We start from the raw sequence: 114,325 nt of genomic DNA on the forward strand, positions 1-114,325 counted from the left end.
TCGTACCGTGCGCAACTGGAAGCGCATAGACAAGGTCTGGCTCAACCCGGATAAGGTCAATGAAGAGCTACCGGAAACCATGAAGCTTGTTGCATGAAAAAGCGGACATCATTGTTGACAAACACCGCCATCGTCAATGGCTGCTTGGTATCCCGTCATGACGGCTCCTCCGACACCCCGATTCTCTGTATGGCGAAGAATGATGACCCGTTCCTCCATGCAACTCTGCTCGACCAAATCTCCACTCCGATCGGGACAACAGTCGTCAATTACATAAATCCGACTGACCTCCGGGCCAATTCTATCTATTACATCGAATATATGGCTGTATACCTTATAGCATGGGATTACAACAGCAATTTTAGGGCTTACATTCATCACGTGGTTGGACAATTTAGGATAATTTCAGGAGCGAAGGGCCACAGTGCAAGAGCTGATATCTTTACTTCCTCTCGATTATGCCAGATGCGTTCGCCGCATACGCAGACATGCCTTAATTCTTTAAACCCGACATATATTGTAACGCTATTCAACCCTGTCCAGTCCAAGTTGTCGATCGAATTCAATTAAAGCGCTCTTCTGTCGCATACCGGGCAATGACGGTTTCAATCAGTCCCCACAGCTCTAGCTTGACGCGTCGACCCTGTAGCTGCGCAAGAGGCTTGCCACATTATCGTGAAGGGCTATGCCGCTCCATAAGCATAGAGCGACAAGCCGAATCGGCGCTGCATCATGCCGATAAAGATTGCCCGAACCCTCCACTGCGCAGGCCAATTTGATTTGATTACTTAAAGATTGATCATACTAAGCCATTCATTTTACGTACCATCGCATGCCGATATTGCCTGATAGGGGTAAGACCGGTCACCATATTATTCCGGGAGTACAGATAAATCACCACCCGTTACCCAAGAATGATGATTCCACGACCATGACTTTGATCGCTCGGCAACTACCGCCTGTGCTCTTGGACGCAGCCCTCATCATCTTCTTGTACACAATGGGGGAAATGCTGAGCATCAGCATAACGTGGCTATCAAGACAGTGGGTCGGCCAGCCTGGAGTGCTTGGCGACTTCTCTTGACTTCCGCTCCTCGCTCACCCGCTACAGCTTTTTCTTATTCGTAATCCGCAACATCGCTTCGCGGCAAACCTCCTGTAACTCCGATCTAAGCACTCGTATTGCCCAGTGAGTCATTAGGTATCTTTGAGCAGATGCCTTTGTGCTGGAGGAATATTGATGAAGGATGGCCCGTACACGTGGCGCATGATAAAACAGACAAGCGTGGTATTCTCTTGGCTCTTCAACTCCGATAAAATTGAATCGATCTACAATTTCATGCCTTCGGAGAGTGCTCGCCACTTCCGATAAATTAATTTCGATAATCTAAGCTGTCTTATTACAGCACGGATTCATGAAAACATATTACACTATTTTAAATCTTACCGGCACACCCGCCAGCTGTTCAATAGATAACATTATTGGTTTTTACAATACATTCGATTATTGATTGTAAATGATTTAATAACAATTGATATATGACAAACGACACTTCAATCAATCGCTATGTTGGAACAGCATTATTTGCACTAACTTGTGCAGTTTTTTTATTGCTCGTATTACGGAACACTGGCCTGCATCCTACTGTCTTCGCGGACGAATATTTTTATAGTAAGTTTTCGAGACTTCTTCCCTTAAGTGATTCTGCGATCCCCAACTATCTATACCTAGAACTATACAGATTTACCAATTACTGCGGTGGCGGGTTCCTTGAGTGCGCAAAAATACTAAATGCACTGTTTTTTGTTGCAGCCGCACCGTTTATTTACCTCACCGCGAAAACCGTTACGAACAACATTACCGCATTAGTTGTAGCATTCTTAGCCGTTACTAGCCCACTCAATAGTTACACCGCCTATTTTATGCCAGAAAGTCTGTACTTTCTCGGTTTCTGGATTTTTACTTGGTGTTTACTAAGAACCAATATTGCCAACAAGGGAGTCAGCTGGAACTGGGCATGTATCGGTACTGTCTATGGTTTTACGGCGCTAATAAAGCCACACTCCCTTTTCTTTGCTCCTGCTATCCTAGTATACATACTATATCTCGGTTATAAAGATAAAGAATGTTCCATAGCAGATAGTGCCAAAACAATATTGATTTTTTCGGCCGCTGCAGCCACTGTAAAAATCTTAATTGGGTATGCTCTCGCGGGAGCATCTGGGATCACTCTTTTCGGTTCTTTTTACGGTTCGGTAGCGCAGTCAACCACCCTTGACGCTGATCGATATTTTGAGTTGACATGGTTGACCGTAAAAAGTCTCTGGGGCCATCTGTTAGCTCTTACCATTTTGTATGGTATTCCACTTACTGTTGCGACGACGCTTTTCGTCCGACAATTTTCCAGCAAGACATCGAGCAACTCACTCGACAGACTATCAATTTTATCGATTCTTTTAATCTTTAATCTCATTTTAGTTGTTGCGCTTTTTACTGCATGGGTGGCCAACAGCAGCTCTTACGAGTCGCCCTACCGACTGCATATGCGTTATTATAATTTTGCGCTGCCTTTATTATATATAATCGCCGCCGGCGCAATCTCTATCAATCATACTTGTAAACAGAGTTATCTACGCTATCTCGCAGGAGGGATTATTTTTGTTTTGAGTGGCTATGCTCTATACACCGGCATGACGCCTTATGCTCCTACAGCGGTTGACAGTCCAGAACTCCGAGGCATACATGCCAACACAACAGTGTTTTTAATTTACGGCGGAGTTTCACTTTTGGCTTGGTTACTCTGGCCGCGACGAGGACAAGACAGCGTAAAAATATATCTTTATGTTGCGCTCCCATTTTTCGTTATTGTTTCTGCGGTCAACATTACACAAGATCAAAGATACCGGCTAATTCCTGACGCGGATGATAAAGCCGGTCTTTTCACAAAGCAATATCTTCCAGCAGAGGACTTAAGCAAGGTTGTAGTCGTCGGTTCCGAGCCCGTAGGATTGTTCCGCGCTGCTTTTCATCTAGATAATCCTAAAGCGTCTATAGAAGTGATTCCGCGAGATTCGGCCTATGATATATCGAAACTTCCCAACGATAAGGAATGGGCTTTAATTATCGGTAATCACCCCTTACCCAAAAACACTTTCCACCAAATATCAATGTACGGATTTACGCTCGCTCGCGCCAAAGGCACAAACACGATTGATTTCAGGAAGTTCAGTTGGCCCGGGGTCATTTCTAAAACATTAGGACTGGCTCATGCAGAGCCTTGGGGAACTTGGTCGTTAGGTAGGATCGTAACCCTCGAGTTCGCCACACCTCTTCCGGAAAAGTTTGACGTTAGGTTAATCGCACGCGCTTATGGCCCCAATGTGAACAAAGATTTCGTCGCAAGTGTCGGCGAATCTGTATCGCGATTTTCCTTGAACTCCACTGAGCAACAGGAGAAGGTTTTAAGCTTTACCAACCCAAAACGATCCAAAACATTAAGAATTTTTGTCCCTGTTCCTACTTCTCCTAAATCGTTGGGAACTGGGCCCGATGACAGACAATTAGGTATTGGATTAGTTGAGATAAGTGTTCAATCCAAGTGAGGAAATCAGCTTACCGTTTATAGCCGATAAACGATGTCATCGATCCAGCTCATGTCGCCGCCATTTAGATCGCATCAGTTATGAATGTTTTTCAAGCTCTAGATGATCGACGGCGCTTTCCAATAGCCCTGCCAAACTACGGCATTACGTCTTGTAAGAGCCTCAAACACAACCGCGGCTCGGCCTCGTTGCAGAAACATTTCGAACGTCTAACATTAAGTCTCTGCTGAATCCTTGACATTTGAGGCATAACCCGAGCTGGTTCCACCAAGTCAGACACTGGCTTTTTGTTCTAGTTCGTGCACAGCACGCCCCAGGGTTGCCCGTGGAGTATTAGGGACATCGGTTCTCACTATTCAACCAAATGTTATCTGCCAATCTGGAAAGCATTCACAGCACTTCCGATTTTTGCCGAGACTGCGTATGCGTCCGGTAAAGCCATCTTGAGCTCAAGCGGCAGATCGTAGAGGATGGCGGCTCCACTAATTTCCTGCTGGAGTAATTCACTTAAAGGACGTACTGACGCGCCTGCCCACACAGCCGGCGAGCCGCATCGACGAGCTGCTGCCGCATAACTGGCGACCGACCACTGCACACCAAACGACAACGCCCGCTTTACGCGGGCGTGTCAATAGTCGGTCCTGAATAAATCAGTTTTGCTGGATCAAAGCAGGTTCATCAGCGTACCGGTTTTGACTGGGCCACGACAGCAACGTAAAAATGAGAGCGTAAAAACGCCGCAGGCGGCGCAGCAGCAGGCGGATATTGTGGCCGGCTCCGCACAGAATGGCGTGCACGGCATCGCCCAGTGCGCCCTTGAGCCAATTACGCCCGAGCTTGCCCTCTGATTTCATGTGTCCGATGGTCGGTTCGATGGCGCTACGCCGTTTGATCATCGCTTTCAGGCCCTTGGTGATACCGCGGCGCTGGCCGGATCGTAAAACTCGAATGCCAGGCACCTCTACGCCCCGATAACGTTTATCCACAATAGCCGTGTGGATGGGCGCGTCAGCCAGGATCGCCGCCTGTTCCAGCGCTTCGGGCAAGGTGTGGCCATCGTACGGATTGCCCGGCATGGAGCGCGCGCCCAGCACAAAGCCTTCTTTCAAGGTCGTGGTGATCGACACCTTCACGCCGAACTCATAGGGCGTTCGGGCTTTGCCTTTGGAGATGCACTCGACTTCCGGTGCATGCAGGGCATACAGCTTGTTTTTGTCTTTGGCGCGTTGCTCCAGAATCCGTTTCGTACGCGCCATCAGGTCATCCAGTTTGATGCGGGCAGCCCCCGTGACCTGCTCCTTCTGGCGATCGATGTCGCGCCAGACGCGACCCACCCGTGAGCGCAAGGTACGCAACGCCTTGTTCATGCGTTTGAATTGGCGGGCATGGGCGTAGCGCCCGACCTGTATCGCCAGGCGTGGCGCGTCGCGGTTGTAGTTCTGGCGCAGTTTTAGGCCGCACTCGCCGGCGGCTTTGACCAGGTGTTCGCGACTGCGCTCGAGCAAGCGCGAATCGGTCGGATGCGCCACCGCCTTGGGGCTAACGGTGGTGTCCACAATCACGGTCTTCAGGCTGCTCGTGCGCAGCGCGCCGCTGCGTTGGCCGGCGGCAATCGTAGCCGCCAGTAGTTCTTCCAGGCCCGCTTCGCCCAAGCGCTGACGCCAGCGCGTCAGGCTCGAGGGGTCAATGGGCACCTCAGTTTGCAGGTACGTCTCTCCCGTGAACACCTGCCAATACGGGTTCTCCACCCAGCCCCACACGACGTCCTCATCGGACAGATCAAAAGCGTGCTGCAAATACAGCAGGCCAGCGATCAAACGCGGTGAAGTGGCTGGACGTCCGAGCCCCGAAATGAAGCTTTTTGTGCACACCGCCGTAACGCGATCCCAGTCGATCAGATCAGCCAATTGGATCAAGGGATGGTTCAGCTTGAGGTGTTCGCGTAGCGGATAACCAAACAACTGGCCACTTTGTGGCGTTAAAGGCGTCGGACCCATTGAAAAACCCGGAATTATTTGCAGGAAAACGAGCCTGTATTATCTCAAATCCTGCAATTTCTCACAGCAGAAATTACCCCTAGACCCGCATGAATGCGGGCTTCAAGCAATTATTCAGGGCCGACTCAATATGGTTTAGCCGGACGTACATGGACGCCCCCGTTTGTCAAGCTTCCAGTTCGTCGTAGCAAGGTAGGAAGATTGCACCCGTACATTCGGACTTTGCTTGCAAGATAAACTTGCTGTCCCTGATGGGTTTTGCTGGTCGGCGCCCCAATCGCTTACACGCACTCTCAGTGCCTCGTCCGGCGAGGGCTGTGCCAACCACGGTCTAACCTGTCGTGCCATCAACGTGCTGATCGCCTGAGCAATCGGTGGTCTGTGCTCCTTCGTGTGAACCTCGGTTACTGCGATGAACCGGCTTGACTAAGCGGCCGCATTCGCGGCCCGGTAGTCGAGCCGGAACTGTCTGTCATGGATGAGCAGCGCCCAGATCGTGCGAGCGGTTTTATTGGCTAGCGCAACGGCGGCAATATTCTTATTGCGACGACTTGCCACGTTGAAGACCCAGTTGCTCGGGTCGGCTTTCTGCATCGCACGATAGATGACGGATCTTGCTCCGTGAATCAATAAGGTCCGCAGGTAGGCATCACCTCGTTTGCTCATTCCCAAGAGGTTCCGTTTACCACCGGAGGAGTGTTGTCGCGGCACGAGACCAAGCCAAGCTGCAAGCTGACGCCCGTTATCGAAGTTCTTTGCGTCGCCGATGGTGGCTACCAAGGCCGTAGCTGTTATCGGACCGACCCCTGGCACTTGCGTCAAGCGCTGACTTGCTTCGTTGCTGCGGTGCCAAGCCTTAATTTGCGCTTCGATCTCATCGATCTGACGATGCAACAATTGTAGATGCTCCAGCAGTCGAGTAATCAGGATACGAAACGAACCTGGGAGCTCGATGAGGGCATCCTCGATCAGCTCGGGCACGCGCTGAGTGACGTATGCGATACCTTGCGGGACCACCAGCCCAAACTCGCCCAACAAGCCACGGATTTGGTTGGCCTGCGCAGTGCGAGCCTTCACAAATCCCTGGCGGACGCGATGTAGCGATAGAACGGACTGCTGTTCAATGTTTTTGATCGGAACGAATCGCATTGAAGGTCGCCCAACTGCTTCGCAAATGGCTTCAGCGTCGGCCGCATCGTTCTTGTTGCTCTTGACATATGGCTTGACGAATTGCGGTGCCATCAAGTGCACTGTGTGACCCATTGCCTGCAACTTACGAGCCCAGTAGTGAGCGCTGCCGCATGCCTCCATTCCGATCAGGCAGGTCGGCAAATTTATGAAGAAACTCGCCATCTGGTCACGCTTTATCTGTTTCCTGAGTACAGTCTTGCCGCGCTCGTCTACACCGTGAACTTGGAACACATTCTTTGCCAGGTCAATACCAACGGTTTTAATCTTCATGGTGGACGCCTCTCTCGGTTGAAGTGGTGGCTTAACACCTCTACTTTGACACATTGATGCCGTACGAGTGGGGGCGTCCATCCCATTGCTTACGAGATTGCACCAATAGTCGCCAGAGCCACTGTGACGTCCGGTTCCGGGATCGTATACGACATGCTTAGATCTCACGGATTGGCTCCTATCGACTCCGACAATCTTGGTTGCCGATAATTGATTCATTTTGCCGTAAAGGATACCAATATTGCGGACCTTGTGGTTTTTTTGGCCCAGTTGACACAGGCGCGTATAAAAAGGCTCTACGCAAATATCACATAGAGCCTTTAGTCACTAGAACCGGAACCGACCCGATTTCGGTGGCTGCTGTGTAGTTTAACAAAGTTCGCATTGTGGTATCTCGAACATGCCGCCTCCCCCAGGAGTTGGACGCATAAGTCTTAATCAAACGTTAAAGACAGAATGACTGTAAGTCGCAACTCTCACCAGTATAGAGGGCATAAAGAGAAGTGCGAGATATAGTGATAGTGGGCTGACGGACTGCGTTATACCACTTAAAGGCCTGCGTTACAGGATTCAATTTATGTGGTTTCTACCTGCGTAACGTCAAAGGCACCGCCAGTGCACAAACGGATTAATTGCTGTTTGGAGCTTCCCAATTATTTATATACAAAAGCATACCGTCCTCGGACTCTATCACTAGATCGAAGTCCTCCTCATAATCGACTCGTTCGAAATCGGAATATTGCTCCGTCGAAATCGCCAGCATCCGGCTACCGAATTTCATCATCTGCTGCCTCATCAATTTTGCATCCACAGGCTTACACTGCCCCACTCGGCAATCCAACATACTGCTATATCTCCCGCGACCAAACCAATCCCCAATGACTGTGCCATCAAAAAAATAAACGGCATTCTCGAAGCCCAATTGCACCAGTCGTGGCCCATAGGTCGGAATTAGCGTATTCGCCTTCGAGAATAGCTGGTAACCCGGTTCCTTCGCCAGAATCGCGTTCCACTCTGCCATCTCTCCATGGTACTTATGGTAGCGATTCCCCGCATAGCTGGTCAGCAAGGCAAGCAGCAGATAGCTCGCCACGGCGCCCCTGTTCCTTATCCACTTTGCGCGCGTCTTTGCCGACACCAGCGCATAGCAACGGTACAAGGTATAGAACGAAAGAAACGTGCCGACAGCAGAGATGGGTGCCAGATAGCGCGTTACTTGCGTCACGAAAAACCAGAAGATGAAATAAGCCAGGAAGGTGAACTGCAAGGCGCGTACGGGCGTGGGTGTATTCCTGAACACTAGGCCCGCAAAGGCCAGTGCCCACGCGACAACATTGGCTTCCTTCAGCGACGCCCATAGGTATAGGGGATTGGACGATACGCCGTGCATCGCTTGCTCCGATTGCTGCCTCAGCAGGTCTTCGGCGTTCCAAAGAAAGTAGCCGAAGACTTCGCCGCCCGCGGGGTGCAAAGGGTCGCCGGAGACCACGAAGCTTCTTATATACCACCAGCTTCCCGCCGCCAATACCGCTGCCCCATAAGCGGCAGATGCCTTCCAGTCGCGGCGAACAATCAACAAGTAGCTGCCCAGCAAGACTGCGAACACGCCGCCGAAATATTTGCTGCCGGCCGCGCCGCCGGCCAGCAGGCCTGCAACAATCAGCCAGTTATACGACCGCCTTTCCTTGCCTTTGCTGGCCCACAGCGCAAGCGCTAGCATTGCCGCCCAGCAGAACATGGCCAGTCCATTATCGATGTAGGCATACCCCAGAGGGGACTTGATGGGCCCCAGCGTAAACAGCACAACGGTTGCGATGGCGCCCGCCAAGGGCGAGCCCATGATCCACCTTGCGGCGCCCATCAAACCCAGGCCCATGACGAAGAGTGGAATGGACGCGAATGCTTGCGCCATCACATCGCCCCGCAACATCAGGCCCAGTGCCAGCAACAGGTTGATGTTTTGCGGGAACAGCGGAAAGCGCAGGTATTCGTTCAGCACGATGCCCTGGTGCCGCAATGTGTCCCGGGCCAAGGGCAGGTGGTACATCGTGTCGTCCCAATGCCCGGGCGGATGAAAGGCAACGATCAATACTGTAAATAGAAGTGTGAGCAGGATCAGCGCGTCAAGCATGACCTGGCCGCGCGGTACTCCGGAGAAGATCTGTAGTTCGCGGATTTGTTTTGTCGTAAGGGGCAGCGCCGCCAGCAGCATTGCAAGGCTCAAGCCCATTATGGCGGGAAAGCTGAACCAGCCGGCCATCCCCAGCGCGAAAAGCACCGCAATATTGCCCAGGCAGCCTATGCTGATGGCGAAGAACCATTTAAGGTAGCGGTTGCTGTTTGCTGCGTTACCGGACTCCCATAGATCCATGGGTTTCAGCAGGGCGAATCCGACAACGGCGCAGTGCAACAGGAATGCGCTTGCTATGGCATGTACCCTGATCAAATCGATTAGCATGGGGGCGCCAGATCCAGCATGGGGAAAAAGCTACAATTGTATCAGTGCGCCTAAGCCTGGAACGCCTAACCTGATGAAATCAATGCTGCCTAGAATTGCTATTGTTTTACCTGCGTTCAACGAAGAACAGACCATTGCCGCCACCATCGAGGCATTTCATGCCGAGATGCCCGATGCACATATTGTGGTGGTCGACAATAACTCGCAAGACGCCACAGGCCGGGTCGCTTCCGATACGCTGCAACGCCTGTGCGCCCTGGGCAAAGTCATTGATGAACCCAATCAGGGCAAGGGCAATGCGGTGCGCCGCGCCTTCCTGGATATCGAAGCCGACGTGTATGTCATTGCCGATGCCGATCTCACCTATCCCGCCCATCGCGTTCATGACCTGGTGCGGCCTATATTAAACGGGGATGCGGACATGGTGGTGGGCGACCGGCACTCTGGCGGCCATTACGCGCAAGAGAACAAGCGGCCGTTGCACAACTTCGGCAACGCGCTGGTCCAGCGGCTGGTCAACCGCTTGTTCAACGCCTCGCTGGTCGACATTATGAGCGGCTATCGGGCGTTCAACCGTTCTTTCGTCAAGACCTACCCTATTCTTGTGGAAGGCTTCCAGATTGAAACCGACATGACGCTGCATGCCCTGCATCGCCGAATGCGAATTACCGAGTTGCCTGTGGAGTACCAGGACCGCCCGGCGGGCAGTGTATCCAAACTGAATACTTTTTCCGATGGCGCCCGGGTGATCTTTACGATTGCCCAGATTCTGCGCTACTACCGTCCCATGGTTTTCTTCATGGCCATGAGCATGGTGTTTGCCGTGGCCGGCATAGTAGCCGCCGTGCCGGTGTTCGACGACTGGTTCCGTACCCAGTACATAACGCATGTGCCATCGGCCGTATTGGCAGCGGCACTCGAAACGATAGCCTTTTTACTATTGGCTGTTGGCGTAATTCTGGATTCCATCAGCCACCACGAGAAACTGAAGGCGGAACTGCATTACCTGGATGTGCATCGGCGTCTGGCGGCAGACAGCCGATCGCCCGAGTCAAGCCATAGATCGATATAGCCAGTAGCGGGATACGACCCCTGCCCGCTAGATCAGCTAGGGAATGGCGACCGCGTCCAGCGTGGCCCTGACTATAATCAGATCCCCAGCAACCGTGACGTCATTCAGCAGTAATGATAGAAAGCCATTTGAAAACCACCCTATTGCCCATACTGGCGTCGTCAGGCGTCTTCCTGTATTTCTCCTTGATGTTTGCCATCCCGTCGGGCTATTCCTATGGTGCGATGACGCTGCTGCTGAGCGGCGTATATTTCATGGTCCGACACCCCTTCCCTACGCTTACTGGTGAAGACAAGGCCATCATCTTTTCGCTGCTGGCGGTATTCCTGTGGTCGGTGCTGGCGGTGTGGCTACACAACGACAGCCCCAAGCCGCTGGATCAGACCAGTCGCCTGATCATGGCCATTCCCATAATGCTGATGCTGCTGGCCATGCCGCCCAGGCTGCCGCTACTATGGGCCAGCGTGGTCATTGGCGTCGTGCTGTCCAATGGCATTGCTGCGTGGCAGTTGCACTGGCTGGGTGATGACCGGGCGTCCGGTTTCCTTAACATTATTCACTTTGGCAACATCGGCCTGGTCTTCGGCTTGTTCTGTATTGCCGGCATGCTATGGGCCGGCACACAGGGACGGTATGCCACCCACTGGCGCGTAGCTTTCCTGATTGGTGTCCTGGCCAGCATCTATACCGTGATGGCGTCAGGCAGTCGGGGAAGCTGGCTGGCCATTCCGCCGGTACTGCTGGTCTTCCTGTATGCCTTCATGCATCGACGCAACATCAAGCATGCGGCCATGGGGCTTGCCGGACTGGTAATTGCGGTGGGAGTGGTGTTTTCCATACCGGAAACGGGTGTGCAAGAGCGTTACGACCTGGCCGTGACCGAGGTCGACAAATACATGGCCACGAAATACGTCGGCAAGGACGCCGCCGTGTCGTCGGTGGGCGCGCGCCTGGAGGTCTGGCGCACCGCCTTCATTCTTATCCCTCAACGCCCGCTGCTTGGCTGGAGCCACAAAGACTCCCGGGCCGAGCTTGAACGCCTGGTGGCGGAAAAGAAGGTCGACCCATACATGCTGGAAATGGCCAACACGCACAATAACTACCTTGAGGTGTTGTTGTTCCAGGGCGTGATAGGATTGGGCTTGCTGTTGGCGATGTATCTGCTGCCCTTCTGGTACTTCTGTAAGCGCTTGCGTTCGCCCGACCTCCCGGTCAAGGCGCTGGCTCTTTGCGGGTCGTCTTTACTGGCGTCGTACTTTATGTTTGGCATGAGCCAGGTGATTCTGGGGCGCAATAACGGGATAATTTTCTTTGTGTTGACGATGGTGATTGTGTGGGCGTGTATGCGTAATGCCGAGTCGTGACCCGCACTTTGGTCGCGAAGGTATTCAATCTATGCCCCAACTCCGGGACTGCAGTCTCCACGCCTTATCGGTCGCCATTGCCTTTGCGTTGAGCAGTGTCACTGGCTTCCCCGCCCAGGCGCAGACCGCCTCGATTCCCGACAAGTATCGGCTGGGCCCGCTACCCGACGGCATCGCGACGGTCGAACACGGTGCATCGACCCTGTCCATACCGGGTACCGTGGACCTTTCCCGTGCCTGGCGTTTGGCCCTGGAGCACGATCACACGTATCTGGCCGCCATCAGCGAGCAAGCTGCGACGCAGACTCAACGGCAGCAAGGGCGTTCCGTGCTATTGCCACAGGTGCAGGCTGGCTATTGGCGTAGCAAGGTGACGGGCACCATCGAGCAGCCCTATATGGGCCGGCGCTTATCGTCGGACGTCAGCTACGACTCCACCAATGCCTATATACAGCTGCAACAACCGCTATTGAACTATGAACGCTATGCGACGTATCGCCGTGGCGCGGCGCGGGCGCAGCAAGGCAGCGCCGTGTTTGCCGTCAAGCAGCAGGAAACTGGCATACGGCTGGCGACGGCTTATTTCAATCTTCTTCTGGCTTACGACGACTGGAGACTGCAGCGTGCGCTGACAGAATCCCTGGCATCGCAAGCCCAGGCATTGGAAGCCCGGTACCGGCAGAGCGAGGGAACCAGCACCGATGTGCAGGAAACACAAGCACGGCTAGCCGTGGCCCGCGCCGACGTGATTGCGGCTGACGATCGATTGCGGGTGGCCGCGCGCGAATTGCAGGCATTGGTGGGCGCGCCCGTGAGTACAGTCGCCGGCTTGTCTCGGGATTTTCCCTTGTTGCCCTTGATACCGGCCAGTCTGCAGCAGTGGCTGGAACGCGCCGCCAATAACGCGGACGTGCGATCCGCACAGGAAGCCGTGCGCGTAGCCGATGCCGAAGTCGACCGGGCCGCCAGCCGTTACTTTCCGACGATGGATCTGGTGGCCAGCTACGGCAAGGCCGATAGTGAAAACCTGTCCACGCTAAGCCAGCGCAGCAACACATTCATTGTCGGCATCCAGGTCAATATCCCGATCTTCACCGGCGGGTACAACACGGCCAATGTGTCGCGGGCGCACCTGGATCGGCGCCGGCTGCAGCAGGAACTGGACGCAACACGTGAACGGGTGCAGGCGACCATTACGCGTCAGTACACCAATGTGCAAGGCGGCGCCGAGCGCATCAATGCACTGGCGGCCGCGGTGGAATCCAGCCAGCTAAGCCTGGATTCGGCCGAAAAAAGCTTTCTCTATGGCGCCGTCAGCAATCTTGATGTGCTCAAGACGCAGGATAAGCTGTATCAGGCCAAGTACCAGTTGGTGAAGGCGCGTCTGGAATATTTGCTGGCGCATATGGAGCTGGCCAGTGCCGTGGGCGAACTGGAAAGCGTCCAGTTCGATCGCATCAGCAATGTCTATTTGGGGCCGGCCATTTCACTGGATGGCGAACGCGGTTAACCCAGCACCACTTTTTCCGGACCAAAATACGTCTTGCTGACCGCGTTGATGACCTTGGCGTCCAAACCGCCGACGGCGCCCGACAACATCAACCGCGCCAGCACGTATTCCAGCCTGGCTTGTATCAAGTCCAGGCGTGAGCGATAAAGCTGATCCTGGGCATCCAGGATGTCAACAATACTGCGCGTGCCGGCCTGGTAGCCCATCTCTATGGCCTTCAGGGCCGATTCGGTGGACTCCACGGCCGTCACCAAGGCCCTGACTCGCTGCGTGCCGCTGACCACACCCTGGTAGTGACGCGTTACCTCCACGGCTATGCGTTCACGCGCGGCAGCCAGTTCCTGGCCCGCGCGGTCGCGGTTATGCCGCGACTGGCTGACCTGTGCACTGGTCAGTCCGCCGGAAAAGATCGGGAGCGAAATCTGGAATCCGAAGGAGTTGGTGGTGGCGTCCTGGTCGCGGGTGGAGAGCGTTTCATTGGAGACATCGCGCCGCGCGGCCACGATATTCAGCGTGGGCAGGTGGCCGCCAAAGCTTCGATCCACCTCGAGATCCGAAATACGTAGGCCTTGCTGGGCGGACCGTATCTCGGCGTTGCCCACCATGGCCATGGCCTGCCAATCCGACAAGGCGCCGGGCACCAATGGCTGGGTCTGGAAAGCACCCTTCAGCGTCGTCAAAGCAACGGGCGAACGGCCTATCATCTCTTGCAGCTCGCGGCGCGCCACGATCAAGGCGTCTTGCGCCTGGATCAGGTCGGCTTTGGTCAGGTCACGTCGCGACTTGGACTCGCGCACGTCGGTCACCGTACCCTCGCCGCTGTCGTAGCGGCGCTGGGCGGCGGTGATCTGCTTTTCATTGGCTTGCAGCTTGCTTTGGGCCAGCACCACGTTCTCGTACGACAACAGCGTTTGGAAGTAGCGGTTGATCAGGCGCTCGGAGGTGTCGGCGGCCTTGGTGTCGAACACGGCCAAGCTGTAGTCGGCGCGGGCGTGGCCCTGCCGGTATTCCGCAATACGACTCCAGTCGAAAATGGGCTGGGTGGCCCGTATTTCGTTGGTGTGGGACATATAGTCCAGGTCTTCGCGCAGCACGTCGCCGCGCGCGGTGGGGCTGTCCAGCGTGCCGCGCACCTTGTTGCGGCCCAGCGAGGCGCTGACCTGCGGCAGCAGGCCCGACCGGCCGATGGCCCTGTTGGTCTGGCCGGCTTCGCGTTCGCTGACGGCGGCCTGATAGGTGGGATCATGCTGCAGCGCGGCCATCCAGGCCTGGCTAAGCGTCATGACGGTGGGCGACGCGCTTTCTTGCGTCGCCGGCGCCGTGCTGGTTTGGCGTTGCGCGTTTGCCGGGGCGGCAATCAATGCCGCCAGCCCAGCCGCGCTTACTGAAGCCAGGATCGCACGCATGATTACTGCTCCTTGAAGGACTTGTTCAGGCGCTCCAGCAAAGGCTTGAGCAGATAGCTGAGCATCGTGCGCTCGCCCGTGCGGATCAGCACCGAAGCGGGCATGCCGGCCCGAATGACGTTATTGCCCAGCATCTGCACGCCCTCTGGCGTGACTTCGATCTGGGCGCGGTAGTACGGCACATTGGTGGCTTCGTCGGTCAGGCGGTCCCCCGACACCGTCAGCACCGTGCCGGGGATATTGGGTGTACTGGAGTGGTTGAAAGCCGGGAAGGTGATCTCTACGGGAAGGCCGGGCGCCACTTTGTCGATGGCCTGCACCGGTATCTCGGCCTGCACCAAGTAGGCATGATCCACGGGAATGACTTCCATCAATACCGTTCCCGGTCCGATGACGCCGCCCAGCGTATGCACCTGAAGGTTCTGCACGACGCCATCCAGCGGTGATCGGATTTGCGTTTCGCGAACGGTGTAATCCAGTGCGGACAGCCGATCACCAAGGGCGGAGGCCTCTTTCTGCACATCCGACAGCTGCGACTGGACTTCCTTCTGGTATTCCTGGCCGCGTTGTATCACGCGCAGCTTCAGTTCCGAAACCTGGTTGCGCACGCGCCCTGCTTCGACCATGTCGTTGGACAAGGCCGCCTGCAACTGGGCGGCATCGCGTTCCAGTTCGAACATGCGGTTGCGCGGCAGGTAGCCTTCCTTGGCCAATTGGCGCACACCGGTAAGTTCGCGATTGATGAAGCTGATCTGCGACTTGCGACTGTCCTGGACCTGCGTGAGGCCTTTAAGCTGCGCCTCGGCCCCGCGCTGGTTTTCCTGCAGGATGGCAATTTCACCTTTCAAGGCTTCGCGCCGTGTTTCAAACAGGCGCGCCTGCGCACGCACCGCGCTTGCAAAGCGGGGGTCGTCCTTGAAGCGTTCGACGACGTCCGGGTCGTTCACGACCTCGGGCAATTCGTCGCGTTCGGCCAGCAACCGGGCTTCCGTCGTTTTGGCCATGATGTACTGGGCACTGACCACGCCCTGCTCGGCGACGGCGCGTGTAGGGTTAAGACGCAGCAACACCTGGTTGGCGGCTACGCGGTCGCCTTCGCGCACCAGGATCTCGTCCACCGTGCCGCCTTCCAGATGCTGTATGGTTTTGCGATTCCCCGCGACTTCCACCGTGGCATTGGCTGGAATGCCGGCATCCAGCGGCGCGAATCCCGCCCACAAGGCGAAACCGCCAAAGCCGATCAGCAATACGGCCATGCCCCAGCGCATGGGCGCCTGGGAATCTGTATCGACCACGTCCACCACGTCGGTCACGTCGCGGGACTTGTGTTTCTTGAACCAACTCATGTCAGGCCTGCCCTTTCGCTACGATTTGCAGAGGCGTGGGGCCGCTGGCCGCGGCGGCGATTTGTGCCTGTTGCTGGCGCAACGCCTTCAACACATCTTCGCGCGGACCGTACAGTGTCATGACGCCCTCGCGCAAGACCAGCAGCTTGTCCACGGCATTCAGAATATTCATGCGGTGTGTAATAACGATGACTGTGGCGCCGCGCTGCTTCAAGTCGTTCACTGTCTGGACCAGCGCCGCTTCACCGACGTCGTCCAGGTTGGAATTGGGTTCGTCCAGCACCACCAGCGCCGGGTCGCCATAAATGGCGCGCGCAAGGCCGACACGCTGCTTTTGCCCGCCGGACAAGGAAGCGCCGCCCACGCCCAGCCGCGTGTCGTAGCCCTGCGGCAAACGCAGGATCATCTCGTGCACGCCAGCGCGTTGCGCGGCAAGAATCACCTTGGCGTCATCAGGCCCGCCAAAGCGCGCTATGTTTTCTGCAATGGTGCCTTCGAACAGCTCGATGTCCTGGGGCAGATAGCCAAGGTGCGGACCAAGTTCGTCTTTGTTCCAGTGGAATACGTCGGCACCGTCCAGGCGAACGTGTCCGGCCCTGGCCTGCCACACGCCAACCAGCAGGCGGGCAAGTGTGGATTTGCCCGAAGCCGATGGGCCAATCACGCCCACCACTTCGCCGGAACTCACCCCGAAGGAAAGACCTTTCAGAATGGAGACCGGCGCGCCCGGCGCGCTGGCAAATACATTTTCAAGCAGCACATCGCCCTTGGGCGCGGGCAAGGAGATTCGTTCACCGCGCGGCGGTGCTTCCTTCAGCATTTCGTCCAGGCGACCATAGGCCGTGCGCGAGGACAGCATGTGCTTCCAGGTGCCGATGGCAAGCTCCACTGGCCCCAGGGCCTTGCCCATGAGTATCGAGCAGACAATCATCATCCCGGCGGTAATCGTGCCGTCGATGACCAGCAGGGCGCCGGCGCCCAGAATAAGCGACTGCAGTGAAATGCGCACAAAGCGGGTGACCGTGCTGATACGCGCGGCGCGATCAGAGGCCAGCGTTTGCAGCGACAACACCCGACGATGCTGGCCGAACCAGCGTTCGCGCAAGCCGGGCAGCATGCCCATGGCTTCGATCACTTCGGCATTGCGCAGATGATTGTTGGCAAAGTTGCCGGCTACGATAGAGGCCTGGTTGGCCTCGGCCAGCGGCTTTTGCGTGGCGACATTGGTGATGTAGGCCAGCACGAACAACAGTATCGAACCCACCAGCGTGATCAGGCCCAGCAGCGGATGCACCATGAAGGTGACCGCTATGTAGATAGGCGTCCACGGCGCATCGAAGAACGCAAACAGCGCATTGCCGGTCAGGAACTGGCGCAGATTGGTCAGGTCGTGGATGGCTTGGGACGGGTTGCCGCCGGCTCGCACCAGGTTTTGTTCGAACGAAGCCGTGAATACGCGCTTGTTCAACAGCATGTCGAAGCGGTTGCCGACCCGAATCAGCACCGATGACCGGGCGAATTCCAGCAAAGCAGACAGCAGATAGACGCCCAGCACCAGTATGGTGAGCATCAGCAAGGTGGTCTTGTTGCCGCTGGCCAATACGCGGTCATATACCTGCAGCATATACAGCGAAGGCGTGAGCGCCAGCAGGTTGATGACACAGCTGAATGCCGCCAGACTGTAGAAGGTCTTGCGGAATCGGTAGAGAACTTCGCCCAACTCGGTGCGGTGGGATGACTTCATGAGTGGCCCTGTAGGCAAGATATGGCTGGCAGTATAGCGATTGCCAGGTGACAGTTGAAGATTCCCCGGTCAGGGACCTTGGTCAGCGCAAGCCGCCAAAGCTGATTATGCCGCTGTCGTTCAAGAATTCCAGGTCCAGGTCGCCAGTGGCTGTCTGCGCCAGCGCGGTCTGCGGCGTGGCGTGCGCCTGGGCCAGCTGGCCCAGCTTCTGCAGATGTTGCATGGACAACAACTGGCTGTAAATAAGCGGCAGGGCGCCAGCCTGGCGGACCTCTTCGAATGCCTGGGCCGGCAATTGGTTCAGGGCCGTTTCCTCAATACAATACAAGCCTTCTATAGTGTTCTCGCCCGCCACATTCTGCCGTTTGATGGACCAGGGCTGTATCAGGCCATGCAGCTGCAGGATTGCACAGATGCGCTGCGTGTCCTTGCGGTTTTCACTGACCTGGGACAAGAAGCCCAGCACATCCTTCAACGACTGCGCGGGCTCGCCATCGTCATCAAAAAATGGCTCGCCGCGGGTGTCGGACAACAGGCCACTGTCTTCGATGATGCACATGACCTGCTGGCCCTCCGGCGTATTGGCCAGCGTGAAGGGATAGCCGCGATACGCTGCCGGTACGTACTGCGACAGCCAGCGGCCGTCCGGCGCGACGTACAAATTCTGGCCGGGCTGCAAGCCTTGCACCGCCACGGGCACGAACCTGTCGTCGACCTTGATAAAGCCCACCGGCATTACCATGGCGGCCTTGGGCAGTTCTTGTGCTACCAACTGCGCAACAGCGTCGCCCGCTGCAAACGAATAAGAGGTATAGCGCTGCCAGCGTTTGCCGGCATGGTTTTCTCGGGAAATGGGTTGTAAAGCGGGCATTCGTACTTCCTGTAAGGCGAAGGCGCGTCCATTATAAGAGACGCTCTCTTCGCCCCTACTGGCCCGCCGTGTGGCGATACAACAGGAAGCGGGACACCATGAAATTGATCAGCATGCCCGCTACGCTGCCTGCCGCCACGCCAATGATCAAGTGCTGCTGCACCAGCGGGTAAGATAGCACCAGCCAACTGTAGACGCCGTAATTCACCGCCCCACCCGCCAGCATCAGAACCAGGTAGAAAAGGAATTCCCGCCTTCTGGTCAGTGCGGAGCGGCGCTTGCGAAAAGCGTAAGCCCTGTTGATGAGCCAGGTGGCGAGCACGGCCGCCACGAACGACACGCCGCGCGCGTAAAACGGACCCAGCGCTTTCGTCAGCGCATACAGGACGGCGGTATCGACCACAAAGCCGCACACGCCCGCTATGGCAAAAAACAGAAACTCGTGGATAGTTTTCATGAAAGGAAGACGTAAGCGTCTGGGCAGCAACGGCTTGCCAAAGGCCGATATGGTACGTCAATCTTGCATAACGGGAACGCGCAGATGCCAATATGTAACTGATTGAAACGACCGCCCCAGATTGATCAATGCCGCTTCGTCGAAGGCCTTGCCATACAGCTGCATTCCAATGGGCAAGTTCGATTCATCAAATCCGGCGGGAAAGGCCAGGCCACATGAGCCCAGAAAATTTCCAGGTCGTGTGAAGGCCGCCAGCGGCGTCTGCGTCTCGTCCACGTCGGTGACGGCGCAGGCGGCAATTGGCGATCCCGGCACCAGCAGCGCATCCATATTGCTCATCCAGGCGGCCCAGTCTTTGCAGGCTTGTTGATGTGCCGTGATGGCATGGATATAGTCCGCTGCCGAAATCGACGCCCCGCTTTGCACGCGTTTGCGCACCCACGGGCCGATTTCCAGGTCCATATTGTCGATATATTCAGCATGAATGGCATAGGCTTCCGCGGCAATGATCTGGCCGTTAAGCAGCATCATCTGGTGAAAGTCGAAGGGAAATTCCTGCTCGACAAAGGTTGCGCCCAATTCGGCGAATACGCGCACGGTGTCGTTTAACGTCCGGGCCACGGCCGGCGCGATCTCGACGGGATACGATTCCGGCGGTATCAGTCCGATGACCACCCCGGCCAGCGACTCTTCATCGCCAGGCACCGGCGCGTCCAGGTCGATACCAGTACGCGGTGCATGATGAGTACGGGCATCATGCTCGTCATAACCTGCCATGATTTTGGTGAGCAGTGCGGCATCCCAGGCGGATCTCGTCAAGGGGCCGAGCGAGTCCAGCGTCTGCGACAAGGTCGCGCAGCCATGCAGGCTGATCAACCCCGCCGTGGTCTTCAGGCCGGTAATGCCATTCAATGAGGCGGGAATACGCACGGAGCCGCCCGTATCGGAACCGATGGCGGCGGCGGCCATGCCCGCTGCCACGGCAACGCCGGAACCGCTGGAGGAACCGCCGGGAATGCGATGCGTGCGCATGTCCCAGGGATTCCGGGGGGTTCCCAACAAGGGGTTTGTTCCCCATCCGCCAAAGGCGTATTCCACCATTTGGGTTTTGCCCAATATGACTGCACCGGCGGCCACCAGCCTTTGTATGGCCGTCGCGGTCAGTGTGCTTTGCCGATCTGCCCAGGGCCTGGAACCCACGGCCATTTTGCGGCCGGCGATCTCACACAAGTCTTTCACCGCAATGGGAATGCCGTCCAGCGGACCCAGCACATAGCCATTATCCCGGCGCGCGTCGGCGCTTTGAGCCTGCATCAACGCCGCGTCTTCGTAGACTTCGACGTAGGCATTCAGTTGCGCGTTGTATTGCTTGATTCGATCGAGGTAAGCCCTGGTCAACGCCTGCGAACTGATTTCTTTACTCGCCAGCTTTTGGGCGAGTTGTTCGATGGGTAGAAACAGCAGTTTTTCCATTTTAATCATCCAGTTTCTGTGATCCGACTGCAAAATAACCACCTGGTAAACCGGGTGGTTATTCAATAATGCCATTTATCTGGCCCTTAATGCTTGGACCAGTCAGGGATGGGATAGATAGCTTTGGCCATGGGCAAGCTGCTGGTTGAAGAATGCCTTGCGTGGGTGCAGACCAACATGCCGGGCACGGGGTCTCTGACATAGGCATCTACGGTAACTACAGGCTCAATTCCCCCATAACGAAGATAAAGGCGCGGCCCAGATACGACCCCCCAATGGCATCGTCTCCGTGCCGTCGTACAGCAGCACTCCCATCCTGAATTGATCACCCGCGATACCGGCCAGTTTTTTCAGGCCGCGCAGATCGCTCTCCTTGATGGTGGCTGCGGCTTTCACCTCGACGCATACCAAGTATCCAGCTGCATTCTCGATCACGATATCGACCTCGAACTTGTCGGCATCCCGGTAGTACATCAAGCGATAGTCGTCGTCTGCAGTGGTCGTATGCTTAAGCAGCTCGCTAAAAACGAAGGTCTCCAGCACATTGCCAAACCGCGTGCGATCCTGCTGCACCTCATCGCCGCTCAAATCGAGCAGTGCCGCAAGCAAGCCGGAATCGATGAATTGCAGCTTCGGTGTCTTTACCACGCGATTGAGCCGGTTGCGTGCCCAGACATCGATGCGCTTGAGCAAGTACATGTGTTCAAAGACACCAACATACCGGGAAGCTGTCTTGCCATCCAGCCCCACCTGGCCGCCGAGTCGGGTGTAGTTGCACATCTGGCCTGCCGTCTGCGCAAGTGCACGCAGAAAACGCGGCAGTTGGTCCAGTTTCTCGATACCTGCCACGTCGCGGACATCACGCTGGATGATGGCGTCGATATACTGACGCGCCCACGCCATTCGACGTTTTGCGGAAGCTCTCGAAATTGCCTCCGGGTAACCGCCACGTAAGACTCGATCCATCAGATCTTTGCCCACGGAAGGTTGGTCTGCCTTCAGAAGCTGTCCTGCGAATGCGCTGTCTATCCAGTTCGCAGGGCTGATTTCAATTTCGCTTTGCGACAAAGGCAACAGCGACAATGTCTCGATCCGGCCAGCCAACGAGTCAGCGACGGTGGGCAGTGCCATCAGATTGGCCGAGCCGGTCAGCAGGAAACGCCCGGGACGCCGATCTTCATCCACGCTTTTCTTTATGGCCAGGAGCAGCTGGGGAGCACGCTGGACCTCATCGATCACTGCCCGATCCAGGCTGCGTATCATGCCGACAGGGTCTTCCCGTGCTGACAACCATGTCAGTTGATCGTCCATGGTCAGGTAGCGCAAGCCCTGCTGCTCTGCAATTTGACGCACCAACGTTGTCTTACCCGCTTGGCGAGGGCAGACCAGCAGGACCACTGGCGTGTCCTGCAAGGCCTCAGCGATGCGTTGCTCGATTCTTCGCGGATAATGAGATGTCGTTTCCATAAGACGACGATATCGTAAATTCCGGAAATTCTCAACGTAAATATCGGAATTTATTGTCGTAAATCTCGGAATGACTCAACGTAAATTTCGGAACGTCTTAACCTATAATCGGCCACGAACATAGGCATTTACCGCAAATCAGCTGGAAACGTGGTCCCTGAACGCCCCGGACGCCGAAGCACTGGATGACGTTTTTACGGCGTAGACGTGCGCCATGTGGTGCCACCGCTCAGACGCTACGATTTGTCTCCCAGCGCCAGGCGTCGTCGCACATTTCCTGTATACCTTTCTCGGCCCGCCACCCCAGCTTTTGGTAGGCTATTTCCGTATCAGCCCAGCACGCGGCGATATCGCCCGGACGGCGCGCCACCAGGTCGTAGGGTATGGTCTTGCCGCTGGCCTGCTCGAAGGCGCGGATCATGTCCAGCACGGAGTAGCCTTTGCCGGTGCCCAGATTCACAGTCAACAATTCCTGCTCTTTCTCCAGGCAATGGCGCAAGGCCTGTACATGGCCTTGCGCCAGGTCCATGACGTGGATGTAATCGCGCACGCCGGTGCCGTCGGGCGTGTCGTAGTCGTTGCCAAACACCTGCACCTTGGGCCGCTGTCCGGCGGCCACTTGTGCGACGTAGGGCATGAGGTTGTTGGGTATGCCCTGCGGCGCCTCGCCGATCAAGCCGCTGGGATGCGCACCCACGGGGTTGAAGTAGCGCAGGCGTGCAATGCGCCAGCCGGCTTCGCTGCGATACAGGTTTTCCAGTATGTCTTCCACCACCAGTTTTGTATGACCGTAAGGATTTGTGGCCGAGCGCGGATGATCTTCGGTAAGGGGCAGCTTTTGCGGGTCGCCATAGACCGTGGCCGAGGACGAGAACACGAAGCTGCGCACGTCCGCCCGTTGCATGGCGGCCAGCAGCAGCACGCTGCCTTGCACGTTGTTGTCGTAATAGGCCAGCGGTATCTGGGTGGATTCTCCGACCGCCTTCAGGCCGGCAAAATGCAGCACGGCAGTAATCTTGCGGGTTCGGAACAGCAATTCCAGCGTTTCCGGATCGCGCACGTCGCCCTCGGCAAAATCCGGGCGCATACCCGTGATGCGGGTAATGGCGTCCAGTACGTCAAGCGAACTATTGCTAAGATTATCCAGGATAAGGACGCGATAGCCGGCCTGCTGCAAGGCTACCGTGGTGTGGCTGCCGATAAAGCCGGCGCCGCCTGTGACGAGTATGGTTTGAGTCATGAATGAGTTCGGACGAATGAATCGACAAGGGCCTCATCATAGAGCACTGCGGGAGTTTTGAAGCGCGCGGCTGCGGCCTGTATGGACGCCTGGACGGTGACCTATAATCGGACACACATCTGAACCCTACCCATGACGTCCACATTCAATTCCACTGTTTCGCAAATCGTATTGCTGCCGGGCAGCCTGCTGCTGCTCATGATCGTCGGCTGCATTCTGCTGGCCGCGCGCTGGCGGCGGTCAGGCTGGACCTTGCTTATCCTTGGCATCGCAAGCCTGGCCATCTTCAGCATGCCGGTGACGGCGCACAAGATGATACGCAGCCTGGAGTCCGCCGGCGCGGTCAACCCGAAAGATCTCGGCAAGGCGCAGGCCATCGTGTTGCTCAGCGGGGGTGTGCGACACAGCCAGCCGGAGTACGCGTCGGACGTATCCAATAGTGCGACGCTGGAACGGGTGCGGTATGCCGCCTTTCTGCACCACCAGCATAATTTGCCCATCATGGTGACGGGCGGCGACCCCTCAGGGGGCGAGCCCGAAGGCTGGATCATGAAACGCGAACTGGAAACGGTGTTCGACACACCGGTGCGCTGGCAGGAAACCGAATCCACCAACACGGCGGAAAACGCCGAATTTGCCCGGCGCGTCCTGGCGCCGCAGGGCGTGGATACGATTGCGCTGCTGACGCACGCCTGGCATATGCCGCGCGCCAAAAAAGCCTTTGAACGCGCGGGTTTCACCGTGATTGCCGCGCCCACGGTGTTTCACGTCGAGCCGGTGCAGCGCATCATGAACTTCATCCCCCAGGCCGATTACCTAAGCCTGGCCAACAAAGCGCTCCACGAGTGGGTGGGGATGGTTTGGTACCGGTTGCCTAGATAGCCTGGATGGCGTCTTTGGTGAATTCGCCATTGACCAGTCGCAGCACCTTCAGTGGATTGGCGTTCTGCAACACGGGCGGCAACAGGGCGTCGGGATAGTTCTGGTAGCAAACCGGTCGCAGGTAGCGGTCGATGGCCAGGCTGCCCACCGATGTGCCCCGCGCATCGGACGTGGCCGGATACGGGCCGCCGTGCACCATGGCGTCGCACACTTCAACACCGGTGGGGAAACCATTGAGCAAAAGACGGCCGGCCTTTTCTTCCAGGATGGAAACCACGGCCGAATGATCGACGACTTCGGCGTCGGTGGCGATCAGGGTGGCGGTCAGCTGACCATGCATGACGCTGAGGAAGGACGTCAGTTGCTCCTGGCTGTCGAAGGTGACCAATACGGTCGAAGGCCCGAACACTTCCTCTTCCAGCGGCGCATCGTCGTGGTCGAGCAGCAGGCTGGGCTTGGCCTTGAACACATGGGCGCTTGCCTTGCCGTCGTGTGCCGCGCCCTTGGCCAGTACCTCGATGCCCTTCAATCCTTTCAATCGCTTGATGCCTGCCTCGTAGCTGTCCAGCGCGCCACGGTTGAGCATGGTCTGGGCCGGCATGGCCGTGAAGGCTTGTTCAAGTTCCTTGGTGAAGGCAGTCAATTCGGGCGATCGCACACCCAGCACGAGTCCGGGACTGGTGCAGAGCTGGCCGCAACCCATGGACACCGATGCGGCCAGGTCGCGCGCGATAGCCGCGCCGCGTTCCTGCAAGGCGCCCGGCAGCAGGACGATGGGATTGATGCTGGACATCTCGGCAAAGACAGGAATCGGATCGGGGCGGTTTGCCGCCAGATCGCACAAGGCGCGGCCGCCTTTGAGGGACCCGGTGAAACCCACGGCCTTGATGCCGGGGGCCTGCACCAGACGGGCTCCCACGCCCGTGCCGTAGATCATGTTGAACACGCCCGCCGGGATGCCGCAACGCTCGCGCGCCCGTTCGATGGCGTCCGCCACGCGCTCGGACGTGACCATGTGACCGGTATGCGCCTTGACGACGACCGGGCAGCCCGCGGCCAGCGCGGCCGCGGTATCGCCGCCGGCCACGGAAAATGCCAACGGGAAATTGCTGGCGCCAAATACCGCCACTGGCCCCATGCCTATGCGGCACAGACGCAGGTCGGGACGTGGCATGGGCTGGCGCTGCGGCAAGGCAGTGTCGATACGCGCGCCATGGAAGTCGCCGCGACGCAATATGCGGGCAAAGAGGCGCATCTGGTTGCTGGTGCGTGATCGTTCGCCTTGCAGGCGCGCCGCGGGCAGCGCGGTTTCATTCGAGACCTCGGCAATGAAGCCGTCGCCCAGCGCGTCGATTTCTTCGGCAATCTGGTCCAGGAACTCGGCGCGCTGATCGATGGAAACATTGCGGTATTCGCGATAAGCATCGCTGGCCGCCTGCACGGCCTCGTCAATTTCTTCCGGCGTGGCTTGCGAGAAGCTGACATGATAGGGCTTGCCGCTATCGGCGGCTATGCTTTGCTGTGTGGCTTTCCCTCGCGCGCTGCGCCGTCCGCCTATGTAGTTGTGTCCCAGGATCTGGGTGCTGACGATATCGTTCATTTGTCTATTTCCTTGATGGGTTTACATGGACCGTTCCAGCATCCGGACGTAGTCGTCCGACGATGCCTCACGGGGATTTGTCTTGTGGCTGTGGTCGGCCAGCGCCCCTTGCACGATGCGCGGGAACTGATCTGGCGACACACCCATTTCGGCAAGGCCAGAGGGCAGGCCCAGTCGCGTGTTCATTCCGAGTATCGCCGCGCCTATGGCCGGGGCGGTGGCATCGGGCAATTGCATGGCCTGTGCCATGCGTTCCAGCTTTTGCTCTTGCTGCATCGAGAGCGACGCTGCATTGAATTCGATGACGGCGGGAAGAAACACAGCATTCAGTGTGCCATGGTGCAGCTGCGGGTCGAGGCCTCCCAGCGAATGGCTCAGGCTGTGCACACAGCCCAGGCCTTTCTGGAAGGCCATGGCACCCTGCATGGAGGCGCTCATCATGTTCAGGCGCGCCTCGCGGTCTTGCGGCTGGGTTGTGGCCGTTTCAATATGCCGCCAGGCGCGGCGCAAGCCATCAAGGGCAATGCCGTCAGCCGGAGGATTAAAGGCCGGCGACATGAAGGTTTCCATGCAATGCGCGATAGCGTCCATGCCCGTGGCGGCCGTCAGCAATGCGGGCAGCTCCAGCGTCATGGACGGATCGCAAATCGCGGACTTGGGTACCAGGTGCGGCGAAAGCACGCCGACCTTGCGGCCGTCGTTCAGGATGAGGATGGCGCCACGCCCAACTTCGCTGCCCGTGCCTGCCGTGGTGGGAATCGCAATGACGGGCGCGGTCGCGGCCGTGATGCGGGATGCGCCGCCTTCGATGACGGCAAAACTCTTGAGCTCGCCATCGTGTGTTGCGCACACGGCCGCGCCCTTTGCCAGGTCGATGGACGAGCCGCCTCCGACCGCAATAATGCCGTCAAAGCCGCCCTGCCGATACACCTGCGCGGCAGCCAGCACCGCGGCTTCGTTGGGATTGGACGGCGTGCCGTCAAACACTGCGCCGGGATCCGCATCCCTCAACTGGGCCAGCACCCGTTCGACCAGCCCCGCCTTGCTCACGCCGACGTCGGTGACGATCAGGGGACGCGTTATGCCGATACGATCACATTCCTGTTGCAGGGTCGCCAGAGCGTCGTAGCCGAACTGGACCTGGGTGATGTAGTTGATGAGCGCCATGGTTGTATCGCTTTTCGTTATAGTTTGGAAAAGGGCTGGAGATATCCTTCCAGCAATTTACGATAAACACGTCACTTTGAACACTAAGCGGCACGCATACAGGTATAAGTTTCATTCTTCCCTGACGCAGCCGGGCGCCAGCAAGGCCTTGCAGGAAATCGAAGCCATCTTCGGCGTGCCGCTGTTTGTGCGCAGCTCGCGCGGATTGGTCGCCAATGAAATGGGGCGTTGCGCCATCCGCTACGCCCGGCTGATGCAGACCGACCTGGCCCACTTGCGCGGCGAGATGGAAGACATCCTGCAAGGACAGGGCGGGCGATTGAACGTGGGCGTGATCATGGGCGCGGTACCTTTGCTGACCGAGGAACTGACCCGGCTGCTGGCCCAATACCCCGACGTGGCGGTGGAAATCGTGGAAGACACCAGCGCGCGGCTGCTGCATCTGCTGGATCGCGGCCGGCTGGACGTGGCCATCTGCCGGCGTTCCGTTAGCGCGCAGCCGCAGCTGTACGACAGCATCGACATCCACCACGAAACCCTGGCCGTGGTCAGCAGCATCGACCACCCCATGGCCGGCCGCGGCCACCTGGAACTTGTCGACCTGAATGCCTCGCGCTGGGTCGTCTATTCGGCCAACATGCCCATGCGCCGCCTGCTGGAACGCGAGTTCTACGAAGCCGGGCTGCGCTTTCCACACCGGCTTTTCGAAACCACGTCGGCCTTCGCCACGCTGGCCCTTCTGCGCCGCCAGCCGGATATCGTCGCTCTGCTGGCCTTGGACGTGGCCGAATTCTTCGCCTCAATGGGCGTCATGCGCATCCTGCCGTTGGAACTGAAATCGCGCAGCGAGCCGTATCAGCTGGTGACCCGCCGCGGCGCGGCACTGTCGCGCGCGGCGCAACTGTTCCTGCAGTCGTTTCATGATGCGCCCGAGCCGTCGGTGGGCCCGGCCAACGCACCCGTCACCAAAAATGCGCCGAAGATGGCCGGCCTATAGCATGCCCGGGTAGATACCGCCGTCCAGGACCAGGTTCTGCCCTGTTATGAAGCCCGCCTGTGCACTGCATAAGAAAGCGCAGGCATCACCGAGTTCATAGGGCTGGCCGTAGCGCTTGGCCGGTATGGACTTCAGGCGCGCCTGCATGATTTCCTCGATAGGCTTACCCGTATTCTGCGCCGTCTTGGCGGCCGTTTCCTTGAGCCTGTCGGTTTCGAAGGGGCCCGGCAGCAGATTATTGATCGTCACGTTATGTTCGACTACCTGCCGTGCCAGGCCTGCGACAAAGCCGGTCAGGCCGCTGCGCGCGCCATTGGACAAGCCCAGTATATCGATGGGCATCTTGACCGCGGCCGAGGTGATGTTCACGATGCGCCCGTAACGCTGGTTGATCATGGAATCGATCACATGCTGGATGAGCGCAATAGGCGTGTACATATTGGCATTCAGCGCCGCCATCCAGTCGTCCTTGGACCAGTCACGAAAGTCGCCGGGCTTGGGGCCGCCAGCGTTGGTGACCAGGATGTCCGGCATTCCCGCCACCGAGAAAGCCTGCTCGCGGCCCTCAGGTGTGGTGATGTCGGCAGCCACCGTGGTCACCTTTGCACCGGTGGCCTGGCGTATGGTTTCGGCCGATTTTTCCAGCAGCTGTGCCGTGCGGGCGACGAGCGTCACTGAGACGCCCTCGCGGGCCAAGGACATGGCGCAGGCATAGCCCAGTCCCTTGCTCGAACCGCAAACCAATGCGCTTTTACCTTGCAGGTGTAAATCCATGAATGCCTCGTGTTGGTTGATTGGTTGCTGGGCAGTGTAGGTCAAGCCTCTGCCAAAGTACGGGTGGGGTCCCACAAATTGCCGCCGCCGGGCTGGTCCAGATGCGTCAGGTACAGGCGCAGGTCGAATTCGTATTGGTGATAATTCGGCTCCATGCGTTCGCACAGATAGTAGAAAGCCTTGTCGTGCTCGCGCTCCTTCAGGTGAGCCAGTTCGTGCACGGCGATCATTCTTAGAAAGGCTTCCGGCGCCGACCGGAATACCGTGGCAATGCGGATTTCGTGCTTGGTTTTGAGCTTCATGCCCTGCACGCGCGAAATGGTGGTGTGCGTGCCCAGCGCGTGGGCGATCACCTGCATCTTGCTGTCGAACATCACCTTGCTGATGGGTGCGCCATTGCGGATATAGCTGTTCTTCAGGTCGACGACGTAGTCGTACAAGGCCTTGTCGGTGCGCACCCCATGCGCCTTCGGATACCGGCCGAGCAGCACATCGGCCAGCTGTCCGCGATCAAGCAGCAGCTGGACTTTATTGTGCGTGTCGGGGGAGTAGCCCTTCAGGTATTTCATGCCAGGATTGTAAGGCCTGGCATATAAACACGAGCGACGCGGCACACTTACGCCACCTGGAAGGCTTCCCCGCAAGGATCCAGCCTTATTCCCACAGGCAGGTTCTTCCAGGGCAATTGTTTCAGGATCATGGGCATGGAGCCAGGCGCGGCGCCGACAATGATTTCTTCGGCAATGGGGGCGAAGTCGGCACGGAAGTGCACAGCGCTCTTCACGACCAGAACGGCCTGCTCGGTGGGTTCGATGCCCACAAAGCGAAACATGGCCTGATCCGCCATTTGCACTTTCTGCGAGGCCAGGACCACGCGCACACCGTCGATCAGCAGGCATGCGGACAAGCCCATATCGAGGTTGAACCCGTGATAAAAAGGCCCCGTGGCGGCCGTCTTGCCGTCCGACAGGCGCTCGATAAGAAAATCGCCTTCAAAGGGTTGGTCGTCAGGCAAGCCCGCGTTGCCGCCGATGGCAATGCGAATGCGCTGCCCTTCTCCCGCTTCGTGTATTTTCGCGGCGGCGGCCGGGTCGACGATCATGCCGATAGCGGCACGCTCTGCCTTGTTGCGCAGTAAGGCGCGCAGCATGCCCGTTGTGTCTGAATTGCTGCCCGCACCTGGGTTGTCCTGGGCATCGGCAATGACGACAGGCTTGGAACTGGTCAGCGATTTTGCCATGGCGTACTGCACCGCTTCGTCGGGACTGTAAAGTTTGCCGGCGAACAATGATTCCGCTGCATTGACGGCGGCTTCCAGTTGGTCGGCCGCCGCATCGGCACTGGCTTGGTCGTCTGCGTACGCCCAGATCACAGGTGAACACTCTTTGAAGTCTGCCGCCGGGAAGCCCGTGGCGAACGACACATGGGTGACGTCATGCTCGAGCTCCGCGAGTTGCTGATACAGGCCTTTGGATGGCTGTATGTCGGTGCACTGCCAGCAGATGGGAATCAGGAAAGGCAAACGGCGTACGGCGACCTTGGGCCGCACACCCTTGGCCAGCCGCTGTTGCAGCTGTTGGTACGCCCGGGCGCCGGTTTCGGCCATGTCGACATGGGGATAGGTGCGATAGGCGACAAGTATGTCGGCCTCGTGCAGCATTTGCGCAGTCACGTTGGCATGCAGGTCCAGGCTGGCCACGATAGGCACGTCGGGCCCGACCACCGCGCGCACCCGGCGCAATAGTTCGCCTTCGCCATCGTCGAAGGTCTGGGCCACCATGGCACCGTGCAAGTCCAGATACACGGCATCAACGGGCAAGGCGGCACTGATGCCGTCGACAATCATCGAGGCGATGCGTTCGTAAGTGTCGGCGGCAACATGCGCCGATGGGCTGGCTGCGCACCACGTCGTAGGGATGACTGTGTCGCCTGCATCTTGCGCGCATTTCACAAAACCGGCGGCGGGAATATTGGCGCCGGCAATCGCGGGCCAAATGGCGTCACCCGACACCAGGCCCGGCCAGCCGCCACCGGCCAGGAAGGCGTCCCAATCGGCCAGGTCAGGCGCAAAGGTGTTTGTTTCGTGTTGAAAACCGCCATAAACGATACGTAGCATGGTTATTTCTGCCTCTCGTGAGTGTGTGTTTGCACAGTATGCCGGCGCGCTTCAGATTTTTGGATAGCGTTAGCCAAGGCGGCGCAATCGGCAGAATGGCGCTGGTGCTGGACGACCTGACCAAGGGACGCCTGGTGCCGCTTTTTGCCAAAGCAGTTCGATCAACAGCTTCTTATTATTTTATCTCCACCAGCCAGGCCATGGATAATATAAGCACTATCGAAACCTGGCCTGGGTAACTGCCGCGATCCAGCCAACCGCTATTCCATCTTGGCGCCGGATATCTTGATGAGTTCGCCGTAGCGTTTGATTTCGCTATTCATGAACGCAGAGACCTGCTCCGACGTTTGCGCTGCGGGCACCTGGGCCCCCATGGCTTCCAGCTTCGTTTTCACTTCCGGGCTCTGAACAACCTCATTGACTTCCTTGTTCAGGTAGGCCAGCACATCGGCGGGCGTCCCGGCGGGAGCCACAATGGCATACCAGGCCGACGCATTCATGCCTTCCAGGCCTTGCTCCTTGAACGTCGGCACATCCGGCAAAGCGGCAACACGCGTCTCCGAGGCGACCGCTAGTGCGCGCAGGGAACCTGCTTTCACTTGTGCAACGGAGCCGGTATCGATCATGAAGTCAAACTGGCCCGCCAGCAAATCGGACACGGCCGGACCGCTGCCTTTATATGGGATATGGACAATATCGATCTTGGTCAAATGCTTCAATAGCGAGGCGGCCAAGTGCTGGGACGATCCGACACCGGCCGAACCATAGTTCAACGCGCCCGGATTGGCCTTCGCTGCGGCCAGCAATTCGCCGAACGTCTTGTATTTGGAATCCTTATTCACTTCCAGGACATTCGGGATCGAGGCAACGAATGCGACCGGTGCAAAGTCGCTATCTGCCTTGAAGCCCAGCTGTTTATACAAATGCGGGTTGGCCGCATTGGTCGAGCTGGTTGCCACCAACAAGGTGTAGCCATCGGCCTTCTCGCGTACGAACGCCGCCGTGCCTATATTGCCGCCCGCCCCGCCACGGTTCTCAATAACCACGGGCTGCCCCACGCGTTCGCTCAGACCCTTGGCGACGAAACGCCCCAGCACATCGGTGGCGCCGCCCGGCGCCCAGGGCACAACCAGCTTGATGGGTCGCTCTGGATAGGTCGCGGCAACGCAGACGCTGCTTGCGGCGACGCCCAGCAGGCCGACGGAGCCGGCTACGATGAGGCGTTTGAACGTGGAGACGGAATGGGTGGTCATTGCGGAATATTCCTGATTGCTGAAGAGATAGGTATTGAAGGGCTTGCGAACAAGGCTTGCGTTCTGCTAAACCAGCTGTGCCTTCAAGGCGGCATCGATCCAGGCGTCGTCATAAACGCCCTGGGCGATACCGGCAAGCACTTTGGTTTCGTTCGCCATCCGGCTGCGACTGGTGGCCGCCACTTCTTCGGCCCGGGCACGCGGAATGAATACCACGCCGTCGCAGTCACCCACAACGATATCGCCCGGGTTCACCACACAACCGTCGACGGACACCGGAATGTCTTGTTCGCCAGGTCCGTTCTTCAGCGGACCCTGGTGGGTGATGCCTCTGGAGTAGCACGGAAAATTGTGGGTCTTGAAGGCGTCGCTATCGCGTATGGCGCCGTCGATCACGAAACCGGCGACGCCGCGCATGCGTGCGGCGCTCATCATGATTTCGCCCACGAGTGCGCGTTCGACATGGCCCTCGCCATCGACCACCAGGATCTGTCCCGGCTTGATCTTGCGCAGGGCGTCGTGGATATACAGGTTATCGCCGGGGCGTACCTTGACGGTGTAGGCGGTGCCGAGCAGGCCGCCGCTGGCGTGGCGGGGCACAAGGCGGCGTGCTCCGGCGATCCGGCGCATCGAGTCGCTGATGATGGACGAGGGAATGCCCTCGAACAATTGGGCCAGGGTATCCATTGCTATTCTCTCTAAAAAGGTCGCGGTGATCCGGAATCAATCTACTTTGGCGCCCGACTTCTGCACCACGTCCGTCCACACGGGAGCGTCCTTGGCGATGAAATCGGCAAATTCCTGCGCCGAGCCTGCCACATCCGAGGAGCCCATCTTCTCCAGGGCCTGCACCGAGTTCGTTGCCTTCAAGGCCACATTGACCGCCTTGTTCAACTGCTCGATGATGGGCTGGGGCGTGTTGGCGGGTGCGAAGACACCGTACCAGTTCTCGATGATGAATCCCGGAAAGCCCGATTCGACCATGGTGGGGACATCCGGCAACACTTTGGTGCGCGTGGGGCTGGTGGTCGCCAACGGGCGCACGGCGCCTGACTTGATATGCGGTAACAGCACCGTGGTTGTTTCGAAGGCGATCGGCACATGCCCGGCGATCACGTCCGTCAAGGCCGGGCCTTGTCCCCGGTAGGGAATATGCAGCATCTCGACGTGCTTGCTCTGCTTGATCAACTCGCCGGCCAGGTGCTGCGGACTGCCGCTGCCGCCCGAAGCGAAGCTGTGCTTTTCGGGCTCCTTCTTCAACGCGTCCAGAAGCTCGGCGGGTGTCGTGGCGTCCATTTTCTTGGGGTTCACGTATAGCACCAGCGGCACCGCGGCGACCTCGGCCACCGGCGCCAGGCTTTTCACCGGATCCAGGCGCAGCTTGTATAGGTTCCGGTTGATGACGATGCCGGTATTGTTGCCCAGCAGCAGGGTGCAGCCATCGGGCTTGGCGCGACCGACGAATTCCGTGCCGATGTTGCTGCTGGCGCCAGGCTTGTTGTCGACGATAACGGGCACGCCCAATTCTTCCTGCATGGTCGGCGCCAGCATGCGTGCCAGAATGTCGGTGGTGCCGCCGGGCGGATAGGGCGACACAAAGGTCACATTGGCGCAATCCAGCTTTTGAGCCCAGGCGGCGCTTCCGGCTGTCATCGCCAACGTGGCCAGAATTGCCGTGGCAAGTTTTTGTTGCATTGTCATCTCCCGTTTTTATACAGATGCGCGGTCTTATTTGCGCCGTTGCAGTGTGTGATAGCCCAGTTTTTCGCGGGCCGCTTTCAATGTTGATCCTGCCATCACTTCGTTCAGAATGTCTTTTTCGATCAGGTGAGTCGCCAGGGCGCGGTCAAGGACTTCTTTTGCCCTGTCCTGCGGTATGACCACAATGCCGTCGCGATCGCCGACGATAATATCGCCCGCATTGACCCGCACATCCCCAAGTGAAACGCTGGTCCCCACGGCCTCGACCTGGACACGGTCCTTGCCGGTGCGCATGAAGACGCCGCGGCTGAAGATGGGATAAGCGCACTCCACCGCTTCGGCCGAATCCCGGCAGACGCCATTGATGACCGTACCCCCAATATTCCTGGCTTTTGCAATCTGGCTCAGTATGCCGCCCCACACCGTGCAGTCGGTACGTCCGCTGTTGTCCAGCACGATGACTTCGCCCTCTTCCACGTCGTCGATGAAGTCGCCCACCGTGCCGACCGCCCCGGGATCCACCGGCGCAAAGCGCACCGTAAAGGCGCGACCCATGATGCGATGAGTCCCCGTCACGGCCGACAGGCCCAGCGCGCTACCCGGCAGCCCCAGGAAGTCCAGGGCATCGGATATCTCGGCATTCGACAGCACTTCGTACCTAGGATCCTTCCAGTCGTCCATCATCGACCTCCATCACGTTATCGGGCAATTCAATATCGATTGTCGGACAATTTATACCACACTATCCGCCATGTATCGCTATACTTTGCCGACAGAAAACTGACATCGAGTTTGCGGGCTGCTTTCTATCGGCCTCTTACTCGTCCCGGGGCCATGACAAGCAAACGTTCACAGATCGCGAAGACAGTAAGGGAGCACATCCTGGCGGGCAACCTGCGTCCCGGCGCCCGGCTGACCGAAAAAGCATTGTGCGAGCTGACCCAGGCCAGTCGATCGTCGGTGCGCGAGGCCCTGCAGATGCTGGAGCAAGAAGGCTATGTCAGCAATCAGCCCAATCGCGGGGTGCGCGTTGCCGTGCTGGACGTGCAGGAGGCGGCCGATATCTATCAAGTCCGTTCCGTGCTGGAGGGTCTGGCGGCACGCAACTTCATCAACATGGCCACCCCCGCCCAGCGGGAAAAGCTGGACCAGACCTTGTCGCAGCTGGCTGTATCGGTAGAAGAAAAGGACGTTGCCGAACAGTTGGAGGCAATCGAACTGTTCTACGAGGCGCTGCTCGAGGGCTGCTACAACCGGGTGCTGAAAAGCAGCCTTGAAGCGCTGCATGGCAAGATATCACGCCTGCGCGCCACGTCCATCCTGAGTCCGGGCCGCATCAAGAACACCTTGCAGGAAATGGCCCGGATAGGCGCAGCGATACGCAACAACGACGAAGAAGAAGCCTGGCTGGCCTGCGTGGAACACATGAGGCAAACCTCGGCCGTGGCGATCAGGGTGATCAGCCATTTGAAGGAGCGCGGTTGATGGGATCGACTCAACGCAACATGAACGACATCGCCGAAAAACAGTTGAGCGTACGCACGACGTCGTAGACAGACTCTGTCTTGAAGTTCAGGGTGTTTCCATTGATGCGCGACACCGTGGGCAGCTGGCAGAACAGGTCGGCCTGGCCGGGCGTCTGCGTCGTCAACTCACACTCGAATATCGGGCCGTCCAATCGCAAGGGCTTCAAACTGGAGACGTTTCCAATTGCAGCGACCGAGGCTTGCTGTATCAATGCGCAGGCACGCGCCGGCGATAGCGATACGCAAGTGGCATTGCCTTGTGCGCGCTTGGTCTGCACCGTCACGACACCGGGAAACATGGCTTCGGTTTCAGCGAGGAAAATATCGTCGCCCGTCAGCAAGGCTACAGGCACGCCGTGTTCCCCGGCCAGCGCGCCATAAAGACCCGCCTCGCCCAACTCTGCGCCGTTGACCACTACCCGCCTGAAGGCAAAGCTGTTGATGGTATGCGCCAGTATTCCCCGCTCCTGCGCGCGGGCATGGTATCCGACCATGAAGACGGCGTCGCAGCCGTGCTCGACGCCAGCCATCATGCCCATATAGCGCGGCTTGCCTGTCACCATTTCGGCTCTTTCGTCCAGCTCGTCCAACAGAAGGTTGCGAAAACTCCCGTGGGAATCATTGACCATGACGTGCGTTGCGCCGCCGTCGAAGGCGCCGCGTATCGCAGCGTTGGCTTCGCTCGTCATCCATCGCCTGGCCCGTTCATACTCACCATTGCCGCTGCGGGTTTGTTCGGCGTGCGTCACGCCGGCCACTCCCTCGATATCCACTGAAACCAACACTCTCACAGAATTGTCCTTTCAAATAATTCACGCCACTCGGGCAGGATTTCCGGTATTGCCAATCGCCGATGACCCGCCCTCCCAGAGACGGTGGTTGCGGACCACAAGGCATTGACGATGGCCTGCTCGGTGGCCTCCGCCGCGGCTTCGAATAGCGGGTCCAGCATGGATTCATGAACCAGCGCAATTCTAGGCGCCGGCGTATGAGCCTCAGCAGGAATCTGATATGCCGTCGTGAAGGCCAAGGCGAAATCGCCGCTGCCATGGCCATAGACAGATCCTGTACGGGCCAGGCCCGCGCCCGCGCGCTTGGCAAGTCGCTGTAGTTGCCGCGCCTCAAGCGGCGCGTCGGTGGCGAGCACCATGATGATCGAACCCTTTTCCGGCTCGTGACTCATGACGGTATTACCCGCAAGCCGGTTCTCTTTGTCGATAAGGCGTCCAAGCGGGCGCCCTGCAACCGTCAGGTTGGAAAGACGGCCAAAATTGGCAAGCACCAGCGCGCCCATCGTATAGTCTTGATTCCCGCCCGTTATCAGGCGAGAGGCCGATCCGATACCACCCTTCATGGAGAAGCAGGACATCCCGCGGCCAGCGCCTACGGACCCTTGTTCGAACGCCGAAGCCGCCGAACGATAGGCTTCAAGATAGTCATTGGCCGACACCGAGAAAGCCTGGATATCATTCAGGTAACCGTCATTGCATTCGAACACCAGCGGATTGCAGGTAGGCCACCCGCGGCCAATGTGCGGGTGCCGGCCCACAAGCTGCCGAATTTGCGCGGTCGCGATTTCCCCGACCGAGAATGTGTTGGTCAGGGCGATCGACGTCTCGAGCACGCCGAGCTCCTGCACTTGCGGCAGGCCCACACTTTTACCGAAGCCATTGATGACGGCGACGGCAGCAGGAACCTTGTTCAGGAACTCGTCGCCGGGATGCGGCCGGATGACCGTCACGCCCGTTTGTACGTCGCCGGTCGCCAAGGTCGCGTGGCCTACTGTTACACCGGGAACATCCGTTATTCGGTTGCCGGCTCCAGCCGGCAGGCTGCCCACGCGGGGCGCATCGATATGGAACATGGAATCCACTTTCTTCAACGATCGATCTTTGGATCCAGGGCGTCACGCAAGCCGTCGCCCAACAGGTTGAATGCCAGCACCGTCAGGAAAATGGCCAGCGCCGGAAAGATCGCCACGTGAGGCGCCAAGAGCATATCGGACCGCGCATCATTCAGCATGGCGCCCCATTCCGGAGTAGGCGGTTGCGCCCCCATGCCCAGAAACGACAGGCTGGCCGCAGTGATGATCGACGTACCGATACGCATCGTGCCATAGACGACGATAGGCGAAATGGTCCCCGGCAATATATGACGAAAGATAATCACCGAATCCGGCGCGCCAATACTGCGCATGGCTTCGATGTAAGTCATGTTCTTGATCGCAAGTGTGCTGCCGCGTACAAGGCGGGCGAATGCGGGCACGCTGAACACCGCCACGGCAATGATGACATTGACCATGTTGGAGCCGAGCACCGCCACCACGCCGATGGCCAGCAGAATGCCGGGGAAAGCCAGCAGCACATCGGAAATACGCATAATGATGCGCTCCCACCAGCCTTCGTAATACCCGGCAACGAGGCCCAGTACCGTCCCCACCAGGGCGCCCAGGGCGACGGACACAAAACCGGCTGATAAAGAAATGCGTGCGCCCATCACAACCCGACTGTAGATATCACGGCCCAATGAATCGACCCCCATCCAGTGCGTCCATGATGGCGGCTGGTTCAATGCGTCGTAGTCGAAGAAACCTTCGGGATCGTAGGGAACGATCCAGGGGGCAAAGATGGCGACCAGCACAAGCAGCAGGACAAAGACGCCGGCCCACATGGCCAGTCGCTGCTTGCGGAACTTGCGCCAGAATTCGCGCATGGGCGTACGCACCGGAGCGCTGTCGTGCACGCCACTGTTGGCGGTGTTGAGTGTCGAGGCTTGAGTCATTGCCTGCCCCTATTTGTATCGGATCGTTGGATTGATCATGCCGTAGAGCACATCCACGATCAGGTTGATCAGAATGAATTCCAGCGAAAACAGCAGGATGAGTCCCTGTATGACGGGATAGTCGCGCATGACGACCGAGTCGACCAGCAACATGCCCACGCCCGGCCAGGCGAAGACGGTTTCCACCACGATGGAGCCGCCCAACAGAAAGCCGAACTGCAGACCCATCATCGTCACGACAGGAATCAGGGCATTGCGAAAGGTGTGCTTTACCACGACGATGCGCTCGGACAAGCCTTTCGCTCTGGCGGTGCGTACGTAGTCTTCCTGCATGACTTCCACGAATGCCGCGCGGGTGAAGCGTGCCATTACGGCGGCGACGCCGGCGCCCAAGGTGATGGAGGGCAAGACATAGTGCTGCCAAGTGCTGGCGCCCACCGTGGGAAACCATCCCAGCTGCACTGAAAATATCTGCATCAACACCATGCCCAGCGCGAAGGCCGGAAACGAGATGCCTGAGACGGCTGCGGTCATACCGACGCGGTCGGGCAGGCGGTTGCGCCAGACGGCCGACACCACTCCTATGACGAGGCCAAAGATCACCGACCAGATCATGCTCGTCAACGTCAAGAGCAAAGTGGGCATGAAGCGGTCGCCGATTTCCTGCGACACCGGACGCTTGGTGCGCAAGGAGTTGCCCAGCTCACCGTGCAACAAATTATCAAAATAACGCAGAAACTGTTGAGGCAAGGGCAGGTCGAGACCCAGCTCGTGACGAACCAACGCCACAGTGGTCTCGTCAGCCTCCGGGCCCGCGGCAAGCCTGGCCGGGTCGCCCGGCAGGGCATGCACGAAAAGGAAGACCACTATCGCCACCAGCAGCAGCGTAGGAATCATTCCGAACAATCTTTTTACTATGTATGTGAGCATCTTTGATACGCACTCGGCGAGTGCTGCAGCTTACCGCCGCACTCGCCCGGGCTGCGCTGTTCGCTGTTATGGTTTCAGGTCGACGTCCGAGTACTGGAATGATCCGTCAGGCATTACATAGAAGCCGCTAAGTGTCTTGCTATGAACCGACAACAGCTTGATGGTCGTCAAGAAAGCCCATGGCGCATCGCTCCAGATTTGTTGTTGCGCCGCATCGTACAGCTTGGTCTTTTCCGCCTTGTCAGTCGTCAACAGCGCGTCGGCAATATTCTTATCCACTGCCGGGTTGGAGTAGTAAGCCGTATTGTTGAAGACAGGTGGCCATCCGCTGGTAGCCAGCAAAGGACGCAAGGCCCAGTCAGCCTCTCCGGTAGAGGCGGACCAGCCGGCATAATACATGCGCACCGGCGCCGTCTTCGCGTCTTTCACCTGCTGCACGCGTTGCACTCGCTGGCCCGACTCCAGCAATTCGATCGAAACCTTGATGCCTACCTGGGCCAGTTGCTGCTGCAAAAACTGCACAGCTTTTGCGGACGTGCCATCGTTATACGCCGACCACAAGGTCGTGGAAAAGCCGTCTGGGTAGCCGGCTTCTTTCAAAAGTTGGCGTGCCTTCTTCAGGTCGTAGGGCCAGGGGTCCATCTTCTTGGCATAGTCAACACCCTGCGGCACCACGCCTTGCGATGGGAAAGCATATCCGGCAAAGGCGACCTTGGCCAGTGCCTCTTTGTTGATGGCGTAGTTGACGGCCTGGCGGACCTTGACATTGTCGAATGGCTTGTGCTGCACATTCATGGAAACATAGCGCGCAATGATCGATGGCGCCGCCACGACATTCAGCTTGTCGTTCTTGGACAGGATGGTCGCCTGTTCATAAGGCAGAGGATAGGCAAACTGAGCCTCTCCGGTCTGGACCACGGCAGCACGCGTATTGTTGTCAGTAACCGTGCGGAACGTCAGGCTGTCGACCTTCGGATAGCCTTTTTTCCAGTAGCCGTCGAATTTCTTCACCTTCAAGTATTCGGCCGGCTTCCACTCCACGAACTCGAACGGACCTGTCCCGACCGGGTGGAAGGTAATGTCCTTGCCCCATTTCTTCAGGGCAGTCGGCGAGATCATCATGGCAGACGGGTGCGCGAGCGAATTGATGAAGGCCGAGAACGGCTCTTTCAGGGTGATCTTCACGGTCAGCGGATCGACCACCTGAACGTTCTCGATACGGCTGAATTGGTTATAGCGCGCGAGGCCATTGGAGCGATCCAGGACACGATCCAGATTGGCCTTGACCGCATCGGCATTGAAGTCGGTTCCGTCCTGGAACTTGATGCCGCTGCGCAGCTTGAATGTATAGACCAGGCCATCGGCGCTGGGCTCATAGCTTTCGGCCAGCAATGGCTGAATTTTCAAGTCTTTGTCGAATTGGAAAAGACCTTCGTAATACCCTTTGCCGATGGCCTGCGCCAGGGTCGAATTGGTATTGTAGGGATCCAGCGAGTCCAGCGAAATCTCTACCGCAATGGTGACGTCTTTGGCTGCGAATGCAGCCGTGCCACCCAACATGCCGGCGGCCAGTATGGCTGCCATGACCGAATTTTTGACACTGGGGTATTTCATGAGCGGGTTCTCCAGAAAATTAAAATGAAGCATTGCTTTGGTGCTGCGCTACGTAGTGGCCCCTCGCTACTTCCCGTAAAGGATGCACTTCGGGTTCGTCGCCGACTTTACGAATAGGGCTGGGAATTTCGCCTGTCAACAGCTTGCGATCCAGATGCCGGCGGCTGGGGTCCGCGACCGGCACAGCAGCCATCAGCTTCCTGGTATAAGGGTGCTGCGGGTTCTCGAATATGGCGCGTCGCGGGCCTATTTCCACGATCTGGCCCAAATACATGACAGCTACGCGATGGCTGATGCGTTCCACCACGGCCATGTCGTGGGAGATGAACAAGAAGGCAATGCCCATTTCTTTTTGCAAGTCGATCAGTAAATTTATGATTTGTGCCTGAATGGACACATCCAGCGCAGAAACGGACTCATCGGCAATAACGACTTTGGGACTCATGGCCAGCGCCCGGGCAATACAAATGCGTTGACGCTGACCACCCGAAAATTCATGCGGGTAACGTTGCGCCGCATCCCGGGGCAAGCCGACCTTTTCCAGCAGATATGCCATGCGCTCCTGCGCAGCCTTGTTGGACAGGACCTTATGAATCAACAATGGCTCGATGATGGAATAGCCCACCGTTACGCGAGGATCCAATGAAGCAAACGGGTCCTGAAAAATGAATTGGATATTACGGCGCAGCGTTTGCAACGCGGGGCCCTCCAGGTCATTGATCTGCTGGCCGTCGAATTCGATCTGGCCGCCCTGCGTCTGCACCAGGCGCAGCAATGACCGGCCAGTGGTCGACTTTCCGCAACCCGATTCGCCGACCAGCGCCAACGTTTCACCGGGAAACAAGTCAAAGCTCACTTTCTCGACAGCATGCACGCGGCGCGTGACGCGTCCGAAGACGCCGGTACGGATATCGAAGCGGGTGGATAAGTCGCGGACCCGAAGAATGGGGTTGGCGCCCGATGCGGCCGGCGGCACAACAATGGCCGATTCCCGGGCATGCCTGGCTACGTGTTCGCCCACGGCGCTGGTGGTTGTGGGCACCGGGAAATGCTCGGGCTCGTCGGTTCCGTGCATGGAGCCCAGGCGAGGCACCGCCGCCAGCAAGGCCTGCGTGTAGGCATGTTGCGGCCTGGCAAATATTTGCTCGGCTGTGCCCGACTCAACGCTATCACCACGCAGCATCACCAAGACGCGGTCCGCCACCTCTGCCACGACGCCCATGTCATGGGTGATGAAGATGACGCCCATGTTCATCTCGCGCTGCAGCTCGCGGATCAGTTGCAGGATCTGCGCCTGTATCGTCACATCCAGGGCTGTAGTAGGTTCATCGGCAATCAGCAAGGCCGGCTTGCACGCCAGCGCCATTGCAATCATTACCCGTTGTCGCATTCCGCCCGAAAGTTGATGCGGATAACGGCCCAGCGCGTTCCTGGCATCCGGTATACGCACCTGGTCCAGCATCTGCAAGGCCTTTGCCAGCGCCTCGCCCTGGCTCAATCCTTGATGAAGACGGATGGATTCAGCTATTTGCTCACCCACTGTAAATATGGGATTCAGCGACGTCATCGGCTCCTGGAAGATCATCGCCATGTCGGCGCCGCGCACACTGCGTAATACTTTGCCGGAGGCTGTTGCCATGTTCACGACAGTTCCGTTGCGGCGACGAAAACTTATCTGACCGTTCGTTATCCGGCCGCCGCCATATTCCACCAGCCGCATGAGCGCCAGTGAGGTCACGGATTTGCCGGAACCCGATTCGCCCACGATGGCCAGCGTTTCGCTGCGGTCCACGTGGAAAGAGAGATTCTTGACAGCGTCGATTGTGCGCTCGGCGCCTTTGAACTGAACACTCAGGTTTTGGACTTGCAGTACACGATGGTCTGCCAGTATTTGATCGGTGTCGAACTTCGCCTTCATTGGCTGGTTTCATCCATAAAAAAACGTGTCACTGCGCATGTATGGCGACAATGGGCGACTGGCCCGGGTAGATATAGCCGCGATACATGCCTTCGGTGTTGAAGGGCATGGTCACATGACCTTGCGCATCGACCGCAATCAAGCCGCCCGAGCCGCCGATTTTCGACAGTTTTTCATGTACGACGCTTTCCGCGGCGTCGACGAGGGTAGCGCCCCCGTATTCCATCTGTGCCGATACATCGTAGGCCGCGACCAGGCGTATGAAAGCTTCGCCGGTGCCTGTGGTGGATACCGCACAGCTGCGGTTGTTGGCATAGCAACCGGCGCCCACCAGCGGAGCATCACCCACGCGACCGGGCTGCTTGTTGGTCATGCCGCCGGTCGACGTTGCCGCCGCCAGATTGCCATGGCTATCTAGCGCCACCGCGCCCACTGTTCCCAGCTTGCGCCGTTCGTCCAGCGGCGCGAAGCTGAGCGCCTGCGCATCGTGGTCCAGCAGCATTTCGCCTGATCCGGACCGCTGCACCTGTTCCAGCTGTTCGCGCCTGGCAGGAGTGGAAAAGAAACTGGGGTCAACCAGTTCCAGCCCGTGACTACGTGCGAAGTTTTCTGCACCCTCGCCTACGAAGAAGACATGGGCGCTGTTTTCCATGACCGCCTTGGCTGCGAGCACTGGATTTCGGACGATCGTTACATTGGCGACGGCGCCGCTATCCAGCGTCGCGCCGTCCATAATGGAGGCATCCAGCTCGTGCTTGCCTTCGCTGGTAAAGACAGCGCCATGGCCTGCGTTGAACAACGGGCACTCTTCCAGCAACCGCACTGCTTCGGCAACGGTATCCACGGCTGTTGCCCCTTGCGCCAGCATGGCGCCGGCACTCTCCAGAATATGCGCCAGAGCGGCCTCGTATTGCTGGCGAAGTTCCGGCGTTGTCTTTGCCCGCGATATCGCGCCGGCGCCGCCATGGATAGCCAGGACCGGCTCAATCATTATTTTTCTCCCTATAAATCAGCCACGGCATCACTGACTCCGTCAGTAAGGCGGCCGTCGTCAACGAATCCTTGGATTGATGGGCGACCGCGGCGGAAAGCGCTTCGATCATGCCCAGTGCCGCCGTTTCCGAATTCGACAGAAATTGCCGCTGGCTGTGAGCATACAAACAAATGTCGGCCATCGGAGCAAGCGGCGAGGTTGGCTTATCGGTAATGGCCAACAACGGAATTCCGTTTGCCTTCGCGGCTTTTGCCAGCGTAACGGTATCGGCCAAGTAACGTGGAAAGGCAATCGCGATGACCAGATCGCCAGGCTTTATCCGAGACAGTTCGCGCGCGGCATGCGACACCCCACCCGGCCCCGCCAGGCACTCGACCATTGGGCAATGCAGGCTTAGGCCACGCTGCAACAAGCCGCCCAGAAAACCACTTGAACCAAAGCCGATAATGAAGATGCGTTGCGCGCCCAGCACTGCCTGCACCGCCTTTTCGCATTGTTCGGCGCTTAGCGACAGGCGGGTGAGCTCGGAGTTGCGCTGGTCTTCGTACAAGGACGAGGCAAAGACATCGAAGCTGCTGGCCGAGCGTGTCAACTCCAGTCGCAGGCGCTCGATGGGCTCCAGCGCCTCTTCAAAGCGCTGCGCCAACTGCGCCCGGAACTGTGCGTAGCCTGGCAAGCCAAGCGCCCGGGCGAATCGATTGGCCGTGGCAATGGAAACATTGCATTCTTGCGCGAATTCGTCGATAGACATAATGGCGACTTTGAACGGCCGGGCCAGGACATAATCGGCCATACGGCGGTGTGAGGCACTAAGCGTGGGCATGGATTGCGCGATGCGCTCCACCACCGAAAAAGATGACGCAGCATCTGCCGCAGCAGGTAGGGATTGCTCGTTCATAACGCCTTGGAAGGGCGCCACCAGAGAAACAAGGGCGGCAGTGAAATGTGTAAGTTAATTTACACCGGATAGAACATCATGAAAATTAATTTTCATAGGGAATAACCCTTGTCCTTACGTTTCTCTACCGCTACACCCTCGGGCCATCGCTTCATTCCGTGCAAACCCTAGTTGCGCCTGCATTTCATATGTGTAAAATTCTTTTCATACACAGGAAAATATCATTATGTCCAAACCCTCTTGGATCGTCCGCGAATCCGACGTCGCCGGCTACTCCCCGGCCAATCACAGCGGCACCGTCAATCGTCGTCTCATCAGCCGCGAAACCGTCGGCGCGCAGCACGTTGAGGTGCTGGTCGGCACCATTGAAAAAAACCAGGGCGCGCATCCTCACGCACACCCCGGCATAGAACAAGTATGCTACTTGCTGTCAGGCTCCGCCATCGTCGAAGTCGATGGCGAGCGTGGCGAATTGCTGCCTGGCGATTGCTGCTATTTTCCACCCGACAAGAAGCATGTCTTCACCGTCACCAGCGACGAACCCGCGCGCTTGCTGGTTATTTACTCGCCGCCTTACGAAGAAAATCCTGATCGCGTTATCCGCTAAGCCAGGGCATCGCGTTCTTAAGCACCCTATTTGTTACACCCCACACAACAACAGCCGCTCATTCAGTGCGGCCACGGAGACTCCCCAAATGAACGTATTCCTGAACCATAACGCGTCGCCCCGCGCCACCGCTCCCCGTTCGCCCAAGCGCCTGTTGGGCGCTTCCTTGCTGGGCCTGGCGCTGTGTGCCACCAGCGCCCTGGCCGCCTATCCTGAAAAACCCATCAACCTGATCGTTCCCTTCCCGGCCGGATCGGGCACCGACGCGGTCGGGCGGATTTTTGCCGACGAATTGGGCAAACTGCTGGGCCAGACCGTCATCGTGGAAAACAAGCCGGGCGCCAACGCCACAATTGCCGCCAACTACGTGGCCAAGGCCAAGCCCGATGGCTACACCCTGTTTGTCACGACCAATACCTCGCACTCGGCCGCCCCCTGGCTGATGAAGAATGTTTCCTACGATCCGGTCAAAGACTTCACCCCCATCGCGCGTGGCGGCAACCTTCCGTTCCTGCTGGTCACCAATCCCTCCAAACCGTATAAGACGGTTAAAGAACTGATCGATTACGCCAAGGCTCATCCGGGCAACGTCACCTACGCGACCGGCAACAGCACCGGCATCGTGGCCGGCGGCACGCTGGGCTCGGTCGCTGGCATCGACATCCTGCACATCCCTTACAAAGGCACGCCACAAGCACTGACCGACTTGGTCGGCGGGCAGGTCGATTTCATGTTCACCGATTTCACCTCGGGCATGCCTTTTGTGAAATCAGGCCGCCTGCACGCCATGGCCGTGTCGACCGCCAAGCGCAGTGACCTCGTCCCCGACCTGCCGTCCATGGAAGAAGCCGGCGTCCCCAACTTCGACATCAATTCCTGGAACGGGTATTTCGGTCCGGCCGGCATGTCGCCCGACATCGTGAAGGTGCTCAACACCGCCATCAACAAGATCGTCAGTGATCCGGCCACCAAGAAACGCCTGGCCGATCTGGGATTCGACGCTTTCAGCGGCACACCGGAAGAGTTCGCCACGTTCGTGCAGGATCAGTACGTGCTTTGGGGCAACCTGATCAAGGCTGCCAAAATCGCTCCACAATAATGGTATTCATGTGACTACAGTCCACGCTTCCGCGGGTCCGCTCGAAGGTATACGCATACTTGATCTCAGTTCCGTGGTCATGGGTCCGTACGCCACGCAAATCCTGGGCGACCTGGGCGCCGACGTGATCAAGCTGGAGTCGCCCACGGGCGACAACATGCGGGCAGTCGGCCCCATGCGCAACCCCGGCATGGGCGCCATCTACCTGCACCTGAACCGCAACAAGCGCTCGATCGTGCTCGACCTGAAAACGCCGGAGGGCCGGCAGGCCTGCCTGGACGTGGCCAAGACGGTCGATGTGCTGCTGTACAACGTGCGGCCCCAGGCCATGGCGCGGCTGGGGCTAAGCTATGAAGACCTCGCAAACGCCAACCCCAAGCTGGTCTACGTGGGCGCCTATGGTTTCGGCAGCAACGGTCCGTATGCCGGCAAGCCCGCATACGACGATCTGATCCAAGGCATGACCGCCATTGCGTCCCTTTACCAGCAGAACTCCGGCGACGTCCCGCGCTACGCGCCACTTACCCTGGCGGATCGCGCCGTTGGCATGCAAGTGGCCATTGCGATGCTGGCCGGGGTGATACAGGCCCGCGCCTCGGGCCAGGGCCAGGCCATCGAAGTTCCTATGTTCGAAGCCATGGCGCAGCTGGTGCTGGGCGACCATCTGGGCGGCGAAACCTTCAGCCCGGCCGAAGGCTCCACCGGCTACGCCCGCCTGCTCGTGCCCTACCGAAGGCCCTATGCCACGGCCAACGGCTATGTCAGCGTTCTGATCTACAACGACAAGCACTGGTCCCGCTTTTTCGAGATCATCGGGCGCAGCGACCTGCTGCAAGACCCCCGCTTCAGCACCCACACCGCCCGGGCCCAGCATATTGATGAAGCCTACTGCTTCGTGTCGGAAACCCTGGCCACCAACACCAGCGAATACTGGCTGCAGGCCTTCAACGCGGCCGACATCCCCTCGGCTCCCCTGTACTGCGTCGATGACCTTATCGCCGATCCGCACTTGAAACAAGTCGGCATGCTGAAAGACCTGCAACACCCTTCCGAGGGAGCAATACGGTCTCCTGCACCGGTAGGCAATTATTCGCGAACGCCCCTGAGCATACGTCGCAATGCGCCGCGCCTTGGCGAGCACACAGAAGAAGTACTGCGCGAAGCGGGGCTGGCCGACACCGCCATCGACAGCGTGACGGGGACTAGGCCAACAGACACAACAGACACAACAGACACAACAGACAATGGGAAGTTACCGTGAGTTTCGTATTGACAGAAGATCGCAAGGCATTGATTGCCGGGGTTGAAGCCCTGTGTGAGCAGTATCCCAATGACTATTGGCTGGAGCGCGACCGCGACGGCGAATATCCGCATGCATTTCATCGCGACCTGGCCAAGGCCGGATGGCTGGGCATCGCCATGCCCGAAGAGTACGGCGGATCGGGATTGGGCATGACCGAAGCCGCGCTCATGATGCACACGATATCGCGTTCCGGTGCCGGGTTTTCCGGTGCATCGGCCGTGCACATGAACATTTTCGGCCTGAACCCAGTGGTAGTGTTCGGCTCGGCCGAGCAACGCACGAAGGCGCTGCCGCCCCTGATCAGCGGTGAGCATAAAGCCTGTTTCGCCGTAACCGAACCCGATGCCGGACTGGACACCACCAAGCTGACCACCCGCGCCGTGCGCGATGGCGACCATTACGTGGTGCACGGCCGCAAGATCTGGATCTCCACGGCGCAAGTAGCCAACAAGATGCTCCTGCTGGCGCGCACGACGCCCCTGTCGGACGTGAAGAAGCCCACGCAAGGCTTGTCGCTGTTTTATACCGACCTGGACCGAAACACGATCGAAGTGCGCGAAATCGAGAAGATGGGCCGCAAGTGCGTGGATTCGAACATGCTGTTCATCGACGGCCTGCGGATTCCGGTGACGGATCGCATCGGCGATGAAGGCGAAGGCTTCAAGTACATCCTGCATGGCTTGAACCCGGAGCGCATCCTGATCGCCGCCGAAGCCGTTGGACTGGGCCGAGCGGCGCTGGATCGTGCGGTGGAGTATGCGAAAGAGCGCGTGGTGTTCGGCCGCGCCATTGGGCAGAACCAGGGCGTGCAGCATCCGCTGGCACAGGCATGGATGCAGCTGGAAGCGGCCGACCTGATGGTGCAGAAGGCGGCGTATCTGTACGACGAGGGCCTGCCCTGCGGCGAGTACGCGAATTCGGCCAAGTATCTGGCGGCGGAGGCGGCGTTCAATGCATGCCAGACAGCTATCTTGACGCTGGGCGGCATGGGATACGCGAAGGAATACCACGTGGAACGATATTTGCGGGAAAGTTTCATTCCCCGGATCGCGCCGGTGAGTCCACAGTTGATTATGTGTTTTATTGCGGAGAAGGTGCTGGGACTACCCAAGTCGTATTAGGCGGCTGGCGCCGCCTGGAGCCTGGTTCTTTACGCGGCGTTGCGGATTGGTGATGTGATGCTGCTTTCGTTGCTGAGGGGTTTGTTGGGCGAGATGATGCTTTCTTGACCGGCGACGGGGGCAGGGGGCGGGGGCGGCTCAATGCGTTTGCGGTCCCGTGCTCCGCCCGGGACGAACCGTGCCAATCTGCAGCTCGGGGCGCCCGCGAACTCACGGAACGGACAGCCACTGGCTGTCCGTAAGCGTCCCGTTCGAACAGCGCGGGCTTGGATCCCCGAGCCGCAGATTGACACGGCGCACGCATACTTCGCCGCCCCCGCCCCCTGCCCCCGTCGCCTTGATGTGAAGGCATGCGAAGTGGCCTATTCAAGTGTGTGGGTTGGATATCTTGCGGGCTGCCCATTTGGCTACCAGTGGTGATTCGGGTCAGTCAAAGGCGTAACATCACTTGTATGTCATCTTGTATGTCACGGACATTCCAATGGGACGCTTGAACATGAATTCAGGAGGATGAATTGAACGCCTCCCGCTGTGAGCGGTAGCAGACCTTGACGAAGGATGGAGGTGGAGTCATGAGCGGAACCATCACAGTTGCAACGCTGAAGGAGTTCCTCGCTGCGTTCAACGCGCACGATCTCGATGCAATCATGGAGTTTTTCTCTGATGACTGTGAATTGTGCATGCCGCGAGGGAAAGAGCCGTGGGGCACCCGCTACGTTGGCAAACCTGCCGTTCGAGAAGGTCTCGCGGGCCGATTCGCCGGCGTTCCCGACGTTCACTATGGCGAAGACAGCCACTGGGTGGCTGATAACCTCGGCGTCTCAACCTGGTTGCTCAGCGGCACGACCAAGGCGGGCGAGCTGATTCGTGTTCGTGGTGTCGATCTTCTGGAGTTTCGCAATGGGAAGATCGCCAAAAAGGACTCGTACTGGAAGATCATCGAAAAATGAAACGGTGGTCGCCGGGGAATGCACCCACCAGCGAGAGCGCGCGGCCTCGTTGTTGCGAACGGCCGCGCTTGTCGCCGCGCCTAGTTCGGCGGGCTACCCTCTTTGATTGATTTCTGAACCTCCTGCCTGAGTTCTGGCGTATCCGTGTGGCCATGCACCGCCACGGCGTGCTGTACAGCGGCTTCCACCAGCTCTTTTTCTGAGTCTGCGGATATTGCTATTGAGCAATTCATTTCGCTGGGAAAGCTGCGGCAGTCAACATATTTGCGGGCCATAACGCCTCCTGATAAATATTTATTTGCCGGGTGCTTTTACCAAAAAGCCTGGTTACGGCAAGAAAACACCGAATACCTGCCGCTGTTAAATTTTAGGCGTGCTCAGTTCGTCATGTGCAGCTTTTTTTGCAACAGACCCGCTGCACGCCGGCGCTCGGCACCAAGCCCTGCACCACTATGTGAAGTTGCCCGGTTTCCACGTACAGCGAGAAGACGGTAGTTTCTTGTTAACGTAGAACGGAAATGAAAGAAGGCAAAGTACTCAAACGCCAATATACGCAGGAATACAAATTGGAATCCGCGCGTCTGGCACAATCGGTCGGGGTAACGAGGCGGCGCGCCGCCTTGGCCTGCCTTCTACCACGCTGGGCAACTGGAAGCGGCTGCTCGAGAACAACGCCGTATCGCCCGGCGATACGAGCGCGAGCGCACTGATTAGCCCCAGCGTCCGGTTTCGGAGCTGGAAGCCGAGAATAGTCGTCTGCGCAAGTGGTCGGCCAGTGCCAGGCTGGACGTTGAAATTTTGTGAAAAGCCACGGCGTACTTCTCCAAAGGATTACGGTGAGGTACGCCTGGATTGAGACGCAGCGCGCGGAACCGTTACGGTTAACGGTTCCGCGCTGAAGGCCGGCGATGCACTAAAGCTAGTGACGAGCCGCGGGTTATCGCCTCGGGCGCTGACGATGCCGAAATTCTGCTATTCGATTTGCCACTTGGTGGCTAAGGCGAAACGGTCAATAGATCTTCCGCACTAGGCTCAGATGACTCCGTCGCGTCGCAACTGGGCGATTGACTCAGCGCCATAGTTCAGTTCTTTCAGAACCGTCTCGGTGTGCTGTCCGAACCTAGGCGGCGGACTGGTTAGCCGGGGGCCATCTTCGCGGAAAATGAACCCCGCACCCGGGACGCGTACGCCAGCCGGTATATCTTCGGCAGCAATTTCCTGTAAAAAGCCCCGTTCGGCGAGCTGCGGCAGCATACTGGCTTCTTCCAGGGTTCTAACCCGGGAACTTGGCACCCGGACAGCGGCAAGCGCTTCCTCCCATTCTTCGGCGGTGCGTGTGAGCATTACTTCTTGCAGGGCAGAGCGCATCTTGGAAGCGTTGTCCCAAAGGTCCTGCCACGATTCTAAGTTGCAAAATTCCGGATGTTCCAGGAACCCCCAAAGCCGATTGTTCTGTTTAATGTTATAGGCGCCCAACTGAAGATATCCATTCTTCGTAAGGTAGCAATCTAAGCCCGCTTCGCGCGGCGTGGGCTTTTTAGGCCCCGCGTAGTTATCGGCAACCAGAGCCGGCCCTATCATGGTCAGCGCGGTGTCCAACATAGCGCAGTCAATGTATTGACCTTTGCCGGAACGCTCTCGGTGAAGCAATGCACTTGCAATCGCAAAAGCAGCGTTAAGGCCGGTTGCATAATCAATGAAAGGCGCACCCGGCATGACGGGATGATCCGCACCCGCCGTCGTCTTCATCACAATTCCGGCCATACTTTGGATAACGGGGTCATAGGCCGTTCGCGTCGCCCACGGACCGGCTTGCCCGAAAGCGGTGATGGAACAGTAGACGATCTTGGGATTGATAGCTTTGATCTCATCATAGCCAAGCCCTAGCGCGGGGAAAGCGCCTGCCCGGTAGTTCTCGATCACAACGTCCGCGTCCTTGACCAATTGCTTGAGAATCCGTTTTCCAGCCTCGCTTTTCAAGTTCAATGTGATGGCACGCTTATTGCCATTTTGCGCTAAATAATTCATTCCCATGCGCGCGTCATTCATTGACGGAACCGGACCGCGCGCTCTGACGGGATCTGGCCAGTCAGGTGGTTCTATTTTCATCACGTCGGCGCCAAGCAGTGCAAGTTGGTAGCCGCAGTATGGGCCCGCGAGCACATGCGTCATGTCTAAAACCTTAAAGCCCTCAAAGGGACGCCCCATCTCCATCTCCAGTTATACGCCACTGAACTAACAACGACTAACAGGCACAATTTGCACTGATTTCTTCATTAGTAGGGCACGCTTGTAGGTGGCATCCATCTTAATTGCCGGGCCCGCTCTCGTTTCTTTCAGGGCCGGGGCCTTATACCCGTGTTTCCATATGATGGAAATACAATGCAACGCAGCACGCGTTGAGCATCCGTAACTTGCGGCAAGTTATTTTGAGAGGGCTTTGGTCAGCTTTACATTTTGCTGCGTAATTGCAATTGCTTCATGCCGCAGTAGTTCGACGGTTCGGCGTATTTTCTCATTCGTGAAGGCCTCCGTCGCGGTCATCGCGCTCAGCGACGCGAAGGCGACCCCTGCTGGATTCAAAATTGGCACGCTGACCGATGTGACTCCGTTCGCCACATCGCCTTTATGGAAGCCGAAGCCACAACGCCGGGAGCGGCGGTAAACATGCAGATAGTTTGACAGATAGGGATCGGCACGGAGGCGGGCGTGATCAATATTGGAAGACACTATCCTCTGCTGTTCCTCTATAGGCAGGCCGATGAGCATCGCGTTGCCCATAGCCGCATATATTAGCGGGCGACGCATCCCGGGCCTGGACTTTAGCCGGACACTTGAAAAACCCGCACTATCGACACAAACGCAGGTATCGCCCGACCTTAGCGCCAGAAAAACCTGGGTATGACTGCATGCGGCAAGGTAGTCTAGGTGTTTGCGACAGGCTGACTGAAAGGCAAAATGCAAGGGCAAGGTGAGCGCTAAATCGTAAAGCAAGGGGCCCGGAACGTAGCGCCTATCGTCTTCCCTCTGTTTAACCAGCCACAGCGAAATCAGCGATGACAGAATTCGATGCGTAGTGGGGTTGCTGAGATCGCAATAGCTGGCCAGATCCGTCAAGCGCCAACCAAATTGTGGCCGATCCGCGATGGTCGTGAGTAAGGCTACAGCGCGTTCAATCGCCTGGGTGCCGGTCGTGGGTTTCGTTTCCTGCATGTTGGTGCTATTCCCTCAAGGTCCGCAGCAATTGTGGTGGGTTTTCTAGAGCCTGAGCATAGGCAGATTGGGAGCTCGTATCGTATTGTCGAAATAAATCGCGGATTAATCAGCAGGCCGTTTGTCTTTTGATCGCGCATTTCCATTATATGGAAACTTCACATAGACTCGCGCCGCAGCATGAGCCATTTACGCCCAGCTTATCTAGAATAAATAAGACCCACGGACGGTCCTGTCTTTGGCTCATCTCGGGGTAGAGTCGGCATCTCTCTGTCAGGACTCGACTTAGCTAAATAACCCACGGAGGCAAAATTGACTTTCAAGCACTTGAAGTTGCTACTCACCATGGCGACAGCTTTTTTTTCGACTAACTCGTTCGCGGCGGACTATCCTTCCAGGCCGATCACTATCATCGTTCCTTACGGCGCTAGCGGCCCCACGGATTTATTTGCGCGGCAAATTGCCACCGACCTTGGCACGGAATTGAACCAAAGCATAGTTGTCCAGAATTTGGCGGGAGCAGGCGGCAACATCGGCATGCAGCACTTGGAACGCGCCGCTTCCGATGGTTACACTCTGGGCGTCATCAGTGCCGCTCAAGCCGGAAACATGACGTATAACAAGACTCCCGGCTATGACCTGGACAAAAATTTCAAATTGGTTTCAGTACTCGGCGTCGTACCTTGCGTTTTTCTCGCGCACCCCGACTTCAAGGTAGAGAACATGGCTGACTTGATCGATTTTGCGCGCAACCACCCCGGCGGACTCGAGTACGGCGCCGGCGGCTGGGGCGGATCAACGCAGCTATCCGGATCAATCCTGGAAAAAATGGCGGGAGTCAAGCTGAATTACATTAACTATAAGAGCAGCGGCGATGCCTACAACGACCTTAGCGGCGGCCACATTCGCCTTGCAGTTGCCGACCTCGGTGGCGGGATGCGCCTGATCAAATCAGGGCGCGCTATTCCGCTCGCAGTCACCAGCCCAGAGCGCTCCGAATATTTGCCTAATGTTCCCACAGTCGCAGAGACCTTACCCGGTTACCAATCCGTCGGCTGGTATGCGCTCGTCGTATCCAGTAAAGCCCCGCCCGAAGTCGTTGCAAAATTAAGACAGTCTGCCGAAAAAGCGCTGGCTCGCGTAGCCGGAAAAGATCAATTGGAAAAATTCGGTGCGAACCGTTCCGATATGACTACGTCGCAGAAAGATGCTTTTCTGACCAATGAAGTCGACCGCTGGAGAACGGTAATCCAGGAAGCAGGCATCTTGCCCGTAGACTGACTCGGCAAACTGAGTGGTGTCGGGTGATGCGCCATGAGTAATCCGACACCCCAAGCACGCCTAGGGCCAACGGCTCGTGCCTGGGTTCGCCAGCACCTGGCCGTTGGCTATGGTCATCCCTTTTTTGTTGGGTTACGCGCCAGATAGTATTTGAGAGGTCGTCGACAACGATGAGTGCGACGCCCGGATCCACCGTTACGCCAACCGGGCGACCCCGAGTCGTGCCATCACTATCGCGAAAACCCGCGACAAAATCCACCGGCGGCCCACACTGTGGTGGCCGGGCGAATACCGACGGCGTAAATCATGCCCAATTCGGTAATGCCATCGCGAAAGGCGGTTTCATCGCCATAACCGGCGTCGGCCAGCACCACGCCCAGGGGAGTGGCGCACGAGACGGCCTGATGCTGGCGGGCTACGCCCCCCGAGTGTTTACCCTTCTTGGGAAAGCCCGTATCGTCGATGATCCAGTAGCAACCGCTATCCAAGCCCAGCCAGGGCATGACCACTCCCGCACGTCAGCCATCACGGTTCAGACAAATGAGCGACGTACTGACTGAACTCTTTGGCGAGCTCCATCATGCTTCCGACCAGAATTTACGACGTCGATATCCAAGTTTTATGACATAGTAGGAAAAGGTGGATAGCCGCCAACCGCATCGTCAGCTTTGCCGTCGAATCAAGGTCGACATAGATCTAGCCCCGCGCTGCATTCATGCGTACACTTGCGGGCATGCTACGCATCGACAACCTCACCAAGCGCTATGGCGACCATTTCATATTCCAGGGACTGACCCATACGTTCCCGCCGGGATGTGTGGCGCTATGCGAAGAAGACAGCACCGGCAAATCCAGCTTGCTGGCCATCATTGCGGGCGTTATCGTGCCCGATGCCGGAGACGTCTGGATCGACGGGTATTCGCTGACCCTCGCGCCGCAACAAGCCAGAAGTCGCCTGGCCTATGTGCCCGACAATTGCCTGGAACTGCCTTCGCAGACGGGGCGCGGTTTGCTTGAGCAGGTCGCCTGGGAGAAGAAAGTAAAACTCGATGATGCTGTGCTCGATCTGGCCTACCGGCTGGGACTGGAACCGCATCTGGACAAGCGCTTCGAACAGATGTCGACCGGCACGCGCCGCAAAGTCTTCCTGACGGCCGCCGCGTTGGGCGAACCAGCCGTCGTCATCGCCGACGGACCCAGCAACGGGCTGGATGCGCAGGCTCGCGCCGTGCTGGCCGAACAGTTCATCGTCTGGTCGCAGGATCGCGTTGTGCTCTTCGCCAGTCACGATCCCGAACTGGTGCGGGCCTGCGGAGCACGTGCCGTCAATGTTGCCACGCTGCGCTAAACGCGGCGCGGCTAGCGTTGCTTTTGATCGGCCGGGCAGTACTCTGACCAATGCGCCATTCTGCCGTCGCAGCGTCCATGATGGTGCACTGATGCCGCCTATCTTGCGTTGATGAGTTTCACAGACACCAGCTTCTCGCAGCCGTGTTGTTTGAGGGCTGTATGCAGCGCTTCCTCGTAGTCGGGTTGCGCACTTTCCAGACGCGCTTTTCCCTTCTCGGTAAGTACCGTATAAACGCCGCGCTTGTCATCGGGACAGAGGTCGCGAACGGTGAACCCGCCACGTTCCAGGCGCTCGACCATCCGTGAAACCGAACTTTGATTCAAGCACAGATGGGCGGCAAGCTCTTGCATGCGCAGTTCGGTATCTGGTGAACGTGCCAAAATCTCGAGCGCACGATACTCTGAAAGGCCCAGTCCATGCTGGGCCTGCAGAACCTTCCCAAGTTCGCCCTCGACAGTGGCGATTACTTGAATCAGTTTGAGCCATGAATCGCTTTTCTTGGGCATAAGAGACTCGTGCTCCTCTTGAACAATCAGCTGAACATTCTATCCTCTGTATGTATGCGCATGCAATGACCCTGTCGGCAAGTGCATGAACGAAACTCCTTAAATGAACGCAGGCCTTCGGGAACCAGAAGTTTCCTGACGATAGGAGACTGCCGGTTCCTGGAGAAGGATCACGCGCGGCTTTTCTCTGACCGAAGCGTGACGCTGTCGGCAAGTTTCAACCAAACAACTCCAGCGATGATGACTGCCAGCCAGAAAACCTGCACTGCAGTAAGCGTTTGGTGCAGCAGGATACTGCCGAAGGCCGCCGCACCAACCGCGCCTATGCCTGCCCACACGGCGTAACCTATCCCGACGTCTATCGTTCGCAAGGCAACGCTCAGGAAATACAGAGTGAGCAGGAAGAAAATGACGGCGGTGATCGACCAGCTCAACACAGTAAAGGCTTTGCTGCTTCCTACGCTGAGTGCGTAGCCGATTTCGAAGGCGCCGGCCAGCAGCAACATGATCCAGGCGCGCCCACGGTCCGTGTTCCTTTCGTTTATTGCGGACATTATGCCGCCCCACTGATCTGTAGCCCGACGACGCCACCGATGACCAGGAGAATTCCGAACCCCTTTTTCCAGTTCAGCCGCTGTCCTAAGAACAACGCGCCCAGGATAACAATCCCCACCCCTGCGACAGATGTCCAGATCGCGTAGCCAATGCCCACGTCGAAGGTGAGAAGCGCGAGGCTGAGAAAGTAAGTGGCGATTACACCGCTGACGAGCGTGGTGATGGTCCACCACAATCGGGTAAATCCCTTCGCATTCCCTGCGGCGACTGCGACCGCCATCTCAAAAATCACGGCAATTCCAAGATATAACCAGCTCATGATGACTCCTTTTTGGTTGAGAGCAGATTGTGTTCAAACACCTTGTGACGAGAGACTGTCTTCGTTGCCTTCCTTGCCAGCGTCGACCTCACACTGGTCGAGCGCCTGTCGCTGTGCATCAAAGAACCCGCAACGAATGCTCATGATCCAAGCCCTCATCCCGCGTCATTGCTGAACCTTGAAGGGTTTAGCCAGCTGGCACAAGCAGTAGAAGAAATCACGGGTTCTCTCATATATTTGCATGTGCATGCATATTATAGGACGGGATGGTGGATGTCAACATAATTGCATGCACATGCAGGCATACACGTACACGTACACGTACACGTACACGTACACGTACACGTACACGTACACGTACACGTACACGTACACGTACACATACACATACACATACACATACACCTGCATGAAAATTAATGGATGCTTTAGCTGGAGATATCCAAAGACAAGGCCAGAAACCCGTACTGTCCCGTATCACCTCAATCGGAGGAGACAGGGGCCGGTGTGGGCGGGACGAAATTTGAGCGCGCCGCGTCGGCGTCCTGAGTCAGGGGAGCAAGGGTGCGCCTGTTTGAGCGGCGCGCTTACGGACAGCCAGTGGCTGTCCGTTGCCGCGAGTTCGCACCCGCCCTGACTCAGGACGCCGACGCGGGTAGTCCCCGAAGGGGACCGCAGCGATATGAAGTCCAGTCCACACCGGCCCCTGGCGCCGGCAGAAGAGACCAATCCGCCCTAACGCACATGCGGCCCCCCGATGCTACAGCACTACAGCACTACAGCACTACAGCACTACAGCACTACAGCACTATAGCCGCACAATAGCGCAACAAAAAGCAGATACAAACGATCCACATCCAGCCGAGAACTTCAAATATTCTGTTCCATGAACCGGCAAGCCACCCGCAACTTCTTCGCGTGATCTTCAAGGTTGCTCTCGATCCGGTACAACGGCCCCGCGATCGAAATCGCGTAATCATTCCCCGACACCTTCAGCGGCCACGCCAGGGCTCCCACATCCATCATCGACTCACCCAGATTCGCAAACCAGCCCCGTTCCCGCGAAGCCTCGATATCCGCCTCGATCGCCTCCAGCGTCACCAGCGTCCGCGCGTTATAGGCCTGCAACTTCCGACCGGACAGCAACTTCTTCCTCTCATCGGCACTCAACGTGGACAACAACGCCTTCCCCAGCGAATTAGCATGCATATCCTTCTGGGCACCCGCCACCGCCACATAACTGATTGGGTGCGGCGACGCCAGCACATCCAGGTACACCACCCGGTTGTTCATCAGGTCCAGCTTCGCAAACACCACCGTCTCCGACGTCGTATCGCGCAGCTCCTCCAGGCTGGGCAATACCTTCTCGAGTATCGGATCCGCCTTCGAAATACGCTGCGCCATGGCCAGCAACCGCCCCGTCGGGTAATACCCCTGGCGACGCCCAGCCTCGTACACATATCCAAGGCTGGCCAGCGTGCGCAGCAGCGCCAGGCAGCTTGAGACCGGCGCATCCAGGTGGCGCGCCAGTTCCGAGAGTGACAGGGGTTTCGTCTCGCGTGCGAACACCTCGATGATTTCGATCACCCGTAAAGCGGTCTTGACGTTGGTGTCAGGTTTTTTATCAGTGGCCACGGGATTCAGTACCGGTCATAAGGATCGGGCCAGTATACCGGCGGCTCACGCCAGTAGCTGCCGTTTCGAGGCCTCGTACTCATCCTTCAATTGCGCCACCACCTGCCTGGCTGGCAATATTGAAGTGATGTTGCCCACTCCCTGTCCGCTGCCCCAGATATCCTTCCATTTCTTGGGCTTGCTGACATCCATGCTCGCGCGGCCGCCTACGGCGAGATTGTCGGGATCCAGGCCGGCCGCGGCGATGCTGGGCTTGAGGTAATTGCCGCTGACTCCGGTGAAGAACGGCGTGTAGATAATGTCTGCCGCGGTCGCCTCCACCAGCATTTGCTTGTACTCCGGCACGGCGCTGGATTCCTCGGTGGCGATAAATCGCGTACCGATGTAGGCCAGATCGCATCCCATGGCCCGGGCGGCCAATATTGCACTGCCGTTGGTAATGCATCCCGAGAGCACCACCAGGCCGTCATACATAGCCTTCACTTCATTGACCAGTGCGAAGGGGCTCAGCGCACCCGCATGGCCGCCTGCCCCGGCACACACCAGTATCAGGCCGTCCACGCCCGCTGCCGCGGCTTTCCTGGCATGGCGTATTGTCGTGACATCGTGCAACACCAGTCCACCATATTCATGAACGCGTTCCACGACCCGCTCAGGCGAATGCAGCGATGTGATGACGATGGGCACACGATGACGAACGCAGACTTCCAGGTCGTCCTCCAGGCGGGGATTGGACTGGTGCACGATCAGGTTGACGGCATAAGGCGCCACTTTGGCACCCGGATTCTCGACGCGATACCGCGCCAGGCCGGCTTCGATTTCCACGAGCCATTGCTCGAAGACCTCCTGTGGTCGGGCATTCAAAGCCGGAAATGACCCCACAATACCGGCGCAGCACTGGGCAATGACCAAGGCGGGATTGGAAACGAGGAACATCGGCGCGCCGATGACGGGCAAGGCAAGACTTTCCTTCAGTTGTGCAGCAGTGGGCATGTGGATCCAATAGAAATGAGGTGAATGGCAGTGGTCTGACCGCGCGTCAGGCCGCGCCGCACAGATTGGTTTATGCAGGCCGCTAGGCCGACGCCGCATAATCCCCGGAAACGGCGGGCTGACCATGTTGCGATTTCCTGGCTTGGGCGCCCTCTCGGGTCAGGACCAGGACGTCGCTTTCACCCTCTTGCACCACCTCGCCACGCTGGTTGATCAGCTGGAAACGGCGGCCCAGCTTGCCGCTATTGCCGTTTTTGCCGGGCTCGATCGCCGTTATGGTCAGGCGCAGGAAAATGGTGTCATTGACCAGCAGCGGCTTCAGGAAGTTCCAGTTGCGAAACCCAAGCATGGCGATCACCGACTCGTGGAATATGCCCAGTTCGTGCAGCATGCCAGTGCTCACGGCTATTCCCAGAGCGCCGTGCACCACGCGCTCGCCATAGCGGGTGGACTTGGCGAATTCGGCGTTTGCGTGCAAGGGATTCCAGTCGCCGGACAACATGGAGAAAAACGTAAGGTCCGTTTCAGTGATGGTGCGTCCGCCGCTTTCGAAAGTCTGATCGATGGCGAAATCTTCAAGAAAGTAGCTGGTCATCTGGTGCTCCCTGATACTGTTGGTTTATGCGGGCTTCATGGCTGCAACGGTGGTGATCCCGTATACCCTTCACCCTTCCTGCGCCAGGCGCTGCATGGCCATTTCGCGAAGCTTCCCGCGTTGAATTTTTTCACCGTTGGCGCCTTGTGTGACCGGGTAGTCATCCAGGATCCATACGCGCACCGGCACTTTGAATGCCGCGAGCATCGCCGCGACACCGTCGATCAGCGCCTGCTCCTGCAACACCTTGCCCGGCTCGGCCAGGACAAAGGCCGCGCAACGCGCCTGACCATTCAGGTCCACGCCAACCACCTGCGCATTACGCACGCCGTGCTGCATTATCAGCGCGTCTTCGATTTCGACCGGGTTGACCAGGAAGCCGCCCAGGCGCAACGCGTCGCCCTGGCGAGCCTGGTAAACAAAGCGTCCGTCTTCGCAAAGATAACCGACGTCGCCAGTCGTGAAATAGCCTTCACTGTCGACGACTTTGTCCGTGGCTTCCTGATTGTTCAGATAGCCTGTGAAGTTGGTGTCCGCATGAATTTGAATGACGCCGCTGCGGCCCGCCGGCAACAGTTCCCCGGTTTCCGTATCGCGGATGCGGATGCGGGCATCGGGGCTGGCGGGCAACCCGCCCGCCATCAGGCATTGGGGCACGGGCGTGCCGCGTGGTTGCAGGGAGAACAGTGCCAGGACTTCGCTGGATCCATACAGGCCATACAGGGGAATCTGCCGGTCCCACGCCCGCCGGCCGAAGTCGTCCGTACCCGGGTGGAACGCCGCAAAGCCGAAGACGCGGGCCGAAGGGAAAGGGATTTCGCCCTTCCCATGCTGGATCAGCAGCTGGAACATCTCGTCGCTGCCGAATACATGCGTGACCTTGTGCTGGTTGACGAGGCGCGCCGCCTCGGCGCCCTCGAAGGTGTCCATCAGGACCACGGGTGCGCCAGCGGCGAAGGCGGCGAGCACGGACGCAAAGCCGAACACGCCGCATAGCGGCAATGTTGCCAGGAGGCACGCGCCGTCTTCTTCCAGGCCATAGGCTTTGGCCACGCGCTGGCTGTGCACAGCCAGGGTACGCTGAGGATGCATGACCAGCTTGGGACCGCTGGTGGTGCCCGAGGTGGTGAACAATATGCTGAGCGTATCGGCACGGCCCCTGGCAGGCAGGCTGCCATCGGGGAGATCGTCCAGCTTGAAGGCCAGGGCCGGCTTGCCTATCACGGTATCGGGCAAGGCGCCAGTGGCCGGGTTCAAGACCGCGACCCGCTTCAGGTGCTGCGTGGCTGCCGTGTCGACGCCTGCCAGGACAGCGGGAAAATCAATCTTGCGGAAATTCAGTTCCAGGACCAGCAGTCTTGCCTCGGACCGTTCCAGGATGTAGTTCAGTTCATGGGAACGGTAACGGGTATTGACGCTGACCAGTGTCGCGCCGACGTGCGCCAGACCAAAATACAGGGCCAGCCACTCGATGCGATTGACCAGCCACACCGCAACCCTGTCGCCCGGTCCTATGCCCTGCGCGTCGAGCCACACCGCGGTCTTGCGGCTCATGTCGGCGAATTGACGATAGCTGATGCGCCGATCGCCATCGATGAAGGCGATATCGTCCGGCCCTGCATGTGCGCGGTGCGCCAGCAGTTCCGGCATACTGGTAATCAGGGACATCGTCAGTACAGCTCCATGAGTTTCGCGTTATCGGCAAGTTCTTCAGGCAGCGCCTCGCGTATGATCGCGCCGGACTTCATCACGACCACGCGGTCGGAAATTTTCAGTGCTTCCTTCACGTTCTGCTCGACCAGCAATATGGACATGCCTGTGTCGCGTTGGAGTTGGCGTATGGGTTGCAATAAGTCCTGGAACAGCTTGGGTGCCAGGCCTATGGATGGCTCGTCCATCAGCAGGCAGCGCGGCCGGCTCAATAAGGCGCGACCGATGGAGGCAATCTGCTGCTGGCCGCCCGACAGGGTGCCGGCGCGTTGCTGGTAGAAGGCGTGCAAGGCAGGCAAGACCGACATGACCCAGTCCAGGCGCTCTTCGCGCAGATCTTTGGGCACGCCGGCCGCCCACAGGCCCATTTTCATGGTCTCGGCCACGGTCAATCCGGGGAATACGCCACGGCCTTCCGGGACGAGCGACAAGCCGGCGGCGGTCAAGCGGCGCGGCTCGATGTGGTTCAGCGGCTTCTCGTCCAGGTAAACCTGCCCGCCTTGACGGGGAACGAGCCCGAACAGGCATTTCAGCAAGGTGGATTTGCCCGCCCCGTTATGGCCAATCAGGCAAAGCACCTCGTTGGCGCGCAGATCAAAGCTGAAGTGATCCAGGACAGGTCGCCCACCGTAGCCGACGACCAGCCCTTCTGTGCGCAATACGGTTGTCGTCATGCCGCCTGTTCCCCGAAGTAGATGGCCGCCAGGTGCGGATCGTTAAGTACAGTGTTCGGGTCGCCGTCAGCCAGCAGCCTGCCCTGGTCCAGGAAAGCGATGCGATCTGAAATACCGATGACAATGTCCAGGTTGTGCTCGATGATGCACACGGTAACGCCGTGCCTGACCTCGGTGCGCAGCAGATCCAGGAAAAGCTCGTACGAGCCGCGATCCAGCCCCGATGCGGGTTCGTCGAGCAGCCACATTTTTGCATCGGTGGCCATGATGCGGGCCAGGCTCAGGAATTTTCGTTCGGCATAGGCCAGGTCGATGGCGCGCGTCTTGGCCTTGTCCAGCAGATGCGTGCGGGCCAGGATGTCCATGGCCCTTTCTTCGCGGGCCCGTCGCCCCGCACGTCCGCCGGGCTGCCAGATCCATGATGCCGGCTCCATCACCGTCAGTATGTTTTCCTCGACCGTCATGTGATTGAACAGGCGCAGGTCCTGGAAGCTGCGCGCGATGCCACAGCGGGCGATTTGCCAATGGGACTTGCCGACAATGGACTCACCCTGCCAGAGGATGTCGCCGCTGCTGGGCGTCAGATGGCCGGTGATCAAGTTGAACAGGGTCGTCTTGCCGGCGCCATTGGGCCCGACCAGCGTGGTGATCACCCCTGCACGCATATCGAGGGACACGTTATTGGTGACCTGCAGGCCCCCGAAATTCTTGTTCAGATTGCTGATGCGCAGCAAGACCAGGGCGTCATCCGCATTCATTTGACCACCCCATTTTTTCCGGAACCGACCAGGCCGCCAGGGCGGAAAATCATCAGCAGCACCATGGCCGTGCCGTAGGCGATCTGCTGGATCGCGCCGATTTCTGTTTGCGGCAGGAACCACATATAGCTGAACAGACTGGGCAGCAGCATCAGCAGGACCGTGCCCACGACCGGCCCCATCAGGGTGCCCGTGCCGCCTATGATCACCATGGCCATCAACAGCACCGACGTATCGAGCATGAAGCTCTCGACATTGATGAAGCCCAGGTAGAAAGCGTACAAGGCCCCGGCAACGGCGGCGAGCGCCGAGGAAATAACGACGGACAAGGTCTTGATGACAGCCACATTCTTGCCGAATGCATGGGCCGCCGACTCGCTATCGCGTATGGCCTTCAGGTTGCGTCCGAAACTGGAACGCAGCAGCGCATTCGTGATGAGTATGACGAGCACGAGACAGCCCGCGGCAAGCATCAGGAACGCCACGGGATCGCTGACCGCATGGCCGAACAGATCGGCCGGCGGAATACCGATGACGCCGCCCAGGCCGCCGGTAAAGGACTTCCATTCGGCGAAAATCGTCACGCCCAGGACTTGCAGCCCCAGCGACGCCGCCACGAAGTATTCGCCGCGCACCCGCAAGGCCGGCAGCGCCAGCACCAGCGAAAGCGCAGCCGCCACCACCATGGCGACCGGTATGGCCAAAAACAGCGACGCGCTGACATTCAAGGCAAAGTAGGCGGCGGTATATGCGCCCACGCCGAAAAATACCGCATGGGCCATGGAAAAAATCCCGGCATACCCCATGATGAAATTCAGGGTGATGGCCAGCACCGCATTGATGCAGATGAGCGTCGCTAAATTAAGCAGATAGGCAAGCATTCCTGCGGACCCTCACGTGGAAATGGCGCGGCCGAAGAAGCCGGAAGGTCGCAGCACGATGAACAGAAACAACACAATGAACGTCACCGCTTCGCTCCATTGCGGACCCAGATACATCAGGGCAAGGTTTTCGCTCATGCCCAGCAGCAGGCCGGCGCAGGCCGCACCGCGCAGGCTGCCCACCCCGCCGACGATGGTGGCCGCCAGGCTGATCAACATGACGTGATGAGCAACGGCCGGATTCAGGCCGGAACTGGCGGCACTGAGTATGGCGGCCGGCACCGCCAGTAAGGAACCCAGCGCAAACACAATGGTCGACAGGCGCCGGGGACTGAGCCCGTAGACGCGGATGAGTTCCGGATTCTCGGACAGCGCGCGCAAGCCCATGCCCACATGGGTGCGCATCAGGAACAGCTGCAAGGCGCCAAAAAATACGACGGCGCACAGAATGGCAATGCCGGAAAGGGGCGACACATACAGCCCCGGGAACAGTTCGATGCTGCGCGAAAGCGGCGTGCTGACCGACACGAAGCCACGCCCGAAGATCATGCCGACCAGGTTCTGCACGATGATGCCTACGCCCAGCGAGGCCACGAATACGGTGAAGAACGATCCCTCGTGGCGCTGTATGGGCGCATAGACCAGGCGATCGAGCAGCACGCCGAACAGGACGGCCGCCAGTGTGGCGGCCAGCACGGCCAGCAGCCAATGTACCTGTGCGACGGAGTACAAATAGTAGAAGGCGTAGGCGGCAATGGTGAAGGTAGAACCGTGCGCAAAGTGGAATACTTTGGTCGATCCGAAAATCAGCGAGAAGCCAACCGCAATCAGCGCATACAAGGCGCCCACCTGCACCCCATTGATCAGAAGCTGCAGCAAAAGCATGGCGTAGCCTTATTCGGCAACCACCGATACCACCTTGCCGCCGGCGCCATCAATTTCATTGACCTGCATCGGGCTGACCACGGTTCCGTTGTCGGCGAATGTGACCTTGCCGCCCACCAGGTCGAAGGTCTTGGTCTCGATGCGCTGGGCCAGCAGGTTCTCGCCGGTGATGGGTTTGCCCTTCTTTTGTAGTTCGTGGGCCAACAGGCCGAACAGGCGGACCGCATTGTAGTAATTCGCGATGTAGGCCGTAGGCATCTTGTCGTGTTTTTTCTTGAAATCGTCCACAAAGCGTTTCGTGACGGGATCGGTCGAGTTCCAGTCGACGTTCTGGGTGGTGTACAGCGAACCCTTTGCTTCAGGCAATGCACTCATTTCGGGGATGGAAAAAGCCGTATAGCTGACGAACTGCTGCTTGATGCCGTTATCGCGGAACTGCTTGACGATCTGTGCCTGCTGCGAACCGTAGGAGGCAATGTAGATGACATCCGGATTGGCCGCGCGCACGCGTGCCGCAATACCGCTGAACTGTTGCGCGGTGGCGGGCACCGACAAGGCCTCGATCAATTCACCGCCTGCCTGAGGCAGGCTTTCGGTGAGTTCCTTGCGGATGCCCTCGCCCAACGGATCGTCGACATAGACCAGCACGAAACGCTTCAGATTGCGTTCCTTGATCAAGTACGGCAACACGGCCTTCACTTCGAAGTTGGCCAGGGGAATGATGTTCCAGAAGTACGGCCCCAGATCGGCCAGGTCGGGTCCGACCCCGCCACCATTGATGGCAACCGTCTTGCTGCGGCTGGCTGTCGTCGAAATTGCCTTCGAAACGCCGGTGAAGGCCGAAAGCACATAGGGCACTTTGGACACGTTGACCAGTTTGTTCATGCCAATGACGCCTTGCTGCGGCAGGGCCTGGCTGTCTTCATACTGGATCTTCAAGGTGCCGTCGATAAGCTTGTCGGCGTTGATGTGCTCGGCCGCAAGGTTTGCCCCGGAACCGAAGATGTCGCCATACGTGGCATTGGGTCCGCTAAGCGGGAACAGCGCACCGATGGTGACGTCTGCCGCATGGACCGAGGCGCCCCACGCTGCAAACGAGAGTAAACCGGCCGAAAACATCCGCTTGATAACAGTCATTGCCTTCTCCACAAGATTGCGGCGGTTTCCTCACGATGAAGATCCGTCCGTCGATACTCTTTGGTCCATGCTCGTTGCAGTGTGCCTCGCTGCCGCCGGGTCGACAATTAATATTTGATAAAGTCGGTCTTCGGGCCCATGAATGTTCGGGCAAACACCTAGCCCTAATGCACGTTGCCCGCTTCAGCGGCCTGTAAATCGGGGCTTGCGCTTCTCGCCAAAAGCGACCATGCCTTCCAGGTAATCGTCCGTATAGCCCAGTTCCCGTTGCAACTGCGTCTCGTAGTCCATCTGCGCTTCCAGCGTGTTGGCATCCGAAGCGTAGATGGCCTGCTTGGTTGCTGCGTAAGCACGCGTCGGCCCGTTGGCAAGCGTTTCATGCAATGCCGCCAGCCGGGATTCGAGGTCGGCATCCGGGATACAGCGCCAGATGAGGCCCCATTCTTCGGCCTGGCGTGCGCTGACCGGTTCGGCGAACAGCGCGGCGCCCATCGAACGCTGGGTTCCGACCATGCGCGGCCAGAAGTGGGTGCCGCCCGCATCCGGCAGCAGCCCTATCTTGCTGAACGCCTGTATGAACTTGGCCGATTCGACGGCAAAGACAATATCGCAAGCCAGCGCGACGCTGGCGCCCGCACCGGCGGCCACGCCATTGACCATGCACACCACGGGCACCGGCAGTGCCCGCAAGCGGAGCACCAGGGGGCGGTAATTGTTTTCCAGGCCGAGTCCGAGGTCGCGCTTCTGCCCGGGGGGAAGAGGCTTGCGTTCCGACAAGTCCTGGCCGGCGCAAAAACCGCGCCCGGTCGCTGTAATGATCAGACCTCGCAGGTCGTCGCGCGACTCCATGAAAGACAATGCCGCCTTGATGTCTTCGTGCATGACCTGCGTGAAGCTGTTCAGGGTGTCCGGGCGATTCAAGGTGATGCGCCCGACGCCGTCCTGGTAGTCGAACTTGACGTGCTGGTATTCGTAAGCCATGTGTTCCCTTTTGCTAGTGTGGGGTAAATAAGCCCCTCGCAATCTACCAAGCCCAGGCGGCAATGACAATCTTGTTTTCTGGAAGCTGGCATTCCGGGCGGGAAAAGCGCAGCGCACTTGCGACAGTGTGCGTGCGACCGTTGCAAGAGACCAGTTGCACGCGCGAGTAATTTAACGTAAGCGCCAATTGGCATGCGCACCCGCGTGTGGTATCATTGTTTTGCTAACGCAGGTGCAGCAAGCAATAACAATACCCTATCCCACCGGGAACCCCGGCACCATGCGCCCAGACGGCGTCGCGTCGCACTATTCATCCTGTGGCTTCATCAAGGCCAGGGACGCCGCCTCAGGTTGCGGTTCACGCCACGCCTGACCAATTCAACTGCTTATACACCTGCACACCGATGCCGCGACATCGCATCATGCCCGCCATCGAATGACACGCAACGCGAGTTCGATACGCCGGCATCCTATTAATTTTTACAGGAATATTTTATGGCTAAAGAAGAACTGATCGAAATGGGTGGTCTGGTTACCGAAGTGTTGCCCGATTCCCGCTTCCGCGTAACGCTGGACAATGGCCACCCGGTCGTTGCCTACACAGGCGGGAAAATGCGCAAGCACCACATTCGCATTCTGGCAGGCGACAAAGTCTCGCTGGAAATGTCACCTTACGACTTGAGCAAAGGCCGGATCACTTTCCGCCACATTGCAGGTCGCGCCCCTGGCGGTCCAAGCCAGCGTCGCCGTTAATAAGAACTACATGCGCTGAAAATATCTCGCGGGTGCCCATAGACGGGCATGACAGCGGGACGATCAGCCGCCTCGAAATCCGCCTTGGGCGGGCGCCAATGGCTATACAATCGGTCAACGATCAAATGCCCAAGGAGTGCCCGTGACCAGTATGCTGCCCACCGCCGACGCCCTGTCGGATCTCCCAGAATGGTCGGCGTTCGAAAATGCCGCCCGAAATTCCCCGATTCAGATTGACAGCCTGCGCCTGATCCAGGCGGCGGGCATAAGCCTGGATGCCAGCGGACAAGGCAGTTCGCCCGAGCTGGATGCGGCTGCCCAGGCTTTGCTTGATGCCCGCAACTTCAACGACATGCGAACATGCCTGCTTGAAGGCGGCATTGCCAACGTCACTGAAGAACGCGCCGCATGGCACTCTGCGCTGCGCACCCCCGCTCCAATCGATGAAATCACGGCCCAACGCCAACGTCTCAACGAGTTCGTGCGTCTTGCCGATTCCGAGCGACGCTGGCGGAATATCGTGCATATCGGTATTGGCGGCAGCGACTGGGGCGTGCGGCTGGCCGTGTCGGCCTTTGGCTATGCGGGTACCTGGCGGCAGGTGCATTTCGTGGCCAATATCGATGGCCACGCCATTCAGGGCGGACTTGCCGGCCTGGATCCGCACGACACTCTCATCGTGATGGCCTCCAAATCGTTCACCACCGCCGAAACGCTGCAAAACGGCCAACGCGCGCTGGAATGGCTGCAGGCCTCGGGCGTGGAAAATCCCTACCAGCAGATCGTCGCCATTACCGCCAGGGCCGACGTGGCCCGCGAATGGGGTGTACCCGATGCGCACATTTTCAAGCTATGGGACTGGGTGGGCGGGCGCTTTTCCTTGTGGTCCGCCGTCAGCCTGACCACCGCCCTGGCCGTCAGTTCCGATGTGGTGGCGGGCATGCAGGCGGGCGCCGCGGCCATGGATGCCCATTTCGCTGAGACCCCGCTGGCCACCAATGCGCCCATCCAGATGGCGATTTCCGGTATCGTCAATCGCAGCATCCTGGGTTATGGCTCGCTTAATATTGCACCCTACGACTTCCGTCTGTCCAACCTGGTTCCGTATATCCAGCAACTGGAAATGGAATCCCTGGGCAAGTCCGTGAACCTGTCCGGCGATCCTGTGGGCGTACCCACCGGGCCGGCCGTGTGGGGCATGCCGGGCACCGACGCCCAGCATACATTTTTCCAGTGGCTGCACCAGGGCAGCGACGGCGCTCCCGTGGACTTCATCATCTGCCAGCACGCCGACCATGGCTGGCCCGAGCATCATCAAATCCTGCTTGCCAATTGTCTGGCGCAACGCGAGGCACTGCTGAAGGGAAAATCCCACGAGCAGGCCCTCAAGGAATCCCTGCAGTCGGGCATTCCGCAAGAAAAGGCCGACTGGCTGGCGCGGCACCGCGTGCACGCCGGTGGACGGCCATCCAACCTTATCGTGCTTCCACGCCTGTCACCCTATACCCTGGGCGCCCTGTTGGCGATGTACGAGCATAAAGTCTTCGTACAAGGCGTCATCTGGGGCATCAACCCCTTCGACCAATGGGGTGTGGAATACGGCAAGGTGCTGGCCAAGGGCATAGGCAGCGAGCTGGCGGGCAAGACGCCAGTCGATCCGGCCCACGATGCCTCCACGACCCACTGGATAGAAACGTTCAAGCAGGACTAGTGCGCCTGGGGTCCCGGTACGCTTACGGGACCAGCGCTACGATCGGGTTCGTCCACCGTCATAGCGGCCTGCGGAAAGCTTGTCTTTATGCAATCGCCGCGCCGCGCCACCGGACTTTCGAAGATTTCGTCTTGCATTCAAATCAGGGCAGACAAGGGGTTTTCGATAATGCGCTTGAACACCGCCAGCCACTTCGCCGCCAGCACGCCGTCAATGGCACGATGATCGACGGACAGCGTGACTGTCATTACCGACGCCACGATCAGCGTACCTTCCATAACGGCGGGACGCTGCTGGACCGCGCCAACGGCGAGTATGGCGGCCTGCGGAGGATTGATGATGGCATCAAACTCCTGCACACCGAACATGCCGAGATTGCTTACGGTAAAGCTGCCGCCCTGGTATTCGTGCGGGGCAAGCTCGCCCTTGCGTGCCCGTTCGGCAAGGCGCGCGATTTCGGCGGCGACCAGGGATAGGGGTTTGCCGTCCACTGCCTGTACGATGGGCGTGATGAGTCCCGCATCGGTGGATACTGCCACGGCAACATCCACGTCGCGGTAGCATCGGAGTCCGCCGTCAGTCCAGCTGACGTTCATCTGCGGCAGTTCACGAAGCGCCGCTCCCACCGCCTTGATAATGATGTCGTTCACCGTTATCTTGCGGCCCGCCTGAGCGTTGACCTGACTGCGCAAGGAAAGCAGGGAATCCACATGACAATCGGCGCGCAGATAGAAATGCGGAATAGTGGCTTTGCTTTCCGACAAGCGCCGTGCAATGGTTCGGCGCATGGCGGAATGAGGGATCTCGGTATAAGCCCGGTCGGCGGCCTGGACGGCCGGCGCAGGGCCGCCAACGGCCTGCTTCCCGGGGGCGCTGTTTGGGCTTGCACTTAGCACGTCGCGCTTTACGATGCGCCCCCCAGGCCCGCTGCCGCCCAGCGTTGACAGGTCGACGCCCCGTTCGAGAGCCATGCGGCGCGCCAGTGGACTTGCCAAGATACGCTGTGTTGCAACCCCGGGCTCCCCTTTTGACAGCAACGCGGCGGCGGCATCATCTTGCACCGATGCGTCGGCCTGCTGAGAGACCCCGTCTTCGGCGGCCAGCAAGGCCTCGACGTCCACCATTTCGCCGTCTTGCGCGTAAAGCACCGCGATGGGCACGCCCACACTGACTTCATTGCCGGCGGTAACCAGGATTTTGCCCAGCACCCCGCTATGCTCGGCCGTGAGTTCAATGACGGCCTTATCGGTTTCGATTTCAGCGAGGCAGTCTCCGGCAGCGACGGACTCGCCTTCTTTTCTGGACCAGGAAGCAATGACGGCGGATGTGGCATTTGCGGCGATTTCCGGCATGCGGATCAGTATTGCCATTTCAGTCTTCCTTTGTCTGCCTTAATTCGCTGCGATAGCTTGCGATGTTCTGGTACTGGACAAGTTCCAGCACATTTCCTTCCGGATCGCGGCAAAAGGCCAGATAGACGCCCGGGCGAACCTCGACGCGCTGATTACCCGTCATAAATTCAATACCTTCCTCGAGCAGGCGGGAGATTGCCGCGTCGATATCCACCACGATAAAAGTGAGGTAGACGGCGTTCGCTTTGTCCAGTACGTAGGGCGTTGGGGCGGCCGCCTTCAACGGCTTATTGGGCGCAAGCAGCTTCAGTCGTTCGCCAAAAGAAGTCTGCAGGCGGACGACGGTATAGCCTCCGGATGACAACGCCGATTCGACGGCCTTCTCGGCGGGCACGACGAACTCGCTGACAAAGGAAAAGCCCAACACGCCCTCGTAGAATCGACGCAGCCGCGCCAAGTCGCTGCATGCGATGCCCACTTCCAGGGGCGCGGTCATTTCAAACTTCATGGCGACTCCTCATGCGTCTTGAACGTTCGCGCCCTGATTGCGCATTACGTGTTTCAACCCTTCTATCACCTCTTCTGTCCGGGCACACGCCGCGCGCTCCAGTACCTTGGAAATGCTGGGCGACGCTTCGCCGCCCGTCACCCGTTGCACGGGCTGGTCCAGCCAGTCGAAAAAGTGTTGCTGAATTTCATCGACCAGCCAAGCACCGTACGATGTACCCCGCGCGCCCTGTTCAACGATCAGCACATTGTTGGTCTTTTGTATGCTCGCGCCGATGGTGTCCCAGTCGATGCTGGCCCGATCCAGCCATCGAAGATCAATCACTTCCGCATCGATACCGGTTTCTTCGACAGCATCGAGCGAATGCGCCACCATGGAAAGATACGTGAGCAAGGTCACGGCGTTGCCGCGCCGGCGCACCGCCGCCTTGCCGAATGGAATCTGGTAGTCAAAGTCGTCGACCGGAGCCAGGCCGCTGGAGGCATAGAGGTCCACGTGCTCGATGACGAGCACGGGGTCATTAAGTGCCAGGGCGGTATTCATCAGGCCTACATAGTCGAACGGCGTTGACGCCGCCACCACCCGCCAGCCCGGACTCGTCGCGAAAATGCCCGCAGGGTCCATGGAGTGCTGTGAGCCATAGCCCGTGCCCATCGCCACCTTGGTACGAAGCACCAGCGGCATATCGATGTCGCCGCCGAACATGTGGCGCGCCTTGCCTATCTGGTTGAACACCTGGTCGGCGGCCACCCACATGAAGTCGGGATACATGAATTCCACAACAGGTCTGAAGCGCCCATCCATCGCCATCCCGCCGCCCAGGCCAACGAAGGCATTCTCGCTGATCGGCGTCCCCAGCACCCGGTCGGCGAACTTGTCCTTGAGGCCGCGTGTCGCGCCATTGGTTCCCCCCTTCAGGCGGTGGACGTCCTCGCCCATGACGATTACGCGCGGATCGGTTTCCATACGGCGCTCCATGACGTCAGCCACCACATCGATGAACTTGCGGGTTTCCAGCTTGCCCTGAAAGTCGCGCTGCTCAGAGCTGCGGGCCCCGGCCAGTTCGCTCAGGTCGCCCCGCACCCCAATATCGCGGAATCCAGGCTCAGGCCATAGCTCGGGACGTATGCGTTTTGCATCAGCCTTGCCGATGGGATCCGCCTCGGTCAGGGCGGCGACGGCATCGGCCATCGACGCTTGCATGCGGGTCCGCAGATCGGCAATTTCCCGAGCGGTGATCAGACCGCGCTCCTGCATCCGGCGAGCAAGCAGATCGAGCGGATCCCGGTCGCGCCACATTTTCTCTTCTTCTTTGCTCCGATAGCCGAAAGCACTGCCTGGAAAACCGCCATTCTGGTGGAAAAAACGGTACACATCGGCTTCGATGATAGTGGGTCCGTTGCCAGCCCGCATGTGCGCCAAAGCCTGCTGCATGACCAGATGCACGGCCAGCGGATCCATGCCATCCACTTTCCAGCTCGGAATATTGAATGCCTGTCCGCGTGCCGACAAGCGCGGCTCCGCGGTCGCTTCGTGCACGTTGGTCGAGACGGCGTATCCATTATTTTCGATAAAGAAGCATAAAGGCAGCTTCCAGGCAGCTGCCAGATTCATGGTTTCAAGCACGGAACCAATATTGATCGCTCCATCCCCAAAATAGGTCACCACCACCGCATCGGAAGCTGCATGCCTGTGGGCCCATGCCGCGCCCGCCGCCAGCGGTACTCCGCCACCTACGATGGCATTGGTTCCCAGCACCCCTGCTTCCTCCCAGCGCAAATGCATGGAACCGCCCCTACCACGGCAGAAGCCCTGCGATAGGCCAAGAATCTCTGCAAGCGTACGTTGCAGCAGCGCGTCGACCTCGGGCGCCAAGTCTGCTTTGGGATCGATGCCGGAAGGTTGGACGTAGGCCAGCGCCTTACTGAGGAACTGATGATGACCGCGGTGCGAGCCGTTGACCTGGTCAGCCGCCGTCAACGATACGATGGAGCCCGCCGCGCCTCCCTCCTGCCCTATGCTGGAGTGCGCCGGGCCATGCACGAGTCCCTGCATGGCGAGCTCGACGACAGTCTCTTCAAACGCTCGTATCAAGTGCAAATGTGAAAGCAAGGTGCCAAGCAGGCTGGGATCCGCATTCTTCCAGTCTTCTTCCGTGGTCCGCAGTTCCACCCATCTGGAAGCAGGGGACAGCGTATTGATGTGTGGCATGAGTTCGACTCCGGATGAAATGTGTACGGATATTCAGATGTAGCTGTAGGCGGACCACCCGCCATCGGCCACGATGACATGTCCATTGATAAAGGACGCGTGTTCCGAGGCCAGAAACAAAGCCAGAGACGCAATCTCTTGCGGCTCGCCCAGCCGGCCCACCGGGGTACGCCTGATGAGCGCGTCCGCGTCCATGCGACCCGCGGCAACCAGTTCGTCGACCAGGTCTGTCTTGATGTAGCCCGGTGCAATGGCGTTGACCCGGATTCCCAATTTGCCCCACTCCACCGCCATGACCTTGGTCAACATGGCCACGGCGGCCTTGCTGGTGCAATAGGCGGCACGCTCGGGAGCCGCTACGACGCCATACATGGATGACGTGTTCAGGATAATGCCGCGCCTGCGTTCGACCATGCCGCGCGCCGCGGCCTGCGCACAATAAAAGACCCCATTCAAGTTGATGTCGATAGCCTTGCGCCAGTCGGCGCCGGACAATTCGAGCGTGGGCTGGTTCATGGAAATCCCCGCGTTGTTCAACAGGATATCGATGCGGCCGAACGCCGCCTCGGCTGCCGCCACCGCGGCCTGTACTGCACGTTCGTCATTGACGGGCGCAATATAGATTTCCAGAGCCATCTGCGGAAACGATGACAACAATTCGTCGCGGGCCAGCTCCAGGCGAGGACCGTTGATATCCAGCAACGCAAGGCGGGCCCCGTTGGCGGCGAATGCCCGCGCCATTGCCAGTCCAATGCCGCTGCCTGCGCCGGTGATGAACACGACTTCGTTTGCAAGATTCAAAAAGCACTTTCCTTGCGCAATATGGGCCAGTACATCGACAGACAGAGTATTCGTCATACGGCCAGCCAGTCCTTCAACATTTTTGGGTTACCGGTGAGTTCGTGGGGTGTGCCGGTGAAGACGATGTGCCCATGTCCCAGCAGGCAAACCTGGCTGGAGATCTTCAATGCGATCGTCAGCTTCTGTTCGACCAGAATCACCGCTACGCCACGGCGATGAATGTCCTGAATCGCTTCGCCGACGACGGTCACGATTTTGGGTGCAAGGCCTTCGGTGGGCTCATCGATCATGATGATCCTGGGATTACCCAATAAAGAGCGGCAGATGGTCAGCATCTGTTGTTCGCCTCCGGACAGGTTGCTGGCCTGGGTATTGCGGCGCTCCTTCAGGCGTGGAAAGTAGTCGAACATCTGCTCGACGGTCCACGTTGCGGCGCCGGATCGTATGTGCTGTGTCCCCATGGCGAGGTTCTCGTCCACCGTGAGATTTCCGAAAACCTCTCGCTCTTCGGGCACGTAGGCAATGCCGGCGCGGGAAATCGCATATGAAGGTTTGCCCGCCAGGTTGTGACCATCCAGCAGAACCTGGCCGCCCGTGGGTTGAACCAGGCCCATGATGGCCTTCACGGTCGTGGAGCGTCCGGAACCGTTACGCCCCAGCAAACTGACGATTTCACTGGCTCCGACGTCGAAGCTGACTCCCTGCAGAATATGGCTCTTGCCGTAATGCGCATGCAGGTCTCGCACGGACAAAAGCGGAGTCGTCTCTGGCGTGTTCATGCCTTAACCTCCGCACCGAGATACGCCTCTTGCACTTGCGCGTTGTTGCGGATCTCGTCCGGGGTGCCCGTGGCGACGATCTGCCCATAAACAAGTACGCTGATGCGATCGCTGATTGAAAAAACGACGTCCATATCGTGCTCGACGAGCATAAGCGAACGCTCTTTGGTCAGGTCGCGTATCAAGCCGATCGTATACTCGGTCTCTTCGCGCGACATTCCCGCCATGGGCTCATCCAGCAACAACACCTTGGGGTCCGATGCCAAGGTCATGCCGATTTCCAATGAGCGCTGCTCGGAATACGACATCTCGCCGGCCAAGTTATTGGAATGCTTCGCAAGCCGTATCTGCTCGAGCAGATGTTCGGTTTCGCGGGTGACTTCGCGCAATCGCGAAACTGGCCTCCAGAAGTTGTACTGCAGTCCAAAACGGCGCATGACGCCGAAGCGCAGGTTCTCGAACACGGTAAGGCCGGGAAAAATGTTGGTGATCTGGAATGATCGCGCCAGCCCCAGCCGATTGATTTCGCGCGCCTGCAGGCCGTGTATGGGGCGGTCTCCCAGGAAAATCTGTCCGGACGATGGCGCGAACTGGCCCGAGACGAGGTGGAACAAGGTGGATTTTCCGGCCCCGTTGGGGCCGATAACGGCGTGGCGCTCTCCCTGCCGCAGCTCCAGGCTGACGCCCCGGATGATATGCGCGTCCCCGAAGGATTTGTGGACATCCACCATGGTCAGCACCGGGCTGGTACCGGCTGCGGCCATCGAATTGGTCATGCTGCGCGCTCCTCGCACATGGAGTGCCATTTTCGGGTACCCAGAACCACGACCGTGACGCCAATGACGATCAGGGCAACCGGAAGCAGCCAGGTCGTCATGGCTCCGGGCAGCCATTGCCGGCCAAAAAGCATCACGGCGGGCCATGCCGCCCCGTCGGTCAACAAGGACTGATAGTCTTGGGCCAAGACGCGGGCCAGAAATTCCACCATGAAGACAAAGCCGCAAGTACCGATGGCACAACCCAGGATCCATACGATCAGTATCCGCAGGAGCGCGGTGGGCGAGTGTCTGTCCCGATTGCTGCCCCACCAGCTTGCAATACTGAACAGGCCGGACGGCAGGAACATCATGACCAGCACGAACACGACGCCCTGGTATAGCAGCCATGTGCGGGTCATGTCGGACACCGCATACCCGAAGAACGTCATGACGGCCGCGCCCAGCGCCGGCCCGAAGAAAGCGCCTATACCGCCGATATAGCTGTTGAGCACCACCTGGGCCGACAGGTTCATGTCGAAAATGACATAGTTGGCGGCTTCGTTGCTAAGGGCAAGCAGGCCGCCTGCCACACCGGAGAACGTCGCCGAAATCGTAAACACCATGAGGCGCAGGACGTGCACGTTGTATCCAAGAAAGCGCAGGCGGTGGGTGTTTTCGCGCAGGCCCTGGCACAGCCGCCCCAATGGCGTGCGGGTCAGGTAGTACAACAAGCCCAGGCAGAGCAATACCCATGCAAGCGTCAGGTAATATATGTCGATCGCGCCGGCAAATGAAATGCCCCAGGCTGGCATGCGCATGGCCGACACGCCGCCCTCGCCACCGAAGAAGTCCTTCAAATGGGGAGCCAAAGAATGCAGCAGTTCGGCCAAGGCAAGCGTTATCATCGAAAAGTAGACACCGCTGCGCTGGGTCGAAAACCAGCCGGCCACCAGGCCCAGCAGACAGCCCGCGAATGCGCCGACCGCCGGCAGCAAGGGTGCGGGAAACAGGCCTGTTCCGTCCAGCGCATTCATGGCATGGATGGTGGCGAATGTTCCGATGCCAAAATAAGCCGCATGGCCAAACGAAAGCATGCCGCCCTGGCCGGCAAGCACATTGAAGGCGCTGGCAAACAACGCCGCGATAAGCATCTGGATGGCCGCGTTCACCAACGATGTCGACAGTATGGCGGGCAATACCAATAAAAATCCGATCACAAGCACCAGCACCAGCATCCGCGTGGGTTTCATCGCCCTCACTCCCTGTTGCCCATCAAGCCGGTAGGCCTGAAGAGCAATACGATAAGCATCAGGACAAACGGGATCGTGGCAGCCAGGGAAGATACTTTCAATGCCATCAGGCCACCGACGCTTTCAGCCCATTCGCGCGCGCCCACCAGGGCGAAGGCATCCGCGAGGCTATAGTCGATGCCGACGGCAAACGATGAAATCAGTCCTATGATGAGCGAAGCCAGCATCGCTCCCTCCAGGGAGCCCAAGCCGCCCACCACCACGACCACGAATACGATGACACCGAGTTCGAGCGCCATGTTGGGATTGGTGGTGTAGAAAGCGCCTGCCACTGCGCCGGCGAGCCCCGCGAGTGCCGCGCCGACACCAAAAACACCCATGAAGACGATGGGAACGTTATGGCCCAGCGCTTCAACCATGCGCGGCCTGTAGATCGCGGCACGTACGACGATCCCGACGCGGGTTCTGGTCAGCAGCAGATAAATCAGCACGAACATCACGATCGAGGTGCCCGCGATCAGCAAGCGATAGAAGGGGTAATTCGCGCCGAATACAGGAAAGGCCGAGAAATTCAAGGCTTCGGGGACGCGGTAATCGACCGGGTAGTTACCATAGAACAGCTTAATGACCTCGGCAATGATGAAAGACAAACCGAAGGTCAGCAGCAGTTGATGTCCGTGTCCATATCGATGGACGCGACGCAGCATGTAGCGCTCGATCAAGGCGCCGAGCACTCCGACGATCAGGGGAGCAATAATAATGGCAGGCCAGAAGCCCACCACCTTCTGCAGGCTATAGGCCAGATAGGCGCCGACCATGTAGAACGAGGTATGGGCGAAGTTCAGTACCCCCATCATCCCGAAGATCAGGGTGAGCCCGGCCGACACCATGAACAGCAGCAAGCCATAGATGGTGCCGTTCAGCAGCGATACTGTGAAATACTCCATGACTGCCCCTTCCGGTCAAGACAACGTACTACGACAGCTCCGGTACTGTGGCGGCGCTGTCGTCCCATCCCGTCAGGCAGGGCGCTTCATTTTGCACGTCGCTTCGACCGGATTCACCGCTTCCTCGGCAGTGAAACGTTTGACAACCTCGAACCCCATATCAGTGCCGTCCGCTTTGTATTTGGCATCGCGGGAGACCTTGGATACGATGATGGGCAACATCACTTGATGGTCGGCGGCACGTATGCTGGTCGGACCCATGGGCGTGTTGATTTGGACTTTTTCGAGGTTCTGGGCGAGCGCTTCGATATTGATCTCGCCATTAGCCGGCTTGGTAGCCTTCAAGGCTTCGTTGAGCATTTGGACGCCAAATACGGTTTGCGGTTCGATGAAGGTAGGGTAATGGCCCGTCTTGGCTTTGTACTCCTCCCCGAAGCGTTCAGTATTGGAATCGGCGGATATGTTGTAGGCATGGGCAATGTAATGCCCCAGCGCGGTGTCGCCCGCGTTTGCCAGGTTGCCGACCTGGTCAAGAAAGACCGTACCAAATCGTACTTTCAGGCCAGCCGCCCGCGTCGCCTTCATGAGCAACAGCAAATCGTTGGACCAGTTGCCCGTCAAGACCGTCTCGGCCCCGCTGGCTTTTATCTTGCTGACGTAGGGCGAAAAGTCCTGGATTTTGTTGACGTCGTGCAAGGTGCTTTCGACGACCTTGTAGCCTCCTTGGTCCGCGAATGCCTGGATGGATTTCTGCATATCGGCGCCCCATGAATAATTTTGATTCATGGAATAGATCTTCGTACCCAGTTCATTGTTGGCCTTCATCGCATCCACCAAAGCCTTGACGCGAATCGGCGCATTGGTGGTGAAACGGAAATGATAGAAGTGGCATTTCTCGCCAGTCAGTTCCAGCGCCTCGCCCCCCATATTCATGAACAGGACTTCCTTACCGGGGTTGCGTATATTGTATTTGCGCACATCTTCGGTGATCTGGCCGGATACGGCAGACGAAGAGCCCTGGATGATGATGCGTGCGCCATCCGCAATGGCCGCCTTGACCTTGTCCGATGCGCCGGCGGGTCCGCCCTGGTTGTCGTACTCGGCGACCTGTATTGCTTCGCCATTCCATCCGCCCGCTTCATTGATCCGATCAAACTGATACTTTGCTGCTGCACGATACATCAGACCGGTTGAGGCCTGCGGCCCCGACAAGGTTTCAACCAATGCCACTTTAAGAGGGGCGGCGTTAACCGAATTCGCAGCAACGAATCCGCACGCCGATAGCATCAAGGCAAGTTTTGTCTTAGTCACTCCACCATCTCCTTTAGTTGTTTCGAAGAACTGCGAGATTCGTTCCCCTTCTATTTTTTTTACAACTTGTCTGATAACATTTAAAACTTATCAGACAGGTTGGCAGCAAATTCTACTTAGGCAAAAAAGTGGTGTCAATAAAGTAAAGCAGACATCGGTGTAAACCCCAGGCAAGGCAAAAAATGATTTCTTTTGAAAAGAAGACGGTTCAACTCCCAACATATTGACGCAATCAACAGCATGAACGCTCCAACCACTCTACCGCGCAATGAATCGCTGACTCACCTGGTCGCACAATGGCTGACCGAGGAAATAGCGCAAAAGCGCCTGCAGCCTGGCGATAAGCTGCCCAGCGAAAAACAACTTTGCGAACAGTTTTCGGTTAGCCGTTCCGTCGTGCGCGAAGCGGTTTCTCAACTGAAATCCGAAGGCCTGGTCAGCTCGCAGCAGGGCCGCGGGGTCTTCGTCAATGAACGAGGAAACCGCCAATCGTTCAGGTTGCAAACGCCTTCGCTGGGCGACACCCGGAACATCGCGCAGATCATAGAGCTGCTTGTCACCATCGAAGGCGGTGCCGCCCGGTATGCCGCCTTGCATCACACGCCTGATGACCTCAAGCGCATTAAGCGGGCGCTGATCGGCATGGAGTACGCCATTGCCGACGAGCGGCTCGGTGACGAGGAAGATTTCGCTTTTCACCAGGCCATTGTGGATGCCACCCACAATCCTCACTTCATCACCCTGAATGAATACCTGGAGCAATACGTCAGGCGGTTGATCCGGCAGGCGCGCAGCAATACCGCCACCTACCATCACAATCTGGTGAAAGCCGTACAGCAAGAGCATATGGCCATCGTCCAGGCTATAGAAGCCCGCGACCCTGCAGCCGCCTCATCGGCTGCGGAAAACCATTTACGCAACGCGGCCCAACGGCTGAATACCTACATCAAAGTCTGAATATGAGCACCCGTCGTTCCGGTATTCATGTGTGGCCAGATACGCCCGGTACACGCCTCAGACTGCCACCACCTTAGGACGCCGAGTGCCCAGATAGGTGCCCAACAAGATCCCGGCCACGCCTATCAGATGCCAGAGCGTGAATGGTTCGCCCAGCAACAGCATGGCGAACCCAACGCCGAAGACCGGGATCCAGTACTGAAACACCGATGTCCGGGCCACGCCCAGTTCCGCAATGGCGCGATTCCACAGCATATTGCAGATGGCTGTGGCCACGATGCCGGTGAACACCAGCAAAGCCAATGGCCACAAGCCCGGAAGCAGAACGGCCTCCAGGCTGAATTCAACCGTTTTGCTGAAGTACAGGTGCACGCTGAGCAGCACAGCGCCTATGGTGTAGATGAAGGTGCTGATCACCAGGGCATTGAAGTGTCGTGCCAGGTTCTGGATCAGCATGCCGCCCACCACGAAGGTGAACATGGCCGCGAATATTTGCGCGTCGCCCCAGTTGGCGCCTGCCAGCGCGGCGTTCGAGTTGCTGAACACCACGGTGAATACGCCGCCGAAACCCAGGACAATGCCCAGGAACCGCACTCCCGTCAACGGTTCGCGAAAGACCAGGGCGGCCAGTATGGAAGCCACCAAAGGGCTGAGCGCCATGATCAATGATGAATTGGTGGCGCTGGCCGTCTGCATGCCGGTGGTAAACAGGATCTGGTTGACGTAGACCATGAGGAAACCGCAAGCAATGAAGCGCAGCCATTGCCCTGCCGTGATGGCCAGCAGGCGCACTGGCCGGCGCGACCAGGCCAGCGTGAGATTGATGACGATCGCCGCCAGGACCATGCGCAGGCAGGCGACGATCAAAGGATCGAGATAGCCGGTTAAAACCTTGACCGCCGAAATGTTCAACCCCCAAATAGCCATGGTGCCGATCAACAGCAACTGCATCTTGACAGGATTCATTGGGGGATTGAAGAAGTCGTATTGGTGGCTAGCATATCAGTTTTAGACGCGCTGAAAGATCCCTGCCGCTCCCATGCCGGTGCCTACGCACATGGTCAGCATGCCGTAGTCCAGGCTGCGCCGGCGCAATCCATGCACCACGGTCGCCGCCCGTATGGCGCCTGTGGCGCCCAGCGGATGACCCAGCGCAATGGCGCCGCCCAAGGGGTTGACGATGTCCGGGTTCAGGCCCAGGTCGCGTATGACCGCCAGCGATTGCGCGGCAAATGCCTCATTCAGCTCTATCCAGCCGATTTGATCGAGGCGCAGGCCTGCCAGCTTCAAGGCATGAGGGATGGCTTCCTTGGGCCCGATGCCCATGATTTCAGGCGGCACGCCTTTTACGGCGAAGGACACGAATCGCGCCAGGGGCGTGAGGTTGTGGGCCTTCAGCGCGCGCTCCGATACGACCAGCAAGGCGCCCGCGCCGTCGGAAATCTGTGAGCTGTTGCCCGCTGTGACGCTGCCGCGGGCGGCGAACGCCGGGCGCAGCTTTGCCAGAGCCTGCATGCTGGTATCCGCCCGGGGGCCTTCGTCCAGCATGACTGTTTTATGACTGATCACGATTTCGCCGGTAGCAAGGTCAGGCGTTCGGCTCATGACATCAATGGGCAATATTTCGTCGGCGAACTCGCCCGCTTGCTGGCCAGCGATGGCGCGCTGGTTGGATTGCAGGGCAAAGGCATCCTGGTCTTCGCGCGAGACTTTCCAGCGTGTGGCAACCTGCTCCGCCGTCAGGCCCATGCCGTAGGCAATGCCCAGGTTCTCGTCATCGGAAAAAATACGCGGGCTGAACGAGGTGCTGACACCCATGGTGGGAACCAGGCTCATGGATTCGGTGCCGGCCGCGATGATGATGTCGGCCTCGCCCACGCGTATGCGGTCGGCAGCCATGGCGATGGCAGTCAGGCCGGATGCGCAGAAGCGATTGACGGTCACGCCGGCCACCGACGAAGGCAGGCCGGCGAGCAAAGCGCCAATGCGCGCCACGTTCAGACCTTGCGGTCCCTCCGGGATGGCGCAGCCCACAATGGCGTCTTCAATGGCCGCCGGATCCAGGTCGGGCACCTGTGCCAGCAGGCCTTTGATGACGGTTGCCAGCAGCTCGTCTGGACGGGTATGCGAAAAAATGCCCCGCGGCGCCTTGCCAATAGGACTGCGTGTTGCCGCGACGATGTAGGCTTGTTGCAATGTGGTCATGCATGACTCCGTTGTGGTCTTGGCTATCAGTTACGGACCGGTTTGCCGGTTTCCAGAATGCCCGCGATACGCTCTTGCGTCTTGGGCTGGACCAGCAATTCCAGGAAAGCCTCGCGCTCACGTTTGAGCATCCAGGCTTCATCCACCAGCGAGCCTGGGTCGAGGTCGCCGCCGCAAAGCACGTGGGCAACTTTCTCGGCCACCACGAAATCGTGCTCGGAAATAAAGCCGCCCACCTTCATGTTGAGCAGCTGCGCCTTGAGCGTGGCGATACCGTCCCTGCCGGCAACCGGAAACCGCGACGGCAAGGGCGGGCGCCATCCCGCTTCGGCCAGCGCCTGGGCCTGGCGCACAGCCACATACAGCAGTTCGTGGCGGTTCATGACGATAGGGTCCGAGCCGCGCAGATAGCCCATGCTTTGCGCGTCCGGCGCAGATTTGGACACCTGGGCGCTGGCCACCGCCAGGGCAAACTTCTTGACGAAGGCCAGCAGGGGCGCATCCGGCGCGGCCTCGGCTTGCAGCTCGGCGGCTCGCCGTGCGCAATAGGCTAGGCCGCCGGCGCCCGGGACCAGGCCTATGCCGACCTCGACGAGGCCAATATAGGTTTCGAAATGCGCGACCCGTTGCGCACAATGGACCGCCAATTCGCAGCCGCCGCCCAATGCGAGGCCGGCCAGCGCCGCCACCACCGGCACCTGCGCATAGCGCAGCCGCAAGACCATGTCCTGCATCTCACGTTCTATCGGCTCCACGGCGGCCGCACCGCCTTCCATGAACGCGGGAAGCATGGCTTTCAAGTCGGCGCCCGCGGAAAAGGGATCGTCCAGCTGACCGATGACCAGGGCTTTGTAGGACGCTTCGGCCAGGTCGACCGCGTGCACGATCCCGCGCACCACACCGGGGCTCAGGGTGTGCATCTTGGTCTTGAATGACACGATCAACACATCCCGGGGATGTGGCGCAGGCAGGGTCCAGCACCGTATGGCTTCGTTTTCGTAAACCACTGTCGCGTCCAGGCCCTGGGCCTCGCCCGCAAGACGCGGTGCGCCGATCTGCCGCTGGTAGACAGGCAAGGTGCTGCGGCCTTCGTAGCGCTTGTCGCGCGGATTCCAGGAACCGGCAGGCGTATGCACGCCCTGCGCTTCCCAGACGGGGCCGCGCAGGGCCCATTGCGGCAGCGGCGCCGGGGACAAGGTTTTACCGGCGTCGATGTCTTGCTGTATCCAGCCTGCCACATCGCGCCAGCCGGCCGACTGCCAGATCTCGAAGGGACCCTGCGCATGGCCGAAGCCCCACTTCATGGCCAGGTCGACCTGGCGCGCCGTATCGGCAATGGCTTCCAGGTGTACGGCACTGTAATGGAAGCTGTCGCGCAACACCGCCCACAGGAACTGGGCCTGTGGATGTTCGGAATCATGCAAGGCGCGCAGCTTCTTGGCGGGATCGCGTTCGGCCAGGATTGCCGCGACGGATTCATCTATTTTGGCATCGGCGGGCACGTACTCCTTCCTGGCGGGATCCAGGCGCAGTATGGCCTTGCCTTCCTTGCGGTAGAACCCCGCGCCGGCTTTCTGGCCCAGGGCGCCTTGCTGTATGAGCCCCTCCACGACTGGCGGCACACCGAAATGGCCGTGAAACGGATCTTGCGGCAACTGGTCCTGCATGGTGCGTATGACATGGGCCAGGGTGTCCAGGCCAACCACGTCGGCAGTGCGGAAGGTGCCGGACTTTGCGCGGTCCAACCGTGTGCCGGTCAGTTCATCGACCAGTTCATACGGCAATCCGAACTTGTCGGACTGTGCGAATACCGACAGGATCCCGAAAACGCCAATGCGATTGCCAATGAAGTTGGGGGTGTCTTTGGCGCGAACGACGCCCTTGCCCAACTGCGACACCAGGAAGGTTTCCAGCAAATCCAGCAAAGCCGGTTCAGTGTCGGCCGTGGGAATGAGCTCGACCAGTGGCATGTAGCGGGGCGGATTGAAGAAATGCACGCCGCAGAATCGATGCCGCAGGGACTCGGGCAACGCCGCCCCAAGCTGCGTAATGGACAGGCCGGAGGTGTTGCTGGCTATGATGGCATCGTGCTTGATGGCGGGTGCCAGCTTTTGATATAAATCGCGTTTCCAGTCCATCCGTTCGGCAATGGCCTCGATCACCAGGTCGCATTCGCCCAGGCGGTGCAGGTCGTCGTCGTAGTTGGCGGGGACGATCAGGTTGGCGAGCGCCGGGGTTCCCAAGGGTGCCGGACTGAGCTTTGCGAGCTGTGCAATGGCGCGCTTCGCTATGCCGTTCTTGTCGCCTTCTTTGGCGGGCAAATCGAAAAGCACGACGGGCACGCCGGCATTCACACAGTGGGCCGCAATTTGAGCGCCCATGACGCCGGCGCCGCACACCGCCACCTTGCGCACATGGAAACGGGCGGTTTGAGCCGCTTGCTGACCGGATTGACCTGACTGCATAGACATACCTCCAAAGGAAACAGCTGTATCCGACAAATGTACTCGAAACGGCAAACAGCGGGCTACCCGTAGAATAGTGCCAAATACCACTTGAAGCCCTCATTCCCCATGGCCCGACTGCCTCGCCTTTACGCCCCGCAGGTTCCCCAGCTCGTACAGGCTGAATTTGCACGCCCCCTTGCCGCTGTATCCGACCCCACCCCGTCGGACGAACTGGACCGGCTGCTGGAATGGCTGCTGCACGACGCCCGCGAATACAAGGTGGCCGTGCATGGCTGGTTGTTGCTGAACGATCGCATCACCTTGCTGGCGACCCCACCCGATGCGCAAGGCCTGTCCCGGCTGATGCAGTCGCTGGGTAGGCGCCTGGCCATGCATATGCGGCGTGGGCGGGTTTTCACGGGCCGGTATCGCAGCACACTGGTCGAGCCCGGTGCCTGGGTGCTGCCGGCCCTGGTGTGGCTGGAGTCGCTTCCCGTGCAACAGCACTATGTGGACCGCGCCGAGAGCTGGCCGTGGTCGTCAGCCGCTGCTCACACCGGCGTGCATGCCGGCACCGAACCGGGCTCTCCTATGGGTTTCCCGGCAGGGTCGCTGAAAAGCTCGCCGTGGGGCACCGCAGCCATTGGCCGCACGCTGCTCAGCGACCACGTGGACTACTGGCAGGACGGCAATACGCCCTTCGCGCGCGAGGCCAGTTATCGGGAGCGCATACATAATGGCTTGACGGCGGCACAGACGCAACGCATCGAAAAAGCGCTGTTCGGACAATGGGTGCTGGGCGACACGGCATTTGTCGGGAAGCTGTCCACGATGGGCACCCGACGTCTCACACCGGCAGCCCGCGGCAGGCCTCGCACCGTAAAATCGCCTGTCCTGTAGCGAATTTTTCTCTGCCTCAAATCAAAATTTTTTTGCTCCTGAATGGTGCAAATCCTGGTGCAACATGAAACGCGTAACGCCATATCGTGTTTATTAAATGTTATTTTTCAATCGTTTAGATGTGTCCCCACTTAGTTACGAGAAATATCGATGAACTCCTAAATGGGGACGCACCCTATTTATTGCGCTTGTAATATCGTTACGCCAGCAGTATCTTTCGTCTACTGCACTGCACCAAACCCATGCTGCGCCCAGACTTGGTCCTGAAAACCTGTCGCGATAGCTTAACGGTGCCAATCGACCTGCGAGTCCTTCTATGTCCAAAATTTCAAGCGCCACGCCCACTTCCGCCGGCACGTCCGACGTGTCCGCCGCCAACCCGAGGCCTGGCCGCAAACCTGCCGTGATTCCCGCCACGCCGGCGCCCTTGAAAGTGTCTGGCCTGGCTCCCACGGCCCAGGGCCTGTATAGCCCAGCCAATGAACACGATGCCTGTGGCGTCGGTTTCGTGGCGCATATCAAGGGCAAAAAAAGCCACTCCATCATCCAGCAGGGACTCAAGATTCTCGAGAACCTGGACCATCGCGGTGCGGTGGGCGCCGATGAACTCATGGGGGATGGCGCGGGCATACTGATACAGATACCCGACGCCCTGTACCGCGAAGAAATGGCCGCGCAGGGCGTTGAATTGCCACCGCCAGATGAATACGGCGTGGCCATGGTATTCCTGCCCAAGGAAATGGCTTCCCGGCTGGCCTGTGCCCAGGAACTCGAGCGCGCCGTGCGCGACGAGGGCCAGGTGGTATTGGGCTGGCGCGATGTGCCGGTGGACCGCGATATGCCGATGTCGCCGACCGTGCGCTCCTGTGAACCGGTGATACGCCAGTTGTTCATCGGACGCGGCAACGACATCATGGTGCCCGACGCGCTGGAGCGAAAACTCTACGTCATACGCAAGACGGCCAGCCATGCCATCCAACATATGCGGCTCGCGCACGGCCAGGAATATTTCGTGCCTTCGATCTCGGTGCGTACCGTGGTCTACAAGGGTCTGTTGCTGGCCAACCAGGTCGGCAGCTACTACCGCGACCTGGCCGACACACGGGCCGTATCGGCGCTGGCGATGGTGCATCAGCGTTTCTCGACCAACACCTTTCCTGCCTGGCCTTTGGCCCACCCTTATCGCATGATCGCGCACAATGGCGAAATCAATACCGTGAAGGGGAACTTCAACTGGTTGCGCGCCCGCGAAGGCGTCATGCAGTCGGCCGTGCTGGGCGACGATCTGCCCAAGCTCTATCCCATCGTCTACGAAGGCCAGTCCGACACCGCCACGTTCGACAACTGCCTGGAATTGCTGGTGATGTCCGGCTATTCGCTGGCGCACGCCATGATGATGATGATCCCGGAAGCCTGGGAACAGCATACCGGCATGGACGAAAACCGCCGTGCATTCTATGAATACCATGCCGCGATGATGGAGCCCTGGGACGGCCCCGCCGCCGTGGCATTCACCGATGGACGCCAGATCGGCGCTACGCTGGACCGCAACGGTCTGCGCCCGGCGCGGTATTTGATCACCGACGACGACATGGTCATCATGGCGTCCGAGGCCGGCACGCTGCCGATCCCCGAGCATCGCATCATCAAGAAATGGCGCCTCCAACCCGGCAAAATGTTCCTGATCGATTTGCAGCAAGGCCGCATCATCGACGATTCGGAAATCAAGTCGCAACTGGCCAATACCCGGCCGTACCGGCAATGGATCGAACGCCTGCGCCTGAAGCTGGAGTCGCTGCCCGCCCAGAGCGCGGACGCGACCACGTCACCCAAGGTGGCGTCCCTGCTGGACCGCCAGCAGGCATTCGGCTGGACCCAGGAAGACTACAAGTTCATTCTGCAGCCCATGGCCCTTACTGGCGAGGAAGCCATGGGTTCCATGGGCAACGATACGCCGCTGGCAGTGCTGTCCGACCGCGCCAAGCCTTTCTACAACTACTTCCGCCAATTGTTCGCGCAAGTCACCAACCCGCCTATCGACCCTATACGCGAACAACTGGTAATGTCGCTGGTGTCCTTTATTGGACCCAAGCCCAATCTGCTGGATATCAACAACGTCAACCCGCCGTTGCGCCTTGAAGTGACCCAGCCGGTGCTGGACAGCGCGGCCATGGCCCAGATCCGCAATATCGAAAAGATCACCTCGAACAAATTCCGCAGCGTCGAGCTGGACATCACCTACCCCACCGAATGGGGTCCCGACGGCATTGAGGCCTGTATTGCCTCGCTGTGTTCGAACGCAGCCGACGCCGTGCTCAGCGGCTACAACATCCTGCTGATCAGCGACCGCAACATCGATAGCGAACGCGTCGCCATTCCGGCATTGCTGGCCACATCGGCCATCCACCTGCATCTGATACGCGCCGGCCTGCGCACCAAGACCGGACTGGTGGTGGAGACCGGTTCGGCCCGCGAAGTGCATCACTTCGCCTTGCTGGGCGGCTACGGCGCCGAAGCCATCCATCCCTATCTGGCGTTGGAATCGCTGGCCGCCATGGACCACCCTGAGGTGGCGACCAAAAACTACATCAAGGCAATCGGCAAAGGCCTGAACAAGGTAATGTCCAAGATGGGCATCTCGACCTACATGTCCTACACCGGCGCCCAGATCTTCGAAGCGGTGGGCCTGAACAGCAGCCTCATCGGCAAGTATTTCACCGGCACGCCCAGCACCATCCAGGGCATAGGCATATTCGAAGTGGCCGAAGAAGCGCTGCGCGTGCATCGGGCCGCTTTCAGCGCCGATCCCGTACTGAGCAATGCACTGGATGCCGGTGGCGAGTACGCCTGGCGCGTACGCGGCGAAGAACATATGTGGTCGCCCGACTCCATCGCCAAGCTGCAGCATGCCGCGCGTGCCAACAACTACAGCACGTACAAGGAATACGCCCAGCTCATCAACAATCAGTCGCGCCGCCATATGACGCTGCGTGGCCTGTTCGAATTCAAGGTGGATCCCGCCCGCGCGATTCCGCTCAGCGAAGTGGAACCCGCCAAGGAAATCGTCAAGCGTTTCGCAACGGGCGCCATGTCGCTGGGTTCAATTTCGACCGAAGCGCATACGGTGCTGGCCGTTGCCATGAATCGTATCGGTGGAAAATCCAATACCGGCGAGGGCGGCGAAGATGAATTGCGCTACCGGGCCGAAATGCGTGCCGGCAAGAGCACCGTCAAAAAGGGCGACACGCTGGCTTCCTTCCTGGGTTCGGACCGCATCGAGGCCGACGTGCCGCTGCTTGCCGGCGACTCCTTGCGTTCGCGCATCAAACAGGTGGCATCGGGCCGTTTCGGCGTCTCGGCCGAATACCTCTCAAGCGCCGACCAGATCCAGATAAAGATGGCACAGGGCGCCAAGCCTGGCGAAGGCGGCCAGCTGCCAGGTCATAAGGTCACCGAATACATTGCCAAGCTGCGGTATTCCGTGCCTGGCGTGGGCTTGATTTCGCCCCCGCCCCACCACGACATTTATTCCATCGAAGACCTGGCGCAACTTATTCATGACCTGAAAAATGTGAATCCCAGGGCATCGATTTCCGTGAAGCTGGTGTCGGAAGTGGGCGTGGGCACGGTGGCCACGGGCGTGGCCAAAGCCAAGGCCGATCACGTGGTGATTGCCGGCCACGATGGCGGCACAGGCGCTTCGCCCGTCTCGTCCATCAAGCATGCCGGAACCCCCTGGGAACTGGGGCTGGCTGAGACACAGCAGACGCTGATTTTGAACAACCTGCGCAATCGGATTCGCGTGCAGGCCGACGGACAGATGAAGACCGGCCGCGATGTGGCCATTGGCGCCTTGCTGGGCGCCGATGAATTCGGCTTTGCCACCGCGCCACTGGTGGTGGAAGGCTGCATCATGATGCGCAAATGCCACCTGAATACCTGCCCGGTGGGCGTTGCCACCCAGGACCCCATACTGCGCAAGAAGTTCCAGGGCAAGCCGGAGCATGTGGTCAACTTCTTCTTCTTTGTCGCCGAAGAAGTACGTGAAATCATGGCGCAGCTAGGCATACGCCGCTTCGACGAAATGGTAGGCCGGGTCGATTTGCTTGATACCCGTCCCGGCATCGATCACTGGAAGGCGAAAGGACTGGACTTCAGCCGCGTGTTCCATGCGGTTCCCACCACGACCGCGCTGTATCAGACCAGCGAACAGGACCATGCGTTGGACCATGCCCTGGACCATCAGCTGATCGAACGCAGCAAGGCGGCCATCGAGCGCGGCGAAAAAGTTTCTTTCATCACACCCGTGCGCAATCGCAACCGCACCATCGGCGCCATGCTGTCCGGGGTCGTCGCTTCGCGCTACGGCCATGAAGGCCTGCCCGACGACACCATACATATCCAGTGCAATGGGTCTGCCGGACAAAGCTTTGGCGCCTTCCTGGCCCACGGCATCACCCTGGACCTGGTGGGCGAAGCCAACGACTACGTGGGCAAGGGCTTGTCGGGCGGACGCATCATCGTGCGCTCGCCCAACGACTTCCGCGGCTTCGGGCCGGACCATATCATTGCGGGCAACACTGTCCTGTACGGGGCCCTGGCCGGCGAAGCCTACTTCAACGGCGTGGCCGGCGAACGCTTCGCCGTGCGCAATTCCGGCGCCGCCACGGTCGTGGAAGGCACCGGCGACCATGGTTGTGAATACATGACAGGCGGCACGGTCGTGGTGTTGGGTGAAACCGGTCGCAACTTCGCGGCGGGCATGTCCGGCGGCGTGGCCTATGTCTGGGATCCGGACAACAGTTTCCGCCATCGCTGCAACCTGAGCATGGTTGAGCTCGAGCGCCTGACGTCGCATGCCGAGCAGAGCAAGCTGGGCCAGCTGGAAACCTGGCACAGTGCTGTGCGTGGCGGCGAGCGTGAGACCGACGAGACCATTCTGCGTCAATTGATCGAGAACCACTACCGCCATACCGGCAGCTTCCGCTCGCGTGACGTGCTGGGCGACTGGGATCGCGCCCGCCAGTCATTCGTCAAAGTCATGCCCATCGAATACCGTCGCGCCCTGGGCGAGCTTTGGCGCGCGGTCAATCTACAACAAATTGCTGCCTGAGGAAAAGACATGGGCAAAGTTACCGGCTTTCTTGAATTCCAGCGTGTCAAAGAGACCTACGAAGCACCGTTGAAGCGGCTGAATCACTGGAATGAATTCGTTCACACCCTGACCACCGAAGAAGCCAGGCAGCAGGGTGCACGCTGCATGGACTGCGGCATTCCGTTTTGCACCAGCGGCTGCCCGGTCAACAACATCATCCCCGACTGGAACGACCTGGTTTACCGCCAGGATTGGCACAGCGCGCTCGACGTGCTGCATTCGACCAACAACTTCCCCGAGTTCACCGGCCGTGTGTGCCCCGCTCCCTGTGAAGCCGCCTGTACGCTGAATATCAATAGCGAAGCGGTGGGGATCAAGTCCATAGAGCACGCGATCATCGATCACGGCTGGCAGGAAGGCTGGGTTCTCCCCCAACCCCCGGCACGCAAGACTGGCAAGCGAGTGGCCGTCGTGGGTTCCGGCCCGGCCGGCCTGGCGTGTGCACAGCAACTGGCGCGCGCCGGGCATTCGGTGACAGTCTTCGAAAAAAGCAATCGCATCGGCGGCTTGTTGCGCTATGGCATCCCCGACTTCAAGCTGGAAAAGTCGCATATCGACCGCCGCTTGCGCCAGATGGAAGCCGAGGGCGTCGAATTCTCTCCATCGACCTATGTGGGCGCGCCCGAGCACGCCGAAGAGGGTCTGAACGCCCGTACGCCCGAATCGTTGCAGACCGAATTCGACGCGGTCGTGCTGACCGGCGGCGCCGAGAATCCGCGCGACCTTCCCGTGCCGGGCCGTGAGCTGCGCGGTGTGCATTTCGCCATGGACTTCCTGCGACAGCAGAACAAGGCCTGCAACGGCGACCGTGTCAGCAAGCAGATCACTGCCAAAGACAAGCACGTTATTGTCATCGGCGGCGGCGATACCGGTTCGGATTGCGTGGGCACCAGCAATCGCCAGGGGGCCGCCTCGGTCACGCAATTTGAACTGATGCCCAAGCTGCCCGAAACAGAAGACAAGGCACTGACCTGGCCTTACTGGCCGGCCAAGCTGCGGTCCTCGTCCTCGCACGAAGAAGGCTGCCAGCGCGACTGGGCAATCGGCACCAAATCGTTCGAAGGCAAGAACGGCAAGGTCGAAAAGCTCGTGGCCGCGCGCGTGGAATGGTTCAAGGACAAAGCCACTGGGCAGATGAAGATGCGCGAAATGGAAGGCTCGCAGTTCGAACTGCCTGCCGACCTCGTTCTGCTTGCCATGGGTTTCGTGTCGCCGGTGAAAAACGTGCTGGATGCCTTCGGCGTCGACCTGGATGCGCGCGGCAACGCACGCGCCAATACCGACGACTACATCACTAATGTCGACAAGGTATTTGCCGCGGGCGACATGCGCCGTGGCCAGTCGCTGGTGGTCTGGGCCATACGCGAGGGCCGCCAGTGCGCCAGGTCGGTCGATGAATATCTGATGGGAGCCAGCACCTTGCCGCGCTAGCTATTATTCTCCTGCACCACGGGCGTGTCCGGCGAGAGGATACAATGCAAGGCTATTCGCCAGGCTCCGACTCTATGAATCCACCACTCTCCGCCGACCCGATCGTCAAGTTTTCCAATGTCGCACTAGGCTACGGCGACTTCACGGTGCTGCAAGGCATCGACATCGAAGTCCGCAAGGGTCAGGTCGTGGCCATGATGGGTGGATCGGGTTCCGGGAAGACTACGTTGCTGCGCGCCGCCACGGGCCAAATCACAGCCAAGGAAGGCACGATCACGGTGTTTGGCAAGGATATCGCCCAGGAGCGCGACGAAAGCCTGCGAGCACTTCGCCAGCGCATGGGCGTGCTGTTCCAGCAGGGTGCCCTGTTCACCGACCTGAACGTCTTCGAAAACGTGGCGTTTCCCTTGCGCGAACATACCCAGATTTCCGAAAGCCAGATCACCGATTGCGTGCTCGATAAGCTCGATGCGGTCGGCCTGCGCACGGCGGCTCACCTGCGCATTTCAGAAATCTCAGGTGGCATGGCGCGCCGGGTCGCCCTGGCCAGAGCGATTGTCCTGGAACCGGAACTGATCCTGTACGACGAGCCGTTTGCCGGCCTGGACCCCATATCACTGGGCGTCACGGCGCAACTGATACGCGGAATGACCGACAGGCTGAACTGTGCTTCCATTCTCATTACCCACGACGTCGCTGAATCTTTCCTGATCGCGGATCACGTCTATATGGTCGGTCAAGGCAAGCTTATTGCCGGCGGAACGCCCGAAGAGCTCTCCGCGTCGCAAGACCCTTTCGTGCGCCAGTTCTTGAAGGGCGAGCCCGACGGGCCGATTGCTTTCCACTACCCCGCTACACCGGCCTTTACCAAATGGCTGGATCAACATACAGGCCGCTCATGACCAGTCCTGTTCAATCGATCACCCGCCTGGGAACAAAGGTACGCCAAAGCATCAATGGGCTGGGCGCCTTCATGCGCCTGGCCGGCGCCATTCTGGCGCGCAGTGGCAGCGCATTGAAACGCCCGGGCCTGGTTTCCCAGCAAATACACTTCATTGGCAACTATTCCCTACTTATTATTGCGGTATCGGGACTTTTCGTGGGCTTTGTACTGGGCCTGCAAGGGTATTACACACTCACCCGCTACGGCTCTGAAGAGGCATTGGGCTTGCTGGTGGCGCTGTCGCTGACCCGGGAACTGGGTCCTGTCGTCACCGCTCTGCTCTTTGCGGGGCGGGCAGGCACGTCGCTGACCGCCGAAATCGGCCTGATGAAAGCCGGCGAACAGCTGGCAGCCATGGAAGTGATGGCCGTCGACCCCATACGACGCGTGCTGGTTCCCCGCTTCTGGGGTGGCGTTGTCGCCATGCCCATTCTGGCGGCCGTTTTTTCCATGGTCGGCATTTTGGGCGGATGGATCGTGGGCGTCGTGCTCATCGGCATTGATCCAGGCGTTTTCTGGTCGCAAATGCAAGGCGGGGTCGATGTCTTCAAGGATGTGCTCAACGGCGTCGTCAAAAGTGTGGTGTTCGGCATAGCCGTCACACTCATTGCCCTGCACGCCGGCTGGACGGCCAAGGCCACGCCAGAGGGCGTGTCCCGCGCGACCACGCGCACCGTGGTCGCCGGCTCCCTGGTGGTGTTGGGACTCGACTTTGTACTTACCGCGCTGATGTTCAGCAATTAACGATATAGACGGATCAATCATGACGCGTGAAAAAACCGACTTCTGGGTAGGCCTGTTCGTACTTCTGGGCGGCATCGCCCTGGTATTCCTGGCCTTGCAGGCAGGCAATATGAATTCCTTTTCGCTGGCTTCGACTTATACGGTGCAAGCCCATTTCGATAATCTCGGCGGGCTGAAGGTACGTGCGCCCGTGAAAAGCAGCGGGGTGGTGGTCGGTCGGGTCGCCAGCATAGGATTCGACAACGAACGCTACCAGGCAGTGGCCACACTGGCACTGGAAGAGAAATACGCATTCCCCAGCGACTCCTCCGCTTCCATTCTTACTTCCGGCTTGCTGGGAGAACAGTACATTGGCCTGACGCCTGGCGGCGAGGATAAAATGCTGGAAGACAGCAGCGAGATCCAGTACACGCAAAGCGCGGTTGTCCTCGAAGAACTGATCAGCAAATTCCTGTATAGCTCGGCCGACAAGCAAGGAACGTCGACGGCGCCGGAAGCACCCATTTCGCCGCCGGTGTCGGGCCAGCACAACAATGGCGCAGCAGATGCCGCCCAGCCTGGGGAATCCAGTAATGAAACGCCAACAAAACCCTAAACCCGGACACGGCCGATTACAATCACGGGTGCTTAAAACAACCGCGAATAACATGACTCCCTTTATCCCCCCGGCCACAAGCCAAGGCCGCCGCCTGATCCAGATGACTGCCTTGCTGGGCGCCACGGCGCTTGCGGCGGGCTGTGCCACGGTCAACGACCCCACTCCCGATGACCCATGGGAAAGCTATAACCGCAGTATGTACACATTCAACGATACCGTTGATCGTGCCCTGCTCAAGCCCATCGCCGTCGGCTACGACACCATTACGCCGCAGCCCGTGCAAACGTGCATCCACAATATATTCAACAATGTGGCTGATGTCTGGTCTGCCGCGAACAGCTTCCTGCAAGCCCGCGGCCACGACTTCATCAATACGCTGGGGCGCGTGCTGTTCAATACCACCATGGGGCTGGGCGGCTGTATCGACGTCGCGTCCATGAACGGCTCCAAGCGCATCCAGAACGACTTCGGTGTCACGCTGGGCGTATGGGGCCTGGGATCGGGTCCCTATGTCGTATTGCCTTTCCTCGGATCCAGTTCGCTACGCGATGGCGCCGGTACCGTGGGCACCATGGCCGCAGGCGTTTCGCCCATTACACCCGTGTTCGAAATCGACAATATCCCGCTGCGCAATTCCATTATTGCGTTGTACGCCGTCGACACGCGTGCCAGTCTGCTGGATGCCGACCGCCTGGTCAATGACGTTGCGCTGGACCGCTACAGCTTCATCCGCGACGCATACATCCAGCGCCGCAAGGCGCAGGTGGACAGCCGCCGTGCCGGCAGCAGCCTGCCCGACTATAGCGAAAACGGCCTGCCTGACTACAACGACACCGACCTGCCCGATTACTCGGACGACGAAGCCCCCGCCAAAAAGGCGGCACAGTAACCAGGATGCATATGTTCACATTCTTTACCTCGGTTTTCTCACTGGCCAACGCCCGTAACCTACTCGGTGCCGGCTTGCTGGGCCTGGTCTTTGCAGGCTGGGGCGCGGCCCACGCCCAAGGCACCGTCGACGCCACCAAGTCTCCCAGCGACTTCGTGCAAACTGTTGCCAACAATGCTCTGAACGCGGTCAAGAAAGACCATGCCGTCAAAGCCGGCGACCTGGCGCGTATCAACAAGGTCATCAACGATCACGTACTGCCTTACGTCAACCTCGAAAAAACCACGCGACTCGCCGCAGGCCGCCATTGGCGCGCAGCCACACCGCAACAGCAGCGCGAGCTTGTCGAGGCCTTCAAGGGAACGCTCATCCGCACATACAGCGGCGCCTTCACCAAGGTTGACCAGAAGTCATCTTTTTCGATGTTGCCGTTCCGCGGCGATGCCAATGCCGATGACCTCGTGGTGCGTTCCACCTTGTCGCAAGGCAATGGCCCATCGGTAGGCATCGACTATCGTCTGGAAAGAACGCCCCAGGGCTGGAAAATCTACGACCTGAATGTCGAAGGCATCTGGCTCATCCAAAACTACCGCAATCAGTTCTCCCAGCAGATTTCGCAAAATGGCGTGGATAGCCTGATTACGGCGCTGAACGAGCGCAACCAGTAAAGGCTGACCTGAGGTCCGGCCTGTCGGCCAGACCTACTATAATGCACAGCTTGGCTTAATAACGAGCCGAGCTTTTTTTATTGCCATGCCTGCCCTCACTTTAGAAAATATTTCGAAGATTTATCCTGCCCGCCCGCGCAGCATGATGCAGTGGCTATCGTCGAGCCCCCAGGCCAGTGGCCTCCGGGCTCTGGACAATGTCAGCCTCACAGTGGAACACGGTGAATTCTTTGGACTGTTGGGTCCCAATGGGGCCGGCAAGACCACGCTCATTTCCATCCTCGCCGGCCTGGCCAGGGCCAGCTCCGGCACAGCCAAAGTCTGTGGTCACGATGTCGTCACAGATTTCAAGCAATCACGCCGTTCGCTGGGCGTGGTGCCGCAGGAAATCGTCTATGACCCTTTTTTTACCGTACGCGAATCGCTGCGGCTGCAATCAGGCTACTTCGGCCTGCGCCACAACGACGACTGGATCGACGAAGTGCTGGGCAACCTGGGCCTGTCCGACAAGGCCGACGTCAATATGCGGGCGCTTTCGGGTGGTATGAAGCGTCGTGTGCTGGTGGCTCAGGCGCTGGTGCACCGGCCGCCGGTCATCATTCTTGACGAGCCCACCGCCGGGGTCGACGTCGACCTGCGCCGCACGCTTTGGGAGTTCATTGCCCGCCTTAACAAGGAAGGCCATACCATCTTGCTGACCACCCATTACCTCGAAGAGGCCGAGGCCCTGTGCGGTCGCATTGCCATGCTCAAGGGCGGGCGGGTGGTGGCCCTGGACACTACGGCCGCGCTCCTGGCGCGCGTGGGCGGAACCGATCTGGAAGATGCCTTTGTGCGCATCATGAATGATGACGAATTTCTTGGAGTGACGGCATGAGCTCATCTCCGCTGATTCAACCGCGCACCGACATGGGTTCGGGTTTCCCCACCTTGCTGCGCAAGGAACTGACCCGCTTCTGGAAAGTGGGATTCCAAACCATCGCAGCACCGGTCATCACCGCCTTGCTGTACTTGCTGATTTTCGCGCACGTGCTCGAAGGTCGGGTGCAGGTGTTCGGCACGGTGCCTTACACATCCTTCCTCATTCCGGGTCTGATGATGATGAGCATGCTGCAGAATGCGTTTGCCAACCCGTCGTCGTCACTCATACAAAGCCGTATTACCGGCAACCTGGTGTTCATCCTGTTGCCGCCGCTGTCGCACCGCGAGATCTTCGCCGCGTATATTCTTGCGGCCACCGTGCGCGGCCTGTGCGTGGGTGCCTGTGTCTGGCTGGTGGCACTGTTCTTCATACCTTTGCCGGTCTCAAACGTTCTTTGGGTGCTGGTCTTTGCCGTGCTCTCCTGCGGCATCATGGGTACACTGGGCGTAATCGCCGGACTGTGGTCGGAGAAGTTCGACCAGTTGGCGGCCTTCCAGAACTTCCTGATCATGCCGGCCACCTTTCTGTCGGGGGTGTTCTATTCCATACATAGCCTGCCCCCTTTCTGGCTTGCCGTCTCGCGTTGGAACCCTATTTTCTATACGATAGACGGATTTCGCTACGGTTTTTTCGCGGTATCGGACGTATCGCCCTGGCATAGCCTGGCGGTTGTCGCCGCGGTATTTTTCGTGCTCTGCTTTTTTGCCCTGCGCCTGCTGGCCAGCGGCTATAAACTTCGGACTTAATCGCCATGTTGCCTACTCCAGAACAAGTACGTCAGTACATCGCCGACAACCTGCCCTGTGACCATCTGGAAGTCCAGGGCGACGGGTCGCATTTCGAAGCGCTCATCGTCAGCCCCTCGTTTGAAGGCAAACGCCTCATCGCACGCCATCAACTGGTGTATTCCGCGCTGGGCGAACGCATGAAAGCCGAGATCCACGCCCTGTCGATGCGCACGCTTACGCCTGCCGAATACCAGGCGAACCCGAATGGATAAGCTGCTGATCACCGGCGGCAATCGCCTGAATGGCGAAATTACCATTTCGGGAGCCAAGAATGCGGCGCTGCCTATTCTCTGCGCAAGTCTGCTCACCGCTGATCCGATTTACCTCGAAAACGTCCCCGGTCTGAAAGACATCGGCACCACCCTGCGTCTGCTCAGCCAGCTTGGCGTGCAGTCCGAACGCAGCGGGCCGGGCCAATTGCAGCTCAGCGCCGCGCAGGTGACCAGCCTGGAAGCGCCCTATGAACTGGTCAAGACCATGCGGGCGTCCATCCTGGTGCTGGGTCCGCTGCTGGCGCGCTTTGGCGAGGCCCGTGTCAGCCTGCCTGGCGGCTGCGCCATCGGCCAGCGCCCGGTCGACCAGCACATCAAGGGTCTGGAAGCCATGGGCGCCGAGATCCGGATCGAACACGGTTTTGTCGTGGCCACGGCCAAGCGGCTCAAGGGCGCGTCCATACTCACCGACATGGTGACCGTGACGGGCACCGAAAACCTGATGATGGCAGCCGCCCTTGCCGAGGGCCAGACCATACTGGAAAACGCGGCACGCGAACCCGAAATCGTCGACCTGGCCGAACTGCTCAACAAAATGGGCGCCCGCATCCAGGGGCACGGAACCGACCGCATTGTCATCGACGGCGTAGACAGCCTGCATGGCGCGTCTCATCGTGTCGTGGCCGATCGCATCGAAGCCGGCACCTTCCTGTGCGCCGTCGGCGCGGCAGGCGGCGACATCGTGCTGCGGCAGGCCGCAGCGGCCACGATGGGTGCCATCCTCGACAAGTTGCGCGAAGCCGGACTGGTCATCGAGTGCGGCGAAGACTGGATACGCGGCACCATGACACAGCGCCCACGGGCAACCGGTTTCCGTACGCGCGAATACCCCGGTTTTCCCACCGACATGCAGGCCCAGCTCATGGCCTTGAATGCCATCGCCGACGGCACGGCGGTGATAGTGGAAAACATCTTCGAAAATCGCTACATGCATGTCCAGGAACTGGGACGCATGGGCGCAAACATCGAAATCGACGGCCATACGGCGGTTGTGACGGGCGTGGCGCAACTGTCCGGCGCCACGGTCATGGCCACCGACCTGCGCGCGTCGGCCAGCCTGGTCATCGCCGGCCTGGCGGCCAGCGGCGACACTGTGGTCGAGCGCATCTATCATCTGGATCGCGGCTACGAACGCATGGAAGAAAAACTGCGTTCCGTGGGCGCCAATATCCAACGCCTGACCCAGGAAGCCGCATGAGCCCCGCCAGCCTAGACCGACCCCTGACGCTCGCCTTGTCCAAAGGACGAATTTTCGACGAAACCATGCCACTGCTGGAAGCGGCAGGCGTGCACGTTACAGAAAATCCCGAGACCTCGCGCAAGCTCATACTGCCCACCAGCAGTCCCGACCTGCAGTTGATCATTGTGCGGGCCTCCGATGTGCCCACCTATGTCCAGTATGGCGCCGCCGATTTCGGCATCGCGGGCAAAGACGTGCTGTATGAACACGCCGCCGAACATCCCGGCGGCCTGTATCAGCCCATCGACCTGAATATCGCGCGCTGCCGCCTGTGCGTCGCGGTACGGCAGGGCTTCGACTACGAAGCCGCCGTGCGCCAGGGATCGCGCCTGCGGGTGGCCACCAAGTATGTGCAGGCTGCCCGCGAACACTTTGCGCGCAAGGGCGTGTACGTCGACCTGATCAAGCTGTATGGCTCCATGGAACTGGCGCCGCTGGTTGGCCTGGCCGACGCCATCGTCGATCTGGTCTCCACTGGCGGCACTCTCAAGGCCAATAACCTGGTCGCCGTGGAAAACGTTGCCGAGATATCATCGCGCCTGATCGTCAACCAGGCCGCGCTCAAGACGCGCTCGGCCAAGCTGCAACCACTTATCGATTCGTTCAGGCGGGCCTCGGCAAACTGAATCCGGAGAACCTGCGTGCCGGTCGCCGCTGCCACGTTACCTGCGCGTTACGGTATACACTGATCATTACTATCCGTATTCCTCTGTGCCCACCATGCCGATTAGCCGTTTAAGTACCCTGTCCGACAACTTCGCGCGTACGCTGCGTACGCTGCTGGCCTTCGACGCCTCGCAAGACGCGTCCATCGAGCGCGCTACTGCCGACATCCTGCTCCACGTGCAGGAACAGGGCGACCAGGCCGTGCTCGAGTACACACAACGTTTCGACCGCGTTTCCGCAACCTCGCTTGCCGCCCTGGAAATCGAACGCGGCGAGTGGCTGGCCGCCCTCGATGCCTTGCCGGCCGCCCAGCGCAAGGCGCTCGAGACCGCGGCGGAGCGTGTGCGTGCCTACCATGCCCACCAGCGCGCGGAAACCTGGACCTATACCGAAGCCGACGGCACCGTGCTGGGTCAGAAAATCACGCCCCTGGACCGCGTCGGCCTGTATGTACCGGGCGGCAAGGCGGCCTACCCGTCGTCCGTCCTCATGAACGCCATACCCGCCAAGGTGGCGGGTGTGTCCGAAGTCATCATGGTCACGCCCACGCCCGACGGCATACGCAATCCCATGGTGCTGGCCGCGGCGGCCATCGGCGGCGTGGACCGCGTGTGGGGCATAGGCGGCGCCCAGGCGGTGGGGGCCCTGGCCTACGGCACACAAACGCTGTCGCCGGTCGATAAAATCGTAGGCCCTGGCAACGCCTACGTCGCGGCCGCAAAGCGGCGGGTATTCGGTACGGTCGGCATCGACATGATCGCCGGCCCGAGCGAAATCCTGATCATTTGCGACGGCACCACGCCTGCCGACTGGATCGCCATGGACTTGTTTTCGCAGGCCGAACACGATGAAATGGCCCAGGCCATCCTGCTTAGTCCCAATGCCAGCTACCTGGACGAGGTGCAGGCAGCCATTGCACGACTGTTGCCATCCATGCCTCGCGCCGACATCATACGCAGCAGCCTGGCCAACCGGGGCGCCCTCATACTGGTACAAAGCCTGGACGAAGCCTGCGCCATTGCCAACGACATCGCTCCCGAGCACCTGGAAATTTCCACTGAAAATCCAGAAATATGGGCGGAAAAAATCCGGCATGCCGGCGCCATTTTCCTGGGTCGCTACAGTTCCGAAGCCTTGGGCGACTACTGTGCGGGACCCAACCACGTATTGCCTACCTCGCGTACCGCCCGGTTCTCTTCACCGCTGGGCGTGTACGACTTCCAGAAGCGCTCAAGCCTTATCCATGTGTCCAAGGCCGGCGCTCAAACACTGGGGCAGGTCGCCGCAACGCTGGCCCACGGAGAAGGGCTGCAAGCCCATGCCGCCAGCGCCGAATACCGCCTCAATTCCACTGAATCCATTTCCTGAACATGCGTACTGCCGACATTACCCGCAACACCAACGAAACGCGCGTGCGCGTTGCCATCAATCTTGACGGCACCGGCCGCCAGACCATCAATACCGGCGTGCCCTTCCTGGACCACATGCTGGACCAGATCGCGCGTCATGGCCTTATCGACCTGGACATCCACTGCGACGGCGACACCCATATCGATGATCATCACACGGTGGAAGACGTCGGCATCACGCTGGGTCAGGCCTTTGCGGCCGCTGTGGGCGACAAGGCCGGCCTGCGCCGCTATGGCCATTCGTACGTACCGCTGGACGAAGCGCTCTCACGGGTCGTCATCGACTTCTCCGGACGTCCCGGACTGTACTACCACATTCCGTTCACCCGTTCGCACATCGGCCGCTTCGATGTCGACTTGGCGCGCGAGTTCTTCCAGGGCTTCGTCAATCATGCGCTGGTCACCGTCCACATCGACAACCTGCGCGGCGAAAATTCGCATCACCAGTGCGAAACCGTATTCAAGGCATTCGGCCGCGCCCTGCGCATGGCCACTGAACTCGATCCACGCAATGCCGGCGTGGTGCCCTCGACCAAAGGCGTCCTTTAACTTTTCCTGAACGGCTGCTATCCGTGAATACTATCGCCATCGTTGACTACGGCATGGGCAATTTCCACTCGGTTGCCCGCGCGCTGCAGGCCGCGGCACCGGATGCCGACGTGCGTATCTGCAATCAGGCGCACGACATCGACCAGGCGTCGCGCGTGGTTTTCCCCGGCCAGGGCGCCATGCCGGACTGCATGCGCACGCTCAACGAGTCGGGCTTGCGCGAGGCCGTCGTCCGCGCCGCGCGCAGCAAGCCTTTGCTGGGTGTGTGCGTCGGCGAACAAATGCTTTTTACCGAAAGCGAGGAAGGTTATGTGCCATGCCTGGACATCTTTCGCGGCCAGGTCAAGCGCTTTGCCGGCCCCCAGTACGCCACAGGCGCGCAGGAAAATCAGGAACACGAGTTGCTGAAAATCCCGCATATGGGCTGGAACCGGGTGCAGCACGTAAAAGACCACGCCTTGTGGGCCGGCATACCCGACAACAGCCATTTCTATTTTGTGCACAGCTACTACGTTGAGCCCGAAGATTCCGACCTCACCGTAGGGGTTAGCCATTACGGTATCGGCTTTACGTGTGCCATCGCAGCGGCTAACATTTTCGCCGTACAGTTCCATCCGGAGAAAAGCGCCGAGCACGGCTTGCGCTTATACCGGAATTTCGTCGACTGGCGGCCCTAACGGTCGACCCACCGCCTTTTTCACTATCACTGTTTTTATCGGCTACCCACCATGCTACTCATCCCCGCCATCGACCTGCAAGACGGGCGTTGTGTTCGCCTTCGCCAAGGTGACCTGGACGACGCAACGATTTTTTCCGACGATCCTTCCGCCATCGCCACGCAATGGATAGACCAGGGCGCCCGGCGCCTGCATCTGGTCGACCTCAACGGCGCCGTGGCCGGGAAACCCAAGAACGAGCCTGCCATTAAATCGATAATCGCCGCCGTGGGCGGCGACATACCGGTGCAGATCGGCGGCGGCATTCGCGACCTGGACACCATCGAACGCTACCTCGATGCCGGCATCAGCTATGTCATCATCGGCACGGCTGCCGTGAAAGACCCCGGATTCCTGCACGATGCCTGCAGTGCTTTTCCGGGCAATATCATCGTTGGCCTGGACGCCCGCGACGGCAAGGTCGCCACCGATGGCTGGAGCAAACTGACGCGTCACGACGTGCTGGACCTCGCCCGCAAGTTCGAAGACTATGGCTGCGAAGCCATTATCTATACCGATATCGGTCGTGACGGCATGCTCTCCGGCGTCAATATCGAAGCCACGGTCAAGCTGGCCCGGCATGTGCGCATCCCCATCATTGCATCGGGCGGCGTCACCGACCTGCGCGACATCGAAGCGCTGTGCGCGGTTGAAGACGAAGGCATAGAGGGCGCCATCCTGGGCCGCAGCCTTTACGAGGGCACGCTCGACTTTGCCGCGGCGCAGGAAATGGCTGACGAGCTCGGTACAGCATGATCCAGGCTACCTCGATTGCAGAGATCGACACGGAACTCACCCGCCGCATCATTCCCTGCCTGGATGTCACCGCAGGGCGCGTGGTCAAGGGTATCAATTTCGTCGACCTGGTCGACGCGGGCGATCCTGTGGAGATTGCCCAACGCTACAACGAACAGGGCGCCGACGAACTCACCTTCCTGGACATCACGGCCACCAGCGATGCGCGCGACCTGATCCTGCCCATCATCGAATCGGTGGCCCGTCAGGTGTTCATTCCGCTTACAGTGGGCGGCGGTGTCCGGCAAGTTGCCGACATCCAGCGCCTGCTCAATGCGGGCGCAGACAAGGTTTCCATCAACAGCGCAGCCATCGCCAACCCGGAACTCATCCAGGCGGCGGCCGATTACCACGGTTCCCAGTGCATCGTGGTCGCCATCGATGCGCGCCGTGTATCGGGCGCCAACGAACCAGCCAAGTGGGAAATCTTCACGCATGGCGGGCGCAAGGCCACCGGTATCGACGTGTTGGAGTGGGCACGCAAGATGGCCGCATACGGCGCCGGCGAAATACTGCTGACCAGCATGGATCGCGACGGCACCAAATCAGGCTTCGACCTGGAGCTTACCCGCGCCGTTTCCGACGCCGTACCAGTCCCGGTCATCGCATCGGGCGGCGTCGGCAATCTGCGGCATCTGGCCGAAGGCGTCACCACAGGGCGGGCCAATGCCGTGCTGGCGGCCAGCATCTTTCACTATGGCGAGTACACCGTGCAGCAAGCCAAGGAATACATGGCGGCGCAGGGCATCAAGGTGCGGTTGACGCAATGACAGAACAGCTTCCATGGCTCCAGGACGTGACCTTCGACGACAAAGGCCTGATCCCCGCGATTGCGCAAGACGCCGACACCGGGACCATTCTGATGGTGGCCTGGATGAATGCCGAATCGCTGACCGAAACGTTTGCCACGGGCCGCGCCGTGTATTGGTCGCGCTCGCGTCAGCGACTGTGGCGTAAAGGCGAAGAATCGGGTCATGTGCAGCAGGTGCACGAACTGCGACTCGACTGCGATGGCGACGTTCTCTTGTTAAAGGTCAAGCAGGAAGGCGGCATTGCCTGCCATACTGGTCGGGAAAGCTGCTTTTTCCGACGTCTTGATGGCGACGCCGGCAACGCCGTCTGGACCATCACCGACCCGGTCCTGAAGAACCCCGACCTGATCTACAAATGACTCAATCCGACACCGCAACCATCCTGGCCCGTCTGGCCGATACACTGGAATCGCGCCTGCCCCAAAATGGCGGCGACGCTTCCAGCTCCTACACCGCCAAGCTTCTGGCCCGCGGCCCCGATTCATTCCTGAAGAAAATCGGCGAAGAAGCCACCGAACTGGTCATGGCGGCCAAAGACAATACCCCCGAACGCATCATCAGCGAAACCGCCGACCTGTGGTTTCACTGCCTGGTCGCACTGGCCCACTACGGGCTGCGGCCCGAACAGGTCCTTGCCGAACTGGCCCGGCGCGAAGGCACATCCGGCCTGGTTGAAAAGGCTGGGCGCAGCGATGCCGGGCACTCCTAGACCGGCCATCTTTTAAACCGGTCGTCCAAGTCGAATACGCCGCGGCCCCGACTTGCCCACATTAATCACTACGAGAACTTCAATGAGCGAGAACTGTCTATTCTGCAAAATAGCCAAGGGCGCTATTCCATCCAAAAAGGTTTATGAAGACGAAGATTTCTTCGCTTTTCACGACATAAATCCTGCGGCTCCCGTACACTTGCTACTTATACCCAAACGCCATATCGTATCCATGCAGGACGTCCAGGCAGACGATGCCCCGTGGCTGGGCAAGATGATGACCCTGGCGCCCAGGCTCGCGGCCGAGAACGGCTGCCGACCTGGCGCGCAAGGCGGCTTCAGGGTGGTGGTAAACACAGGATCCGACGGCGGGCAGGAAATTGCCCACCTGCATTTTCATATCATAGGGGGCGAACGCCCCTGGCAACACCGTGCGGCCCCCGCCGCATAACCGGAGATCATCATGGGTAGTTTCAGCATTTGGCACTGGCTTATCGTCCTCGTTATCGTTGCGCTTATCTTCGGCACGAAGAAGCTGCGTAATATGGGCGAAGACCTCGGCGGTGCCGTCAAAGGGTTCAAGAAAGGCGTTGCCGACGTCAAAGACGACAAGACGCCCGACTCCGTTACGCAACAGCGCATGAAAAACGACGAGACAATCGACGTACACGCCAAAGAAAAAACTGACGTATAAGCCATGTTTGATGTCAGCTTCAGTGAACTGCTGCTTATCGGCGTCATCGCGCTTATCGTCATCGGACCCGAACGCCTGCCCAAGGTAGCCCGCACCCTCGGCCACCTGGTAGGCCGGGCCCAGCGCTACGTGTCCGATGTCAAAACCGATATTCAACGTGAAATCAACCTTGACGAACTAACCAGTTTGAAAGGCCAGATGGACGACGCCGCGAAATCGGTCAAAGAATCCATGGAAGATGCCAGCGAAAGCCTGCGCAAGCCGCTGGGCGAAGCACAGCAAGCACTGAAAGACGCCTCGGCGTCTGTCGACGCCCTGGTCAAGGATACCAAGGCCGATATCGACGCCCCGGCCATCGCCGGCCCGGTCGATACGGCTACCCTGCCCTTGCCCGGAATCGGACAAGCAGAACCCACGCCAGTCAATACGCCTGCCCCGGAGACGCGCACGTGACCCAAGACGCCTCCACGCAAGACACCTTCATTTCACACCTTGTCGAGCTGCGAACACGCCTGCTGCGGGCCGTGGTTGCCGTCATCCTGGTGTTTATCGTGCTGTTCATCTACCCCGGGCCGTCGGCCATCTACGATGTGCTGGCGCAGCCCATGCTGTCCTCGTTGCCGGAAGGCACCCGCATGATCGCCACAGGAGTCATTACGCCTTTCATGGTGCCAGTCAAGGTCACCATGATGGCGGCCTTCGTCCTGGCCCTGCCTGTCGTGCTGTACCAGGCCTGGGCCTTCGTGGCGCCGGGCCTGTACAAGCACGAGCAACGGCTAGCCCTGCCCCTTATCGCCTCCAGCACACTGCTCTTCATCCTGGGCATGGCGTTCTGTTACTTCGTGGTGTTCCGCACGGTATTTCAATTCATCGCCGGCTTCGCTCCCCAGTCCATTACACCCGCGCCAGACATCGAAGCCTATGTCAGTTTCGTCATGACGATGTTCCTGGCATTCGGCGTAACGTTCGAGGTGCCCATCGCCGTTGTTCTGCTGGTGAAAAGCGGCATGGTCACCGTGCAGAAACTCAGGGCGGCGCGCGGCTATGTGGTGGTGGGCGCATTCGTCATTGCCGCCGTCGTGACCCCTCCCGACGTACTCAGCCAGTTCATGTTGGCCGTGCCCTTGTGCCTGCTGTACGAACTTGGAATTTTGGTGGCCAGCACCCTGAAGAAGCGGGAAGCGTCAACCCTGAGCAGCGAAGACGAAATCGCCACCCACCACGAGCCGTAAAAAGTTTCTATGCGATCCGCAGGTCAAGGCTTGCGGATCCGGGGACGCGAACCCACCTCCACGGTCGCCTCACGCTTCTTGCCATCGCGCATGAACAGCAAGCTGACCTCTTCGCGAGGCGCCAGTGGCGCAATCTGGTTCAGGAAGCCGATGGAATCGTAGACTTCCTGGCCATTTATCTTCAAGACGATATCACCCACCCTCAAGCCCGCACGCCAGGCAGGTCCATTCCTGAGGACGCTGGCAATGATCACACCAGCTTCGCTATCCAGGCCGAATGCCTGCGCAAGATCCGGCGTGATGTCCTGAGGCTCCACACCCAGCCAACCGCGCGTCACCGTCCCCGTCTCGATGATCTGGTCCATGATGATATGTGCCGCCTGGGCCGGAATCGCGAACCCTATGCCCAGCGAACCGCCCGTTTCGGAATAGATGGCCGTATTTATGCCGACCAGCCGGCCGGTGGTATCGATAAGCGCGCCGCCCGAATTGCCCGGATTGATGGCGGCATCGGTCTGGATGAAATTTTCGTAGATATTGATGCCGAGCCGATTGCGCCCCAGGGCCGACACAATGCCCATGGTGGTTGTCTGCCCAACGCCAAAGGGATTCCCTATGGCCAGCACGACATCGCCGATGCGCACTTGATGGTCGCCGTTGAAGGCAATGGCCGATAATTTCGGCAGGTTTATCTTCAGAACCGCCAGATCGCTTTCCGGATCCGCACCCACCAATTCCGCAGGGGCCTGACGTCCGTCGCTAAGACCTACGTCGATGGCGTCGGCGGCTTCGATGACGTGATAATTCGTCAGGATATAGCCATCGCTGCGCACGACAACGCCAGAGCCCAGCGAGGTAGCCTCTTTGCGCCGGATGAATCCCGGCATGTCGCGAAAGTAGCGCTTGAGCTCCGGGTCGCTGGGTAGCGGCACCACGGGCACATTGATATGCTTGCTGGTGTACACATTGACCACCGCCGGTGTGGCAACGGCCACGGCGTTGGCATACGACACTTCGGCGCCACGCGATGTGTCCACCGCGGGCACCGGCGACACGGGCGTAGCAAGCTGTGGCGACGATCGCAGCCAATCCGGGCGCAAGGTTGCCACGATGAATAAAATACCCAGGCATACCGTTACGGTTTGGGCGAAAAGCAACCACAATCGACGCATAAGGCTATAAGGGAAAAAAGACGAGCAATGAAACAGGTATCCACACACCAACTGGCTAACTGGCTTGATGCCACTTTACAGGTCCATCGCTTCAAGGACTACTGCCCCAATGGGCTGCAAGTCGAAGGAAAAACTTCGATCCGTCACATTATCACCGGAGTCACGGCCTCGCAGGCCCTGCTGGAGGCCGCCGTGGCGCGCAACGCCGACGCCGTGCTGGTCCATCACGGATGGTTCTGGAAGAACGAAAATCCTTGTATACGCGGACCGAAACGCAAACGTCTGGCGCTGGCGCTGCACCACGATCTCAACGTATTTGCTTACCATTTGCCCCTGGATGCTCACGTTTCCCTGGGCAACAACGCCCAATTGGCGCGTGTCCTGGGCTTTACACCGGACCGGGACAGCGACGGCGCGCCGATGACCTGCGGACCCGATGGCGTGGTTTGGCTGGGGCGTTGCGACCCGCCGATGATGCTGCAGGAATTGGGCGACAGCATTTGCAATAGCTTACAACGCCGTCCGCTCGTTGTCGGTAATACGCAACAGCGTATCGCGCGTATTGCCTGGTGTACAGGCGGCGCCCAGGGCATGTTCGAGGCCGCCGTGACCGCCGGCGTGGATGCCTACCTGACCGGCGAAGCGTCCGAACCAACGTTCCACCTGGCCCGGGAAACCGGCACAGCCTTCATCGGAGCCGGCCACCACGCCACCGAACGCTATGGCGTCCAGGCGCTGGGCGCCGCCATCGCACACGAATTCGGTGTCAAGGTGGAGTTCATCGACGTCGACAACCCCATATAAAACCGGCCTGCCCGTCGTTACCGTGTGCCTACCGCTTCAAGGAGTCGCGGATTTCACGCAGCAACACGACTTCTTCCGCCGGTGCCGGCGGGATGGCCGCTTCTTCCCGGATGACGCGCTTGCGTGCCGAGTTGATGGCCTTGACCAGGCAAAACACGACAAAAGCCAGCAGAATGAAATTTATGAGGATGGTGACGAAATTTCCCCACGCCAGTATGACTGCGCCAGCTTCGGCGAGTGCGTCGTAGGTTCGTGGACCGGTGTAGTTCGCTGGCGCGCGCAAGACCCAGAATTGATTGGCGAAATCGACCTGGCCGCCGAGTATGAAGGAAATCACCGGCATGATGACGTCCTTGACCAGGGAATCAATGATTTTGCTGAAAGCCGCGCCGATTATGACACCGACCGCGAGATCGATCATGTTGCCCTTGACTGCGAACTCTTGAAATTCCTGCAGGAAACCGCGTGCCTTGCTCATGTCTTGCCCCCTTGAAAATTCCACCCCCGATCAGGCTAACGCTATAATACGCGGCAAATGCGATAGTACACAGCTGAAAACAGTAAATGGTATGCCCTGGAAGGGCATGAATAAGGATACTAGAATGAGTCAGATTACGACACAGCTCGATGATTCCCCAGCGGTTGATCCCAATCTTCCGCCCGATCCATCGCGCCGTTTCTGGGTAGCTTCGGCCTGTGCCGTCGGCGGTGTGGCTGGCGTTGCCACGGCAGTGCCTTTTGTCAGTTCCTTTGCGCCGTCCGAGAAAGCCCGCGCGGCAGGAGCCCCCGTCGAGGTCAACGTCTCCGACATCGCGCCCGGCGAAATGCGTACGGTCGAATGGCGCGGCAAACCGGTCTGGATCATGCACCGCACCGAAGCTCAGCTAAAAGGCCTGGTCAGCGACAAGCACGAAGCCGAACTGGCCGACCCCGATTCCAATCGCCCCGGCTATACGCCGGAGTACGCAAAAAATGATTACCGCTCACGCAAGCCCGAACTCTTTGTTTGCGTCGGCATCTGCACCCACCTCGGGTGCTCGCCATCGCCGGTATTCGCTACCGGCGCACAGCCAGGCTTGCCTTCCGATTGGGCAGGCGGGTACTTTTGCCCTTGCCACGGTTCCTACTTCGATCTGGCCGGCCGCGTTTACGCCAACAAGCCCGCGCCCGACAACCTCGAGGTTCCGCCACACACGTTTTCGGCCGACGGTAGCACCCTCACCATTGGTGTCGACGAAAACAACAAGGGCTGATGCCCGGGATCGGGGCGCGCACCTGCCCCGAACACTGAACCCGTTACACGCTTCGTAAGATAGAAAAGGAGCCGTTTTCATGGCTGGCGATAAAACCGTCGAAACGACAGGACTCTTGGGCTGGATAGATAGGCGCTTCCCGCTTAGCTCCCTGTTCAAAGAGCATATGTCCGAATACTATGCACCAAAGAATTTCAACTTTTGGTATTTCTTTGGGTCCCTGGCGCTGCTGGTGCTCGTCCTGCAAATCGTGACCGGTATTTTCCTGGTCATGAATTACAAGCCCGACGCAAAGCTTGCCTTCGAGTCGGTCGAATACATCATGCGTGAAGTGCCGTGGGGATGGCTCATCCGCTATATGCATTCCACCGGTGCGTCCATGTTCTTCGTGGTGGTCTACCTCCACATGCTGCGCGGCCTGTTCTACGGCTCGTACCGCAAGCCGCGCGAACTGGTCTGGATCTTCGGCGTCGCCATCTTCCTCTGCCTCATGGGTGAAGCCTTCTTTGGCTATCTGCTGCCTTGGGGCCAAATGTCCTACTGGGGCGCCCAGGTCATTGTGAACCTGTTCTCGGCCATCCCTTTCATCGGACCTGAATTGTCAGTATGGATCCGCGGCGACTACGTCGTCTCCGATGCAACGCTGAACCGCTTCTTTGCCTTCCACGTCATTGCCATCCCGCTGGTCATCATCGGCCTGGTCGTGGCGCACATCATCGCCTTGCATGAAGTGGGCTCGAACAACCCCGACGGCGTCGAAATCAAGCAAGGTCCCAAAGACCGCAATGGCCATCCCGTTGACGGCATTCCGTTCCATCCCTACTACTCTGTGCACGACATCATGGGTGTGGCCGGCTTCCTGATCATTTTCGCTGCCATCGTCTTCTTCGCGCCTGAAATGGGTGGGTACTTCCTCGAGTACAACAACTTCATTCCCGCCGATTCACTGAAGACGCCACCGCACATTGCACCGGTCTGGTACTTCACGCCGTTCTACTCCATGCTGCGCGCCACCACGGCCGACTTCACGTGGATACTCACTGCCGCCGCCGTACTCGGCGCCATCGCCACACTGGTGACAAGCAAGCAGAAAGGCATCTGGCGCCTGGCCATTCCGGTCATCCTGCTGGTGGTGGCCGTCCTGCTGCGCGTCATCGATGCCAAGTTCTGGGGCGTAGTCGCCATGGGCGGCGCGGTCGTGATCCTGTTTTTCCTGCCATGGCTCGACCATTCGCCGGTCAAATCGATACGCTACCGCCCTACCTGGCACAAGTACTTCTATGCCATTTTCATTGTGAATTTCCTGGTGTTGGGCTATTTGGGCACGCAAGCGCCCAATCCGACCTTCAACTTGATGAGCCAGATCGGAACCGTAATCTACCTGGGCTTTTTCTTCCTGATGCCCTTCTGGAGCCGGATCGGAACATTCAAGCCCGTGCCGGACCGCATTACTTTCCGCGCTCACTAAGGCCACCAACACGTTACGGAATGATCATGATCAAAAAGCTTATCGGGACCATTGCTTTATCACTGACCTGCGCGGTATCGTTTGCCGCCGGCGGTGGATACAAGCTGGATCAGGCCCCCAATCGCATCAACGACATGGCAGCGCTGCAAAACGGCGCCAAGCTGTTCGTCAACTATTGCATGGGCTGCCATAGCGCCAATTCCATGCGCTACAACAAACTCGCCGACATCGGCCTGACCGAAGAGCAGATCAAGAAAAATCTGCTTTTCACCACCGACAAGGTGGGCGACCTCATGCATATCGCCATGACCCCTGCCGATGCGAAGAAGTGGTTTGGCGTTGCGCCACCCGACCTCTCCGTCATTGCCCGCGCAAAATCGGCAACCATGGGTCCATCTGGCGTTGACTACGTGTACACATTCCTGCGCACGTTCTACCGTGACACCTCCAAGGTTACGGGCTGGAATAACCTGGTCTTCCCAAGTGTCGGCATGCCCAACGTACTATGGCAACTGGAAGGGCCCCGTTCCCTAGAGCACGTCGTCGTCCACGAAGCCGAACGCGCGGATGGCACGAAGGCATGGGAACGCAGCACAGCCAGCTACGATGCCCAGGGTTTCTCCGTCATCAAGACGGAAGAACTCAAGGACTACAATGGTTCGCCGGTGGACCGGGCTATACTGAAGCCAGCTAACGCCAGTGCATCCGCGGCATTCGACAATAATGTCGCTGATCTCAGCAACTTCCTTGGCTGGATGGCCGAGCCCATGCAGATGGAGCGCAGGAAGCTGGGCGCCTGGGTACTCTTGTTCCTGGCCCTGTTCATGGTGGTTGCCTGGCGCCTGAACGCTGCTTTTTGGAAAGACGTCAAATAAGCAGTCCGCTTGCCACGGCGCGTACCGGCGCTGCGGCAAGGCTGCCGGTCAAGAAATAGGCGTAACGGAGATCGATACGCCTATTTCCCTTTTCTGAGTCTCACCCCGGTGGACTCTTGTTCTTATTTCTACGATTGGAATCCGCGACATGATGGTGCTCTATTCTGGAACGACTTGCCCGTTCTCCCAACGCTGCCGCTTTGTGCTGTTCGAAAAAGGCATGGATTTTGAAATCCGCGACATCGACCTGTACAACAAGCCCGAAGACATTTCAGTCATGAATCCCTATGGCCAGGTTCCCATCCTGGTCGAACGCGATCTGATCCTGTACGAATCGAACATCATCAACGAGTACATTGACGAACGTTTCCCGCATCCGCAGCTGATGCCGGCCGACCCCGTCATGCGCGCGCGCACGCGCTTGTTCCTGTACAACTTCGAGAAAGAACTGTTCGTGCATGTGTCGGTACTTGAAAACCGCAGTTCGACCGACACCAAGGCACAAGACATCGCTCGCCAGAATATTCGCGACAGGCTTGCGCAATTGGCACCCATGCTGTTAAAAAACAAATACATGCTGGGCGAGGAATTCTCGATGCTGGATGTCGCCGTCGCCCCTCTGTTATGGCGCCTGGACCACTACGGTATCGAACTGCCCAAAAATGCAGCGCCCATCCAGAAATATGCCGAACGCATCTTTTCGCGTCCGGCCTACATTGAAGCGCTGACGCCGTCCGAAAAGGTCATGCGTCGCTGACAGCCATGCAAGAATCGTCAACCAAGCCCTACCTGATACGCGCGCTGCACGAGTGGTGTACCGACAACGGTTACACGCCACATATTGTGGTCACGGTCGACGCCAATACGGTGGTGCCGCTCGCGCATATCCACGATGGCCAGATTACGCTCAATATCGGCAGCCTGGCCACCAACCGCCTGACGCTCGGAAACGACTATATCGAGTTCCAGACCCGCTTTGGCGGGATCACGGAACAAATCTTCGTTCCGGTGGCGGCGGTATCGGCCATCTACGCGCGCGAAACCGGCGCGGGCATGGGCTTCGAAGTTGCTGAGTCAACCCCCTATACCGGTACCGATACGGAAGGCCGACAGCGCCAGGGTCCCAAAGCCCTCAGCGAAGCTGCCACGGCATCCACCGCGGACGGGAAGGACGGCGTCGATGGCACCGACCCACCCAAGCCACCCCGTCTTACCATCGTCAAGTGAATGAAATACACCCCGAAGGTCGAATGTCGACCTTCGGGGTGCAGTCTGCGCCCTGATCCGTTTTACTTGTCCGTCTTTCGCCGCCGCCCACGGGCGGCAACCATGAACGGACAGTTACCGGAAACGGGCTGCCAGTTTTTCCGTCTCGCGCGCAAGTATGGCCAGATCCATGCCCACCGCCGTGAACAGACTACCCAGCTCCATATAGCGGCGCGCCTGGCCTTCATCGA

The 114,325-nt window shown here is 58.9% G+C and carries 108 protein-coding genes and 2 pseudogenes (1 of these 110 cut by a window edge); 49 read left to right on the plus strand and 61 right to left on the minus strand.

Annotation, left to right across the window (positions count from 1 at the left end):
• Positions 1-108 precede the first annotated feature (108 nt).
• Positions 109-378, minus strand: coding sequence for a glycosyltransferase (locus CR155_RS00005; RefSeq protein ID WP_102067963.1), 270 nt, complete (start codon positions 376-378; stop codon positions 109-111).
• Positions 379-1,539: 1,161 nt separating this feature from the next.
• Between CR155_RS00005 and CR155_RS00015 the strand changes: the two genes are divergently transcribed.
• Both CR155_RS00015 and CR155_RS20855 read left to right on the plus strand, forming a co-directional pair.
• Positions 1,540-3,603, plus strand: a complete 2,064-nt coding sequence (locus CR155_RS00015) for a DUF7024 domain-containing protein (RefSeq protein WP_102067965.1) — start codon at positions 1,540-1,542, stop codon at positions 3,601-3,603.
• 504 nt (positions 3,604-4,107) lie between these two features.
• Positions 4,108-4,248: pseudogene (locus CR155_RS20855) on the plus strand (transposase domain-containing protein); the annotation flags it as partial.
• Positions 4,249-4,253: 5 nt separating this feature from the next.
• On the opposite strand, the gene CR155_RS00020 reads toward CR155_RS20855, so the two are convergent.
• The 3 genes from CR155_RS00020 to CR155_RS00030 form a co-directional block, all read right to left on the minus strand.
• Complete coding sequence (locus tag CR155_RS00020; RefSeq protein WP_102067966.1) at positions 4,254-5,600, minus strand: IS5 family transposase; 1,347 nt, start codon at positions 5,598-5,600, stop codon at positions 4,254-4,256.
• Between the two features lie 426 nt (positions 5,601-6,026).
• Entirely contained in the window at positions 6,027-7,061 is a 1,035-nt protein-coding gene (locus tag CR155_RS00025; protein WP_102067967.1) for an IS110 family RNA-guided transposase, read from the minus strand.
• 628 nt (positions 7,062-7,689) lie between these two features.
• A complete protein-coding gene (locus CR155_RS00030) occupies positions 7,690-9,519 on the minus strand; it encodes a glycosyltransferase family 39 protein (protein WP_102067968.1) in 1,830 nt (609 codons plus the stop codon).
• Positions 9,520-9,601: 82 nt separating this feature from the next.
• On the opposite strand from CR155_RS00030, the gene CR155_RS00035 reads away from it, so the two are divergent.
• From CR155_RS00035 to CR155_RS00045, 3 genes are all read left to right on the plus strand, one after another.
• On the plus strand, positions 9,602-10,591 hold the full coding sequence (locus tag CR155_RS00035) for a glycosyltransferase (protein ID WP_102068392.1): 990 nt from the start codon (positions 9,602-9,604) through the stop codon (positions 10,589-10,591).
• Between the two features lie 128 nt (positions 10,592-10,719).
• Complete coding sequence (locus tag CR155_RS00040; RefSeq protein WP_158238218.1) at positions 10,720-11,955, plus strand: O-antigen ligase family protein; 1,236 nt, start codon at positions 10,720-10,722, stop codon at positions 11,953-11,955.
• 31 nt (positions 11,956-11,986) lie between these two features.
• A complete protein-coding gene (locus CR155_RS00045; RefSeq protein WP_158238219.1) occupies positions 11,987-13,465 on the plus strand; it encodes a TolC family outer membrane protein in 1,479 nt (492 codons plus the stop codon).
• Here the strand turns inward: CR155_RS00045 and CR155_RS00050 are convergent.
• The 8 genes from CR155_RS00050 to galE form a co-directional block, all read right to left on the minus strand.
• Positions 13,462-14,871 carry a TolC family outer membrane protein gene (locus CR155_RS00050; protein WP_102067971.1) on the minus strand — a complete coding sequence of 470 codons (1,410 nt, stop codon included), beginning with the start codon at positions 14,869-14,871 and terminating at the stop codon, positions 13,462-13,464. The two genes, CR155_RS00045 and CR155_RS00050, sit on opposite strands and share 4 nt — an antisense overlap.
• A 2-nt stretch (positions 14,872-14,873) precedes the next feature.
• On the minus strand, positions 14,874-16,217 hold the full coding sequence (locus CR155_RS00055; protein ID WP_102067972.1) for an HlyD family type I secretion periplasmic adaptor subunit: 1,344 nt from the start codon (positions 16,215-16,217) through the stop codon (positions 14,874-14,876).
• A gap of 1 nt (position 16,218) precedes the next feature.
• Positions 16,219-17,961 (minus strand): type I secretion system permease/ATPase, encoded by a 1,743-nt coding sequence (locus tag CR155_RS00060; protein WP_102067973.1) that lies wholly within the window; start codon positions 17,959-17,961, stop codon positions 16,219-16,221.
• A gap of 82 nt (positions 17,962-18,043) precedes the next feature.
• A complete protein-coding gene (locus CR155_RS00065; RefSeq protein WP_102067974.1) occupies positions 18,044-18,832 on the minus strand; it encodes a SapC family protein in 789 nt (262 codons plus the stop codon).
• Positions 18,833-18,887: 55 nt separating this feature from the next.
• Entirely contained in the window at positions 18,888-19,289 is a 402-nt protein-coding gene (locus CR155_RS00070) for a GtrA family protein (protein ID WP_102067975.1), read from the minus strand.
• 57 nt (positions 19,290-19,346) lie between these two features.
• Positions 19,347-20,762, minus strand: coding sequence for an amidase (locus tag CR155_RS00075; protein ID WP_102067976.1), 1,416 nt, complete (start codon positions 20,760-20,762; stop codon positions 19,347-19,349).
• A gap of 225 nt (positions 20,763-20,987) precedes the next feature.
• The gene (locus CR155_RS00080; protein ID WP_102067977.1) at positions 20,988-22,229 is read right to left on the minus strand and encodes an ATP-binding protein; all 1,242 of its coding nucleotides are present in this window, start codon (positions 22,227-22,229) and stop codon (positions 20,988-20,990) included.
• Positions 22,230-22,458: 229 nt separating this feature from the next.
• Positions 22,459-23,469 carry a UDP-glucose 4-epimerase GalE gene (galE, locus tag CR155_RS00085; protein ID WP_102067978.1) on the minus strand — a complete coding sequence of 337 codons (1,011 nt, stop codon included), beginning with the start codon at positions 23,467-23,469 and terminating at the stop codon, positions 22,459-22,461.
• A gap of 132 nt (positions 23,470-23,601) precedes the next feature.
• On the opposite strand from galE, the gene CR155_RS00090 reads away from it, so the two are divergent.
• Positions 23,602-24,351 carry a YdcF family protein gene (locus CR155_RS00090; protein ID WP_102067979.1) on the plus strand — a complete coding sequence of 250 codons (750 nt, stop codon included), beginning with the start codon at positions 23,602-23,604 and terminating at the stop codon, positions 24,349-24,351.
• On the opposite strand, the gene CR155_RS00095 is transcribed toward CR155_RS00090, so the two are convergent.
• A complete protein-coding gene (locus tag CR155_RS00095) occupies positions 24,344-25,951 on the minus strand; it encodes an aldehyde dehydrogenase (NADP(+)) (RefSeq protein ID WP_102067980.1) in 1,608 nt (535 codons plus the stop codon). The two genes, CR155_RS00090 and CR155_RS00095, sit on opposite strands and share 8 nt — an antisense overlap.
• 21 nt (positions 25,952-25,972) lie before the next feature.
• On the minus strand, positions 25,973-27,118 hold the full coding sequence (gbd, locus tag CR155_RS00100) for a 4-hydroxybutyrate dehydrogenase (protein WP_102067981.1): 1,146 nt from the start codon (positions 27,116-27,118) through the stop codon (positions 25,973-25,975).
• On the opposite strand from gbd, the gene CR155_RS00105 reads away from it, so the two are divergent.
• Positions 27,108-28,115, plus strand: coding sequence for a LysR family transcriptional regulator (locus tag CR155_RS00105; RefSeq protein ID WP_233213799.1), 1,008 nt, complete (start codon positions 27,108-27,110; stop codon positions 28,113-28,115). The genes gbd and CR155_RS00105 overlap by 11 nt on opposite strands.
• Here CR155_RS00105 and CR155_RS00110 read toward each other — a convergent pair.
• From CR155_RS00110 to CR155_RS00120, 3 genes are read right to left on the minus strand one after another with little or no spacing between them, the layout of a single operon-like run.
• Positions 28,110-28,889, minus strand: a complete 780-nt coding sequence (locus tag CR155_RS00110) for an SDR family oxidoreductase (RefSeq protein ID WP_102068393.1) — start codon at positions 28,887-28,889, stop codon at positions 28,110-28,112. The genes CR155_RS00105 and CR155_RS00110 overlap by 6 nt on opposite strands.
• 41 nt (positions 28,890-28,930) lie before the next feature.
• Positions 28,931-29,458, minus strand: coding sequence for a YgjP-like metallopeptidase domain-containing protein (locus CR155_RS00115; protein ID WP_102067983.1), 528 nt, complete (start codon positions 29,456-29,458; stop codon positions 28,931-28,933).
• A gap of 47 nt (positions 29,459-29,505) precedes the next feature.
• On the minus strand, positions 29,506-31,005 hold the full coding sequence (locus tag CR155_RS00120; RefSeq protein WP_102067984.1) for a M81 family metallopeptidase: 1,500 nt from the start codon (positions 31,003-31,005) through the stop codon (positions 29,506-29,508).
• 95 nt (positions 31,006-31,100) lie between these two features.
• Here CR155_RS00120 and CR155_RS20730 point away from each other — a divergent pair, with 95 nt between their 5' ends.
• Entirely contained in the window at positions 31,101-31,244 is a 144-nt protein-coding gene (locus CR155_RS20730; RefSeq protein ID WP_158238220.1) for a hypothetical protein, read from the plus strand.
• 21 nt (positions 31,245-31,265) lie between these two features.
• Here the strand turns inward: CR155_RS20730 and CR155_RS00130 are convergent, their stop codons facing one another.
• From CR155_RS00130 to CR155_RS00145, 4 genes are all read right to left on the minus strand, one after another.
• Positions 31,266-32,258, minus strand: a complete 993-nt coding sequence (locus CR155_RS00130) for a Bug family tripartite tricarboxylate transporter substrate binding protein (protein WP_102067986.1) — start codon at positions 32,256-32,258, stop codon at positions 31,266-31,268.
• 66 nt (positions 32,259-32,324) lie between these two features.
• The gene (locus CR155_RS00135) at positions 32,325-32,945 is read right to left on the minus strand and encodes an RraA family protein (RefSeq protein WP_102067987.1); all 621 of its coding nucleotides are present in this window, start codon (positions 32,943-32,945) and stop codon (positions 32,325-32,327) included.
• Between the two features lie 36 nt (positions 32,946-32,981).
• Positions 32,982-33,953 (minus strand): Bug family tripartite tricarboxylate transporter substrate binding protein, encoded by a 972-nt coding sequence (locus tag CR155_RS00140; RefSeq protein ID WP_102067988.1) that lies wholly within the window; start codon positions 33,951-33,953, stop codon positions 32,982-32,984.
• Between the two features lie 33 nt (positions 33,954-33,986).
• The gene (locus tag CR155_RS00145) at positions 33,987-34,643 is read right to left on the minus strand and encodes an RraA family protein (protein WP_199171635.1); all 657 of its coding nucleotides are present in this window, start codon (positions 34,641-34,643) and stop codon (positions 33,987-33,989) included.
• Between the two features lie 150 nt (positions 34,644-34,793).
• Between CR155_RS00145 and CR155_RS00150 the strand changes: the two genes are divergently transcribed.
• The gene (locus CR155_RS00150) at positions 34,794-35,444 is read left to right on the plus strand and encodes a GntR family transcriptional regulator (protein ID WP_158238221.1); all 651 of its coding nucleotides are present in this window, start codon (positions 34,794-34,796) and stop codon (positions 35,442-35,444) included.
• A gap of 10 nt (positions 35,445-35,454) precedes the next feature.
• Here CR155_RS00150 and CR155_RS00155 read toward each other — a convergent pair whose 3' ends face one another.
• From CR155_RS00155 to CR155_RS00190, 8 genes are all read right to left on the minus strand, one after another.
• Positions 35,455-36,276 (minus strand): M55 family metallopeptidase, encoded by an 822-nt coding sequence (locus CR155_RS00155; protein WP_102067991.1) that lies wholly within the window; start codon positions 36,274-36,276, stop codon positions 35,455-35,457.
• Entirely contained in the window at positions 36,273-37,349 is a 1,077-nt protein-coding gene (locus tag CR155_RS00160) for a DmpA family aminopeptidase (RefSeq protein WP_102068394.1), read from the minus strand. The genes CR155_RS00155 and CR155_RS00160 overlap by 4 nt, the downstream gene beginning before the upstream one ends.
• A 14-nt stretch (positions 37,350-37,363) precedes the next feature.
• Positions 37,364-38,266, minus strand: coding sequence for a glutathione ABC transporter permease GsiD (gene gsiD, locus CR155_RS00165; protein WP_102067992.1), 903 nt, complete (start codon positions 38,264-38,266; stop codon positions 37,364-37,366).
• A gap of 9 nt (positions 38,267-38,275) precedes the next feature.
• Complete coding sequence (gsiC, locus tag CR155_RS00170; protein WP_102067993.1) at positions 38,276-39,196, minus strand: glutathione ABC transporter permease GsiC; 921 nt, start codon at positions 39,194-39,196, stop codon at positions 38,276-38,278.
• Positions 39,197-39,262: 66 nt separating this feature from the next.
• Positions 39,263-40,810: a glutathione ABC transporter substrate-binding protein GsiB gene (gene gsiB / locus CR155_RS00175; protein ID WP_102067994.1), complete on the minus strand. Its 1,548-nt coding sequence runs from the start codon at positions 40,808-40,810 to the stop codon at positions 39,263-39,265.
• A 19-nt stretch (positions 40,811-40,829) separates the two neighbouring features.
• Complete coding sequence (locus CR155_RS00180; protein ID WP_102067995.1) at positions 40,830-42,728, minus strand: dipeptide ABC transporter ATP-binding protein; 1,899 nt, start codon at positions 42,726-42,728, stop codon at positions 40,830-40,832.
• A gap of 28 nt (positions 42,729-42,756) precedes the next feature.
• Positions 42,757-43,719: an isoaspartyl peptidase/L-asparaginase family protein gene (locus CR155_RS00185; RefSeq protein ID WP_102067996.1), complete on the minus strand. Its 963-nt coding sequence runs from the start codon at positions 43,717-43,719 to the stop codon at positions 42,757-42,759.
• Positions 43,712-44,620, minus strand: coding sequence for a MurR/RpiR family transcriptional regulator (locus CR155_RS00190; protein WP_102067997.1), 909 nt, complete (start codon positions 44,618-44,620; stop codon positions 43,712-43,714). The genes CR155_RS00185 and CR155_RS00190 overlap by 8 nt, the downstream gene beginning before the upstream one ends.
• A gap of 226 nt (positions 44,621-44,846) precedes the next feature.
• Between CR155_RS00190 and CR155_RS00195 the strand changes: the two genes are divergently transcribed.
• From CR155_RS00195 to CR155_RS00215, 5 genes are all read left to right on the plus strand, one after another.
• A complete protein-coding gene (locus CR155_RS00195; protein ID WP_102067998.1) occupies positions 44,847-45,227 on the plus strand; it encodes a cupin domain-containing protein in 381 nt (126 codons plus the stop codon).
• An 88-nt stretch (positions 45,228-45,315) separates the two neighbouring features.
• Complete coding sequence (locus tag CR155_RS00200) at positions 45,316-46,326, plus strand: Bug family tripartite tricarboxylate transporter substrate binding protein (RefSeq protein WP_102067999.1); 1,011 nt, start codon at positions 45,316-45,318, stop codon at positions 46,324-46,326.
• A gap of 10 nt (positions 46,327-46,336) precedes the next feature.
• Positions 46,337-47,587, plus strand: a complete 1,251-nt coding sequence (locus tag CR155_RS00205; RefSeq protein WP_439650400.1) for a CaiB/BaiF CoA transferase family protein — start codon at positions 46,337-46,339, stop codon at positions 47,585-47,587.
• Positions 47,584-48,750, plus strand: a complete 1,167-nt coding sequence (locus CR155_RS00210) for an acyl-CoA dehydrogenase family protein (protein WP_102068000.1) — start codon at positions 47,584-47,586, stop codon at positions 48,748-48,750. Before CR155_RS00205 ends, CR155_RS00210 begins: the two co-directional genes overlap by 4 nt.
• A gap of 572 nt (positions 48,751-49,322) precedes the next feature.
• A complete protein-coding gene (locus CR155_RS00215) occupies positions 49,323-49,700 on the plus strand; it encodes a nuclear transport factor 2 family protein (protein ID WP_102068001.1) in 378 nt (125 codons plus the stop codon).
• An 80-nt stretch (positions 49,701-49,780) separates the two neighbouring features.
• Here CR155_RS00215 and CR155_RS00220 read toward each other — a convergent pair whose 3' ends face one another.
• The 3 genes from CR155_RS00220 to CR155_RS21200 form a co-directional block, all read right to left on the minus strand.
• Positions 49,781-49,975, minus strand: a complete 195-nt coding sequence (locus CR155_RS00220; protein WP_102068002.1) for a DUF1059 domain-containing protein — start codon at positions 49,973-49,975, stop codon at positions 49,781-49,783.
• A 757-nt stretch (positions 49,976-50,732) separates the two neighbouring features.
• On the minus strand, positions 50,733-51,908 hold the full coding sequence (locus tag CR155_RS00225; protein ID WP_158238222.1) for a CaiB/BaiF CoA transferase family protein: 1,176 nt from the start codon (positions 51,906-51,908) through the stop codon (positions 50,733-50,735).
• A gap of 216 nt (positions 51,909-52,124) precedes the next feature.
• Entirely contained in the window at positions 52,125-52,913 is a 789-nt protein-coding gene (locus tag CR155_RS21200; RefSeq protein WP_102068004.1) for an IclR family transcriptional regulator, read from the minus strand.
• Positions 52,914-53,225: 312 nt separating this feature from the next.
• Between CR155_RS21200 and CR155_RS00235 the strand changes: the two genes are divergently transcribed.
• Positions 53,226-54,194 carry a Bug family tripartite tricarboxylate transporter substrate binding protein gene (locus CR155_RS00235; RefSeq protein ID WP_102068005.1) on the plus strand — a complete coding sequence of 323 codons (969 nt, stop codon included), beginning with the start codon at positions 53,226-53,228 and terminating at the stop codon, positions 54,192-54,194.
• Between the two features lie 257 nt (positions 54,195-54,451).
• On the opposite strand, the pseudogene CR155_RS00245 reads toward CR155_RS00235, so the two are convergent.
• A pseudogene (locus CR155_RS00245) lies at positions 54,452-54,688 on the minus strand (transposase); the annotation flags it as partial.
• A gap of 239 nt (positions 54,689-54,927) precedes the next feature.
• On the opposite strand from CR155_RS00245, the gene CR155_RS00250 reads away from it, so the two are divergent.
• Positions 54,928-55,542, plus strand: a complete 615-nt coding sequence (locus tag CR155_RS00250; protein WP_102068396.1) for an ABC transporter ATP-binding protein — start codon at positions 54,928-54,930, stop codon at positions 55,540-55,542.
• 98 nt (positions 55,543-55,640) lie between these two features.
• Here the strand turns inward: CR155_RS00250 and CR155_RS00255 are convergent, their stop codons facing one another.
• The 13 genes from CR155_RS00255 to CR155_RS00320 all read right to left on the minus strand — a co-directional run bounded on the left by CR155_RS00255 (position 55,641) and on the right by CR155_RS00320 (position 67,174).
• Complete coding sequence (locus CR155_RS00255) at positions 55,641-56,051, minus strand: MarR family winged helix-turn-helix transcriptional regulator (RefSeq protein ID WP_102068006.1); 411 nt, start codon at positions 56,049-56,051, stop codon at positions 55,641-55,643.
• Between the two features lie 170 nt (positions 56,052-56,221).
• The gene (locus CR155_RS00260) at positions 56,222-56,605 is read right to left on the minus strand and encodes a DMT family transporter (protein WP_102068007.1); all 384 of its coding nucleotides are present in this window, start codon (positions 56,603-56,605) and stop codon (positions 56,222-56,224) included.
• Positions 56,605-56,925, minus strand: coding sequence for a DMT family transporter (locus CR155_RS00265; protein WP_102068008.1), 321 nt, complete (start codon positions 56,923-56,925; stop codon positions 56,605-56,607). The genes CR155_RS00260 and CR155_RS00265 overlap by 1 nt, the downstream gene beginning before the upstream one ends.
• 870 nt (positions 56,926-57,795) lie before the next feature.
• Positions 57,796-58,560 (minus strand): IclR family transcriptional regulator, encoded by a 765-nt coding sequence (locus CR155_RS00275; RefSeq protein WP_102068010.1) that lies wholly within the window; start codon positions 58,558-58,560, stop codon positions 57,796-57,798.
• 45 nt (positions 58,561-58,605) lie between these two features.
• Entirely contained in the window at positions 58,606-59,553 is a 948-nt protein-coding gene (locus tag CR155_RS00280) for an NAD(P)H-dependent flavin oxidoreductase (RefSeq protein ID WP_102068011.1), read from the minus strand.
• Positions 59,554-59,635: 82 nt separating this feature from the next.
• Positions 59,636-60,148, minus strand: coding sequence for a MaoC/PaaZ C-terminal domain-containing protein (locus CR155_RS00285; protein ID WP_102068012.1), 513 nt, complete (start codon positions 60,146-60,148; stop codon positions 59,636-59,638).
• A 69-nt stretch (positions 60,149-60,217) separates the two neighbouring features.
• A complete protein-coding gene (locus tag CR155_RS00290; RefSeq protein ID WP_102068013.1) occupies positions 60,218-61,816 on the minus strand; it encodes an AMP-binding protein in 1,599 nt (532 codons plus the stop codon).
• Between the two features lie 2 nt (positions 61,817-61,818).
• The gene (locus CR155_RS00295) at positions 61,819-62,532 is read right to left on the minus strand and encodes an ABC transporter ATP-binding protein (protein WP_102068014.1); all 714 of its coding nucleotides are present in this window, start codon (positions 62,530-62,532) and stop codon (positions 61,819-61,821) included.
• Complete coding sequence (locus CR155_RS00300; protein ID WP_102068015.1) at positions 62,529-63,290, minus strand: ABC transporter ATP-binding protein; 762 nt, start codon at positions 63,288-63,290, stop codon at positions 62,529-62,531. Before CR155_RS00300 ends, CR155_RS00295 begins: the two co-directional genes overlap by 4 nt.
• Positions 63,287-64,171 (minus strand): branched-chain amino acid ABC transporter permease, encoded by an 885-nt coding sequence (locus tag CR155_RS00305; protein WP_102068016.1) that lies wholly within the window; start codon positions 64,169-64,171, stop codon positions 63,287-63,289. The genes CR155_RS00300 and CR155_RS00305 overlap by 4 nt, the downstream gene beginning before the upstream one ends.
• A gap of 12 nt (positions 64,172-64,183) precedes the next feature.
• Positions 64,184-65,056 carry a branched-chain amino acid ABC transporter permease gene (locus CR155_RS00310; RefSeq protein ID WP_102068017.1) on the minus strand — a complete coding sequence of 291 codons (873 nt, stop codon included), beginning with the start codon at positions 65,054-65,056 and terminating at the stop codon, positions 64,184-64,186.
• A gap of 9 nt (positions 65,057-65,065) precedes the next feature.
• Positions 65,066-66,193: an ABC transporter substrate-binding protein gene (locus tag CR155_RS00315; protein ID WP_102068018.1), complete on the minus strand. Its 1,128-nt coding sequence runs from the start codon at positions 66,191-66,193 to the stop codon at positions 65,066-65,068.
• Positions 66,194-66,376: 183 nt separating this feature from the next.
• Positions 66,377-67,174 (minus strand): enoyl-CoA hydratase-related protein, encoded by a 798-nt coding sequence (locus CR155_RS00320; RefSeq protein ID WP_102068019.1) that lies wholly within the window; start codon positions 67,172-67,174, stop codon positions 66,377-66,379.
• 495 nt (positions 67,175-67,669) lie between these two features.
• On the opposite strand from CR155_RS00320, the gene infA reads away from it, so the two are divergent.
• Positions 67,670-67,927, plus strand: a complete 258-nt coding sequence (gene infA, locus CR155_RS00325; RefSeq protein WP_013744218.1) for a translation initiation factor IF-1 — start codon at positions 67,670-67,672, stop codon at positions 67,925-67,927.
• Positions 67,928-68,078: 151 nt separating this feature from the next.
• On the plus strand, positions 68,079-69,638 hold the full coding sequence (gene pgi / locus CR155_RS00330; protein WP_102068020.1) for a glucose-6-phosphate isomerase: 1,560 nt from the start codon (positions 68,079-68,081) through the stop codon (positions 69,636-69,638).
• Positions 69,639-69,775: 137 nt separating this feature from the next.
• On the opposite strand, the gene CR155_RS00335 is transcribed toward pgi, so the two are convergent.
• From CR155_RS00335 to CR155_RS00375, 9 genes are all read right to left on the minus strand, one after another.
• Positions 69,776-71,008: a pyruvate dehydrogenase complex dihydrolipoamide acetyltransferase gene (locus tag CR155_RS00335; RefSeq protein WP_102068021.1), complete on the minus strand. Its 1,233-nt coding sequence runs from the start codon at positions 71,006-71,008 to the stop codon at positions 69,776-69,778.
• 1 nt (position 71,009) lies between these two features.
• On the minus strand, positions 71,010-71,498 hold the full coding sequence (locus CR155_RS00340) for a VOC family protein (protein ID WP_102068022.1): 489 nt from the start codon (positions 71,496-71,498) through the stop codon (positions 71,010-71,012).
• Positions 71,499-71,507: 9 nt separating this feature from the next.
• Positions 71,508-73,709: an alpha-ketoacid dehydrogenase subunit alpha/beta gene (locus tag CR155_RS00345; protein WP_102068023.1), complete on the minus strand. Its 2,202-nt coding sequence runs from the start codon at positions 73,707-73,709 to the stop codon at positions 71,508-71,510.
• 33 nt (positions 73,710-73,742) lie between these two features.
• Positions 73,743-74,567, minus strand: coding sequence for an SDR family NAD(P)-dependent oxidoreductase (locus CR155_RS00350; RefSeq protein WP_102068024.1), 825 nt, complete (start codon positions 74,565-74,567; stop codon positions 73,743-73,745).
• Entirely contained in the window at positions 74,564-75,289 is a 726-nt protein-coding gene (locus CR155_RS00355) for an ABC transporter ATP-binding protein (protein ID WP_102068025.1), read from the minus strand. The genes CR155_RS00350 and CR155_RS00355 overlap by 4 nt, the downstream gene beginning before the upstream one ends.
• Entirely contained in the window at positions 75,286-76,065 is a 780-nt protein-coding gene (locus tag CR155_RS00360; protein ID WP_233213802.1) for an ABC transporter ATP-binding protein, read from the minus strand. The genes CR155_RS00355 and CR155_RS00360 overlap by 4 nt, the downstream gene beginning before the upstream one ends.
• Positions 76,062-77,297 carry a branched-chain amino acid ABC transporter permease gene (locus CR155_RS00365; protein ID WP_102068026.1) on the minus strand — a complete coding sequence of 412 codons (1,236 nt, stop codon included), beginning with the start codon at positions 77,295-77,297 and terminating at the stop codon, positions 76,062-76,064. Before CR155_RS00365 ends, CR155_RS00360 begins: the two co-directional genes overlap by 4 nt.
• A gap of 5 nt (positions 77,298-77,302) precedes the next feature.
• On the minus strand, positions 77,303-78,244 hold the full coding sequence (locus CR155_RS00370) for a branched-chain amino acid ABC transporter permease (RefSeq protein WP_102068027.1): 942 nt from the start codon (positions 78,242-78,244) through the stop codon (positions 77,303-77,305).
• A gap of 72 nt (positions 78,245-78,316) precedes the next feature.
• Entirely contained in the window at positions 78,317-79,531 is a 1,215-nt protein-coding gene (locus CR155_RS00375; RefSeq protein WP_102068028.1) for a branched-chain amino acid ABC transporter substrate-binding protein, read from the minus strand.
• A gap of 264 nt (positions 79,532-79,795) precedes the next feature.
• Here CR155_RS00375 and CR155_RS00380 point away from each other — a divergent pair, with 264 nt between their 5' ends.
• Positions 79,796-80,512 (plus strand): FadR/GntR family transcriptional regulator, encoded by a 717-nt coding sequence (locus CR155_RS00380; protein ID WP_102068029.1) that lies wholly within the window; start codon positions 79,796-79,798, stop codon positions 80,510-80,512.
• A gap of 57 nt (positions 80,513-80,569) precedes the next feature.
• On the opposite strand, the gene CR155_RS00385 is transcribed toward CR155_RS00380, so the two are convergent.
• From CR155_RS00385 to CR155_RS00395, 3 genes are read right to left on the minus strand one after another with little or no spacing between them, the layout of a single operon-like run.
• Positions 80,570-81,478 carry a DMT family transporter gene (locus tag CR155_RS00385; RefSeq protein WP_233213803.1) on the minus strand — a complete coding sequence of 303 codons (909 nt, stop codon included), beginning with the start codon at positions 81,476-81,478 and terminating at the stop codon, positions 80,570-80,572.
• A 42-nt stretch (positions 81,479-81,520) separates the two neighbouring features.
• Complete coding sequence (locus CR155_RS00390) at positions 81,521-82,717, minus strand: acetyl-CoA C-acyltransferase (RefSeq protein ID WP_102068031.1); 1,197 nt, start codon at positions 82,715-82,717, stop codon at positions 81,521-81,523.
• A gap of 26 nt (positions 82,718-82,743) precedes the next feature.
• Positions 82,744-85,182 (minus strand): 3-hydroxyacyl-CoA dehydrogenase/enoyl-CoA hydratase family protein, encoded by a 2,439-nt coding sequence (locus tag CR155_RS00395; protein ID WP_233213804.1) that lies wholly within the window; start codon positions 85,180-85,182, stop codon positions 82,744-82,746.
• 108 nt (positions 85,183-85,290) lie between these two features.
• On the opposite strand from CR155_RS00395, the gene CR155_RS00400 reads away from it, so the two are divergent.
• The 24 genes from CR155_RS00400 to tatC all read left to right on the plus strand — a co-directional run bounded on the left by CR155_RS00400 (position 85,291) and on the right by tatC (position 107,296).
• Complete coding sequence (locus CR155_RS00400) at positions 85,291-86,064, plus strand: hypothetical protein (RefSeq protein WP_102068033.1); 774 nt, start codon at positions 85,291-85,293, stop codon at positions 86,062-86,064.
• Between the two features lie 316 nt (positions 86,065-86,380).
• Positions 86,381-91,177 carry a glutamate synthase-related protein gene (locus CR155_RS00405; RefSeq protein ID WP_233213805.1) on the plus strand — a complete coding sequence of 1,599 codons (4,797 nt, stop codon included), beginning with the start codon at positions 86,381-86,383 and terminating at the stop codon, positions 91,175-91,177.
• A 9-nt stretch (positions 91,178-91,186) separates the two neighbouring features.
• Positions 91,187-92,650, plus strand: coding sequence for a glutamate synthase subunit beta (locus tag CR155_RS00410; protein WP_102068034.1), 1,464 nt, complete (start codon positions 91,187-91,189; stop codon positions 92,648-92,650).
• Positions 92,651-92,724: 74 nt separating this feature from the next.
• Positions 92,725-93,552, plus strand: coding sequence for an ABC transporter ATP-binding protein (locus CR155_RS00415; RefSeq protein ID WP_102068035.1), 828 nt, complete (start codon positions 92,725-92,727; stop codon positions 93,550-93,552).
• Positions 93,549-94,337: a lipid asymmetry maintenance ABC transporter permease subunit MlaE gene (gene mlaE, locus CR155_RS00420; RefSeq protein ID WP_102068036.1), complete on the plus strand. Its 789-nt coding sequence runs from the start codon at positions 93,549-93,551 to the stop codon at positions 94,335-94,337. Before CR155_RS00415 ends, mlaE begins: the two co-directional genes overlap by 4 nt.
• A 19-nt stretch (positions 94,338-94,356) precedes the next feature.
• A complete protein-coding gene (gene mlaD, locus CR155_RS00425; protein ID WP_102068037.1) occupies positions 94,357-94,932 on the plus strand; it encodes an outer membrane lipid asymmetry maintenance protein MlaD in 576 nt (191 codons plus the stop codon).
• Between the two features lie 52 nt (positions 94,933-94,984).
• Positions 94,985-95,824, plus strand: a complete 840-nt coding sequence (locus tag CR155_RS00430) for an MlaA family lipoprotein (protein ID WP_102068038.1) — start codon at positions 94,985-94,987, stop codon at positions 95,822-95,824.
• A gap of 11 nt (positions 95,825-95,835) precedes the next feature.
• A complete protein-coding gene (locus CR155_RS00435) occupies positions 95,836-96,492 on the plus strand; it encodes an MlaC/ttg2D family ABC transporter substrate-binding protein (RefSeq protein ID WP_102068039.1) in 657 nt (218 codons plus the stop codon).
• 85 nt (positions 96,493-96,577) lie between these two features.
• The gene (locus CR155_RS00440; RefSeq protein WP_102068040.1) at positions 96,578-97,369 is read left to right on the plus strand and encodes an ABC transporter ATP-binding protein; all 792 of its coding nucleotides are present in this window, start codon (positions 96,578-96,580) and stop codon (positions 97,367-97,369) included.
• The gene (locus CR155_RS00445) at positions 97,366-98,160 is read left to right on the plus strand and encodes an ABC transporter permease (RefSeq protein ID WP_199171636.1); all 795 of its coding nucleotides are present in this window, start codon (positions 97,366-97,368) and stop codon (positions 98,158-98,160) included. The genes CR155_RS00440 and CR155_RS00445 overlap by 4 nt, the downstream gene beginning before the upstream one ends.
• A gap of 5 nt (positions 98,161-98,165) precedes the next feature.
• Positions 98,166-98,414 carry a BolA family protein gene (locus tag CR155_RS00450; RefSeq protein ID WP_199171637.1) on the plus strand — a complete coding sequence of 83 codons (249 nt, stop codon included), beginning with the start codon at positions 98,166-98,168 and terminating at the stop codon, positions 98,412-98,414.
• Entirely contained in the window at positions 98,407-99,672 is a 1,266-nt protein-coding gene (murA, locus tag CR155_RS00455) for a UDP-N-acetylglucosamine 1-carboxyvinyltransferase (RefSeq protein ID WP_102068043.1), read from the plus strand. The genes CR155_RS00450 and murA overlap by 8 nt, the downstream gene beginning before the upstream one ends.
• Positions 99,669-100,340, plus strand: a complete 672-nt coding sequence (gene hisG, locus CR155_RS00460) for an ATP phosphoribosyltransferase (protein WP_102068044.1) — start codon at positions 99,669-99,671, stop codon at positions 100,338-100,340. Before murA ends, hisG begins: the two co-directional genes overlap by 4 nt.
• Positions 100,341-100,434: 94 nt before the next feature.
• Entirely contained in the window at positions 100,435-101,748 is a 1,314-nt protein-coding gene (gene hisD, locus CR155_RS00465) for a histidinol dehydrogenase (protein WP_102068045.1), read from the plus strand.
• A gap of 2 nt (positions 101,749-101,750) precedes the next feature.
• Positions 101,751-102,338, plus strand: coding sequence for an imidazoleglycerol-phosphate dehydratase HisB (gene hisB / locus CR155_RS00470; protein WP_102068046.1), 588 nt, complete (start codon positions 101,751-101,753; stop codon positions 102,336-102,338).
• A gap of 23 nt (positions 102,339-102,361) precedes the next feature.
• A complete protein-coding gene (gene hisH, locus CR155_RS00475) occupies positions 102,362-103,015 on the plus strand; it encodes an imidazole glycerol phosphate synthase subunit HisH (protein WP_102068047.1) in 654 nt (217 codons plus the stop codon).
• 51 nt (positions 103,016-103,066) lie between these two features.
• Positions 103,067-103,810, plus strand: a complete 744-nt coding sequence (gene hisA, locus CR155_RS00480) for a 1-(5-phosphoribosyl)-5-[(5-phosphoribosylamino)methylideneamino]imidazole-4-carboxamide isomerase (RefSeq protein ID WP_102068048.1) — start codon at positions 103,067-103,069, stop codon at positions 103,808-103,810.
• Positions 103,807-104,619: an imidazole glycerol phosphate synthase subunit HisF gene (hisF, locus tag CR155_RS00485; RefSeq protein WP_102068049.1), complete on the plus strand. Its 813-nt coding sequence runs from the start codon at positions 103,807-103,809 to the stop codon at positions 104,617-104,619. Before hisA ends, hisF begins: the two co-directional genes overlap by 4 nt.
• The gene (gene hisI / locus CR155_RS00490) at positions 104,616-105,020 is read left to right on the plus strand and encodes a phosphoribosyl-AMP cyclohydrolase (protein ID WP_102068050.1); all 405 of its coding nucleotides are present in this window, start codon (positions 104,616-104,618) and stop codon (positions 105,018-105,020) included. Before hisF ends, hisI begins: the two co-directional genes overlap by 4 nt.
• On the plus strand, positions 105,017-105,370 hold the full coding sequence (locus CR155_RS00495) for a phosphoribosyl-ATP diphosphatase (protein ID WP_102068051.1): 354 nt from the start codon (positions 105,017-105,019) through the stop codon (positions 105,368-105,370). The genes hisI and CR155_RS00495 overlap by 4 nt, the downstream gene beginning before the upstream one ends.
• An 82-nt stretch (positions 105,371-105,452) precedes the next feature.
• Positions 105,453-105,821: a histidine triad nucleotide-binding protein gene (locus tag CR155_RS00500; protein ID WP_102068052.1), complete on the plus strand. Its 369-nt coding sequence runs from the start codon at positions 105,453-105,455 to the stop codon at positions 105,819-105,821.
• A gap of 12 nt (positions 105,822-105,833) precedes the next feature.
• On the plus strand, positions 105,834-106,064 hold the full coding sequence (tatA, locus tag CR155_RS00505) for a Sec-independent protein translocase subunit TatA (protein WP_102068053.1): 231 nt from the start codon (positions 105,834-105,836) through the stop codon (positions 106,062-106,064).
• Positions 106,065-106,067: 3 nt separating this feature from the next.
• The gene (gene tatB / locus CR155_RS00510) at positions 106,068-106,517 is read left to right on the plus strand and encodes a Sec-independent protein translocase protein TatB (RefSeq protein WP_102068054.1); all 450 of its coding nucleotides are present in this window, start codon (positions 106,068-106,070) and stop codon (positions 106,515-106,517) included.
• On the plus strand, positions 106,514-107,296 hold the full coding sequence (gene tatC, locus CR155_RS00515; RefSeq protein ID WP_102068055.1) for a twin-arginine translocase subunit TatC: 783 nt from the start codon (positions 106,514-106,516) through the stop codon (positions 107,294-107,296). Before tatB ends, tatC begins: the two co-directional genes overlap by 4 nt.
• A 23-nt stretch (positions 107,297-107,319) precedes the next feature.
• Here tatC and CR155_RS00520 read toward each other — a convergent pair whose 3' ends face one another.
• Positions 107,320-108,468 carry a S1C family serine protease gene (locus tag CR155_RS00520; protein WP_102068056.1) on the minus strand — a complete coding sequence of 383 codons (1,149 nt, stop codon included), beginning with the start codon at positions 108,466-108,468 and terminating at the stop codon, positions 107,320-107,322.
• Positions 108,469-108,495: 27 nt separating this feature from the next.
• Between CR155_RS00520 and CR155_RS00525 the strand changes: the two genes are divergently transcribed.
• The gene (locus CR155_RS00525; protein ID WP_102068057.1) at positions 108,496-109,272 is read left to right on the plus strand and encodes a Nif3-like dinuclear metal center hexameric protein; all 777 of its coding nucleotides are present in this window, start codon (positions 108,496-108,498) and stop codon (positions 109,270-109,272) included.
• A 28-nt stretch (positions 109,273-109,300) separates the two neighbouring features.
• Here CR155_RS00525 and mscL read toward each other — a convergent pair whose 3' ends face one another.
• Positions 109,301-109,750 (minus strand): large conductance mechanosensitive channel protein MscL, encoded by a 450-nt coding sequence (mscL, locus tag CR155_RS00530; protein WP_102068058.1) that lies wholly within the window; start codon positions 109,748-109,750, stop codon positions 109,301-109,303.
• 124 nt (positions 109,751-109,874) lie between these two features.
• Between mscL and petA the strand changes: the two genes are divergently transcribed.
• The 5 genes from petA to CR155_RS00555 all read left to right on the plus strand — a co-directional run bounded on the left by petA (position 109,875) and on the right by CR155_RS00555 (position 114,095).
• Positions 109,875-110,525: a ubiquinol-cytochrome c reductase iron-sulfur subunit gene (gene petA, locus CR155_RS00535; RefSeq protein ID WP_102068059.1), complete on the plus strand. Its 651-nt coding sequence runs from the start codon at positions 109,875-109,877 to the stop codon at positions 110,523-110,525.
• Between the two features lie 79 nt (positions 110,526-110,604).
• Positions 110,605-111,993: a cytochrome b gene (locus tag CR155_RS00540; RefSeq protein ID WP_102068060.1), complete on the plus strand. Its 1,389-nt coding sequence runs from the start codon at positions 110,605-110,607 to the stop codon at positions 111,991-111,993.
• A gap of 20 nt (positions 111,994-112,013) precedes the next feature.
• Positions 112,014-112,868: a cytochrome c1 gene (locus CR155_RS00545; protein WP_199171638.1), complete on the plus strand. Its 855-nt coding sequence runs from the start codon at positions 112,014-112,016 to the stop codon at positions 112,866-112,868.
• A gap of 148 nt (positions 112,869-113,016) precedes the next feature.
• Entirely contained in the window at positions 113,017-113,625 is a 609-nt protein-coding gene (locus CR155_RS00550) for a glutathione S-transferase N-terminal domain-containing protein (RefSeq protein ID WP_102068062.1), read from the plus strand.
• A 5-nt stretch (positions 113,626-113,630) separates the two neighbouring features.
• The gene (locus CR155_RS00555) at positions 113,631-114,095 is read left to right on the plus strand and encodes a ClpXP protease specificity-enhancing factor (protein WP_102068063.1); all 465 of its coding nucleotides are present in this window, start codon (positions 113,631-113,633) and stop codon (positions 114,093-114,095) included.
• A 114-nt stretch (positions 114,096-114,209) separates the two neighbouring features.
• Here CR155_RS00555 and hpaI read toward each other — a convergent pair whose 3' ends face one another.
• Positions 114,210-114,325 carry the 3' portion of a 4-hydroxy-2-oxoheptanedioate aldolase gene (gene hpaI / locus CR155_RS00560; protein ID WP_102068064.1) on the minus strand. The gene runs 646 nt beyond the window's last position, so only the last 116 of its 762 coding nucleotides appear in the window; its start codon lies beyond the right edge, outside the window — the gene reads right to left on this strand; its stop codon occupies positions 114,210-114,212.

Origin of the sequence: Pollutimonas nitritireducens, assembly GCF_002849615.1 — a bacterium.
Classification (GTDB): domain Bacteria; phylum Pseudomonadota; class Gammaproteobacteria; order Burkholderiales; family Burkholderiaceae_B; genus Pollutimonas; species Pollutimonas nitritireducens.

Bases quoted from the DNA above. Each gene is read 5' to 3' on its own strand.
- CR155_RS00005 (WP_102067963.1), bottom strand. From the start codon at position 378: ATGAATGTAAGCCCTAAAATTGCTGTTGTAATCCCATGCTATAAGGTA.
- CR155_RS00015 (WP_102067965.1), top strand. From the start codon at position 1,540: ATGACAAACGACACTTCAATCAATCGCTATGTTGGAACAGCATTATTT.
- CR155_RS00020 (WP_102067966.1), bottom strand. From the start codon at position 5,600: ATGGGTCCGACGCCTTTAACGCCACAAAGTGGCCAGTTGTTTGGTTAT.
- CR155_RS00025 (WP_102067967.1), bottom strand. From the start codon at position 7,061: ATGAAGATTAAAACCGTTGGTATTGACCTGGCAAAGAATGTGTTCCAA.
- CR155_RS00030 (WP_102067968.1), bottom strand. From the start codon at position 9,519: ATGCTAATCGATTTGATCAGGGTACATGCCATAGCAAGCGCATTCCTG.
- CR155_RS00035 (WP_102068392.1), top strand. From the start codon at position 9,602: ATGCTGCCTAGAATTGCTATTGTTTTACCTGCGTTCAACGAAGAACAG.
- CR155_RS00045 (WP_158238219.1), top strand. From the start codon at position 11,987: ATGCCCCAACTCCGGGACTGCAGTCTCCACGCCTTATCGGTCGCCATT.
- CR155_RS00050 (WP_102067971.1), bottom strand. From the start codon at position 14,871: ATGCGTGCGATCCTGGCTTCAGTAAGCGCGGCTGGGCTGGCGGCATTG.
- CR155_RS00055 (WP_102067972.1), bottom strand. From the start codon at position 16,217: ATGAGTTGGTTCAAGAAACACAAGTCCCGCGACGTGACCGACGTGGTG.
- CR155_RS00060 (WP_102067973.1), bottom strand. From the start codon at position 17,961: ATGAAGTCATCCCACCGCACCGAGTTGGGCGAAGTTCTCTACCGATTC.
- CR155_RS00065 (WP_102067974.1), bottom strand. From the start codon at position 18,832: ATGCCCGCTTTACAACCCATTTCCCGAGAAAACCATGCCGGCAAACGC.
- CR155_RS00070 (WP_102067975.1), bottom strand. From the start codon at position 19,289: ATGAAAACTATCCACGAGTTTCTGTTTTTTGCCATAGCGGGCGTGTGC.
- CR155_RS00075 (WP_102067976.1), bottom strand. From the start codon at position 20,762: ATGGAAAAACTGCTGTTTCTACCCATCGAACAACTCGCCCAAAAGCTG.
- CR155_RS00080 (WP_102067977.1), bottom strand. From the start codon at position 22,229: ATGGAAACGACATCTCATTATCCGCGAAGAATCGAGCAACGCATCGCT.
- galE (WP_102067978.1), bottom strand. From the start codon at position 23,469: ATGACTCAAACCATACTCGTCACAGGCGGCGCCGGCTTTATCGGCAGC.
- CR155_RS00090 (WP_102067979.1), top strand. From the start codon at position 23,602: ATGACGTCCACATTCAATTCCACTGTTTCGCAAATCGTATTGCTGCCG.
- CR155_RS00095 (WP_102067980.1), bottom strand. From the start codon at position 25,951: ATGAACGATATCGTCAGCACCCAGATCCTGGGACACAACTACATAGGC.
- CR155_RS00105 (WP_233213799.1), top strand. From the start codon at position 27,108: ATGAGCGCCATGGTTGTATCGCTTTTCGTTATAGTTTGGAAAAGGGCT.
- gbd (WP_102067981.1), bottom strand. From the start codon at position 27,118: ATGGCGCTCATCAACTACATCACCCAGGTCCAGTTCGGCTACGACGCT.
- CR155_RS00110 (WP_102068393.1), bottom strand. From the start codon at position 28,889: ATGGATTTACACCTGCAAGGTAAAAGCGCATTGGTTTGCGGTTCGAGC.
- CR155_RS00115 (WP_102067983.1), bottom strand. From the start codon at position 29,458: ATGAAATACCTGAAGGGCTACTCCCCCGACACGCACAATAAAGTCCAG.
- CR155_RS00120 (WP_102067984.1), bottom strand. From the start codon at position 31,005: ATGCTACGTATCGTTTATGGCGGTTTTCAACACGAAACAAACACCTTT.
- CR155_RS20730 (WP_158238220.1), top strand. From the start codon at position 31,101: ATGGCGCTGGTGCTGGACGACCTGACCAAGGGACGCCTGGTGCCGCTT.
- CR155_RS00130 (WP_102067986.1), bottom strand. From the start codon at position 32,258: ATGACCACCCATTCCGTCTCCACGTTCAAACGCCTCATCGTAGCCGGC.
- CR155_RS00135 (WP_102067987.1), bottom strand. From the start codon at position 32,945: ATGGATACCCTGGCCCAATTGTTCGAGGGCATTCCCTCGTCCATCATC.
- CR155_RS00140 (WP_102067988.1), bottom strand. From the start codon at position 33,953: ATGCAACAAAAACTTGCCACGGCAATTCTGGCCACGTTGGCGATGACA.
- CR155_RS00145 (WP_199171635.1), bottom strand. From the start codon at position 34,643: ATGATGGACGACTGGAAGGATCCTAGGTACGAAGTGCTGTCGAATGCC.
- CR155_RS00150 (WP_158238221.1), top strand. From the start codon at position 34,794: ATGACAAGCAAACGTTCACAGATCGCGAAGACAGTAAGGGAGCACATC.
- CR155_RS00160 (WP_102068394.1), bottom strand. From the start codon at position 37,349: ATGTTCCATATCGATGCGCCCCGCGTGGGCAGCCTGCCGGCTGGAGCC.
- gsiD (WP_102067992.1), bottom strand. From the start codon at position 38,266: ATGACTCAAGCCTCGACACTCAACACCGCCAACAGTGGCGTGCACGAC.
- gsiC (WP_102067993.1), bottom strand. From the start codon at position 39,196: ATGCTCACATACATAGTAAAAAGATTGTTCGGAATGATTCCTACGCTG.
- gsiB (WP_102067994.1), bottom strand. From the start codon at position 40,810: ATGAAATACCCCAGTGTCAAAAATTCGGTCATGGCAGCCATACTGGCC.
- CR155_RS00180 (WP_102067995.1), bottom strand. From the start codon at position 42,728: ATGAAGGCGAAGTTCGACACCGATCAAATACTGGCAGACCATCGTGTA.
- CR155_RS00185 (WP_102067996.1), bottom strand. From the start codon at position 43,719: ATGATTGAGCCGGTCCTGGCTATCCATGGCGGCGCCGGCGCGATATCG.
- CR155_RS00190 (WP_102067997.1), bottom strand. From the start codon at position 44,620: ATGAACGAGCAATCCCTACCTGCTGCGGCAGATGCTGCGTCATCTTTT.
- CR155_RS00195 (WP_102067998.1), top strand. From the start codon at position 44,847: ATGTCCAAACCCTCTTGGATCGTCCGCGAATCCGACGTCGCCGGCTAC.
- CR155_RS00200 (WP_102067999.1), top strand. From the start codon at position 45,316: ATGAACGTATTCCTGAACCATAACGCGTCGCCCCGCGCCACCGCTCCC.
- CR155_RS00215 (WP_102068001.1), top strand. From the start codon at position 49,323: ATGAGCGGAACCATCACAGTTGCAACGCTGAAGGAGTTCCTCGCTGCG.
- CR155_RS00220 (WP_102068002.1), bottom strand. From the start codon at position 49,975: ATGGCCCGCAAATATGTTGACTGCCGCAGCTTTCCCAGCGAAATGAAT.
- CR155_RS00225 (WP_158238222.1), bottom strand. From the start codon at position 51,908: ATGGGGCGTCCCTTTGAGGGCTTTAAGGTTTTAGACATGACGCATGTG.
- CR155_RS21200 (WP_102068004.1), bottom strand. From the start codon at position 52,913: ATGCAGGAAACGAAACCCACGACCGGCACCCAGGCGATTGAACGCGCT.
- CR155_RS00250 (WP_102068396.1), top strand. From the start codon at position 54,928: ATGCTACGCATCGACAACCTCACCAAGCGCTATGGCGACCATTTCATA.
- CR155_RS00255 (WP_102068006.1), bottom strand. From the start codon at position 56,051: ATGCCCAAGAAAAGCGATTCATGGCTCAAACTGATTCAAGTAATCGCC.
- CR155_RS00260 (WP_102068007.1), bottom strand. From the start codon at position 56,605: ATGTCCGCAATAAACGAAAGGAACACGGACCGTGGGCGCGCCTGGATC.
- CR155_RS00265 (WP_102068008.1), bottom strand. From the start codon at position 56,925: ATGAGCTGGTTATATCTTGGAATTGCCGTGATTTTTGAGATGGCGGTC.
- CR155_RS00280 (WP_102068011.1), bottom strand. From the start codon at position 59,553: ATGCCCACTGCTGCACAACTGAAGGAAAGTCTTGCCTTGCCCGTCATC.
- CR155_RS00285 (WP_102068012.1), bottom strand. From the start codon at position 60,148: ATGACCAGCTACTTTCTTGAAGATTTCGCCATCGATCAGACTTTCGAA.
- CR155_RS00290 (WP_102068013.1), bottom strand. From the start codon at position 61,816: ATGTCCCTGATTACCAGTATGCCGGAACTGCTGGCGCACCGCGCACAT.
- CR155_RS00295 (WP_102068014.1), bottom strand. From the start codon at position 62,532: ATGACGACAACCGTATTGCGCACAGAAGGGCTGGTCGTCGGCTACGGT.
- CR155_RS00300 (WP_102068015.1), bottom strand. From the start codon at position 63,290: ATGAATGCGGATGACGCCCTGGTCTTGCTGCGCATCAGCAATCTGAAC.
- CR155_RS00305 (WP_102068016.1), bottom strand. From the start codon at position 64,171: ATGCTTGCCTATCTGCTTAATTTAGCGACGCTCATCTGCATCAATGCG.
- CR155_RS00310 (WP_102068017.1), bottom strand. From the start codon at position 65,056: ATGCTTTTGCTGCAGCTTCTGATCAATGGGGTGCAGGTGGGCGCCTTG.
- CR155_RS00315 (WP_102068018.1), bottom strand. From the start codon at position 66,193: ATGACTGTTATCAAGCGGATGTTTTCGGCCGGTTTACTCTCGTTTGCA.
- CR155_RS00320 (WP_102068019.1), bottom strand. From the start codon at position 67,174: ATGGCTTACGAATACCAGCACGTCAAGTTCGACTACCAGGACGGCGTC.
- infA (WP_013744218.1), top strand. From the start codon at position 67,670: ATGGCTAAAGAAGAACTGATCGAAATGGGTGGTCTGGTTACCGAAGTG.
- pgi (WP_102068020.1), top strand. From the start codon at position 68,079: ATGCTGCCCACCGCCGACGCCCTGTCGGATCTCCCAGAATGGTCGGCG.
- CR155_RS00335 (WP_102068021.1), bottom strand. From the start codon at position 71,008: ATGGCAATACTGATCCGCATGCCGGAAATCGCCGCAAATGCCACATCC.
- CR155_RS00340 (WP_102068022.1), bottom strand. From the start codon at position 71,498: ATGAAGTTTGAAATGACCGCGCCCCTGGAAGTGGGCATCGCATGCAGC.
- CR155_RS00345 (WP_102068023.1), bottom strand. From the start codon at position 73,709: ATGCCACACATCAATACGCTGTCCCCTGCTTCCAGATGGGTGGAACTG.
- CR155_RS00350 (WP_102068024.1), bottom strand. From the start codon at position 74,567: ATGACGAATACTCTGTCTGTCGATGTACTGGCCCATATTGCGCAAGGA.
- CR155_RS00355 (WP_102068025.1), bottom strand. From the start codon at position 75,289: ATGAACACGCCAGAGACGACTCCGCTTTTGTCCGTGCGAGACCTGCAT.
- CR155_RS00360 (WP_233213802.1), bottom strand. From the start codon at position 76,065: ATGACCAATTCGATGGCCGCAGCCGGTACCAGCCCGGTGCTGACCATG.
- CR155_RS00365 (WP_102068026.1), bottom strand. From the start codon at position 77,297: ATGAAACCCACGCGGATGCTGGTGCTGGTGCTTGTGATCGGATTTTTA.
- CR155_RS00370 (WP_102068027.1), bottom strand. From the start codon at position 78,244: ATGGAGTATTTCACAGTATCGCTGCTGAACGGCACCATCTATGGCTTG.
- CR155_RS00375 (WP_102068028.1), bottom strand. From the start codon at position 79,531: ATGCTATCGGCGTGCGGATTCGTTGCTGCGAATTCGGTTAACGCCGCC.
- CR155_RS00380 (WP_102068029.1), top strand. From the start codon at position 79,796: ATGAACGCTCCAACCACTCTACCGCGCAATGAATCGCTGACTCACCTG.
- CR155_RS00385 (WP_233213803.1), bottom strand. From the start codon at position 81,478: ATGAATCCTGTCAAGATGCAGTTGCTGTTGATCGGCACCATGGCTATT.
- CR155_RS00390 (WP_102068031.1), bottom strand. From the start codon at position 82,717: ATGACCACATTGCAACAAGCCTACATCGTCGCGGCAACACGCAGTCCT.
- CR155_RS00395 (WP_233213804.1), bottom strand. From the start codon at position 85,182: ATGCAGTCAGGTCAATCCGGTCAGCAAGCGGCTCAAACCGCCCGTTTC.
- CR155_RS00400 (WP_102068033.1), top strand. From the start codon at position 85,291: ATGGCCCGACTGCCTCGCCTTTACGCCCCGCAGGTTCCCCAGCTCGTA.
- CR155_RS00405 (WP_233213805.1), top strand. From the start codon at position 86,381: ATGTCCAAAATTTCAAGCGCCACGCCCACTTCCGCCGGCACGTCCGAC.
- CR155_RS00410 (WP_102068034.1), top strand. From the start codon at position 91,187: ATGGGCAAAGTTACCGGCTTTCTTGAATTCCAGCGTGTCAAAGAGACC.
- CR155_RS00415 (WP_102068035.1), top strand. From the start codon at position 92,725: ATGAATCCACCACTCTCCGCCGACCCGATCGTCAAGTTTTCCAATGTC.
- mlaE (WP_102068036.1), top strand. From the start codon at position 93,549: ATGACCAGTCCTGTTCAATCGATCACCCGCCTGGGAACAAAGGTACGC.
- mlaD (WP_102068037.1), top strand. From the start codon at position 94,357: ATGACGCGTGAAAAAACCGACTTCTGGGTAGGCCTGTTCGTACTTCTG.
- CR155_RS00430 (WP_102068038.1), top strand. From the start codon at position 94,985: ATGACTCCCTTTATCCCCCCGGCCACAAGCCAAGGCCGCCGCCTGATC.
- CR155_RS00435 (WP_102068039.1), top strand. From the start codon at position 95,836: ATGTTCACATTCTTTACCTCGGTTTTCTCACTGGCCAACGCCCGTAAC.
- CR155_RS00440 (WP_102068040.1), top strand. From the start codon at position 96,578: ATGCCTGCCCTCACTTTAGAAAATATTTCGAAGATTTATCCTGCCCGC.
- CR155_RS00445 (WP_199171636.1), top strand. From the start codon at position 97,366: ATGAGCTCATCTCCGCTGATTCAACCGCGCACCGACATGGGTTCGGGT.
- CR155_RS00450 (WP_199171637.1), top strand. From the start codon at position 98,166: ATGTTGCCTACTCCAGAACAAGTACGTCAGTACATCGCCGACAACCTG.
- murA (WP_102068043.1), top strand. From the start codon at position 98,407: ATGGATAAGCTGCTGATCACCGGCGGCAATCGCCTGAATGGCGAAATT.
- hisG (WP_102068044.1), top strand. From the start codon at position 99,669: ATGAGCCCCGCCAGCCTAGACCGACCCCTGACGCTCGCCTTGTCCAAA.
- hisD (WP_102068045.1), top strand. From the start codon at position 100,435: ATGCCGATTAGCCGTTTAAGTACCCTGTCCGACAACTTCGCGCGTACG.
- hisB (WP_102068046.1), top strand. From the start codon at position 101,751: ATGCGTACTGCCGACATTACCCGCAACACCAACGAAACGCGCGTGCGC.
- hisA (WP_102068048.1), top strand. From the start codon at position 103,067: ATGCTACTCATCCCCGCCATCGACCTGCAAGACGGGCGTTGTGTTCGC.
- hisF (WP_102068049.1), top strand. From the start codon at position 103,807: ATGATCCAGGCTACCTCGATTGCAGAGATCGACACGGAACTCACCCGC.
- hisI (WP_102068050.1), top strand. From the start codon at position 104,616: ATGACAGAACAGCTTCCATGGCTCCAGGACGTGACCTTCGACGACAAA.
- CR155_RS00495 (WP_102068051.1), top strand. From the start codon at position 105,017: ATGACTCAATCCGACACCGCAACCATCCTGGCCCGTCTGGCCGATACA.
- CR155_RS00500 (WP_102068052.1), top strand. From the start codon at position 105,453: ATGAGCGAGAACTGTCTATTCTGCAAAATAGCCAAGGGCGCTATTCCA.
- tatA (WP_102068053.1), top strand. From the start codon at position 105,834: ATGGGTAGTTTCAGCATTTGGCACTGGCTTATCGTCCTCGTTATCGTT.
- tatB (WP_102068054.1), top strand. From the start codon at position 106,068: ATGTTTGATGTCAGCTTCAGTGAACTGCTGCTTATCGGCGTCATCGCG.
- CR155_RS00520 (WP_102068056.1), bottom strand. From the start codon at position 108,468: ATGCGTCGATTGTGGTTGCTTTTCGCCCAAACCGTAACGGTATGCCTG.
- CR155_RS00525 (WP_102068057.1), top strand. From the start codon at position 108,496: ATGAAACAGGTATCCACACACCAACTGGCTAACTGGCTTGATGCCACT.
- mscL (WP_102068058.1), bottom strand. From the start codon at position 109,750: ATGAGCAAGGCACGCGGTTTCCTGCAGGAATTTCAAGAGTTCGCAGTC.
- petA (WP_102068059.1), top strand. From the start codon at position 109,875: ATGAGTCAGATTACGACACAGCTCGATGATTCCCCAGCGGTTGATCCC.
- CR155_RS00540 (WP_102068060.1), top strand. From the start codon at position 110,605: ATGGCTGGCGATAAAACCGTCGAAACGACAGGACTCTTGGGCTGGATA.
- CR155_RS00545 (WP_199171638.1), top strand. From the start codon at position 112,014: ATGATCATGATCAAAAAGCTTATCGGGACCATTGCTTTATCACTGACC.
- CR155_RS00550 (WP_102068062.1), top strand. From the start codon at position 113,017: ATGATGGTGCTCTATTCTGGAACGACTTGCCCGTTCTCCCAACGCTGC.
- CR155_RS00555 (WP_102068063.1), top strand. From the start codon at position 113,631: ATGCAAGAATCGTCAACCAAGCCCTACCTGATACGCGCGCTGCACGAG.